The sequence below is a fragment of the Rhodococcus sp. PAMC28707 genome (assembly GCF_004795915.1).
Classification (GTDB): domain Bacteria; phylum Actinomycetota; class Actinomycetes; order Mycobacteriales; family Mycobacteriaceae; genus Rhodococcoides.
This window is the reverse complement of sequence record NZ_CP039253.1, coordinates 2,934,991-3,049,588: the sequence shown is the minus strand read 5'-3', so window position 1 is coordinate 3,049,588 and position 114,598 is coordinate 2,934,991. Positions and strand designations below refer to the sequence as shown.

The window sequence follows — 114,598 nt, the reverse complement described above, 5'->3', positions numbered from 1 at the left end:
GTGACCGTGGCGCCCGGGGGTGTGAGTGCCGGGGGTGTGAGTGCCGGAGGTGTGACTTCTGGAGGCGTGACTTCTGTTGGTGCAGCGATCGGCGAAGGCCGGTCCTCGTCCGGTTCTTCCGGCCGCACCGCCTGCCACGAACTCATCTGCCAATCGGCCATGAACTTGTCCCCCCACCGTTACCGAGACGGGTGACGCGCTCCCCAGCACGCCACCCCGGTCCTGCCAATATTTCAGGCGGACGTTACCAGCTAGTTCAGACCGGCATAGGAGTGCAGACCGGAGACCACCATGTTGATGATGAAGAGGTTGAACAACATGGTGACGAAACCACCGACGTTGATCCAGGCCGCGCGAGTGTTCCGCCACCCGGACGTTGCCCGTGCGTGCAGGTATGCGGCGTAGATGACCCAGGTGATGAAGGACATCGTTTCCTTGGGATCCCAGCCCCAGAAGCGGCCCCACGCTGCCTCTGCCCAGATCGCGCCGAGGATGACGCCTGCACCGAACAGCGGGAACGCCATGATCGTCGTCTTGTACGCGAGCCGGTCGAGCGATTGAGCGTCGGGCAGCTTGGCGGCGAATCTGCCGAGCGCGGTGCTCTTCTCCTCGCCTGCAGGCTGCTTGATGCGCAGCAGAAACAGCAGGCTCGCGACGCCGGAGACGAGCAGAATTCCACTGCCGACGCTGACGATGGTGACGTGGATCGGCAGCCAGTAGGAGCGCAGTGCAGGCACGACGGGTGCGGCGTCGGCGTAGAGCTTCGTGGCGGCGAGGAACATCAGAATGATGATCGGTGCCAGGACGAACACGAGCATCGGGCGCATCGCACGCTTCCGCAGCAACACGATCGACGTCAGGGTCGCAGCGGCGGTAGCCATGGTGACGAACTCGTACATATTGCCCAGCGGGAACCGGTGCGTTGCGAACCCGCGTAGGACGACCGCTGCCACATGCAGCACGAGTGCGAGGATCAGCAGCGCGTATCCCATGCCGGCCAGACGCTCGGACAGCGGCGGCTTCGGTGCGTCGGCAATCCGCCCCGGGCCGGTGGCCGTAGCGATGGGCGCGCCGGAGCCGACCAGTTCCTTGGAGTGGACCGCCGAGGCCTTCACCGAGGCGTACTGCGCAATGAGCAGGATGAATGCGAGTACGTAGATTGTGAATGAGGACTCGAAAGACCAGTCGCTGTACTGCGAGAGCGTCTCGTTAATCGGCATCGGTCAGTTCTCCTGGTCGTTCTTGGTGTTCACAGAGTTTGTGTCCACAGTTTTCACGTCGGCAATCAGACGCTCGCAGAGGTTGTCGAACTCCTCACCCCACCCGGCCTGATCGGTACGAGCCAACCCGCCAAGTTCTACTACAGTACGTCGTGGGTCAGCATCCGCAAGGAGTCGGACCCACACTCGGCGCCTCTTGATCACCAGCGAGACCAGCAGTCCGCTCATCATCGTCAGCGCGAAAACGAGCACCCAGGTCTGCGCCGGATCGTGCGACACCTGCAGATTCACGAACTCTTCTGCACCGTCGAATCGGACCGTCGTGCCGTCGGACAGCGTCGACGCTTCACCTGGCTTAAGGTTGATTCGGTCCTGCTTGACGAGCCTGCCTTGGTTGATCATCTCCTGGTTCAGCGTGAACAGTGACTGCGGAAGTCCGGTATCGAGTCCGGTGTCACCCTTGTAGATGTCGATGGCGACGGCGGGGTCGGTCATCGCCGGGAAGCTGGAGGAGAGCAGTTTGTCGTGGAAGAACGCAGTCGGCGCGAACAGGCCCTCGATCGCGATCTGGTTCTTGCGACGGTCCTCTGCGTCGGGGTAGAGCCCGCCCGGTGGGTCGATGCGCATGACGCCGCTGGAGAGGAAGGTCGTGGCGTCGGTCGGTTGCCACTGGATGGTCTCGGTGCGGGTTTCGCCGTTCGGGAAGGTCACCGTGAATGTCGGTGCGTATCCGTGGCCTTGCAGGTACACACGGTCCCCTGCCACCCGTAGCGGATGGTTGACCTGCAGAACATCGGATTTCCAGACGTTGTTCGCGAGGTCCTCCCCTGCCTGGTACTCGATGTTGGACGTGAACTGCTCGGCCTGACCGTTCTCGAGATAGTCGGCTTTGAAGTCCTCGACCCTGACGCACAGTGGTTCGAGTCCGGTGCCGTCGACGAGGTTGCCTGCGCGGAAACTGTCGTAAATTGCCGGTGAGGTGCTACAGATCCCCGGACCGTCGTTGGCGATGACCACGACGTTGCCTTCGTATCCGAACAGCTTGCCCAACGCGATTGCGGCGAGGAGAAGGACGAGCGAGATATGGAAGACGAGGTTGCCGAACTCTCGGAGGTATCCCTTCTCCGCAGACAGCGTCACCTCCCCGTTGCTTTCACGCTTCTCCACGCGCCAGCCGCGAAACTGTGCCTGCACGATTGCTGCGGTGTCCTCGGGTGAACCGTCGGCGACGTACCGGCGATGGTGAGGTAGTCGCGACAGGTTCCGGGGGGCCCGAACAGGCCTGGTGCGCAAAGCTTTTCCGTGCTCTATACAGCGCGGAAGGATGCAGCCGATGAGTGAGACGAACAGCAGCACGTAAATGGCGGTGAACCAGAAACTGCTGAAGACATCGAAGAGTTCGAGTCGGTCCATCAGCGGGCCGAGCGTCGGGCGGGCGGCGATGTACTCGTCGACCTTGCCTGCGTTGAGGCTGCGTTGGGGAACCAGTGCACCGGGAATCGCCGCGAAGGCCAGCAGGAAGAGCAGTACGAGCGCCGTCCGCATGCTCGTCAGACCACGCCAGATGTTGCGGGCGCCGGCGAGGACGCGTCGTGTCGGGGATTGGTGCCGTGGTGCCTGCTCCGGTCGGGTGTCGAGATCGGTCATATCGGCAACACCACGTCCGATACGAAGCCGTCGCGGACCCAACCGACGAATACGTCCCATGCGCCAGTCACGAGGGCAATTCCTACTGCTATCAACATGATTCCGCCGAATACCTGTATCTGTCGTGAATGGGTACGGAGCCAGCCGACTCCGCGAAGTGCGCTGACCGATCCGAAGGCAAGGATGACGAACGGCAATCCGAGGCCGAGGCAGTACGCGATGATGAGTATTACTCCGCGTGCCGCCGTCGCCCCTTCGGTCCCCGCCGCGAGCGAGATGACGCCCGCGAGGGTCGGTCCGAGGCACGGGGTCCATCCCAATGCGAACACGCCACCGAGCAGTGGTGCGCCGACGAGACTGCCGACTCGGCGCGGCTCGAATCGGACGTCGCGCTGCAGGGCAGGCACGAGGCCGACGAACACCAACCCCATTGCGATGGTGACGACTCCACCTATTCGCATCAGCAGTTCCCGATTGACTGCCAGTACCGAGATCGCGCCGAAGACCGTTGCCGTCGCCAATACGAAAACCACGGTGAAGCCGAGGACGAACAGCCCTGCCGCACCGGCGACTCGCATTCGAGTTCGAGTCCGCACCTTCGTCGTCGCAGCTTCCGTCGCGGTCACCGCCGGAGCGTCTGCGCCGACTACCCCCGCGAGATACGAGAGATATCCGGGCACCAGCGGAACCACGCACGGCGACGCGAACGAGACGAGACCGGCGAGCACGCAGACGCCGAAGGCGAGGACGAGCGGACCCGTCGACGCCGTCGCCTGAAACGTCTCACCGATGCCCGCCAAGTGGACCGTGTCACTCACTGTTGCTCGGGCCCCTCACCTGCGACCCGTTCGACGACGGGTTGCAGGTCCTCGGCGAGCAGTTCACGTAGGAAGACTGCTGCAACGCGGTGCTTCTTGTCGAGCACGATCGTGGTGGGAACCACCGAGGTCGGTATGCCGCCGAGAGCGGTGAGTGTGCGCATCGGGGGGTCGTAGATCGACGAGTAGGTCACCTTGTTGTCGATGACGAAGTCCTGCGCCTTGTCCTGGGCGTTGTCACGGACGTTGATACCGAGGAATTCGACGCCGAGATCCTTGGTGTTCTCGTAGACCTCTTCGAGATCGTCGGCCTCACCACGACACGGGCCGCACCACTGCCCCCAGACATTGATCACGACGGCTTTGCCCTCGTAATCGGACAACGACGTCGTATCGCCTTCGGTCATCAGGTCGGGCCCGGACAACGTTCCGATCGTTCCGCGCTCGGACGGCGGATCGTAGTAGATCTCGGTCTTACCACCGGGCGAGACGAAGTCGAAGGTACCGCCGGTGGCGACCGCGTCGGTGCCGGTAGCGCAGGCGCCGAGCAGTACCACGACGGAGATGCCGGCAGATGCGGCAGCGAGAAATCTACGCACCGGTGATCCTGGGATCGCTGGCACCGCCGGGCTCGGAGTAGACGATGTCCACGAGGGTGTCGCCCTCGTAGACGAGGGAGGTGAGCGAGGCGAGGCCGCACTGACGGTGCCGCGGGTCGTGCCAGAGGCGTTCTCCCTGTAGGAATCGCCGCAGTGTCCACACCGGCAACTGATGACTGACGACGACGGCTTCGTGGCCCACCGCGGCGACACGGGCGGCTCCGACCGCGGCGAGCATGCGGTGTGCGATCTGTAGGTACGGCTCGCCCCACGACGGGGTGAACGGGTTACGCAGCTTCCACCAGTGGCGCGGACGGCTCAGGGCGCCGTCACCGACGGCGACGCGAAGGCCCTCGAAGTCGTTTCCTGCTTCGATGAGGTTCTCGTCCTCCCCCACGGTGAGGCCGTGCGCCGCCGCGATCGGAGTCGCAGTTTCCTGTGCGCGTTGGAGCGGCGATGCGACGACGAGCGCAATGTCGTGTCCGGCAAGAGCATTGGCGACGGCAGTGGCTTGGGCCTGGCCCGTGACCGATAGCCGGAATCCGGGGAGGCGTCCGTACAGAATGCCCCTCGGATTGTGCACTTCACCGTGACGCAGGACATGGACGATGGTCCTGCTGGCCTGGTGCGGGTGCGTGGCGTCGTTCGTGGTGGGCGCGTCGGTCACTTGGAGGTTCCAGCTTCTGCTTGGGCTGCTGCACGAGCGGCGGCGGGTAGAGCGTCGGCGATGATCGAGAAGGCGTGCTCGTCCAGGGCTGCGGAGACGAACCAGGCTTCGAATGCGCTCGGCGGCGGATAGACGCCGCGGGAGAGCAGGCCGTGGAAGAAGGCCGGGTAACGCCAGGTCTCGGCTGCTTTGGCACCTGCGTAGTCGGTGACGGGTCCGTCGGAGAAGAACACGCTCACCATAGTGCCCGCGAACTGCACATGATGACGGACACCTGCTGCGGTGAGGGCATCACCGAGGAGTCCGCCGAGCTGCTTGGAGTTTTTTTCGAGCTTCTCGTAGACCGCTGCATCGGCCAGGCGCAGGCTGGCCAGTCCGGCAGCGACGGCAACCGGGTTACCGGACAAGGTGCCCGCTTGGTAGACCGGGCCTGCTGGGGCGAGGTAGGCCATGATGTCGGCGCGACCACCGAATGCAGCAGCGGGGAGCCCGCCGCTCATGACCTTGCCGAAGGTGTAGAGATCACCGGCGACGCCGTCGATGCCGTACCAACCGGCGGCGCTGACGCGGAATCCCGTCATCACTTCGTCCATGATCAGCAGCGCACCGTTGTCGGTGGCGATGCGACGCAGACCCTCGTTGAAGCCGGTGACCGGCGGGACTGCGCCCATGTTGCCTGCGGCGGCCTCGGTGATGATGCAGGCGAACTCGCCTGGATTCTCGGCGAACGCGGCCTCGACGGCGGCGAGGTCGTTGTACGGAACCACGATGGTGTCGCCCGCCTGCGCACCCGTCACTCCCGGCGACGTCGGCAGCCCGAGGGTCGCGAGACCCGAGCCTGCGTCGGCGAGCAGCGCATCGACATGACCGTGATAACACCCGGAGAACTTGAGGATCTTGGTGCGTCCAGTGAAACCGCGCGCGAGGCGGACCGCGCTCATCGTGGCCTCTGTGCCGGAATTCACAAGCCGAACCTGCTCCACCGGGCCCACACGGCCGATGATTTCCTCCGCGAGCTCGATTTCCCGCTCGGTCGGCGCACCGAACGACAGGCCCGTCGCTGCTGCCTTCTGGACCGCTTCGACCACGACCGGATGGGCGTGTCCGTGGATCATCGGGCCCCACGAGGAGATCAGGTCGACGTAGGACTTTCCATCGGCGTCGATCATCGTGTATCCGCTGGCCTCGGCGATGAACCGTGGGGTTCCACCTACCGATTGGAAGGCGCGAACCGGGGAGTTCACTCCACCAGGAATCACCGCGCTCGCGCGCTCGAAGAGTCGGGCCGAAACAGGGGCATCGTCGCCGGTCGGAACAGTCACGAACTCCAGTGTCCCAGGTTTACCCGTTTCGCCAACTACAGGGCGTAATAATTCACCGATCGCTGCCGAGTTCGGCTCGATACGCTTGAAGCCTGTCGGCGAGCAGAATGGGCTGCGACAGAGCCACCAAGTGCCCACCGGGCATCTCGTCGAGGTCCATCCCGAGCCGTTCGGCTACGACTCTTCGCTGAAACTCGATCGGAAAGAAACGGTCCTCCGCGCCTTGCAGGAAACGCGTCTGTACATCGGGCCACTGCGTCGACGGGTACGGAAGGACGAACGGGCCGTCGGATTGTTCGGGAGCACCACGCCGCATGGCCTCGGCAGTGACCTCCGGGGGAACGTCGTGAAAGAAGACGTCGGCGACGAGATCCTCGGTGTCGATCGAACGGCCCTCACGCTGTGCCTGTTCGGCTCGCGCCTGCGCTGAGCCCGTCGACTCCCACCACCGGCCCGGTGACTCGCCGGGCTTCGGCGTCATCGCGTTGAGCAGGACGATCATCGAGACTTCTGTTCTCTGCGCGACGAGGGGTGCGGTGAAGCCGCCCAACGATTGCGCAACGAGAACGTCGGTACCGACGCCACCCATCGCAGCAAGGACTGCGTCGGTGTACTCGACCAGACCAGCGTCCGGGTCACCGGCCGGAAGGGTCACCGCGACGACGTCGTAGCCGCGCCGTACCAGCTCCGCCTCCAACAAATGCCAGTACCAGCCGTCGCCGCCCGCACCTGGAATCAAGACGAAATCGTGCATCGACTTCTCCTGCCGTTTGCGGAGATATTTTAGTGGCTGACGACGCTACGCGGGGTGTAGCGACGACAAAACCCGCCCGCCGAAGTTCCGCTCTCATTAGGAGAAGAAACTTCGGCGGGCGGGCAGTAGAGAGCTATAGCTGAACTTTACGGTGCGCGGTGCTCGCCACCACGCGGGTCGTTCGGCAGGTGCTCGTCACCACGAACAGCACTGCCCTGGTTGCCTACGACGCCGTCCGGACGCACGTTGCCGTCGCGAACTCCCTCGTCGTGAACCTCACCCTCATGGCGACCGGTTTCGTGATGTCCGGTGTCGTCATGGGCGGTGTCATGGTGGACGGTGTCATGGTGGGCGGTGTCATGACGGCCGGTTTGAGTGGCATTCGGGGCAACCATCTTCTCGGCGGATGCTTTGTCGACACTGCCCGACTTGCTGGTGCCGGTCTTGGTGTTCACATCCGGATCGATCTTGTTGGCGCGGGCGTACTCTGCATCCAATTCGTCCCGGGAGGTTGCAGCATCACCCTGGTGGGTTTCGGCCTGCAAAGACAAACGGCGAGCTTCGGCGGCCTTGGCCTCGGCATCGGCCTGCGAGCGGCGCGCTTTCGCGGCGCTCTCGTCGGCAATCGCCTGGCGCTCCTCGACCTGCACGGATTTTTCAGCAGCCTTCTCACGGATACGCTCGGCTTCCACGCGTCGGCCGGACTTTTGCTTCCGGGCGAGTGCCAATGCAATCGCAATGATGAGCAGTACTACTACAACAGCAATCACTATCCATACTGCAGTGTTCATGTCTAGCCCCCAACTGTAGGTGTGGCGGATTGGGTACCCGCCGCTGCCGGCAATAAACGAAAAGTCCGGTTTTTCTCCCCGTTCTCGGTTTCCACCAGCAGCGTAGTAGTCGCGATCGTCACCGAAACAGAATGTCTTCGATCCCGTCGAACCATGACGGCGCTGCTGCGGTGAATTCGGGCGCACTCAGCTTGCCCGCGCCTTCCGGTAGGCAGCCCAGCAATGCCGTCGACGTCACCTCGGGCAGCTCGTCGAGGTTCGTAACGGCCGCTGTATCGGGCGCGCACGGCCATGACCCGATCACCAAGCCTGCGCACCACACACCGGCAGTTTCCAGCGCGGACACGGTGAGAGCGGAATGATTGAGCGTTCCCAACCCGGCACCGCAGACGACGAGGACCGGAGCACCTACTCTGCGGGCGAGGTCGACGAGCGTGAAGCCGTCGGTTCCCAGGCGTACGAGCAGCCCGCCCGCCCCCTCGACGAGCACCACGTCCGCGTCGAGGGCGCGCACGGCACCGCAGACGTCTTCGAGTCGAAGTAGAGGCATCGAGCTGCGCCGAGCCGCGACGTCGGGTGCCAAGGGTTCGGGGTAGCGGGCCAGTTCCAATAGATTGTCGACACCGGTGAGTCGAGAAATTTCCTCGAGGTCGCCCGGCTCGCCGGGTGCGACACCGGTCTGTGCGGGTTTACATACCGCCACAGAGCGTCCCGACGCGCGTACTGTCGCCGCCAGCGCGGCGGTGACGACGGTCTTGCCGACGTCGGTGGACGTTCCGGTGACGAAGAGAACGCTCACAGTAGTGATCGGTTCAGCACGGATCCCAGGACTTCGCGAACGACGGTGAGATCGCCCTCGGTCAGCGTGGCCCGTGCGGTGAGACGCAACCGCGAGGTGCCCTCGGGGACCGACGGTGGACGAAAGCAGCCGACGTGCACGCCTTGTCGGCGGGCGTACTGCGCGGCTTCATAGGCTTCGATCGCATCCCCGAGCACGACCGACACGACGGCCGATTCCGGTTCCGTCACTCCGACGATGTCGGCCAAATCCTGCGCCCGCTCGCGCACTGCGACTGCACGCGCAGGTTCGCGGACGAGCACCGCGAGAGCGGCTCGAGCTGCCGCGACGGCAGCCGGTGCGAGAGCGGTGTCGAAGATGAACGGCCTGGCGACGTCGACGAGGTGCTCCCGCACTGCGGGCGGGCCCAGAACCACCCCTCCTTGAGATGCGAGCGCTTTGGACAGCGTCGCGGTGATGACCAGGTCCGGCAGGCCGTGGAGACCGAGTTCGTGCACCAGCCCGCGTCCGCCGGCTCCCCGAACACCGAGGCCGTGGGCTTCGTCGACGATCATCAGAGCGGAGTACTTGCGGCACAGTGCATGTAGTTCGGTCAGCGGTGCGAGATCACCGTCGGCGCTGAACACCGAGTCGGTGACCAGGAGTGCTCGCTCTTCCTGCCTCGTCTGCAGCGTCCGCTCCACGGTGCCGAGGTTCGCTCGGTCGAATACCTCGATTCGAGCGCGCGAGAGCCTGCAGGCATCGACGAGCGACGCGTGCGAGGCCGAGTCGGACATCACGAGTGCGCCTCGGCCCGAAAGTGCCGATACCACAGCAAGATTCGCGGTATACCCCGAGGAGAACACCAGGCCCGATTGCGCGCCGACGAAGGCTGCGAGTTCGGATTCGAGCTCACAGTGCAGCGTCGTCGTCCCGGTGACAAGTCTCGATCCGGTCGAGCCGGTGCCCCAGTCACGCACGGCAGCGCAGGATGCGTCGACAACTTCGGGGTGGCGAACCAGGCCGAGGTAGTCGTTCGACGCGAGATCGATGACCGAGTCGTCCTGACGGCGCGCGTTCGGCGTCCGATGCAACCCAAGCGTTCGGCGGGTGTTCGCCGCTTCGGTCAGCCAGTCGAGTGTGCTCACCCGAGACACCATACTTGAACAGCGTTCAAGTCGCTGAGGCGATAGCCACCATTGCCGTCGCGATGCGCTCCACGTCCTGCTTTTCGCACACGTACGGCGGCATGGCATAGACCAGCCTGCCGAACGGACGAAGCCACACACCGTGAGCCACAGCTGTATCCGTCGCGAGTTGCATATCGACGGGTTCTCTCATCTCGATCACCCCGATCCCGCCTCGCACTCGGACGTCCACAACTCCGGTTAGCGCCTGCGCCGGCGCCAAACCCGAGCGCAGACCCGATTCGATTGCAGCCACCTCCGCACGCCAGTCTCGGGCGAGAAGTAGCTCGACGGCCGCAACCGCGACCGCGCACGCCAACGGATTCGCCATGAACGTCGGGCCGTGCATCAAGCCGCCTGCCTCCCCTGCACTGATGACCTCCGCGACCTCCGAAGTACACAGGGTGGCTGCCAGAGTCATGTACCCGCCGGTCAACGCCTTCCCGACGCACATGACGTCCGGGGCGACACCGGCATGTTCGGCCGCGAAGAGGGCGCCGGTTCGACCGAAACCAGTGGCGATCTCATCGAACACCAGCAAGACATCGTGGTCGTCGGCCATCCGCCGCAACTCGGCGAGGTAGCGCGGATCATGGAACCTCATCCCGCCTGCACCCTGCACTACCGGTTCGACGACTATCGCCGCAATATCGCCTGCGTTGCTCGCGAGAATCTTCTCGAACAGTGCGACGTAGTCAGGATCGAATTCACTCGGAGGAACGGGGGCGAAGATCTGGGCGTTGAGCACGTCGGTCCACAGCGTGTGCATCCCACCGTCGGGATCACAAATGCTCATCGGCGCGAACGTGTCTCCGTGATAGCCGCCACGCCAGGTCAACAATCTGCTCTTGCGGGGCAGACCGCGACTGCGCCAGAACTGAATACACATCTTGACCGCGACCTCGACCGAGACCGACCCGGAATCGGCGAAGAAGACCTTGTCGAGGCCATCCGGGGTGATCGACACCAGAAGTTCCGCGAGCCGAGCGGCCGGTTCGTGGGTAAGTCCGCCGAACATGACGTGACTCATCTTGCCCAGCTGGTCCCGCACCGCTGCGTCGAGCACCGGATGACGATATCCGTGCACGGCCGCCCACCAAGAGCTCATGCCGTCGACCAGCTCGCGGCCGTCGCTCAGTCGCAACCGGACGCCGGCTGCACTCTCCACGACAAGTGGTGCGGTCGAGGCGGGAAAGCCGCCGTACGGGTGCCAGACGTGCGCGGCATCGGTTCGCAGAATCTGTGAGGTATCGATGCGCCGACACTAAAGGATCGATAAATGCTGGAGGTTCTGCGGTGCGATCGAAATTATCTGTGGCCTTCCTGACCCTTCAGTCCCGGCTCGGCGGCCGAGAGGTTACCGTCGAGTATGGCAACCACTTCCGATCACCTTCGCAACACCTTGGACGGCCGCTGGCGTGATGTGAAGAACGAGGCCCGTAGGCAACTCGTTCGAGACGAGTTCCGTCCGCACTACACCCCGAACACCGTGATCGCCCGCACCAAAGCTTTGGAACAAATGAAGCTACTTGCTCGAAACGGCGTAGCCGAAGACGGTTTCAAGAAGGAACACGGCGGCGGCGGAGACGTCGGCGGGGCCGTGACGATGATCGAGATGCTCGCCATGTCGGACCTTTCACTGATGGTCAAAGCCGGAGTGCAATGGGGACTGTTCGGTGGAGCCATCGAAAACCTCGGCACCGAACGCCATCACGAGGCCTACGTGCGGCGCCTCATCGACCTCGATCTTCTCGGCTGTTTTGCGATGACGGAGACCGGCCACGGCAGCGACGTGCAGGCGCTGGAGACCACCGCGACGTACGATGCCGAAACCGACGAATTCGTCGTGCACTCCCCCACGCCGTCCTCACGCAAGGACTACATCGGCGGCGCAGCCGAAACTGCCACCGTTGCAGCAGTATTCGCGCAGTTGATCACCGCTGGACCGGGCGAGGAGCCGGAAGGACACGGAGTCCACTGCTTCTTCGTTCCGTTGCGCGACTCCGAAGGCGCGGACCTCCCCGGAGTTACGACCAGCGACTGCCAGTACAAGGGCGGACTCCCCGGAGTCGACAACGGGCGCATCATGTTCGACCACGTCCGCATTCCGCGCGACAATCTCCTCAACAAGTACGCCGACGTCGCCGCGGACGGCACGTACTCCTCACCTATCGAGAATTCGAGTCGACGCTTCTTCACGATGCTCGGCACGTTGATTCGTGGTCGCGTCACCGTCGGTGGCAGCGCGGCCGCCGCTGCTCGCGTCGCCCTGGATATCGCGACGCAATATGCCCTGCAGCGCAGGCAGTTCACGGCACCGGATTCCGAAGAAGAAGTCCTTATCATGGACTATCTGGTGCATCAGCGCCGACTGTTCCCACTGATCGCGAAGTCCTATGCGTTGCAATTCGCTCAGAACGAGCTCGTGGCAAAGATGCACGAGCTTCAGACGAGTGACGACCCGGATCCAGAGGAGCAGCGCGAGCTGGAGTCCCGCGCAGCAGGGTTGAAAGCGGCCAACACCTGGCATGCGACCACCGCAATTCAGGAAGCACGCGAAGCCTGCGGCGGCGCAGGCTATCTGGCCGAGAACCGGCTCATCTCGCTCAAAGCGGACACCGATGTGTTCACCACGTTCGAAGGTGACAACCACGTGTTGACGCAGCTGGTCGCTAAGCAGCTACTCACCGCCTATGCCGACGATGTGAAGAGCATGAGCCCGGTCGAGTGGGTTCGCTTCGCCGCGGAGTTCGCCGGCGATCGCGTGATCAAACGCACTGCCGCACAGACGATCATCCAGACCATCCTCGACTCCCGCCAGGACAACGAGGAAGAGGGATCGCTGTTCAATCGCGGCACTCAGATAGGCATGTTCGAGGATCGCGAGAACTATCTACTGTCGACGGTCGCACGGCGCCTGCAGAAGAACTCGAAGGAAATGAGCGCGTTCGACGCCTTCAACTCCGTCCAGGACCACGTGTTGCACGCAGCACGCGCACACATCGATCGGATCGTTCTCGAAGCGTTCTGCGCCGGCATCGACTCGTGTGAGGACGAAGCAGCCAAAGAGATTCTCGAGCAGGTGTGCGATATCTATGCACTCTCCGTCATCGAGGAGGACAAAGCCTGGTTCGTCGAGCACCGCTATCTCTCGACGGAGCGATCGAAGGCCGTCACCCGCGGGATCAACGAGCGGTGCCGCTCGCTGCGTCCGCATGCACTCGAGCTGGTCGAGGGCTTCGGCGTGCCGGAAGAACTCCTCGGCGCCGCCATGCTCGGTCATCCGGGCGCGGGAAGCGACGAGGAGTCCGCAGATCATCCGAGCAAGGCTCACGCAGTCTGACGCCGCCATAAGTTGGGGACCATCGCCGGTTTTGCGCGATGGTCCCCCGTGCGTCTTCGGGGAGAGATGGGCATCATCGAGGAGATATGCGCAGCACCTTGTCATCCGAGCCGTTGTCGGTGGTAACCAGAAGCGAACCATCGGACAGGCCCGTGACCGAGCGGAGCCTGCCGTACTCGTTCTCGAGCGCAACGGCATGCCGAGCGACCCCGGTACCGTCGTCCGTCAGCTTCAGAAAAACCAGCTTCTGGCCCTGTTGACTCGAGACGACAGCTGCGCCGTTCCACTCACCCCACGCTGCGCCATCGGCGAATGCCAGCCCTGGCGTCGCAATCGTCGGTGATCCGGAACTCCAGACCGCAGCGCGTGCACCCGGCACGCGATCGGGGTCGGTCATCTCCACCGACTCGTCGTAGATTCCCGGCTCGCGATCCGGCTTGTATCCGTAGTTCCCGGCGGGAACCAAGAGGTTCAGTTCATCGTCCCGGCTCGTGCCCTGCTCCACCTCGTACAGTCTGTCGGTGCCGGGCGCGAATGCCAGGCCCTGCACGTTGCGATGTCCGAGTGTGTACACGCGGTCGGGTGCGTCTGCGGCGGGTGAGCCGTCGGCATCTATGTGAAGTACTTTGCCGCCCAGTGAAGTTCGATCCTGCGGGACAGTCGGGCTCGCAGTGTCCCCAGTTCCCACGAACAGCGAACCATCTTCTGCAGCCAGGATTCGGCAACCGCCATGACGGCCGTTGCCCGCGACCGGGATACCGTCGAGAACGGTCGCGACCCTCGTCAATTCAGTCCAGGCCGCGTCCACGGACCAACGAACGACGGCGATGCGGTTCCCTTCCGAGTCGCTCTTCCCAAGGACGCCTTGGCAGGTGTACAACGTTCTGGACGAGGAAAAATCCGGTGCCAGTTCGATTCCCATCAAACCGGTTTCACCCTCGGCATAGAGATCGCCGAGATCGGCCTCGAGGTCTGCCACCGATCCGTCCGCACGCTCGACGATAAATCGACCCGACCGTTCGCCGGTCAGGATTGCGCCGTCCGGTGCCGCCACCACATCCCATGGCCTGCTCAGGCCGTCCAGTTCGGTTGTCACATCCAGCGCAGGTGCCCCGCTGTCATCCCGGGCAACCGATCCGGACGAACAGGCCAGAGTCATCGTCATGATCGAGACGAAAATTCCGGAACCGGACAGCAGCTTGTTCATCGCATTGCGCCGGATTCTCTGCCCACGCGGCGATTCGTTTTCGGATCCACGATCAGGTGCCGTTCACTCATCGGGAAACGAGTGTGTATCCCGCTTCGGTGACCGCGGAAGCGATGGCAGCCGCGTCGATGTCCTGATCGCTCGTGACGACAACTTCACCGCTGGCGACGTCGACGTCCACGCCGGTCACGCCTTCCAGTTCGGATATCTCCTCGGAAACCGATGCGGCGCAGTGCTGGCAGGTCATTCCCTCGACGATGTATTCGTTCTGCACTTGTTCACCTTTCTGGACAGGGAATCAGGATCGGACGAGTCGCGCGATCGCGTCGGACGCTTCTTTGACCTTGGCGTCTGCCTCGGGGCCACCTTTGCGTGCCGCCTCGACGACGCACCCTGCGAGGTGCGCGTCGAGCAGTTTCAACGATACCGACTGCAACGCTTTCGTCGCCGCAGACACCTGAGTGAGTACGTCGATGCAGTAGCGATCCTCCGTCACCATCCGCGAAATGCCCGCAACCTGTCCCTCGATACGCCTGAGTCTCTTCAGTAGGTCGTCTTGTTCAGTGGAATAGCTGCTCATAGCCCGATGATACCCCTACCGGGTATGTGAAGGTGGCTGGATGAGTCGTCGAACGCCATCGATCAGCAACAACCCTGCGACGACGACACCCGCCGCACCCAGCGCGATCCAAGGTCCGGCATAACGGGTGGAGACATACTCGGGCTCACCGTTGCCTGCCGCAGCGAACACCGTCTCGGTCACACCAGCGTTCCAACACAGGATCGCAAGAGCCACGAACACCACCGCGGCGACGATCTCGGCGATGGCGAGTCCCCGGATCACGAGTACTCGATTCGCGCATGTTCGAGCGCTGCCCGCAGTCCATCGTCGTCTTTGGCCCATGCCTGCACGAGAGCCCCACCTTTCACCCGGAGACCTATCGCGGTGCGTCGACGCGGCACCGAATGCAATTCACCGAGCACTCGCGCTGTCTCCCACTCCTTCGGTTCGTAGTCGCCATCGGAGTAGTCGATCGGAGGCAGCACCTCGTCTATTTCCGAGATGTCGAGAGTCTCGGTCCCCTGCCGTAATTGCTGAGGCGTCACCGCGACGCTGACATGCCTACGCGCGGCACTGACCTGTACGTAGGTGAATCCGACCAGGATGAGCGCAAACAGCGCCAGAGCGAACCAATGCATAACGGGGCCGGTCAGGAGTTCGATCATCAACACCAGTACACAGAACAGTGGCCCCCACAGCAGCGCCCGCCAGCGAGCGCCTTCCTCGCCGAACAGCAATTCCATGTCCGGCAACGACGAACCGAACTCGCGTCCACGTACCACTGTGCAAGCCCCCCAGGGTCGGAGGCGTCAGCTACTGACGACAGCGGGCAGGACGATCGCGATCGCCGCAAGGATGCCCATGGTCACTACGAGGCCGATCAAGAGCAACTCCATCCACATGCTGTGATCCACACGCTCGGTGCGATCGACAGGAGGCGTTTGCCTGGCCTCGGTCCGAACCTGCATACGACTCCCCTGACCGCCGACTGTGATGGCTGTCACGCTAGCCCAGGCGGCCACGGAAGACAAAACCACAGGTCAACCCGCACTGAATCCGAGCGCCATGATGAAAACCGCGACCGATACTGCCAGCAGCAAACCGAGAAGCGCCCAGGGCTTACCGCGCTCCTGCTCGACCTCGCGAACTTCCGGTTGCGTCATGTGGGATCCGATCACTCGAGGATGATACCGAGTGATGCTATTCACACAAACAGAGAGGGGCGCAAGTGACACGCCGACAGTCACTTCTTGCGTGAAGCGAGAAAATACTCGGTGGACTCCTTGCGATGCATCAGATAGATCGCACCGGCTGCGAGGACACCCTGCGCGATGCCCGCAACCGCCATCGACAGCGCCAATGCACCGTCGGCCGAACCGAGTCCGAACAGCTGAGGCAAGGCAAGAACCACTGTCACCGTCCCGATCATCGTCAGGACCATCCGTGCCCACATCCGACCGAGCCGCATCTTGTTCACCCAGAACAAGAACAGCGCTCCGAAACCCACTCCGAGGAAGACCATGAAGACGAGCGCCGCGGTCAGGTAACTCTCCGCCGACTCCGCGGTCAACGGCATGGACGGTTGCTGGAGCGCGACATCGTCGACGAGTTGCTGCGCGAAGATCGACTTGTCGCCGTAGACGACAACGAGCGTCATCAGCAACTCGAGCATGCCCAAGAGGGCTACCCCCCACCACAGATGCCGCGAAGTCTCGACGTCCACCGGCGCGGGTCGTTGGGCGGACTCGAGCGGCAGGGCATCGAACGACGGAATCTTCATCGACGGCGGGCCGTGTTCGGCCTCCCAGCGTTCCCAGTCCGGCTGTGGCCGGGGACTATCGCCTCCGGGCTGCGATGGATCGGTCATCTCTCACCATGCCCGGTCATAGCCACCCAGCTGCTTCCGTCGCCCAATAGGTCAACACCACATCGGCGCCGGCCCGTCGAATGCTGGTCAGGGACTCCAGTATTGCCGCGTCGCGATCGATCCAACCGTTCTGCGCGGCCGCGGTGATCATCGAGTACTCACCCGAAATCTGATATGCGGCAACGGGAACCGGAGAAATATTGGCAATGTCTCGCAGAATATCGAGATACGACATGGCTGGTTTGACCATCACCATGTCCGCCCCCTCCGCCAAGTCGAGCTCGACTTCATGGGCAGCTTCGCGGCGATTGGCCGAATCCTGTTGGTAAGTACGCCTATCACCCTGCAGCGAAGACCCGACTGCCTCCCGGAAAGGACCGTAGAAAGCTGACGCGTACTTGGCCGAATAAGCGAGCTGGCCGACCGCGTCGTGGCCTGCCGCATCCAGACCTTCCCGAATTGCGGCCACCTGCCCGTCCATCATGCCGCTCGGACCCAATAGATGCGCACCGGCATCTGCCTGCGACAGAGCCATCTCGACGTACCGTGCCAGCGTCGCATCGTTGTCCACAACGCCGTCGGCGGTCAGTACGCCGCAGTGTCCATGGTCGGTGAATTCGTCCAGACACGTGTCCGCCATGAGCACAGTCGAGTCACCGAGATCGGCCTTCAGGCGCCGAAGTCCGCGATTGAGGATTCCGTCGGGATCACTTGCTCCGGAACCCTCCGCATCCTTGTCCTCGGGGCGCGGCACGCCGAACAGCATCAGACCACCTACGCCCGCCGCCACGGCCTCTTCAGCCGCAGCGCTCAGTGAGTCGAGCGTGTGCTGAAAGACACCGGGCATCGAAGAAATCTCTCGCGGCTCACTGCGCCCGTCCGCCACGAACATCGGCAGCACCAGATGCCTCGCTTGCAAAGACGTTTCGGCCACCAACCGGCGCAACGCCGGAGTCCGGCGCAGTCGGCGGGGGCGGTCTACGGGAAACAACTGTACGGGCCCTCCTTCGTAGTGCAGTTGCGTGGAAACAGCTCTACCAGAGCTATTTCCACGCAGCGTGGTCGTCAGCGCCTGCGACTCTTCTTACGCGGGGGCGGCAATGCACCTTCGGCACGCAGACGCGCAGCATGCTCGGCAAGTGCCTCGATGAGCGGACCGACCTGCGCGGTCTCCGGCTGAACGTCGACCCGCAGACCGAACTCGACAGCAGTCTCTGCCGTCTTCGGACCGATGCACGCAACGAGCGTGCGTGCGTGCGGCTTCCCAGCGATACCGACGAGATTTCTAACAGTCGAACTCGACGTGAAGCACACCGCGTCGAACCCTCCGGTCTTGATCATCTCGCGTGTCTCGGCGGCAGGCGGCGCAGCGCGCACGGTTCGGTAGGCAGTGACATCGTCGATCTCCCACCCGCGCTCACGAAGCCCTTCGGCAACCGTTTCGGTAGCGATATCGGCACGCGGCAACAGAACCCGATTGACCGGGTCGAATACCTCGTCGTACGGCGGGAAGTCCTCGAGGAGACCGAGGGAAGACTGCTCGCCCGACGGCAGCAGTTCGGGGTTGATACCGAACGACCGAACCTTCTCCGCCGTCGCTTCTCCGACGCACGCGATCTTCACACCCGAAAATGCACGGGCATCGAGACCGAACTCTTCGAACTTCTCCCACACGGCGCGAACCGCATTGGTCGAGGTGAAGACGACCCACTGGTACCTGCCGTCGACGAGTCCCTTGACCGAGCGCTCCATCTGAGCGGGGCTACGCGGAGGTTCGACGGCAATGGTCGGAACCTCGATCGGGATAGCACCGTGCGTCACGAGACGATCGCTCATCTCGCCTGCCTGATCCTTGGTGCGTGGCACTAGAACGGTCCAGCCGTACAGTGCGCGAGACTCCCACCAGGACATCTTGTTTCGACCCGAAACGACCTTGCCTACCGTGACGACGAGCGAACCTACGAGCTCACTGCCTGCATCGTTCAACGTGGCGAGAGTGGCCTCTACGGTGCGCTGCTGACGAGTCGTGCCCCGGACCGTGATGGCCGCGGGTGTCTGCGGAGCGAGCCCGTGTTCGACGAGTGCACTGGCCGTCTCGGCCAGGTGCCCCGACGTCGCGTGCAGTACGAGCGGCCCGGGTGCGGCAGCAAGTGCCGCCCAGTCGACCTCGCCTCGGACGTCGGCCTCGGTGTGTCCGGAACCCAACGCCATTCCGGCGTAGCTCGGCACCGCTGAACCAGACGGCAGTCCGGGAAGAACCTCGAACTGAACCTGTGTACGTGCGACGGCGTTGACCTCGGCAATGACCGAGTCGGTGGTCAACGGATCCCCGGACACCAGACGCACGACATCGTGGCCGTTCTTCGCCTCGGCCAGAAGGGTTTTGGCGACCTCGGCCGGCTCACCGAGTGCCGGTCGGACATCGACTCCGGTCTCGCCGGTTTCAGGGTCGCGCGGAAGATCGTGACCGACGAGCGCGATAACGCCCTTGTCGACATCGGGATCGGTGAACGCGAGTTCGGCGGAGCCGAGTACTTCGCGGGCTCGGACCGTCAGCAGAGCTGGGTCACCCGGCCCCGATCCCACGAACAGGATCCGTCCGTTGGCATTCTTGCGGACTGGGCTCATCGGTTGTTCTCCAGTGCTTTCTTGTGTGGGTATTGCAGTTCGATCGAGGTTGCGGGGCCCCGCTTCGGGATCAACCGTGCAGTGGCGATGGATTCGCCGCGGACCGGGGGCCGAGGGGCCCTGAGTTTGGCGCGTCCGCAAACCGGTGTGGTGATCGAGCTAGACATGGGAGGTTCCCCCGGAATGCGCAGAGGAAGTAGCTGCCGGCTCGGTTATGTCGACCAGCCTGCGGGCGCCGAGATCGAGCATCTCGCGGGCCAGGTCGCGGCCCAACTCCTCTGCATTGTCGGTGGCACCGACGATCGACGCGCGAATGGAATCGCTGCCGTCGAGGGCGGCCACGCAGGCACGCAGTGACAATTCTTCGAATACCCGGCCGCTCTCGTCGATGGACTCGACGATGTCGGCGATGGCACCCACCGGAGCCGAGCATCCTGCTTCCAGCTCGGCCAGCAGACCACGTTCGGCGGCAACGCAGGTTCGCGTGTTCATGTCGTCGAGCGTGCGAATCGCCTCGATGAGGTCAGTATCGGCGATCCTGCATTCGACGGCCAATGCACCCTGCGCCGGAGCAGAGATCATCTGCACCGGATCGAGTGCTTCGGTGATGACCTCGAGCCTGCCGATCCGAGCGAGTCCGGCCCGTGCCACGACGACGGCGTCGAGTTCTCCGGACGCCACCTTCCCGATTCGAGTGTCGAGGTTGCCCCGCAGGGGCCTGACATCGAGACCCTGGCCGAGTGCACGCAACTGCGCTGCACGACGCGGCGCAGACGTCCCGACGGTTGCTCCCACGGGTAGCTCGCCGAGTACCAGGCCGTCACGAGCGACCAGCGCGTCGCGCGGATCTTCCCGCTCGGGGATCGCAGCAATGACGAATCTTTCGTCGGGAGCGGTAGGCAGGTCCTTGTAGGAGTGCACTGCGATGTCGACCTTGCCGTCGGTGAGAGCCTCACGCAACGCCGCAGTGAACACGCCTACTCCGATGGTCTGTACCGGAGCGGCCGACATATCACCGGCAGTTTTGATGATCACGAGTTCTGCATCGAGACCTGCTGCGATCAACCCACGCCGAACTGTGTCGGCTTGGGTCGTTGCGAGCAGGCTTCCTCGTGTTCCGATTCTTACGACGGTCACCGCTGTGGTCCCTTCTTGCCGTCGATCCGGCTGGCAGTGAAATCGTCCACGAGTTCCATTCCATTGATCTCGATCGGGCTGGCGACAGCGTCGACCGTTCCCGGGCTCAGTTCGAACAACTCCCGCAGCGCTGCTGCATAGGAGTCGCCGCCAGGGGTGGTGGCTAGTTGCTTGACGCGGACAGTGGGCGAATGCAGGAGCTTGTCCACGACGCGTCGCACTGTCCGGGCAACCTCGTCGCGCTGCGGCGAGTCCAGGCTGGGCAGTCGCGAATCGAGTCGCATGAGTTCTGCTTCGACGACCTCGGCGGCGCGCTGGCGTAGCGCCGTCACTGTCGGCGTCACCTCGGCGAGCCGTTGACCGGCGAGGTATCCGGAGAGTTCGGCGGAGACGATCTCTCGCGCGGCCGCAGCATCGGAAGATGCCGCGCCTGCCGCCGGGTCCCGTTGCAGGGACTCCATATCGAACACGTTGACGCCCGGTAGCCCAGCAACCGCGGGGTCGACGTCGCGGGGCAGCCCGAGGTCGCAGATGGCGAGAAGTCGCCCTGGATCTCGCTGAGCAAGCGCGAGGTGTGCATCCGCGAGCGAAACGACAGCACCGACCGCGCCCGTACAGGTGACCAGCACGTCGCCGTTCGACAGGGCAGCGGGGAGTTCGTCGAAGTCCATCGACGACGCGGACACACCGGCGGACATTGCAGTTTCAGCGAGGTGCTCGGCACGTTCGCGGGTGCGGTTGACCACGATCAGGCGACCGATTCCGGCACGTCCGAGATGTGCTACCGACAGTCCGCCCATGGCGCCGGCGCCCACCACTACCGCAGTCTTTCCTGCGAGGCTCCCACCGAACATCGCCGCTGCACGCTCGATCGCCACCGAGACGACGGATGCGCCGGCGGAATCGATTCCGGTCTCCGAGTGAACGCGCTTGCCGACGCGCAGCGCCTGCTGCGCGAGTTCGTGGAGCACTCGACCGGAAGCCTGCTGGTTGTCCGAGGCCGCGTATGCAGCACGGATCTGTCCCAGAATCTGTTGTTCGCCGATGACCATCGAATCGAGGCCACTGGCGACGGCGAAGAGATGCTCGACGGCTGCTTCGCTGTATCGAACGTAGGCGTGCTGGGTCAGTTCTTGCACTTCCAGACCGGAGTGTTCGGCAAGCACTTCGCCGACTGCGGTCAGAGCGCCGTGGAAAGCGTCGACAACGGCGTAGATCTCGACGCGGTTGCACGTCGAGACGACCATGACTTCGGAGATGCTCCCGGTAGCCATGAGCTTGTCGGTAATTTTCGGCCGATCCGTATCGGTGACAGCGACACGTTCGAGAACTGCGACGGGAGCGCTACGGTGCGAAATCCCGACGAGAAGGACACTCACGGTGCAATCACCGATCCGTTTCTTGTCGAACTGCTAGGGCTGATGGCTCCGGGTAGTGAGCCGGGCGGCACTCGTGGTCCTCGGCTACGTCCGAGGCGCGGATTTCCGGACAGACTCGGTGATCCATGAGCTGCCTCGTTCCGCGAACTGTTGAAAGACAGAACCTGCATCTCCACTGCCAGATCGACTCGACGCACCTCGACACTATCCGGGACGTCGAGCATCACCGGGGAAAAGCTGAGGATGCACTCCACACCGCCCGCGACGAATGCGGAAGCAACAGTCTGAGCGGCCGCGTCGGGGGTGGCGATCACACCGATCGTCGCTTCGAGTTCGCGGCACGACTGTTCCAACAGGTCCACATGTCGGACTTCGAGTCCATCGATATCGGTGCCGACTCTCTTCGCATCCCGATCGAAAAGTCCGACCATCGAGAATCCGCGACGGCCGAAGCCGCCGTAACGCGCAAGTGCCTCACCGAGGTTCCCGACACCGACGAGGACAACTTTGTGTCCGCGATCGAGACCGAGTGCGCTCTCGATCTTCGCCCGCAGGTGCATGACGCCGTAACCGACTCCACGCACACCGTTCGGGCCGAGGAAGGAGAGATCCTTGCGCAGTTTTGCCGAGCCGACACCCGCGGCGTTGGCCAGTTCCTCGCTCGATACGATGATCACTCCGTCATCGGCAAGAATTCCGAGGACCCGCAAGTAGGCCGCTAAACGCGTCACCGTAGCCTGTGGAATAACGCGTTCGACCCCAGCAGACCGTTCCACGGTCGCCGGTACAGCCGGGCGTTCTTCGGTCACGTTCATGGCTCCTCGTCCGAACGGCAGCAATGCCGGTCCTCACGCTGATCCTGATACATCCAGATCACGACTCTTTCGAGCATTGATATTGTTCGCACCACGGTAACCGCTTGTGAACGAATGAACAAAGTCGCTGGATCCGTGCTAGAGGGGCCCTCACCTGCAAAGCGAGAGCAATCGCACGTTCTTAGGGTGCCCTGGTGGCCGTCAGATCCGCTCGCAGTCGTGGCTCGTCGACCTCCCAGTAGCTGTGTTCGCGCCCGTCGAGCAGCACCACGGGAACACGGTCTCCGTACTCCGCTCGCAGGTCAGGGTCCGTGGCCGCTGCCTGGTCCACATCGACCGCCGAGGGAACGATTCCGAAATCAGCACACACGGCAGTCAACTTCTCGAACACGACGACACAGGTGTGACAACCGACGCGGGTGAGAAGAACCACGGAAGATTCATTGGAGCTCATGCTCCTACTGTCTCACCGCCCGATGCAGAGACGAAGCTCACAGGCACCCCGGGGCGCCACGGGGGTGGATCGCGCCCGCACGTACGCGCTCGCCCACCGTGACACGGACTAGGGTTATGGCAGTGCTCGAGCAGGGAGGTGCGCAAGAAGATGACCGACGGAAACCCGAAAACGCCTGACATCAGCAGCGAAGATTCCGGCGATTCACAAACGCAGATGTCGGATTCACACGATTCGACAGCGCACGAGTCCGAGGTAGTAGACGGGGCCGAAGTAGTTCGTGCGGACGCGATAGTGCCGGACTTACCGATATCGGAGGTGCCGGACGCAGTCATGGTCGACACCCGGCAGCCCGCCGCCGACAAGCGACGGAAACGTCGATTCCGCAGTCCACTCGGCGCTACCGACGCGCAGGTCCGAGCCAACGTCGCCGGAGAGGCGAGCGCCGATGCGGCACTCGCGCTCCAGCTCGACAGCGATGGCTCGGTGCCACTCGACCTGACCGCCGCTGCGTTCTTCGACGTCGACAACACGATGGTGCAGGGCGCGTCGATCATTCACTTCGCCCGCGGTCTGGCCTCCAGGAAGTACTTCACCAGCGGCGATCTGGCCCAGTTCGCCTGGCAGCAGGTGAAATTCAGAGTCAGCGGCAAGGAGAACAGCGACGACGTCGCCAGTGGCCGAGAAAAAGCCTTGTCCTTCATCACCGGAAGATCGACCGCCGAACTGACTCGCCTGGGCGAGGAAATCTACGACGAGATGATTGCCGACAAGATTTGGCCGGGCACCGCCGCACTTGCACAGATGCACCTGGATGCAGGTCAGCAGGTCTGGCTGGTCACCGCGACACCACTGGAGTTGGCTCAGATCATCGCCAAACGACTCGGCCTCACCGGTGCACTCGGAACCGTCGCCGAAAGCAAGGACGGAATCTTCACCGGCCTGTTGGTCGGAGATATTCTGCACGGACTCGGCAAAGCTCACGCCGTTCGTACACTCGCCGTACGCGAGGGTTTGAACCTCAAACGTTGCACCGCGTACTCCGACAGCCACAACGACGTTCCCATGCTCTCGCTTGTCGGCACGGCCGTCGCCGTCAATCCAGACGCAGACCTGCGGGAAGTGGCCAAGAACCGAGGCTGGGAGATCCGAGATTTCCGGACGGGGCGTAAGGCCGCGAGGATCGGAGTCCCGACGGCCCTTGCCATCGGTGCCGTCGGCGGCGGGCTCGCTGCCGTGCTCGGTCGCCGTCGGGCTGCCTGACCAGCTCGACTTCAAGACGTCACAGACTGAGTTGCATCAGCGTCAGGTCGAGCCACCGGTCGAATTTGACCCCCACTTCGGGGAGCTGTCCGACGGTGACGAAGCCAAATTTGTCGTGCAACGCGATCGAGGTGGTGTTCCCACTTTCGATTCCAGCGACCATGGCGTGGATTCCTGCGGTCCGGGCGCGCGCTATCAACTCCGCTAGCAGGGCGCTGGCAATGCCCCGACGGTGAAAAGCTTTGTCGACGTAGACCGAGTGCTCGACCGTCAGCCGGTACCCACTTTTCGGACGCCACTGCCCGTACGACGCGTACCCCGCGATGAACCCGTCGACGACGGCCGTCAGGACGGGAAATCCAGCCCTGAGACGGCCGTCGAACCAGGTGATTCTTTCGTCGAGCCCTACTTCGGTCTCGTCCCAGATCGCCGTCGTGGTGGCGATGGCGTCGTTGTGAATGGCGAGTATCGAAGGCAGGTCTTCGGTGATGGTGTCTCGGATCAGCACCGCGAGGACCTTACAGAGCTACCCGAGGAAGACGTTGCGACGCTTGGCGAGAAGTCGATAGAGCGTGTGCTGGATCGTTTCGCGAACGTGGTCGGTCAACTCGAAGAGCACCATCGGATCGTCCGAAGCGTGGGCTTCGTAGGAGTCGGTGTAGATCGGCTTACCGAACTCGATGTACCACTTCGACGGCAGCGGGATGAGACCGAGTGGGCCGAAGTGCGGAAAGAGTGGCGTGACCGGAAAGTACGGCATACCCATCAGCCGAGCGAGGGTGGTGAGGTCGCCGATTTTCGGGTAGATCTCTTCCGACCCCACGATCGAGCACGGGATGATCGGGGCCCCCGTACGCAGGGCGGCCGATACGAAACCGCCGCGGCCGAACCGTTGCAACTTGTAGCGCTCGCTGAACGGCTTGCCGATTCCCTTGAAGCCCTCGGGGAAGACCGCCGCCACCTCCCCCATGCGCAGCAGTCGCTCGGCGTCGGGGTTGCAGGCGAGCGTGTGTCCCGCTTTGCGTGCAATCGATCCGACCCCGGGCATCTCGAATGCCATGTCAGCTGCCAACATTCGCAGCGGTCGGTGCGCTGGATGGTGATCACGCACGGCGACGGAGGTCATCAACGCATCGATCGGGATGACGCCGGCGTGATTGGCGACAACGAGTGCACCGCCGTCGTTCGGAATGTTCTCGATGCCCTTGACCTCGACGCGGAACCATTTGTCGAACAATGGCCGCAGCAGCGGAAGCCATACGGCATCGGCGAAGTGGGGGTCGTACCCGAATTCGTCGATCTGGTAGTCCCCGGCGAGCCGACGTCGCAGGAACTCGGCGGTTCCGGCAATCTGGCCCACCAATTTTTCTCTGATCGCGTCGATGGGCACGGACACCGGAGCTGTTGTCACCGGCGGTGCGGCGAGGGTCGGAGTGATGAGTGGTGTGGGAGGCCGGACCTCGGTGTACGAGGACGGGTGGCGGCTGCGACTTCGTTCCACCCGGCTTTGGTCTGTGTTTCTCGCGGACGCCGTTCTACCGGACCCACCGCCGTGCAGCGGAATTACCTTCGCCACGTCGCTCACCTCCTTCGTCCCGGACTCGCGACGGTCAGTACCTTCGTCGACACTGCTGCACCTGCACCGACGATCGACAACAAGTGTTTCTCGGCGGCATCGACCCACTCGGTTTTGAGGACCGGACGCAGTGCTGCGCCGCGAACGAAGTCGTCGAATGCCTGCACGGTTGTCCACCGCGGTTCGAAACCGAGGTCGGATCTCATACGGGTCGTGTCGAGCCCGCAGCCGAAATGGAAATAGTCGAGTTGTTCGGTGGTGAACTCGCGCATCATGCCACCCATCAGTGCTCGACCGACGCTGTTGAACAACGCGAACGGCACGGGCGCTTCGATACGACCCGCCCGCCGGATAGCCTGAGAGAACATGATCGTTCCGTCGGCTCCGACGTTGAATGTGCCTGCCGGTCCGCCGATCGTGGCTCGCTCGAGTGCAGCCAAGGCGTCTTCTTCGTGCAGCAATTGCATGCGTGCATCCCGGCCGAGAATACTCGGGATGATCGGTGACGTCATGTACTGCGAGATGGTCCCGTTGAGCCGTGGCCCGATCAGCGGTGCCATCCTCAAAATCGACACAGCGACGTCCGGACGGCGGCGGCCGAGCCCGCGGACGTAGCCCTCGATGTCGATGGTGTCCCGAGCGTAGGCGCCCTGCGGCGGACGCCGGGCACTCATCTCCTCGGTGAAATTGACCGGGTCCTTGGCACTGCACCCATAGACGGACGAGGAAGACCGCAGAACCACCTTGCGCACAGTCGGTGAGTTCTGGCAGACGGCGAAGAGTTGCATCGCCCCGATGACATTGAGATCCTTCATGGTCGCTCGACCGCCGGAACGGGGCGGTTTGGCAATGGTGGCGGCATGGACAACCGTGTCCACGCCCGCGCTGCGGACGATCTTGCCGATGAGCGGATTGCGGATGTCGGCGCGCACGAACTCGGCGCGGCCCATCTTGCGCAGCAGGTCTTTGCTCGGTGAGCGCGTATCGACAGCGATGACACGTTCGATCGATGGATTCTGCGCGAGCCGAGTAACGAGGTAACCCCCGAGAAAACGGCTTACACCGGTCACGAGGACCACTTTCGGCGCCACGACGCCTCGATCGTTCGAGTTCACACACACCCCCAGGATTCGTGCCGCAACAAGCAGCCTACTGGAATCCAGCGAAGATGTGAGAGTACGAGAAATGGCACCCTGTGCAGGAAGAATGCAGATCCGGACAAGAGTGCTTTTCAGGACTCCCGACGTCGAAAACTGGGTGGCTCACCGAACAAAAAAGGCCCGACACCATAAGGTGACGGGCCCCTTTCGAGGAACTCTACTTACCGAGTTTCCTGCGCTGAACTCGGGTACGACGAAGCAACTTGCGGTGCTTCTTCTTCGACATGCGCTTGCGACGCTTCTTGATCACTGAACCCATGGCGGGTGTTCCTCACGTTCTTGTCTACGTTTTCGCGCACGCGAAGTTGCGTACGCCTACCTGGCATCCTCGAACCCCTTGCGGAGTTGTCGATCCCCAAGCTGGCGCTCGGGCGCTGCAGAAGCCAGAGCCCGATGCAACAACAGCGACTGGCACGACGAGTGTAGATCTTACCGGTGCAGACATTCATCTGCGAAACCGGCCCGACTTCACCCGAAAGTGCGAGCGCTACTCAGCCCGCATCGAAGTACGAGGTCTCGAGGTAATCATGCACAGCTTTCGCGTGCACACGAAACGATCGACCCACCCGTACTGCGGGCAACTCTCCGCCGTGTACCAGTCGGTACACAGTCATTTTGGACACCCTCATCAGTGACGCCACTTCGGCGACTGTGAGGAACTGTGTTCCAGCAAAAGCTGGTTGGCCATCCAGGGACGAACCCTTGGAGGGCTTGCTTATAGGCGTCATTGATCCACTTACCTCCGGCACGTCTCGCGCGGCAGGCTTCCCCTCCTGCCGAACAGACACGCACGTGCTATTGATGAGCTTAGCGGGACCAATGGGGTTACTGCGACGGGTGTGGGCAATCGAATCCCTATTCAGCTGTGATGCCCATCTCAGTGGATCTGCGCTTCGCGGCCCCCAAAGCGTTGAAAAACGCTGCTCGGAGGCCATTTGTTTCCAATTCACGCACTGCCGCGGCCGTCGTTCCGCCAGGAGAAGTCACCCCGTAACGAAGCTCCGTTGCGGACTCTTCGGACCGATCGAGCATCACCGCGGACCCCACCATCGTCTGAACGACGAGAGAAGTGGACACATCGCGGGCCAATCCGAGGCCGACACCCGCGTCGATCATCGCCTCGGCGACGAGGAAGAAGTACGCCGGCCCGGATCCCGAAACAGCCGTGACGGCGTCGAGCTGAGACTCTTTCACCGTCACCACCTTGCCGACCGAGGACAGCACAGTCCGTACGAGTGCGAGGTGCTCGGACTTCGCGTGTCGCCCCGGGGCCAGCGCGCTCATGCCTTCGCCCACGAGCATCGGCGTATTCGGCATCACCCGGATGACCGGGAAGCCTGCTGGAAGCTTGGATTCGAACTTCGAAGTCGGCACCCCGGCGACGAGTGAGACGATCAATTGTTCGCGTTCGCCGTCCAGGTCGATCTTGGCGACCTCGGTCAGCGCGGCATCCACATCGCCAGGCTTGACCGCCAGCACGATGACATCGGCGTTCTCCGACGCCTCGGCGATCGACGCCGTCAGGATCCCGAACGCCGAGGCCAACTCGCGGGCTCGGGCCTCGAACTTCTCCGCTACCACCAGGTCGCGGACAGGGTGCCCGGACTCCAGCAGCCCAGCGATCAGTGCCTCGCCTATGCGACCGCCGCCGATTACAGCAATTCTCGTCATGGCCGCAACTCTAGAGGCGACCTCACCGTGCCTAGCGCGGGACCATCGCCAGCTGCCTACTCTGCACGACCACGGCGCCGGTCGAGTCCAACACCAGATGATCTTCTTCGAACCACGTAGCGCCGATCACGGTGCTGCTCGCAGCTACCCGCAACCAGCCAGGAGCGGGTCGACAACGAAGGTAGGACGTCAACTGCACGGTGGGAGCCCAGCCGAACAGTCCGCGGTTCATCGTCACTGGTGCGCAGATGTCACCGGTCATGTGTGCGAACAGGACTGCGGTGTCGGGATCGGCTTCGTCGCCCGGACGGGGCCGGACCCACATACGAATCTCTGATTCGCCCTGTTTACCGGTAAGAAAGTGTGCCGATGTCGGGTCGATTCGCATATCGCACCCCTGCGCCAGGTGCACTACCGACGCCATCGGATGTTCCCCGCCGACCGCGTCGGCATCTGCAGGAGGTTCGATCGGCATCGACGCGAGCGCCGAGGGCACTTCGTGTCGCGGTGAATCGGTGTCCGGGCGCCCCAGAGTGACGACGGCCCGCACCGCCACCCGGCCGGCCTGAGACATTTCGACGTCGACGCTCGATACTTGCTTGCCACGCTTGCGCACGATCGTCGTCAGATCCACTCGCCCGGGGTCGGGCGCATTCAGGTAGCTGACGCTCACGGCGAGAGGTTGCGCTTGCGCGTCGTCGAGCTGAGCTTTCGCGGCTGCCGAACAGGTGGCGAGCATCGTGCCACCGTGCACCTTGGGTCCGATGGTCCAGATGGGGTCGATCACTGCTGCGAAGGAGCCCTCGACGTCGGTGCGAGTGAGGGTCGTCAGTGCTGTGGCCGAACGAAAGGGGCTGGGTTCGGTCATCGGTCGAGCCTTTCGATGGGGTGAGGTCATGGAGGGGTGGAGATCTTTTGTGCAAGGTGTTGGTGTGTGAGGCGGCGCAGGGCGGTGATCACGGGCTCGTAGATGGCGGTTCCCAATACCGCGTACTCGACGGCAGCAGCGGTGGATTCAATCGGCATCATCGCCAGCTCGGCTTCGGCGATCCCCCGAAGGTGTGTGCCGTACGCCGTGAGGCGCTGGTCCGTCATGGGAATGCCGACGTCCTCGGCGGCCTGCAGTGCCCGTTCCAGCTGCGCTACCGCGACGAAGCAAGGGTCGTAGATCTGACCGAGCTTAGCCAACACGGCTTCGGCACGCGGATACTCCGCGCACACGTGGTCGATCACTGGCGGTAGTTCGGCGATCGCATTGCCCAATGTCTCGTAGAGAGATTCTGCGGGGTGTTCGATCAGCTCCAGCACGTTACGGATTCTGTCGATGGGCAATCCAGCTCCGGCCAGAGCTTTGATCAGCGAAAGCCTTTCGAGGTGATCGTCCCCGTACGTCGACTGGGTGGCACTGGTGGATTTCCCCGGCATCAGAAGGCCCTCGAGGAGGTAGTACTTGATCGTCGCGAGTGGCACGCCAGATCTGGCGACGAGCTCGGATGAGCGCACCGGTGCTCCCTCGACGTTCCAATGGGACGCTTCGACCATTTGGATAGCCGTAGTATCCAGGAAACTTTACCTCACCGTGGGAGCCGAACTACCCGAGATACCGCCGTGCGAAGGCCAAGGCCTGCCCGAGCATCGACGCTCGTTCGGGCAGCGTGCGCGCGTTCTGCGTATTGATCTCGATGACGGCCTGCCCGCGAAAACCGCGACGAACCAACTCCGTGCACACCTCGGCGCACGGTTGTTCGCCGTGCCCGGGAATGAGATGCTCGTCGACCGACGCGCCCCTACCATCGGCCAGATGAAGATGCGCCAGGCCCGCACCCATGCGATCCATCATCTCGAACGCATCGGTCCCGGCAGTTGCCGTATGTGACAGATCCAGCGTGTAGTGCGCGTGCCCGGAATCAGTCGGGTCGTAGGACGGCGCGAACGCCGATAGCGCAGCACCAGGGCCGCCACGCTTGCGAAGTCTCGCCGCAGATCCTTCCTTGCGCCCGAACAACCTGTCCGCCCGCATCGGGAACATGTTCTCGACGGCGACCACGACGTCCGAACCCATCTCGAGGTCCGCCACCTGATCAGCGAATCCGTCGGCGTACTTCCGCTGCCACCGAAACGGCGGATGCACCACGACTGTAGAGGCACCCAATTTCTCTGCAGCCTGCACCGAACGTTCAAGTTTTGCGGCCGGGTCGGCGCCCCAGACTCGTTGGGAAATCAGCAGGCAAGGGGCATGGATGGCTTGCACCGGAATCGAATACTTACGAGAGAGCGATGCAACGGCGTCGACTTCCTGGCTCACCGATTCGGCCCACACCATCAGCTCGATGCCGTCGTAGCCGAGCTCTGCCGCATAGCGAAACGCCGCTTCGGTGTTTTGCGGATACACCGAAGCTGTGGACAATCCGACTGCTACCAAACCTTTCGGCGCCACTGTCAACTCAGCCCGTACTCAATTGGAAAGCCAGCGGTCCCAATGTCACGAACACCCCGACCGCTATGGCTATCACCATGCTGAGCAAATCGTCGGTTCGACGCAGAATTCGCACCACGGCTACCAACCCGACGATGACGAGAACTGCCAATATCAGGGCAACCCACGGCAGCATGTCCCAGAGCTTCTCGAAGCCCTTGAACAAGAGTGCGCCCACCACGATTGCGACGGCGCCCTGACCTGCGAGTGCGAGCCACTGCTTGGCAGCGTTCTTCTTGTCGGATCGTTCCTTCGAGGCGTCCGCGGCCTCCGTCGCGAGGTCATCTTCGGGGACTACCTGGTCCTTCTCAACCTTCTCGACGACCGGTCCGACCTTCTTGTCGACCGGTCGAACCTTGACGGCATCGGTCACCTCGGTCACAGCGTCGTCGGGCTTCGATGCTGCGCGCCGCTCGAACGCTCTTCCGAGCTTCGGCTTCGCATCCGGTGTCGGTGCTGCAGCGGGCGACGCCGCCGTCTTCTTTTCAGCTTCCGGTGATTTCTTTTCGACCGACTTCTTTTCAGCTGCCACGACCGGGTTCAGTGGCGTCCTGGGCCGGACCGGGTCGGAGAGTTGCGGTCGCGACTGCGCTGGCATCGCGGCTGTGCTGGGCTGATCGGCCGCACGCGGCCGAGCCTGCGACGGCTCGTCGACCGCGACGGTCTTCGGAACAGCATCTGCTTCGATGCGTGAGAACCGGCTGCGTTGAACGAAGCCTGAAGTGCGGGAACTGCGCTCGACCGGTTCAGCTTCCTGGTTCGGCTTCCCTACTGTTTCTTGACGCGACACTGTTTCTTGACGCGACACTGTTTCTTGGCGCGACACTGTTTCTTGACGCGACACTGGTGCTTGACGCGAACGGACCGGCACCGGTCGCTGAGTGGCCGCCGACTCGTAAGGCCGACGCTCGTTCTCGTCGTGAGCTTGATTGAGCAGATCGGCTGCAGCTGTCGTCGATCCCGACAACAGTTCCGGCTCCTGCTGCCTGCGAGTCGATTGCTGAAACTGAGGCTTGGGCGTCGGCTGCGGTGACGGCAGGGCGGCACGCGGAGGTTCGACGACCGGCGCTTCGGCAGAGACCGGTTCGTCGCGCACGACGGGAATTTCCCCGGTCAACTCGGCGACGGAGATACCGCCCTTGACGCCTCGACGGCGGCGTCCACCCGAATTGAGGTTCGACTTCTGACCGTTCCGCGCGAGTAGCTCGGCAACGGAGATCTGCCCGGTGTCCTCCGGATTTGCGTTGTTGCTCGTCATTTCGAACTCACTACCGGATCGCCGGTCGTTTCGGTGTCCAGCTTCCGCACAATCAAACCTTCCCTCAGCGCCCTCGGACGGATTTCGATCGGGTCGATCGACAGTGCTCGCATGCTCGCCTCCGCTACCAAAGCTCCTGACACCGACTGTGGTGACCGATCGACACCGACGCATCCCCATCCTGCACGGTCCGCGCCCGGCCTTCGGACCAACGATCGAAACGTCCTCGACGTTCCCACCGTACGGTCCGCCTCGCCCGCAGCCGGTAAATCCGTCGGCAGTTCCGATTCGAGCCCACCCCGCAGAACGTCGAAGCGTTCGCTTGCGGGAAGTTCAGGATCGGGGAAGCCACCGACAATCTCATCCATCACCGATGGATGTGTGGTGTTGCTTCCGACGTCGAGCACCCCTAATCGCACATGACCACGGTACTGGGTCTACCGTCCTCTCTTGTGACACCAGGTAGTGGGCAGCAGACTTTTGCTGCAGAAGTTGATCTGGATTTTCCTCGCGAATGGGTGGAATTTCCCGATCCCGACAACGCCGAGCACATCATTGCGGCCGATCTGACATGGCTTCTGTCCAACTGGACGTGTGTATTCGGTACTCCTGCCTGTCAGGGCACGGTTGCCGGTCGCCCGGACGACGGTTGTTGCTCACATGGCGCCTTCCTGTCCGATGACGACGACAAGCGCAAGCTCGACGAGTCCGTGAAGTTGCTCACGCCGGAAGACTGGCAACTGATGGACAAGGGGCTCGGGAAGAAGGGTTACGTCGAACTCGACGACCTCGACGACGAGCAATCGCTGCGCACACGTCGGTACAAGGGTGCGTGCATTTTCCAGAACCGCCCCGGATTCGCCGGCGGCATCGGCTGCGCGCTGCACTCGATGGCCCTACGCAAAGGCATCGAGCCGCTCGAGGTCAAACCCGACGTGTGCTGGCAACTGCCTATCCGCCGCACGCAGGATTGGATCACCCGGCCAGACGGCACCGAGATCCTCAAGACGACCATCGGCGAATACGACCGTCGCGGATGGGGCGAGGGCGGTCACGACCTTTCCTGGTACTGCTCCGGCTCTCCCGATGCGCACGTCGGAGAGAAGCAGGTTTTCGAGTCGTACAAGCCCGAACTGACCGAGATGCTCGGAAAGCCCGCGTACGACGAGTTGGCGTCGCTGTGCAAGCGTCGTCGAGGATTGGGCCTCATCGCGGTCCACCCGGCAACCCGCGAGGCACAGCGGACCAAGTAGTCCCAGGCGAGTGGAAATGCTCCGCGGACAAGCACTTCCACTCGTCTACGACAGGGTCGTCTAGCCCTCGAGTTTGTAACCCAACCCGCGCACGGTGACGAGGCGTTCAGGTTTGGCCGGATCTTGCTCGATCTTCGATCGCAGCCGCTTCACATGCACATCAAGGGTTTTGGTGTCGCCGACGTAGTCCGCACCCCACACCCGATCGATCAACTGACCGCGGGTGAGTACCCGCCCGGAGTTGCGCAGCAAATATTCGAGCAAGTCGAATTCCTTGAGCGGCAACGTGATCTGCTCGGTGTTCACCAGCACTACGTGCCGTTCGACGTCCATGCGAACCGGCCCCGCTTCCAGCACGCCGGTGTCGACGATGCCGTCCAGCTCGGCATCGTTGCCCCGACGCAACACCGCGCGGATACGTGCGATCAACTCTCTGGCGGAGTAAGGCTTGGTGACGTAGTCGTCCGCGCCGAGTTCGAGCCCGACCACCTTGTCGATCTCACTGTCACGCGCGGTCACCATGATGACGGGAACACCTGAACGCGAACGCAGTTGCTTGCAGACGTCCGTTCCGCTCATGCCGGGAAGCATCAGGTCGAGGAGCACGATGTCCGCGCCTGCCCGATCGAATTCTGCGAGCGCCGAAGGGCCGTCTACGGCGACGGTGACCTCGAAACCCTCTTTCCGGAGAATGAAGGCCAAAGGTTCGGCCAACGATTCCTCGTCCTCGACGATAAGCACGTTGGTCACTGTGTCTCTCTTTCTGTCGACGCAGGGTCGTCTTCTTCGAAGTAAGCCGGGATCTGCAGGGTGAAGGTGGATCCGGTGCCGAGCTTGCTCCACAACGAAAGACTGCCGTTGTGGTTGGCTGCGACGTGTTTGGCGATCGCCAGACCGAGGCCGGTGCCGCCGGTGGCTCTCGAACGCGCTTTGTCGACACGGAAGAATCGCTCGAAGACCCGCTCCTGGTCTTCCTTGGCGATGCCGATTCCCCGATCCGTAACCGCAAACGCAACATTCGAGCCACGAAGACCTCGACTCACCGAGACCGGTGAGCCATCGGGCGAATATGCGATCGCGTTCTGAATCAGGTTGGCGAGGGCCGTCACGAGTAGCGCCTGGTCCCCCAGCACTTCGAGGCCGCTCGGGTGGTCCGTGGTGACGCTGAGTCCGGCGTTCTCCGATGCGAGCTTCGACCGATCGAGGGCTTGGTTGACGACGGTATCGACATCCACGACGTCGAGGTCGGGGAGCCTTTCGGCGCCCTGCAGGCGAGAGAGTGCGATCAGCTCGCTCACCATGCTGCCCAGCCTCTTGGATTCGGCGACGACTTTACCGCCGAAATGCCGGACCGAGTCGGGGTCGTCTGCGGATTCGAGTAGTGCTTCGGCCAGCAGGCTCATCGCACCGACGGGTGTCTTCAATTCGTGACTGACGTTGGCGACGAAGTCCCTACGCGTCGCTTCCATCCGGGCCTGCTCGGAGTCGTCGTCGGCGAACAGGACAACGAAACGTTGGTCCTCTTTGCTCAGCAGCCGAGCCACGCACCGCACCGCCATCCGGTCCCGGCTCGTCGTCGTCCGGGCTTCCTTCGAACTGATGTCGACCTCGACGGGATTCCCGTCACCGAGGACCTTCTGTGCGGCTTCCCAGGCACGAGGGTCGATGAGTCGATTGCGCACCAGGCCGAGCTCCTCCGCCCTCGGATTCGACAGGACGACGTCGTGGAATCTGTCGACGACGGCGATGCCGCTCTCCGACGCGAGAATGATCAGGTCCAGCACCTGCGGCATCGTCAATCCCGATGCCGCACGTGTCCGCGCCGAATGCCGAGTCGCGAGGTACGGAATCAGAACACCGCCGACGAGGTACCCAACGAAGGCCGCTGCGATAGCCAGCAGCACAGCCGATGCAACACTCACACCGGAATCGTACGTTCGATGCGGAGCTCGTCTAGCCAGGGCGCAGGCATTCCCCTGGTGGCAACCGCTCTCGGCGACAGTGTTCTTCGACCGTTCATCTGGAGTTCGGGGTATCGGTCACCGAATGGAGCCGACGAACCGCCGAAGGTCCTATTTTCCGCCCTGATTGGCGACGGCTGCCGCTCCTGCTGCCGCTGCTTCGGGGTCCAGGTATGTTCCGCCTGGGTTGCTCGGTACCAGTTTGCCCTCGCCGGCTTCGAAGTCGTAGCGCAGCGGGATGCCGGTAGGAATGTTCAATGCCGCGATGTCGGCGTCGGAAATCTCGTCGAGATACTTCACCAGCGCCCGCAACGAGTTGCCGTGCGCCGCGACCAGAACGTTCTTGCCTGCCTTCAGCTCGGCGACGATGGTGTCCTCGAAGTACGGGATCAGCCGGTCGACGACGTCTTTCAGGCATTCGGTCAGCGGTACGGTCGGCAGGTCGGCGTAGCGCGGGTCCGCGTCCTGGCTGTATTTGCTGCCGGCTTCGATCGCGGGCGGCGGCGTGTCGTAGCTACGACGCCACAGCATGAACTGCTCGTCGCCGTACTTGTCCTTGGTCTCCGCCTTGTTCAACCCCTGCAGCGCACCGTAGTGACGCTCGTTGAGGCGCCAGTCACGAACGACGGGTATCCAATGCCGATCCGCCGCGTCGAGCGCGAGGTTCGCCGTGCTGATCGCTCGACGCAGTAAGGAGGTGTACAGCACGTCGGGCAGCAGGTTCGCGTCGACAAGGAGCTCGCCGGCACGCTTGCCTTCGGCCTCTCCCTTGTCCGTCAAGCGGACGTCGACCCACCCGGTGAACTGGTTGGAGAAGTTCCATTCACTCTCGCCGTGGCGGAGCAGAATCAAGGTTCCGATACTCATGAGGTCAGTTTCTCATGAACCGCGCAACAGTTGGCGCGCGTGGACCGGACACCCTTTTTACCGACCTGCGCGCCACATTCAGGTCCGAGCCGCGAGCAATTGTGCGGGGTTTGCAAAAAGGGTGTTCGGTCCGCCGCGTGCGCGTCACACGCTGCTGGTTCAGTAGCACTGCGTCGCACTGACGCCGATTCACTCGTACACGCTCGGCCTCTGCCGACGGTTCGCCCGACGCCATCTCATGAGCGCGGTTGCAACCGGGTGTTCGGCAATTCCGGTGCAGGCAGCGTGCTTTCCCATTCTGCGGGGAATGCCCCGTACTGCGTGGTGGGCGAAGTGTCCCGACGCGCCTGCTCCCACTCCGCGCGGAACTGGACTATCTCCTCGTGACTGCGCCCGATGAGGTTCCACCACATGATGATTCGCTCGTTCAGTGGTTCGCCTCCGAGGAGCAGAAGTCGGACGTCGACATCTGCGGATGCGTGCACGGTGATCGTCTCGACCCCGGGCTCGTGATAGATCAATTGCCCGGTGGTGGCTGCTACGCCGGACACGGTGATCTCACCCTTGTCGACGAGGACGCCGTGTTCGAACGTGACATCGACATCGAGGCGGGCACTGCTCCCGGCCGGCACGATGATCTCGGCTCCAACCAAGGGGCTGAACATTTCGACCGGCGACGTCTGGCCGAACAGTGATCCCAGAAAGACCGCGGCACGCACCCCGTCGTGCTCGACTATCGGCGGAACGTAATGGTGAAATGCAGGTTCGGTGAACCGATGATCGGCCGGCAATGCGATCCACAACTGCACACCGTGCAGGACGGAGGTGTTCGGTGTCGAGAATTCCGAATGCGCTATTCCTGTGCCCGCAGTCATCACGTTCAATTCACCGGGGCGGACCATCGCGTGGGTTCCAGTGGTGTCACGATGCCCGATCTCACCGTGAAAAAGCCACGACACGGTCTGCAGCCCGGTATGCGGATGACCCGGGACCCGCATGCCAACTCCGGTAGAGACGTCATCGGGCCCGTAGTGATCCACGAAACACCATGCCCCGATCAATGATCGAGCGCGCTGCGGCAGAGTGCGCCGAACAGTCATCGCGCGAGGACCACCCAACGGGACTTCCCGTGCCTCCAGAACTTGCACTACTCGATCAGGGCGCGATTCACACGACAACTCCTGCGGCGAGGCTTCCAGGTTACTCATAACCGACCCTCATCTCGTGACATCCGGGATGCCGATTCGGACGACGGCCCGGCATTCTGGGGCATAGTGGGATCATGACCAATGGAGACCAAAACAACGACGGCCACGGGCCGACAATAGTCGATGCTCCCGATCACCACCGTTACGAAATCCATGTGGACGGGCAGCGCGCCGGGTTCGCGGCCTACATCGATACCGACAACCAGCGGATTTTCCATCACACCGAAATTGACGATCAGCATTCCGGACAGGGCCTCGCTGCAAAGGTCGTTTCCGCTGCGTTGAGCCGCACGCAAGCCGACGGAAAGCGCATCGTCCCGGCGTGCTCGTACGTCGCCGCTTACGTTGAAAAGCACCACGACTTCGACGACGCCCTCGACCCGGTTACGCCTGCTGCGCTCGAGATCGTGGGGGCGGAGAACGACTGACCGCAGCGTCCAGAGTATTCATCGACACGCAAAGCCCAACGGCGTAGCCGCGGCGGCCGGCGAACTCCGCTCGCAGGTCGCCGCCGTCGGTGAGTCGAATCATATTGGAGCTGGTCGACTTTCGGGTTTCACAGATCAACGGTTGTCCGGAGGACAAAGAAAACTCCATCCCCCGGCACCGCCACAGCCGGACCCTCTCAGCTCACACGGGAAGGTAGTCCGCGCGCAGGACGTCCTTGCGGAGTTTGCCGGACTCCATCCGGGGCAACTGGTCCCGGAAATCGAGGACCCGCGGCACCTTGAACCGCGAGAGCCCCTCACGCGCGAACTCCAGGAGTTCCGCCGCCAGCTCAGGACCAGGAACAATGCCCTCCGCCGGCTGCACGACGGCGTGCACGTACTCGCCCATGTCCGCGTCCGGCAGGCCGAACACCGCGACGTCGGCGACCGCGGGGTGCATGATCATGTGGCCCTCGATCTCGGCGGGGTAGATGTTGACACCGCCGGAGATGATCATGAACGCCTTGCGGTCGGTCAGGTACAGGTAGCCGTCGGTGTCGACGCGGCCCATGTCGCCGATCGTCCACCACGTCGACCGGTCCGGGTGCATCGCGCCGGCGGTCTTCACGTCGTCATTGTGATAGTTGAAGGGTATGTCGTCCCGCGCGAAGTACACGGTCCCGACCTCCCCCGTGGCCACCTCAGCGCCGTCGTCGTCGCAGATATGGATCACGCCCGTCACCGACCGGCCGACGGTGCCCGGCCGCTCCCCCCAATCCCGCGCCGCGATGAACGTGACGCCGACGCCCTCGGTGCCGGTGTAGTACTCATCGACGATCGGACCCAACCAGTCCAGCATCCCCCGCTTGACGTCGACAGGGCACGGCGCGGCCGAGTGCAGTAAACCCTGCAGCGAGGACAGGTCGTGGCGAGTGCGGATCTCCGGGTCGAGCTTGAGCAGCCGCACCATCATCGTGGGGACGACCTGGGTGTGGGTGACGCGGTGCCGCTCGATCTGAGCGAGGAACTCCTCGGGATCCCATTTCGGCATCACCACGACGGTGCCGCCGATCTCCTGCACCGCTACCGACCAGTTGAACGCCGCCGCGTGATAGAGCGGCGCGGGCACGAGGTACACCGACTCCTCGTCGATCGTGGTGATCTTGCGGGCCAGGCCGGAGCTCCGCGGTGCGGCCGGATCGTCGACCCGCAGGCCGGTCAGCGCGCGCTTGACGCCTTTGGGCCGACCCGTCGTGCCGGAGGAGTAAAGCATCAGCTGGCCGCGGGGCTCGTCGTCGAGAGGCTCCGCCGACTGCCGCGCCAGCAGATCCTCATAGGGTTCGACGCCGTCGATCACGCCGTCGAACATGATGCGGTGCACGGCGGGGTCGAGCAACGGCAACAGCCCGGTGGCGGTCTCCCGCAGGCCGTGCGAGCAGATCAACACCTTCGCACTGGAGTCCGCCATGATGTACGCGGCCTCCTCTGGCGTGCTGTGCCGGTTGATCGCAGTGATGTAGAGACCGGAACGCACTGCAGCCCAATAGCTCTCGAAGAACCGGACGTGGTTCTCGGCGAGGATCGCGATGCCGTCGCCCACCTGCAGACCCCGCCCCCGCAGTTCACGCGCCAGCCGGATGGAGCGCTCGTCGAGCTCGGCGTAGGTGACGCCGGGGCCATCGCTCATCCGGACGGCGACGCGGTCGGGATGGGTGCGGGCGTGCAGTGCGGGGTACATCGAGGTCCTCCAGTGTTGGTCGATTGGCTTCACCGGCACGGAGCCGGGACTATTTTGTCTCTACAAAACTGACGATCGTCCGGGTTGGTCAGCTACCGTCGCATCGCGTCGATCTCCCCGGAAGACATGATCAGTCGGTGGTCCACGCCTTGTCGAACAGCAAGATGCCGTCCGAGCTCAATTGCACTCCGCGCACGTTGTCCGCGAACGGCATGAACAACCGATAGGGCCCGGTCACCGCCATCGGCGCAGTTTCGTTCACCAGCGTCTGGACGTCCGCCAGGGTCTGGCGCTGGTCGTCATCGTCGCGAGCAGTCTGAAGCCGGCCCAGCAGTTCGTCCATCGCTGGGTTGGCATAGCCGAGCACGTTGGACGCGGACGCGCTGTGGAGGTTGCCGTACATCCGAATGAACGGCACCTCGTCGAGCACGTTGAAGCCGGCGTAGGAGACGTCGTAGTCGTGCTGCGCGTACAGCATCTTGACCAGGTCGTTGATCGAGCTGGCGTAGTTGATCTGGACCTCGAAGCCCACGTCCTGGAGCATCGCCTGAATCGCGAGGGCGCTGCGCTGGGTCTCGGGGTCGTTGGTACCCACGTAGACGATTTTTCCGTCATAGCCATCGGCCTTGGCCTCGGCGAGCAAGCTGCGGGCCGTGTCCGGGTCGTAGCCGGCGCCCGAGATGTCGGAGTGCCACCGCGACTGCGAAGCGAACATGTCGCTGCTCGCCACTCCACTGTCGCTCTGCACGCGCTGGTTGAACAGGTCGGGGTCGTACGCGGCGACCAACGCCCGGCGGACCCGCTCGTCCGCACCCGGGCGACCCTCGCGGTTGTTGATGATCACCGTGCCGCCCATGTTGGCCGTGTACACCGCGCCGGGCAGACCCGCCTCCTCTGCCTTGTGCACGTTCTCGGGGTTGCGCAGATAGCCGATCTGTACGTTGCCGGACTGCACCGACTCCAGCCGGGTGGTCTCGTTGACGATCGCGGGGAAGCGCACGGAGTCCAGGTACGGCTTGCCGCCCCAGTAGTCCGCACGCGCCGTCAGCACCAGCTCCTCCTGCGAGGCGAACCGCTCCAGCGTGAACGGGCCCGCCCCGATGGGAGCGAACTCGCCGCCGGCCATCGACGACGGCGCGACGACCATGCCCGGCCCGCTGGTCAGCAGCGCCGGGAACTCCCGCCACGGACGCTGGAGAGTGAACGTGACCGTCGACTCGTCCGTCGCTTGCATCTTCTCGACCGAAGCCGCCCACACCTGCGTGTGGGTGCCCTTCTTCTGCAGGTAGCGCTCGATACTCCAGGTCACTGCCGCCGCGTCGACAGGCGTGCCGTCGCTGAAGGTGGCACCGTCGCGGAGCTTCACGGTCCAGACGGTGTTGTCCTCGTTCGCGGCGATCGACTCCGCGAGCTGGGGGACGTACTCGGAGGAATCCTGGTCATAGCGCAGCAACAGGTCGTAGAGCGCAGCCATCTCGGTGCCGCCAGTGGAGCCGCCGTCCTGGCGGGCGGCCGGGTCCAGACTGCTCACCGAGGAGTATCCGGCGTAAGCGATGGTCCCGCCCAGCCTCGGATCACCGTCGGACTGCACCCCGACGAGCCCGTTGGCCACGCCGTCCGAACTCGCCGATGAGACGGATTCGCCGCTCGAGCAACCCACGAGGAGTAGTCCCACCGCGGTGAACGCGGCCAACACGCGGCCGGTTCCCGATAGTGCACGCAAGGCCATATCGCACTCTTTCTTTCAGTCGGAGGTACGCCAGACGTCGCTGCCAGCACAAGATCAGATGACGTTTGACAGCTTAAGGTTACGACCTTAACCTACATCTTGTGACCCCAATCACGGCACGAATCGCGATGATCGACTCCGCCGAGCAGATAATCGCCGAACGCGGGCTGCCCGCGCTCACGCTCAAAGATGTCCAAATCGCGGCGGACCAGTCCAACAAGTCGGCGGCCAAGTACCACTTCGGATCCCGTGAAGGACTCATCGAGGCCCTCATCGCGGCGCGCATGGGACCCATCAACGCCCGCAGAACAGAATTGATCGAGGAGATCGAGCGGTCCAGCGATCCGACGCTCGTCCGACAAGCCGTGGAAGCCCTCGTGCATCCCCTCGCCGCCGAGACACTCGGCCGGCCGGGCAGCCGCTACGCGCGCTTTCTCGTGCAGGCGGTGATCGACCCGGTTCTCGCCGAGGTGACCCAGAAACACCTGCAGGCGGAAAGCTACCGTCGCGTCCACCAGATATTGGTCGAACTCTGCCCCGCGCCAGGAAAAATCGCGACCTGGCGCACCAACAACGCCGTCATGTTCAGCATGACAGCCCTCGCCACGCGGGAGGGCACAGAACGGACCGACGCCGAGACCACGGCGATCGTCTCCAACCTCGTCGACACCCTCGCCGCCATGATCGAAGCACCAGTCTCGATCCCCACCCCGTACCTCTAGGAGCCACGCTATGACCTACGCGCTTCCCAGCACCGCTGCCCCCACCCCTACCGACCCGCTGGCATACTTCGGGCCGATCATCGCCCCACGCCTGACGGCAGCCGCGGACGATCGGCCCTACGAGCTGTTCACGCTCAACCCGCACACCCCCACCATCGGCGCCGAGATCTCCGGCATCCGACTCGGCGGAAACCTCTCCGAGCAGGTCCTGGCGGAATTGCGCCGCGCGCTGCTCGAGTGGAAGGTGCTGTTCTTCCGCGACCAGGACATCACGCGGGCCGAGCACCGCGCATTCGCCGCACAGTGGGGAGAACTAGAGCAGCATCCGTTCTACAAGTACACCCAGCCCGGGCAGAGCGACATCGACGTCGCGACGCTGGCCAAGGACGCGACCGCCGTCGGCGCCGAGAACATCTGGCACAACGACGTAACCTGGCATCGGACACCCTCGTTCGCGGCGGTCCTGCGCGCGGTCGAGATCCCCCCAGTCGGCGGGGACACGCTGTGGGCCGACATGGGCGCGGCCTACGATCTGCTGCCCGAAAACATCAAGGCGCGGATCGACCACCTCCAGGCCGAGCACGACTGGCTCCGTTCGTTCGGCTCCGGGATGCCACAGGACGCGATCGACATGCTGCGACCCCAGTTCCCGCCGGTCACGCACCCGGTGGTGCGGGTCATCCCCGAGACCGGCCGCCGCGTGCTGTTCGTCAACGTCGCCTTCACCCAGCGCATCCTCGGCGTCTCGGCGGACGAATCGAACGAGCTGCTGCGCATGCTCTACCGGCATGCCATGCGCCCAGAGCTGCAGGTACGGCTGCGTTGGCAGCCGAATACGATCGCCTTCTGGGACAACCGCGCCAGCCAGCACTACGCTTCGAGCGACTACTTCCCGGCGCGACGCGTCATGGAGCGAATATCGATCGCCGGCGACACGCCCATCGGTGCCGAATAGCCCCCACCGCGCCATCCCCTTGTCCTGCAATAGAATTAGGAGAGTCCGACCTTGATAGATGCGCCGGCCCCCAGCCCCCACTCCGAGCTGAAAGCACTGCTCGACACCCGCAGCAGCTGCCGCGCATTCCGCACCGACCCCGTACCCCGCAGCACGATCGAGCAGATCCTCGAGATGGCGCAGCGGACGCCGTCCTGGTGCAACACCCAGCCCTGGCAGGTGTCGATCACCGAGGGTGAGGGCACCGAACGGTTCCGGAAAGGGCTCGGCGAGTATGTGCGGTCCTCTCCGCAGGCGCCGGACTTCCCCTTCCCCACCGCGTATCAGGGTGACTACGGCGCCCGCCGTAAGGACTGCGCGATGCAGCTGTACGCGAGTGTGGGCATCGCGCCCGGCGACCGCCAGGCCTCGTCGGCGCAGACGATGAAGAATTTCGAGCTGTTCGGCGCACCCCATGTCGCCGTCATCACCTCGGACGAGGCCCTCGGGATCTACGGAGCCGTCGACTGCGGCCTGTACGTCAATACCTTCCTACTCGCTGCACACAGCCTCGGTGTGGCGACGATCCCGCAGGCTGCACTCGCCGGCAGCGCGCCCTACCTGCGCGAGTTCTTCGGCCTGCCCGAGGACCGGAAAGTGGTCTGTTCCATCTCGTTCGGCTACGCCGACGAAGAGCACCCTGCCAACTCCTTCCGCACCCCGCGGGCGGACATCGGCACGGCCGCGACCTGGATGCGGGCATGAGCGTCGTCGAGGAGCGTCGGGGCCGGGTCCTCGTCATCCGCCTCGAGCGGGAGGCCAAACGCAACGCCATCGACCGGGCCACCGCGGAGGGCATCGACGCGGCGCTGAACCGGCTCGAGGACGATCCGGAGTTGTGGGCCGGCGTCATCACCGGGACCGCTCAGGTGTTCAGCGCGGGCACCGACCTCAGCGCGGGCGTGAGCCTGCGGACCGAGCGGGGCGGGGAGTACGGGGTCATCAGGCGCGAGCGCCGCACGCCGCTGATCGCCGCGGTCGAGGGGCTCGCGCTCGGCGGCGGATTCGAGATCGCACTCGCCTGCGACGCGATCATCGCCTCCCGCACCGCGCGTTTCGGTCTTCCCGAGACCCGACGCGGACTCGTCGCCACCTCGGGCGCGCTCTTCCGCGCCGCCCGGGCGCTGCCGCCGAACATCGCGCGGGAACTGCTCATCTCCGGCCGCCACCTCGAACCAGAACGCGCATACCAGTTGGGCCTGGTCAACGAGGTGGCCGAGCCGGGCTGCGCGCTCGAGCGGGCGCTCACGCTCGCCGAGGACATCTGCCTGTCCTCCCCCATGGCGGTGGGCGAAACCCTGCGTGCGCTGCGCGCGATCACGGCAGCCGAGGACACCCTCGGCTGGCAGGCCACCAAACAGGCCATCGAGGTCTTCCGCGCCTCCGAGGACATGAGTGAGGGCATCAGCGCCTTCTTCGAAAAGCGCCCACCCCAGTGGCGCGGCCGCTGACCGTCCAGCACCGCCGCGATGGAACGTCCAGGGAGCATCGCCAGCAAACGGGCGGGCCGGGTCCCGTCGTGGACCGGCGTCAGATCCAAGATCGCTGCGACGAAACTGGGTTCGCCGAGTCTCCCAACTTGTGCTCGCTCACGCCGATTATGCGGATCCAGCCGAGAGGCTGGAGAGCCGAAAACGAGTAGACAATAGGCGCGGCCGCAGCATCTCGACGGCGTCCGCTCGCGTCACTGCTGTTCGCTTATCAGGATTTTGACGCATAAAGTTCACCAGCGACAGCAACATGTTCGGTTCGGACACCATGTCGTACGCGAGCACGACCAGTTCTCCTTTCTGATCTTGTCCGACACACGTGTCGTCAAGGACGGCGTCGTGATGGCTCAGACGAATCATCGGGTTCGCGACCGACTTACCGACGTGAACGACATAGTCATCGGCAACGACGTCGTCGATGTCTTCCCAAGCGAGAAAACTGTCTACAACCTGCAATCGACCGAACCGCCATTTCGCTACCGTCCGGTGAAGTCCGCTTTCGAAGATCGACATGGTCACAACATTGAGTAAGAGCACAAGCAGCAGCATTGCGGCCAACAGAACGACGCCGGCTGCACCGGCGATCATTGCACCAGTACGACCGTCGCGACCAACAGGTAGAAGTGTCGAGCCCTGGCCAACGGCCCATGCGAAAACTGCCGCGAACCCGTGGGTCATCGCCCCAGCCAGAACAGTCAACATGGCCGCGTAGGCCAGTCTTTGCTGTCCGATCTCGACGCCTGTCCCGTAGAGGGGGTGGTCACAGCTTCTCACGCGTCGAGAAAGTGACACGTACCGAATACCCGCTGTGCCCGACATGTGCGCGGCCATGATCACGAACACGATGGCCAGACCGACGAATCCGGCAGTGGCCAGCCAACTTCCGTTGGAAACTCCCTTGAACAACGCTACGAAAACCAGTACGGCGAAGGCCGCAATGAACACTGCACTCGAGAAACCCGTCCACTGAATCCTCTACGGCGACCGTGGAATCCACTGCAGCACTGGAAGATCTGTGCGAGGTTGCGAATAGCCCCTTTCAGAACCCATGTCAATCCCACAGATTCTGCATGACCTTGGAACCGCCCCAGGCAACGAGACCGCCCGGGGCCGCGGCGAACATTCGCAAATTTCAGTGTCGACCTTCAACGATTCCCCCAATCGTGATCCACGAAAGGCACCCCAGCTCGGGTGAAGATGCTCGCACCGAAGGCCACGCACTACCGCCACATGCTGCCGATCAGCGCACCCCCGACCATAGTTCGCGCGTTCTCGCCCTGGGATCGTCGACGACGCCGGACTGCTCACCGAACATCATGACCGAACGCTCGCTACCGTAAGGAGTCCACCCGGGAGTGCCGTCGCGCACGAAATCTACCCAGGCCTTGTGCATTTTTTCGGCCAGCTGCTGCGGTGGGCCGGTTCCGGTGATTCGTTCGCTTCGCTCCAGTGCGTCGAACACGAAACCGATCTCCAAGGCATGGCAAGCGCCGAGGTAGCCGTCGTACAGCGTTGACCGCCAGGTGAATTCGTAGACGAATGCCTGCCCGCCTCTGGCCTCGACGACTCGTAACGCCGGCAATCGGAAGAACCAGTCGGTCATCACCGCGATGAGAAGCTCACCTGGTGACGCGTTGGGCGACAGCGCGGCATACTCGGCGAGCGCGGCATCGACGTCGGCGCCATACGTGCCGAGTACGAGGCGCAGGCGGGCTTCGTCGACGTACTGGGTTACCCCGGCTGGAACGAGGAAGAACGCGAACTCCTCACTGGTGGTTCCGATGAGCAGGTCGACGTCGGCACCGGCGCCTTCCGCGATTCGCGTGTACGGCAACTCTGGAACGATATCCCCGTCGATGTAGGGCTCGAACGGCATTGCGTTGAAAGCGAGTTCACCCCACGCTCCGGTAGGCGCCTCGGCAGTGATGCGGTCACCGAGGTCTCGTTGCGCATCCACGAGCGTGTCGACGGGGACCGAACCGAACCCCTCGACATCGGCGCTCACCCCTACCGTGTGGGCCAGCGCAGTGGAAACTTTGGCTGCCGTTGATTCGGAGATGACGTGATGACCGGCTCCGGACTGCAGGATCGCCCGGCAAAACAACCCTTCCGCGCGCGGCATCGACAACAGTGTCCCGATGCTCATTGCTCCGGCGGACTCCCCCGCGACGGTCACTTTCCCCGGATCGCCCCCGAACGCTTTGATGTTGTCGCGTACCCATTCCAGAGCTGCGACCTGATCGAGCAGCCCTCGGTTCGCCGGCGCACCCTCGATCCGTGCGAAACCGTCGGCCCCGAGTCGATAGTTGATGACGACCGCGACGATCCCGTCGCGCGCGAAGGCGCTGCCGTCGTAGACCGGTACTGCATTGCTGCCGTTGACGAATGCGCCACCGTGGATCCACACGAAGACCGGCAAACCGGTCTCGGCAATATCCGGCGTCCAGATATTGAGGTTGAGGCACTCTTCGCCCGGCACCACCGGCTCACTGAGAATAGTGCTGGTCGGCGGCCGATATCCGATCTTCGGTGCCGTCGCGCCGTAGGCAACTGCATCACGAACGCCCGCCCACCTCGGCGGAGGCGTCGGTGCCGCAAAGCGGTTCGGCCCGAAGGGTGCTTCCGCGTAGGGAATTCCGAGGAACGACGTGACAGCGCCGACGCGTTGTCCACGTAACCGGCCCTGAGCGATCTCGACAGTGACATCCATCCCTCATTGTTACCCGAACAAGTGGGCATGGTGTTCCGGTTGCGCGGTTTTCAGGCGGGATTCCGACTGGTGGTTCGTCTCGGTGGAACACCATGCCCACGCCGGTCGCCCACAAGCTCACTGGCGGCGGACGGCCTTGACGACCACGTCGTGAATCGGGGTACGGCGGCCGTCGGGTCCCGTCGATTCTCGGTGTGATTCGGCGGCGGTGACGACCTCCCAGACGGCAGGGTCGAGTCGCGAGGTGATGCCGGCGGCCGTCGCAGAGGCCGACGCGGGTGGATTTTCGTCACCATGACCATGCCCGGTGTCCGCGCCGTGGTTTTCATGATGTAGGTGGCCGACGATGAACAAGGTGCCTGCGGGGGCGACCCAGGATGCGATGCGGTCGTAGAATTCGAGCTGCGGCATCGCGGGATGCGCATAGTGGGTGGTCACCAGGTCGTACTTCGCGTCGGGTTCCCAGGTGGCCAGGTCGGCCTCGATCCACTGCACCTGGTCGGCGACGCCCATGGCGGTGGCTCGCTGGGCCGCGTGAGCGAGAGCATCGGTGGCGATGTCGGCTGCTGTGACCTGCCAGCCGTGTGCGGCGAGCCAGATCGCTTCGGCTCCGGCGCCGCAGCCCGCTTCGAGTACGGTGCCGGGGGTCGAGTCTGCGAATTCTCGGGCCAGGTGCGGGTTCGGTTCACTGGCAGCCATCCCCGCAGCGCGGTCGCCCTGCCAGATCTGGTCCCAGTAGTTCTTGTCGAACGAGTGCGTCATCGTATGTTCTCCTTCTCGATATAGGTGGCTTCTTCGACTGTGACCGGAGCAGCACGGCATTGCAAACCGTGTTGCCGAATGGCAAAGTCGAACCGCATGGACAAAGCCACGGATCGCACCATCGACGCCGTGGGACCGCGGCTCAAGCAATTACGACAGCGCCGCGACATCACGTTGATCGCTCTCGCCGAAGAGACGGGCATTTCGAGCAGCACGTTGTCACGACTCGAAGCAGGACTTCGGCGCCCCACCCTCGAACAGCTGCTGCCGCTGGCCCGTGCTTACGGCGTCACTCTGGACGAGCTTGTCGACGCCCCGCCCACCGGTGATCCCCGAATCAACATGCGCCCACTGCCCACCGATGACGGCACCACCATCGTGCCTTTGTCGCGTCGGCCTGGAGGTATTCAGGCCTACAAGTTCGTCCTCCCCGCGGGGCGTGAGAACGCAACTCCTGTTCTACGCACGCACGAAGGTTTCGACTGGGCCTTCGTTCTCGACGGCAGATTACGTCTCGTCCTCGGCGAGCTCGATCTCATTCTCGAACCTGGCGAGGCTGCGGAGTTCGATACCCGGACCCCACACTGGTTCGGCGCGACCAGCTCGGGCCCGGTGGAGTTTCTCAGTCTCGTCGGCAAGCAGGGTGAACGCGCACACGTCCGTGCAGCCCCGACGAGGGCGAGTTCGAAATAGGATGGCTGGTCGAAACGACTACGGATCGAACCGACGCCGACGCGTGGCCCGCGCGGGAACGGTGAGAGAAGGCATGACCCTGATGATGAACCGGTCGAAATGGGGAGCAGCGAATGCCACACCGCCGCTGTCGAATTCGTGCAACAACCCTCGGTCCGACAACGATCTGCGGGTCTGCGAACACTGCGTAACAGTGCGGTCTAGCATTCGGGCGATATCGCTCTCGTGCTGCGGATCGGGACCGGCCTCGGCCATCGCCCGGAGATACGAACGATCCAGATCGGTTGTCGAACCGAACTTTCTGGCGAAGAACGTGGCGTCGAGCGACTTGTAATACTGCGCCGACGAAGCAGTAACATCCTGCGCGCTGATCGTGCTTCCGACCTTCGTGGACCAGACAGCGCTGCCGAGTTCCTGCAGGAAGTAGGGGTATCGGCCGGTGAGTTCGACTGCAGCATCCAGCGCGGCCTTCTCGAACTCCACTCCGAGTGCGGCCGCCGGTTCGCTCAGGACACGCCGGGCATCTACGTCCGTCAAGGCACCCAGGACAGGGAACTCGAAGATCCGCTTTGCGTAGCGCTCGATCTCGGGGGTCAGGCCCGCGCGCGGTAAACCTGCCGCCACCAACGTAATCGGCAATTCACGCAGGAACGGTCGGTGAAATGCCGAGACCAGTGCAGCGTACTGAGTCTGCGACAACAGCTGGATTTCGTCGACTGCTATCACCACGCCCCGCGCGTTCTCGAGTGCGGCGTCGCCCATTGCCAAGATGACCTGAGTCAGGTCGGCGGCCAGATCACCACTATCCGCTACTCCATCAGCGGCTGCGACCTCCCAGTTGGCCATCATCGAGCCGTCGGCACCGAGCCCGAATGACTGCAGCACTGCGGCTGCGCGAGTGGCAGCCTCGCCCCACCGTGAGCGGGGTGACAGTCCGAGTAAGGCTCCCCGCAATTCGAAGGTGAGTTGACGGCGAAACGCGTCGTCCTCGCGTTTGCTCACCTCGATATCGATGATCGCCCAGTTCCGCGCACGTGCCTTCTCCACGCAATCGCGCAACAGTGCTGTCTTGCCGACCCCGCGTAGCCCGACCACGAGCATCGAACGCATGGATCGTTGCCGCTCCAACCCGGCAAGCAGCGCATCGAACAAGCCTTGTTGTTGGTCTCGCCCGATCAACGCCTGCGGTCTTTCCCCCGCGCCCGGGGTGTACGGATTGTTTGCCCCCACCATGACGACGCCCCCTAGAAGTCCCCCACCAACACAGAGCGCACCCCGCTCCTCGCGGAACGGGGTGCGCTTGTTCTTACCTGTTGTTGCTACTTGCCCGATTCCGCGGCGCGAAGGTCTTTGCGCAAAATCTTGCCTGCCGCGGATTTCGGCACGATATCGATGAATTCGACCTTGCGCACCTTCTTGTGCGGCGAGACGCGCTCGGCGACGAAGGCCATCACGCCGTCCGCGTCGATCTTTGCATCGGCCTGCAGCACGATGAAAGCCTTCGGGACCTCTTCGCCTGCTTCGTCGATGACTCCGATGACGGCCGCGTCGGCGATATCCGGGTGCGTCAGCAGTAGCGCTTCCAGCTCTGCGGGCGGCACCTGGTAGCCCTTGTACTTGATCAGTTCCTTCAGGCGATCGACGATGTACACGACACCCTCGGCGTCGACGACGGCGATGTCGCCGGTGTGCAGATAGCCGTCGGCGTCGAGTGTTTCAGCTGTCGCCTCGGGGTTGTTGAGGTAACCGACCATGACATTCGGGCCCTTGACCCACAGCTCGCCGGGCTCCGAAAGCCCCTCGGTCGGAAGAGCGATCTCTTCGAGTGTCCCCGGGTCGACGATCTTGTTGACGGTGTTCGCCAGCGGCAGCCCGACCGAGCTCAGCGGCATGTCGTCGCGGTCGAATGGAATGGCATGGCTGACGGGGCTGAGTTCACTCATCCCGTAGCCCTGACGAACCCGCGTGTTCAGACGCTTCGCGACAGCCTTGCCGAGCTCTTCGTCGAGCGGGGCAGCACCGGAGAAGATGGTGTGCACGCTGGAGAGGTCGTACTGGTCCACCATCGGGTGCTTGGCCAACGCCACGGCAACGGGAGGTGCGATGAAGAGGTAGGTGAGCTTGTGGTCCTGGATGATGCGCAAGAATTCGACGAGGTCGAATTTCGGCATCGTGACAAGGCGCGCACGCAGCTTCAACGCGATGTTGAGCAGTACGGTCAGCCCATAGATATGGAAGAACGGCAAGAGCGCGAGGATCGCGTCGTCGGTGTCGATGCCGACGCGAGGCTCCATCTGCGCAACGTTCGCCACGAGGTTGCGGTGCGTCAGAATCACGCCCTTCGGGACGCCTGTCGTGCCCGAGGAGTACGGCAGCACGGCGATATGTGTCGACGGATCGAACGACACCTCCGGGGCCGGCGCGCCCTCTGTCAGTAGGTCCCGCAGACTGGGGTGGCCCTCTGCGCCGTCGAGAACGATGATGTGATCGTCCGCCATACCGACCTTATCGGCCGCGGCCTTCGCCTGCGGGTACAGCGGTGAGACGGTGAACAGGAACTTTGCGCCAGAGCCGGTGAGCTGCTTGGCGATGTCCTCGGCTGTGTAGAGCGCGTTGATCGTCGTTGCGGTACCGCCGGCGCGCAGAATGCCGTGCAGTACCGAGGCGAAGGCGGGGATGTTCGGCGAGTGGAGCGCTACGACGTCGCCGAGTTCGAGACCACGGGCTGCGAGGGCTCCTGCTATGCCGTCGATCTGCCCGATGAGTGCCCTGTAGGTGGTGACTGCTCCGGAGCTGCCGTCGACGAGCGCAGGCTTGTCGAGATCAGCCTCCGAGATGGACCCGAACAGATAGTCGTAGACACTGAGGTTCGGGATCTCGACATCGGGAAAGGGGCTGTTGAAGCTCATGGCTCTCCTTCGAACATGCTTACGGCAGATGGTCGAAATCCTACAGTGAACCCCGTCACAACGGACGATAGGCCTGTTCGAAACCGGTTGTCGGTCACACCGATCAGTCGTCGATGAGATGCTCGAACGCCGCGAGATTGGTCAACGGTTCTCCGCGCGAAACACGCCATGCCCATTCACGTTTGATGGATTCGGCGAAACCGAGTTCGAGCAGAACATTGAAGTCACCGTCGGCGGCCTCTAGAACCTGGCCCAGTACGCGGTCGATCTCGTCACCGGTCACCGCGTGCAGCGACATTCCACCGACGAGGTAGATGTCGCCTACTTTGTCGATCGTGTAGTGAACTCCGTACAGTCTGCGGTTGCGTCGGAGGAGGTACTTGTAGACGCCTTCGAAGTTCTCGTCGGGCTTGCGGCACACGAATGCCTCGATGCGAACACCGTGACGACCGACCGTGAGCATGGTCGCGGTTTTGAGCTTCCGCTCACCCGGCAACTCGACGATGAAGGAATTGTCGTTCTTGCGTTGATATTCGAGTCCGCGCTCGGTCAACACCTCGTCGATGAGAGTCATCGTGTCGCTCATGCCGTGACGGCTCCTGTTCGTCGTAGTTTCCATAGTCCCCGAGATCGGCGCGGCGAGAATTCACTCGGCGCTTCATGGCGATCGAACTGGAACTTGGCGGCCCGGTAGCTTTCCATGAGGCCTTCGGCGGTGCGTTCCCACGAGAAGTCTGCGGCGTGAATCGGCGCGGCGGATGCCATGCGCGCGAGCGCAGTACGCTCGCGCAGCATGTTTCCCAACGCAGTGGCCCAGTCCTCGGTGCGGTGACCCTGCACCAACACACCGGTCTCGCCCGATCGGACCGCGACACCCAGACCGCCGACATCGGCAGCAATCACGGGAGTTCCGCATGCTTGCGCTTCGATGGCAACCAATCCGAACGATTCGTTGTAACTCGGAACGGCTACCACATCAGCGGCGCGATAGATCTGCGCTAGCTTCTCCGAACGCTGTGGCGGAAGAAACGTCACACGTTCCGAAATACCCAGTGCGGCAGCAAGTTCGATGAGAATGTCAGGTCGGTCCAGACCGCTACCCGACGGTCCACCGACCACGAGAATTCGAAGCGGCACACTCGGGTCACGTGCGAGAAGCTCCGCGGCGGCACGGAGCAGTACGTCGGGTGCCTTGAGCGGCTGGATCCTGCCGACGAACGCGACGACCGTCTCGGTCGGGTCGATTCCGAACTCCGCGCGAGCCGCTTTCTTCTCACCTGGTCGGTACCTGGTCAGATCGGCGCCGGGTGCAACGACGTCGATCGAATCCGGCGATGCCCCGTAGATATCGACGAGTTGCTGGGCCTCTCCCGAGGTGTTGGCGATCAACCGATCCGCCTCGGCCACGACCTGTTGTTCACCGATCTGCCGGGCTGCTGGTTCCGGTGAGTCGCCCGCGGCCATCGACGCGTTCTTCACGGCGGCGAGCGTATGAGCGGTATGCACCAATGGCACACCCCATCGATCGCGCGCAAGCCAACCGACTTGTCCGGACAGCCAATAATGGGAGTGAACCAGGTCGTAGTATCCGACGTCGTGACGCGCTTCTTCGCGAAGTACGCCTGCCGCGAATGCGCACAACTGCGTCGGCAGATCCTGCTTGTCCAGGCCCTCGAACGGTCCGGCCACGATGTTGCGCACCAGAACACCTGGTGCTGCCTCGGTGACAGGTTCGTCGGCCGAAGACGTCGCCCGGGTGAATATCTCCACCTCGACGCCGCGTTTGGCCAGCTCTTTAGCGCTCTGAAGCACATAGACATTCATGCCACCGGCATCACCCATGCCGGGCTGTGCCAGTGGAGAGGTATGCAGAGACAGCACCGCAACCCGGTTCAACTGGCGACCACTCACCGTTCCAGTTTGCACTCCCCCACAGTACGGATCTTCACAGACCCTCGATGAAGGCCCCGACCTCCGCCACGAAACGCGCAGGGTCGGTGACGAACGGACCGTGGTCGACACCCTCCCAGTACGACTCGGTGACCTGCGGAATCAACGACGCTGCGTGCCGTCCGGACGAGACGTCGACGACCGTATCGGCGGTTCCGTGCAGGACGAGGGCCGGCACCTCGAGGCTGCTCAGGAGCTCATCGTGTGAGGCCGTCCGGTCGAACAACGCAGCCCGGACGCGAGGGGCTGTCGCGAGAGTGAGCCCGAGGAGTTGCTGCGCCTGCGCGCCCTTCCCCTCGACTGGGCCGGTGAGTGCATTACCGAAGCTGCCGAGTGCATGAATGGCGACGCTCGGCACCTCCGACATGGCATCGGGGATAGCCGCGCGCATCGAACTCCCGACCTTTCCGCCTGCCTCCCCTCGGCCGATCCCGGTGATCGCGCCCACGAGCACGACGCCCGCTGCCGCCGCGCTGCCGTGCTCGGCGAGGTAGTCACAGATCACCAGACCACCGTAGGACCAGCCGAGGAGAACTGCATTCGCTTCGATTGCCTCTGCGGTGAGGACTGCGTGGACGTCGCCCGCCCAATTGAGGGGGTCCGCGTACCCGTCGGCAGGCGCGTCCGAGTATCCGTGTCCACGCAGATCCACGGCAATCAACCGGTAGGAGTCGGCCAATCCGTTCAGCACGCCCTCACCCCAGCACACCGAGGACTGCGCCCAACCGTGCAGCAATACCAACGGTCGAGCGGCAGGATCACCCGAAACTCGGTAGACGATGTTGGTGCCGTCGATGCTGGATGCCTGCCGAACCTCGCTCTTTGCCATGGCGCCCATTGTCGCCGATTGCCGGCCTCGACCAGGCAGCGGCCCAACGCCCGCTCAGGCTGCGGCCCGACGCATGGAGGCGAGCGGATCGGAGTACACAGAACTGAGCGAGATCACTGCTGCCGCGAACTCTTGAACCTTGCTGCCGAATCCGGTGATGCGAATATCCCTGCGCGGCAGAGTCGATGATCGAGAGAACGCCGCTGCGACGTGTGGGATTCCGGCGGGATACTCGGTGAAGGCCTGGCCACCGAGCATGACCCGATCCGGGTTGAAGAGATCACGCAACAACCCGACGGTCTTTCCGAGTGCCTGCGCTCGCTCGGTCAGCACCTCCTGAGCTCCGAGTGATCCGTTCTGTGCGAGTTGATGCACCGTCGCGACCGACCGGCGCGGATCGTCCGCCGTCAACACACCACGCTCGATGGCAGTCGCTACGACGGCTCGGTCGCTGACGGTGGCTTCGAGGCATCCGCGACTACCGCAGAAGCACTGCGCATTCGATCCGGTCGGCACATGCGCGATCGATCCCGGGCCGGTCGACGGAGTGTGGACGCGTCCGTCGATGGTCAGTGCGATTCCGGCGGTTTCACGGGCGTAGAAGTACAGGCTCGTTCCAGTCGTGACCTCGTCGGTCCGCACCGGCGCCAGCAACAGCTCCGACGCGGCCATGGCTTCGACGTGCCCTGACACGGACACCGGAAGCCCCAGTCCCCCACCGATGATCGTCCCGACCTGAGCACCTTCCCAACCCAGTCGCGGATGATCGACCGAGCCGGTTGCCGTATCGACGCGACCACCCACTGCAACTCCCACCCAGAGTGGGGTGCGCCGATGCCACCGCGCGGCGAAGGCACCTGCGCTACGGGTGATGGAGGCAAGTGCAGTCGGCGCCGACCCTGGAGGCGTCGAAATCTCGACAGCGCCGAGAATGCGACCACGCAGGTCGCTGATGACGACTTTGGTGACCACGGCACCGATATGAATTCCGATGGTGGCGTAGGGCTCGTGGTTGATCTCGAACGGTATCCGCGGACGTCCGACGGCACCGGAGGCGGTGAGGTCTGCTCGTTCACGAAGAAGTCCGACACCGAGCAGTGCGGATACCTGGCGGTTGACCGTTGCGATACTCAATCCTGTCGCACGAGAAGCACTATCGCGCGAGATCGGGCCTTCCGTGGACGCGACACGAAGGACCGATGCAGCAGGGTTGTCCGCGATCCGAAGATCCGGAGCGACCACCTGCACACCTGCCCTCGGCAGTGCGGACGATGCCGCGAGCGTGGGAGTGGGTCGAGCGTTGCGCCGCAATGGAATCGGCGTCGAGATAGGCGAAATAGCGATTGACACAGTGATCGGTCCTCAGCAATGAACCCGTCTTCGCGAGACAGGTGGTGCATGAAACTCGAGGCAGAAGACGCGCAATACGACGCGATTCAGCCAGGCGAGCGCGGAAACTAGCGGCAGGTTCCGAGACCGGGACAACACAGTTCCCTGGGAAGTGGCAGCCGAGACCCCAGGGCGACGGTCACATAGGTGACCCGCAACGCGAGGGTGAGGCTTGCGGACATGGCGCAAAATTAGCACTGCACGGCCATTTCACCAATCCCGGGTCCGGTATGCAGGCGAAATCGGCGTCTAGGATCGATGCATGACATTGTCCGAAAACATTTCGCCTGACGCTCGCATTGCCGTCGTCACCGGCGCCAGCTCAGGAATCGGCGAAGCCACTGCTCGCCAGCTCGCCGCCCAGGGATACCACGTCGTCATCGGGGCACGTCGACTCGACCGACTCGAAGCGGTTGCCGACGAAATCGGCGGCACCGCACTGGAACTAGATGTGACAGAAGAGGATTCGGTGGCCGCGTTCACCGCAGTCATTCCCCGGGTTCACGTGCTGATCAACAATGCCGGCGGCGCCAAAGGGCTGGCACCTGTCATCGACGCCGATCTCGAGGACTGGCGCTGGATGTGGGAGACCAACGTTCTGGGGACCCTGCGCATCACCAAGGCGCTACTGCCCAAGTTGATCGAATCCGGCGACGGACTCGTAGTGACCATCACCTCGGTTGCGGCCTTCGAGGCTTACGACAACGGGTCGGGATACACCTCGGCCAAGCACGCGCAGGCAGTGCTGCATCGCACGCTGCGAGGCGAACTGCTGGGCCAACCCGTCCGCCTCACCGAGGTCGCGCCGGGTGCCGTCGAGACCGAGTTCTCGCTGGTGCGATTCGACGGTGACGAGGCAAAGGCCGAAGCGGTGTACCAGGGAATCACCCCGCTCGTTGCGCAGGACATCGCCGAGGTGATCGGCTTCGTGGCGTCTCGTCCATCTCACGTGAATCTGGACCAGATCATCATCAAGCCGCGTGATCAGGCGGGCCCTGGGCGCTTTTCGCGCACGTAGCCCTTCCGTAGCCGGGTCCGGCTCTGCCGCACGGTCGAGATGCGGTGGAGCCAGGACGCTAGCCTGCTGGGACCGGCGCCGGAGTCGCTGCTCCGACGGGCAGCTCGGACATCGACTGCCACGTCGGCCAGTCGATGGCCCAGTCGTACAGGTCTCCGTCCGCGGCGGAGAGGTCGATGCGCGTACCCGTGACCTCCACTGGGTCGCCGTACATCGCCGTAGCGAAATACTGCTGAGCATCGGCGTTCGAGAGGTTGATGCAGCCGTTGGTGACGTTGGATGCGCCCTGAACACCCGTGGTCAGCGGGTTGGCGTGAATGAACTCGCCGTTGTTGGAGATACGCACTGCCCAACGTTCGCGCACATTCTCATAGAACGGCGGGTTCGACATGAGGAAGTCCTCGTGCTTTTCGGTCACCACATGGATACCGCTGCGCGTCACATTGCGTTCCTCGTCGCCCTCGCCGTAGCTGACGGGGATGTCCATGATGGTCTGGCCGTCACGGACGACCTGCATGCGGTGACTGGTGGCATCGGCTTTCACCACCTGGCTGCGCCCGACAGTGAAGTCGATGGACACATCGTCGGCGCCGTACGCACCGCCGCCGTAATCCAAGCCGTACAGTTTTGCCTCGACCGATACGGCCGTGCCGGGGGCCCAGTAGTTCGTCGGACGCCAGTGCACGCGCGAGCCGTTGTCATCGGGGAACCAAGCCCAGGCACCGGGTGTCGGCGGGTTGGTGGTGACCGTCAATGCCTTCTCGACCGCGGCCTTGTTCTCGATCGCCGAATCGAACTGCAGAATGATCGGCGCCGCGATGCCCACTTCTTGGCCGTCACCGATGTTGGTGCTGACCGAGGTACGGCTCTCGGGTTCGACCGTGGTGAAGCTTGCCTCGACAGCGACGGACTTACCGTCGGTGCCGACTGCAGTGCCCGCCCAGCTGTACGTGATGCCGTACCCGAGCGGCTCGGTGACGGCATACGACGTCTTGTCCGGCGCGAGGGCACCCTGAACTACTTTGCCGTCCTCGTTGGTGAGCGTGACCTCGCCCAACGTCCCGTTCTTCACCGACACCGAAATCGGTGCGATAGGACTGACTCCCTCGGCGCCGTCGGCAGGAGTCGAGGACACCTCCGCGACGGGAGCCGCCTCGGCTGCCGGCGCTCCGTTGGAAGAGCCCCCGTCGTTACCGCCGATAGTGCAGCCCGAAACCAATGCCGCCAATGCTGCGAAAACCGTGACCAACCACAGCAATCGCGTTCGATTTGTCCGTTCCACCTGCGTATGCACGCTTTCCAACGTACCCGCGGCAACCGCCGTCCGGCCTATCCGAGCCGCCGATGCGGGCAGATTCACATCGAATTCACTTCGGCACGAACCGTCAGTCGAGCTTCTTGGTCCTCAACTCGTGCCCATTCGATGTCAGGCAGCGTCCGGTGTCGAGGTTCCAGTCCCACCCATGCAAATTGCAGGTCAGCTTGTTGCCCTCGACGATTCCGAACTTAGAAAGATCCGCCTTCAGATGCGGGCAACGGCGCTGGATCTCGTAGCCGTCCTTGACGATCGTCGCGGTGTCATCGTGTGCTTCGGCGAACCAACCGTCCGCGTACGCGATGCGCTCGTCCGTCAAGCATTTGAAGAATGTGTACAGGAACTCGTTGTATCCGCCGACTCGGCGAGCCCGGAATCGAGTGGACAGGAAGATCGAGTTGACCCAATCGGGCTCCTCGTCCCGTACGGCCGTACGAACCAGTTCGGGCGCGATCGTGAAGCTGTAGCGGAACCGTTCCTTCACGATCGGCTCACGCACGATCCGTTTCGGAAAATCGAGTACGACGGTTTCCTCGCCGAGCATCATCGCAACCGGGTAGCCGATGCCGTCGCAGATCTGATCGGACTGAATCATGATCGGTTCGAACAAGGCTCGAAGCGGCTCGAGCAACAGCTCGCCCTCGGCCGGAGCCCAGGCAGCTTTCTCGGCGGCGATGACTCCGGCTTGACGCTGGGCGTACGCCTCGATGTAGTCGGCCTTTCCTGTGGTGAAGATCGCCTCGACCTCGTCGACCGGAATCGGATGCACGTGCGCGAGCAGCTCACTGCCTTCGAAGGTCGAGGTGGTTCCCGGCATCATCAACAGACCCTTGTCATGGCCGTTGCGACGCATCTGGTCGAGGAAGACCATTTGGTCCGGGAAGATGTTCGACGGATCTGCGTAGACGTCGTTGAGGAACCGCAACTCGTCGTCGAGGAAGCACGGCGGCCCGGCCGACGGGATGACCCAGGTGGCGTCGATCTGCTCGATGTACTGACGCGCACGGTCCATCTGACGCTGACGCTTCTGTTCACCGAACGTTCGCTTCGCGCGCTCGACCATGTCGTAGACCATCGGGTACCAGATTGCGCCGGAGTACTGCAGCATATGCACGTCCACGTGCCCGAACTGCTCGGTGAGGACATCGAGATCGACCGGCCGCGCGTCGTTCATGTTGAACGCGACGGTCTTGCCGTCGGACACTACGAGCCCCGAGTCACCGATGGGTCCGTCCGCAGGTGCGCGGAGCGCGATGATCATGATGTCCAGGTCGCCCTTGGGGCCGGACACCGTGTGCTTCACCGACGTCGTGGTCTCGAAGAATTTGTGGAAGCCGAGCTTCTCGAGCTCGTGCCGAAGGTCCGGGACCGGGTAGTCCGGCAACAGCACGGTCGTGTCCTTGTTGACGTGCTCGGCCAGATTCTTCGGGTCGAAATGATCCTTGTGGAGGTGCGAGACGTAGAGGTAGTCACAATCGCCGAGAACGTCCCAGTCCAGCTGCGAGTTGTCGGGGAAAGGAAACCACGAGGTGAAGTAGGCGGGGTTCACCCACGGATCGCACAGAATGCTGCCGGCATCGGTCTGAATATGAAATCCGGCGTGCCCGACGCTTGTGACCTGCAAAGAATTGCTCCTCTTTCACGAGTGGTACCCACAGCCCCGCACTCGCACAGCTGCTGTGGATCAGAACTCCATGTAACTGCTTCGATGGTAGGCCGAGTGGACAGGTCAGTTCAGCGAGCAACCGACCAAATCGCATTCGGGGACGAGTGTGATGCCGAACTCGGCTTCGACGCCGTCGCGAATGTGTGATGCGAAGGCCATGACATCCGCTGTGCGTGCACCGCCCCGGTTGGTGACGGCCAGCACGTGTTTTGTCGACAGTGAGACGGTCCCTGCACCGAATTCACGGCCGTACCCGTGCGCGAATCCTGCGTTCTGGATGAGCCATGCAGCGTGCACCTTGATGCCCGACGGGTCGGGATACTGCGGGGCGCGCGCTGCCTCGACCGGAACATCGGTCAGCACCGGGTTGAGAAAAAACGATCCGACGCTCCAGGTGTCATGGTCCTCGGCGTCGAGGACCATGCCCTTCTGCCCGCGCAGATCCAGCACTGCTTCACGGACTTCCTTGGCAGCAACCGTGTCGCCGATGCTCACGCCGAGTCGGTCGGCGAGGCCCGCATACCGGACCGGATCCGAGGATTCGGACCGACGAAGCTTCATCGTGGTATCGAGAATGACGTACCTGCTCGAGTGCTTGAACACCGACTGGCGATGCAATCCGAACCCGCACCTATTCGGCGTCCAGGTTGCTCTCTCCCCGGTCACACGGTCATAGACGGTCAAGCTCGCCAACACGTCCGACGTCACCGTGCCGTACGCGCCGACGTTCTGCACGGGCGTCGCACCGGAAAGCCCGGGGATCCCCGAGAGCGCTTCGAGTCCGGCCAACCCCTCGTCCAACGAGGCGGCCACCACCGAATCCCACGACGTCCCCGCAGCGACCCAGAGCGACTCACCGTCGATCCGCATCCCCGACGTCTCGACCTTGACGACCAGGCCGTCGAAGCCGTCGTCACCGACAACGAGGTTCGATCCCCCGCCGACGAGCAGCACAGGCGTCCCCGACGCATCGGCATCCTGGACCAGGGCGACAAGCTCGTCACTGCTGGCGGCGACGGCGAACTCGCGAGCCGGGCCGCCGACACGCATCGTGGTGAGCTCGGAAATTGCGGTAGGCACGGGAACCCAGGGTACCGGTCTCACATAGTCCTCCGAGCCACCCGGTAACCTCCGCGTATGCCTCGCCCCATCGCGCACAGCGCATCCGTTCCCGCACCCGTCGACAAGGTGCACGCCGCGCTCGTGTCCGAGCAGTACTGGAAAGACCGTATCGAGGAGATCGGCGGCCCCAGCGCAAGCCTGGTCAGCGTGCATGCGATCAACGGGACGATCAGCGTCGTCATGTCCCAATCCATCCCGGAAGAGGAACTGCCCGCTGCCGTCACCGCGTTCAAGAAGGGCCCGCTCGTCATCGAGCGCACCGAGTCCTGGGGCCCGATCGGCGGAAACCGCGCCGAGGGCAAATTCGGTGCCACCGTCGAGGGTGCTCCCGCAACGGTCTCCGGAACCACGCTGCTCGAAGGAAACGCCGAGGCGTCGACCATGTCGTTGTCCGGCACCACAGAGGTGAAGGTTCCGATCTTCGGCGGAAAGATCGAAGCCATGATCAGCGAGCAAGTTCTCTCGCTCATCGACAACGAGCACGGATTCACCGCGAAATGGATCGCCGAAAACCTGAGCTGACCGGACATACCGGCGGGTAGGCACCCTGGCCAGGCCCGCCGACGGAGCCGGTACCCTGTTGCACTATGGCTCGCCGCATGAACTACTCAGCCCGGTTCACCCACTCCACCGAGCAGGTGTACGCCGCGTTGTCCAGCCGCGATCACTGGGACGCCCGTATCGAGGAGATGAAGAAGTACTCCCACAACGAGCTGAAAAGTTTCGAGGTCGGAGACGAGGGAATCGACATCGTGATGCACCACATCATTCCGCGGACCGAACTGCCGGACATCGCCCAGACAGTCCTCAAAAAGGACATGATCATCACCCGAAACGTGCACTTCGACCCATTCGGCGAAACCACTACGGGCAAATACGATGCCTCCATCCCGGCCGGCCCCGGCAGCCTGAAAGGTTCCACCTCACTTTTCGCGACCGAAGCCGGATCCACCCTTCGAACCTCCTCGGAAGCCAAAGTCTTCCTGCCGTTCATCGGCAGCAAACTCGAGCAGCTCATGCTGGTCAACCTCATCGACCTGTGGCGCGGTGAAGGCGAAGTGACAGCCGACTGGCTTGCGCAGAACTCCTGAACACCCCATCCGTTCCGCAGGCTCCACTCCTGCTTTTCCGGGTCGTTCCGCAGGCTCCACTCCCGCCCACCCGGGTCGTTCCGCAGGCTCCACTCCTGCTTTTCCGGGTCGTTCCGCAGGCTCCACTCCCGCTTTTCCGGGTCGTTCCGCAGGCTCCACTCCTGAAGGCGTCATAACCAGAGGCACGACCGGAATCAACCGACTTCGTCGCAGCGATCGGTGGCTCACCCACAGCATGGCCGTCCGGCACACGCTCATCGAGGCACCCGATCCGCTCGTCGTCGATCTCGGCTACGGAGCGCGACCGGACACCACTCTGGAGATGGCCCGTCGGCTACGCACGATCCGGCCCGATCTGCGCGTCACCGGACTCGAAATCGACCCCGCTCGCGTAGTGGACTCGGTCGAGGGCGTGAATTTCGCCCGCGGCGGCTTCGAAATGGCAGGACTCCGCCCGAACCTCGTTCGCGCATTCAACGTGCTTCGGCAGTATCCCGAAGAAGCTGTGCCCGAAGCCTGGTCGCGCATTCTGTCGGGACTCGCGCCCGGCGGACTGCTCGTCGACGGCACCTGCGACGAGCTGGGCCGACGCTGCGCATGGGTCCTGCTCGATGCTCACGGACCGATCTCGCTGACGCTTGCATGGGATCCGTTCACCGTGGCCATGCCCTCGGATATCGCCGAACGGTTACCCAAAGTGCTCATTCACCGCAATATCCCAGGCGAACCCATTCACCGGTTGCTACAAGCCGCGGACCGCGCATGGTCGACGGCAGCGCCCCTGGCACCGTTCGGCCCGCGGGTGCGGTGGCGCGCAGCGCTGAGACAGTTGGCCGGCAACGGAGTGCCGACGGTGCCTCCTCGTCGACGGATGCGGGACAACGTTCTGACTGTGCCATGGGACCTCGTGCGGCCCAACGACTTGGATACAGGCGCCTAGATACAAGCGGAGAGAGCCAATTCGATGCGCTCGGAGACGCGGTCGGATCCAGCAGTAGCTTCCCGATACAACGCTCCTGCGTCGACGCGACCGATGGCAACAGCGTCACCGACGACCTCGTCGAGGGTTATCTGGGAGATTCCGCCTCCCGCGAGGTCGAGGACAGTGCGGATCGGCGTCGTAAGCCGAAAGGTGCCCGTCGACTCGAAGTCGTGGGGCTCGAGCTTGAGCCGATGAACGGCGAGGCGGGTGTCGGTGAGACGAAGAGCGGTGAACGCGGATACGTGTACGAACTGCGGATGCAGGTGACCGAATCCGTGTAGTTCCGCCGCGCTCTGATGCGAGATGACGGCGTCGCCGCCGAACCACGCGCACCACATCGCGAACTGTTCGAGGTCGCTGCGCGGCCAATCGCTGAGTCGACAGAGATTGCGCTCGACTCGCATCCAGTCACCGGTGACAAAGTTGACGTGAAGCGTCGAACGACCGAACCCGAGACCTTCGGCTTGTTCGGTGGTGAAGTATCCGTCCTGACTCGCCGCGAGACGACGGAGTTCGGCGGCGCTTCCTTCTATCGTGCTCATGCATTAGACAGTACGTGAAGGTGTGTTGCAGGTCACAAAAACACGGCGTGTAATACGTCGACGTTCCACTTCGACGCCCTCCGACTCGCCGCATCGGCCAGATTCACAGAGCTCTTTCAGACTCTTCGGGAAGACTGCTCCGAATGACACGAAGCAAAACTCCCTTGATCTTGGCGCTCGTTGCGGTCCTGGTGGTCGCGGCGCTGCTCGGCGGTGAACTGTTCTTTCGTCAGCAGATCAAGTCCTGCCTGGCAGGCCAGCTCGAAAGTGAGATCGGTAGTCAGGTCGATGTCGGGCTCGGCTGGAAGCCGATACTGATCTCGCTGATCGACAAGCAGGTCTCCTCGGTGACCCTGGACAGCAACGACGCACGGTTCGGGCCCGCCGAAGGCATGACGGTGCACGCCGAGGTCAACGACGTGAACTTTCAGCAGAGCGCGGAAAGCAACGGCACGATCGGCTCGTCGAGCGCGGACATCGACTGGTCCACGGCAGGCATCGCGTCGACGCTGCAGTCGCAGGGCATCGGTGCACTCGTCACCGGCGTGACGAGTGACGCAAGTGCGGGCACGTTGTCCTTCGCAGTCGGCGGACTGGCAGAGCTGACCGTCAAGCCGGTCGTCGCAGGCGGCCGCGTGGATGTCCAGACCGTCGGCGCATCCATTTTGGGGCTTGGAATCCCAACCGACCTGGTGGACAGCATCGTCGGAGTTCTGTCGGACAGCCTGCAGCAGTACCCGCTCGACATGGCACCGACCTCGCTGACCGTAACCGACTCCGGCATCGAACTTACCTTGCAGGGAGATCGGTACACCCTCCCGCCGGTTTCGGCGGACCAGACCCAGCAGACGCCCGAGGGCTGCTCCCTGATCGCCTGAACTGGCGCGCCTTGTGCGTGCCGGAGGATACGCACAAGGCGCGAGGGCAGACTCAGAGACCGTCCAGCACTGCTCGCGTCCCGGACAGACCCAATCGCGTTGCACCTGCTTCGACCATGGCCAACGCTGCCTCGGTCGTTCGGATACCGCCGCTGGCTTTCACCCCGAGCCTGCCCCCGACGGTGGCGGCCATCAATTTCACCGCCTCGACACTCGCACCTCCGGCGGGATGGAAGCCGGTGGACGTCTTGACGAAGTTTGCGCCCGCTCTCTCCGCCGCCACACAGGTTTCGACAATCGCTTCCTCGGATAGTGCGGCCGATTCGATGATGACCTTCAGGATCGCCGAAGATCCGATGGCTTCACGAACCGTCAGGATGTCGGCGAGCACCGCGTTGTAATCCCCCTCGACCGCCGCACCTATGTCGATCACCATGTCGATTTCACGGGCACCCTGATCGACTGCCAGTCGCGCTTCCGCCCCCTTGACGAGGGAATGATGCTTGCCGGACGGGAATCCGGCCACGACGGCGGTGACCAGTCCCTCAGCGTGGATGGGCAGCATCGACGGTGAGACGCAGACCGCGAGCACGCCGAGAGCGCGGCCCTCGACGATCAGTTCCTCCACGTCTGCGCGGGTCGCTTCCGGTTTGAGCAGCGTGTGGTCGACCATGCGGGCCAGTTCGGCGCGGGTGAGAGACATGGAGGCAAGCCAACCACAGCCCGACGGCCGAGGAGGAGTCGCGCGCTGCGCACACTGGTGGACACTGCTGTCCGGACCACCTGAGACAATCGAGAAATGAGCTCCGCTGCTGTCGCCGACGACCGTCGCTACGTCCTGTCACTCGGATGCCCCGACCGCACGGGCATCGTCGCCAAAATCTCGACATTCCTCGCCGACGTCGGTGGCTGGATCGTCGAGGCTGCGTACCACGCCGATCCCGACACCGACTGGTTCTTCACTCGGCAAGCAGTCCGTGCGTCTTCGGTCGATATGAGCATCGACGAATTGCGGGTTCGCTTCGAAGCCGTCGCCGCCGAGATCGGACCGGAAACCGAATGGACACTTCAGGATTCGGGCGAACGCAAGCGTGTCGTCATTCTGGTCAGCAAGGAAGCGCACTGCCTGCACGACCTGCTGGGGCGCGCAGCCGGCGGCGAGCTTCCCGCCGAGATCTCCGCAGTGATCGGCAATCACAAGTCTCTCGAGTCGGTTGCGACCGCGCACGGCGTTCGGTTCCACCACGTCGAATTCGCCAAGGACCCCGCTGAGCGCGGCCCTGCTTTCGACGAAGTCCGTGACCTCGTCGACTCGTACGATCCACATGCCGTCGTACTCGCCCGGTTCATGCAGGTACTACCCGAGGAACTGTGCGCTCACTGGTCGGGCCGTGCCCTCAACATCCATCACAGCTTCCTGCCGTCGTTCGTCGGCGCGCGTCCGTATCACCAAGCATTCGCCCGCGGAGTGAAGCTGATCGGGGCAACCTGCCACTACGTGACCGCCGAACTCGATGCGGGCCCGATCCTCGAGCAGGACGTCATCCGCGTCGATCACTCCGACGAGGTCGCGGACATGGTCCGGCAAGGCCGCGACATCGAAAAACTGGTCCTGTCCCGCGGACTGCGCTGGCACCTCGAGGACCGAGTCCTCGTTCACGGCAGGAAGACCGTCGTCTTCAGCTGAGACCCCGGAGTCATCAGAGAAGCCGCAGGCGCAAAACCTCTTCGTTGAACTCGTCGATCGCCTCGACGGAGCTCATATGCCCGATCCGCGGTATCTCGATCAGCCTGCTGAGGTGATCGTGGCTCTCCAATGCCTGCGCCAGCTTGCGCGCTTGCACCGGTGGAGTCAGCCGATCCGAGGTACCGACCAGCACACTGGTCGGCACACTCATGTTGGCCAACGCTTCGTGAATGTCGAGTTCGGTCAGCGCAGCTCCCCAGATCCCGCGCGTCCGAGGTTGGCACTCGAGCACGATCTTTTCGCAGAACGCGACCTCGGCAGGTGTCGCCCCCGGTGCCATCGAGACGTACTTGATGGCCTGCCGCATCACCGGTGACGGCCGAAGTGGCACGGCCGACCCGAGTACCGCGCGCGAGAGTGGCAACGGGACTCGGCGAAAACGCTCCGGAAGAGGAATGACCGTCGTCTCGCGAACGAGGCTGTCGGTGGCAGTGCTTGCAAGCAGTACCGCGCTGACGAGTCGATCGACCTGTTTCGGGTAGCGGCCGGCCCACGCCATGATCGACATTCCGCCCATACTGTGCCCGACCAGAACGGCCTTGTTGTCCTCGGTGACGGTAGCGGCCAGGACGTCCGCGAGGTCGTCGGCCAGGACGTCGGGTCCGAGCAACCTGGTGCCGACGTCGCTGCGACCGTGGCCGCGTTGGTCATAGACGATGACAGAGTAGTTCTCGGCGAACGCGTTGATCTGCGGGATCCAATAATCCGCCGAACATGTCCACCCGTGACTGAACACGATCGGTGGAGCATCCGGGTCGCCGTACACGCGCACGTGAAGTTCTGCACCGTCATCGGTTACGACAGGGACGATGCGGGGGACGAATGTCGGCGTCCGCAGTAACGCGTCCGGGGCAGTGTCGGTGGTCCTTGTTATCGAAGTGCGAGCCCGTCGCCGCACGAGGTAGACACCGATTCCTGCCGCGGCAGCCAATCCCCCGATGCCGAGGATGGAACCTTCTACAGCTCTATGTGAAACCACGAACCGAACTCCTTCGATATTGGTGACAGAACTGATCGATACGACGCAGCCGAGGACATTGCGTCGTATCGAATCTGTACGGGTCACACGCGTGCGCCAACGGCCCGGCCGCTGCAGCAACGCCGTGGAGAGCTACCAGCGCGGTCCGCGCTGAATGCTGTCCACCTTCGGCCGCACGTCGATCAGGTAGACGCACACCGCGACCACACCGATCAGGCCGATGAAGTTGATGGCTCCGAAAACGAAGATGACCAGCAACGCCACGATCAGGATGGCGAGCCACACAGGCTTGGTCAGCTTGTCCACCGCGGTGAAGGCGTCGGGCCGTTGCCTGACGGCGTGAAATACCGCGTAGGCAGCACCACCGAGCGCGATGAGGCGAAGGAGGAGAAGGATCCACGAAGTGAGACTGTCGACGGCTGGCACGAGACCCATACTACGCAAAACGCCCCCCACACCGCTCGATGCAGGGGGCGTTCAGGGTTGAAAGTCAGCTAGTGGACTTCTTTGCAGGCGCCTTCTTGGCGGGCCCTGCGGTCTGCTTGGCTGCGGTGGCAGGCGTAGGAGTCGAGGCAGACTCTGCCTTCTTCGCCGGAGCCGCCTTCTTCAAGGGAGCATCCACGTTGCCGCGAGTCTTGGACTCGACCTTTCCAGCGGTTCCGCTGACCTTCTGTGAGGCGTCGGTGGCAGCTTCCTTGGCGTTGTCACCGGCCTCGTCGATCTCGTCGGCCAGTTCGTCTGCGGTTTCGCGGACCTTGTCCGACGCAATGCCTGCGAGTGCAGCTGCGCGTTCGCCGACAGCGCGCGTCTGCGAAGCAACGGTTCCCAGAGCTTGCTCGGTGAGATCGACGACGTCATTGGCTGCGGCGTTCGCACGATCGAGGCCTTCTTCGACAGCCGGTGTGCGACGGATGCGCTCGACGGCCTCTTCGCCGCGCTCGGCGAGAGAGGTGTAAAGATCCGATGCGACCTTCAGGTATGCCTCGGCCACCTTGCGCAGCTCGTCCTGGGTGAAACGCTCACGCAGGTCGGCGATTTCGTCGGGGAGTTCGGCGGGCAGCTTGGCGAGGCGCTCACGAAGACCCTCTACTCCCTCGGTCACATCTTCGGACAGGTCTGCAATCCGGGCCCGGGCAGTGTCGACACGCTCGGTGACCTCGGTACTGCGGGACTCGGCGCGTGAACGAACCTGCGCTACGACGTCCGCGACGGCCTGGACAACTGCGTCGCCTGCGCCGACTGCGGCGTACAACGGGGTCTGGATATCGAAGTTTTTGGGATCAGTCATGAGAAGACTCCTGTGTGGGTGATTCTGGGTCTGTTGACACATCTGGTTCGGGCGGCGACGAAGGTTCGATCGACGCTGCGTCGCTCGCCTTACGCGCTTGTTCGTTCTCCCGACGAAACGAGTCGTAGATTTCGATCAGCACGTGCTTTTGCCGTTCGGTGATCTCGGTGTCGCCGAGCAGCGTGTCTCGAACCGGACCGTGTGGACGCTCTTCCAAGAACCCGGCCCGTACGTATAGAGCTTCCGAGGACACGCGCAGACCCTTGGCGATCTGCGCGAGCACGTCGGCGGAGGGTTTACGAAGCCCGCGTTCGATCTGACTCAAATACGGATTGCTCACCCCCGCCCTCGATGCGAGTTGCCGCATGGACACCTGCGCGGCCTCGCGTTGCGAACGGATGTAACTGCCGATGTCCGACGCTGCTGTGGTCACGACACTGGCGACAAGATCACTCGCCTCCGCCACGACCTCCGTAGCTTCGGAGACCTTGGCGACTATCCCCTGATTGTCGGTCTGATCATCATTGCTGGGGGTCATGTTCACTACTCGTTCCTGCATCGAAACTTGTGGTCTCGGCGTCAGGTCCGACCATACCCAAGGGTGCTTGCTATTGCAAGCACTCAGCTAGCACTGCTGCCCAGGTAGCTGATCTGCAGGTCGACGCATCAAAAAATCAGATTCGACACCGAGTAGATGGCCAAACCTGCCAACGCCCCGACAACGGTGCCGTTGATGCGGATGAACTGGAGATCGCGACCCACCTGCAACTCGATCTTCGAACTCGCTTCTTCCGCATCCCAGCGGGCGACCGTGTCGGTAATGATCGTGGTGATCTCGTCTGCATAGTTCGCGGCGATGTAGCGCGCTCCGCCGAGCAGCCAGCCATCGACCTTTCCGCGGAGTTCGTCATCGTCGCGTAGCCGAACACCCCAGCCGGCCGCGTTCTCACTGATCTTGCGTCGCAATGTGCTCGACGGGTCGTCCACCGACTCCATGATCAACCGCTTGGCGACCTTCCAGGTGGCTGACGCAAGCCCCGTGACCTCCGCGCGACCCATGATCTGCGACTTCAACGATTCGGCTTTCTTGATCGTCGCCGGATCATGCTGGAGATCGTGCGCATAGTCGACGAGGAACTTGTTGGCGGCCAGCCTCAGTTCGTGCTCCGGCGTCGACCTGACCTTCCAGGTGAACTCGACGAGTTCCTTGTATATCTTCTCCCCGAGCAGGGTGTCGACGAACTTCGGGGACCAGGTCGGAGAATCACGACTGACGACGCGTTCGATCGTCTCCTGACTTCCCAGCGCCCACTGGTGAGCCCGCTCGGCGAGCATGTCGATCAACGGCAGCTGGCGATTCTCCTTGATGAGTTCGCCCAAGACCCGACCGATCGGCGGACCCCATTCGGGGTCGGCGAGCCTACGCACGATGGTGTTGTCGATCACCTGTGTGATGTCGTCGTCGTTCAGCACTTCGACGACCCCGCGCAGCACCGTCGCCGATTCGGCCGCCACCCTGTCCGCGTTCTCCGGCTGCGCCAACCAGGTCCCGAGGCGGAGCGGAATATGTGCCGAACCGATCTTTTCCGACACGACATCGGGCGCAAGGAAGTTGCTTCCGACGAACGAGCCGAGGCTGGCACCGAGCTGATCTTTCTTCTTCTTGATAATGGCCGTGTGCGGGATCGGAATACCCAACGGGTGCTTGAAAAGCGCGGTCACCGCGAACCAGTCCGCCAGCGCGCCGACCATTCCCGCCTCGGCCATGGCCCGGACGTAGCCGACCCACTCGCCTGCTCCTCGGGACTCCTGCCATCTGCAGAACATGTAGACCACGGTGGCGAATACCAGGAACCCCGTGGCGAGGCCCTTCATCTTGCGAAGGTCGCGACGCTTGGTCGCATCGTCGAAGTTCATCAGCTGCACCTCGCCATTGTGCCTGCGTTCGGCGAGAGCGGTCCTCCCGGATGCACCGATCCGCACACGCAGCTCGGTGCGGCAGGAATCGACACAGGAGGACGCCTAAGCTGAGTCGGGAACGAAAACGACGGGATACGGCGGATACACGTGGCGAGAAATGCGACGACAGCGGCAAAAGTGAGCAGTCCGAAAGCGATGGAAGACGGCACACTCGAAGCAGAAGTCGACTCCAAGAAGGCAGATACCGAGGCGGCAACGAAGCCAGCGAAGCCGGACGGCAGAAAACGGCGGTGGCGCGATCACAAGATCGCCCGGCGTGAAGAACTCGTCGACGGCACGTTGGCCGCAATTCGCTTGCGGGGCCGCGAGATCGGCATGGACGAGATCGCGTCGGAGATCGGAATCTCGAAGACGGTTCTTTATCGCTACTTCGCGGACAAGAACGATCTGACCAACGCGACGATGACTCGTTACGTCGAGACGACTCTGGCCCCGCGGATCTACACGGCCATTTCGGAAGAACTCGACGAATATCAACTCGCCCGGGCTGTCATCGCGGCCTACGTGGAGACTGTCGCCACCGACCCCGAGGTCTACCTCTATGTGATGGCCAACAATGCCGGCAACAATCGTGACGTTGTCGCCGAGTCGGAGCGAATGATCGCCGAGCTACTCGCCACCGTCCTCGGCGAAAGACTACGTGCTCACGAAATGGACTCCGGCGGGTCGGTGCCGTGGGCATTTGCGATCGTCGGTGCCGTTCAGCTTGCTACGCACTGGTGGATCTCGAACAAGTCGATGTCGGCCGAGGATCTCATCGACTATCTCTGCATGATGGTGTGGGGTGGAATCCACGGTGTCGCACAAGCCGACGGATCGCCTGCCAAGTTCAAATCGCAGCCGCACCCGCTCGTCGACGAGGACCGCCCCTGAGAAGGCCGCGCGACGGGGCACGCAGTCGAGGACAACAAACATAGGTTAGCGTTACCTATGCGCTTACGTAGAATCTCGACATTAGCCCCGGTGATCGCTGCCCTCGCGGTTGTCACCATGACAGCCTGTGGCGCCGACTCGGGAAGCGACGCAACTGCCGACGGCCCCACCGTCGACACGATGTTCGGCGAAGTCACCGTGCCGGCCGCCCCACAACGCGTCGTCGCACTCGGATGGTCGGACGCCGAGACGGCACTCGCACTCGGAATACAGCCCGTCGCCGCAAGCGACTGGCTCGCCGTCGGCGGTGACGGACTCGGACCATGGGTCGAGGAAAGCTACGACACCAGCCCGACGATCCTCGGCACCTACGAGATCGACGTCGAATCGGTGGCCGCACTCGAGCCCGACCTGATCCTGTGGACTCGCAGCACGAACGACCAGGCACTCTACGAGGACCTTTCCGACGTCGCCCCGACCGTCGGCGCGCCCGTCGGCACCGACATCGCCTACGGAACAACGTGGGACGGGCAGACCCAATTGATCGCCGACGCGCTCGGTAAATCCGAGGACGGTCGCCGGATCATCGACGAGACCAACGAAAAGTTCGACAAGGCCGTCGCGGCGAACCCGCAGTTCGCCGACAAAACCGTTGCCGTCGGCACGCTCTACAGCGGCCAACTCGGCGCCTACGTCGACGGAGACGTTCGTGTGGACTTCATGAAGAGGCTCGGTTTCGTCAACAAGCCCGAAATTCAGGCCCTCGCCGAGCCGAACAAGTTCGCCATCACGCTCTCGGCCGAGAACACAGCTGCCCTCGACGCAGACCTGACCGTCATGTTTCCGATCGGAAGCAGCGCCGAATCGATCACCGACGACGCTGCCATCCAAGCCCTACCCTCAGCTCGTGACGGCCGACTCGTCGTGCTCGAGGACCAGGACCTGAACAACGCCTTCTCTTCCGCGTCAGCGGCAGGCACCCAGTACGCCCTCGACAACGCGGTACCGCTCTTCGAAAAGGGTTGATCACACTCTCCCCGGGGGGCTGATCACACTCTCCCCGGGGGGCTGATCACACTCTCCCCGGGGGGAAGCCACCTTCGGCGATCGGGCCCCAGCTCTCGATCGTGATGCGTATCAACGATTTTCCTTGCTTCCGCATCGCCTCTCGATACTCATCCCAGTCGGAATGCTCACCGGCGACGCTCCGGAAGTACTCGACGAGCGGTTCCACCGAATCCGGGAGGTCGATGATCTCGGCCGTGCCGTCGATTTGGACGTACGCATCGTTCCACTCGTCCGAGTGGATCAGCGCGGTCACCGACGGATTGCGACGAATGTTGTAGACCTTCGCGCGCTCCGGGTACGTCGCAATCACGATGCGGCCTTCCGAATCGAGCCCGGCCGTCACCGGCGAGACTTGCACTCCGCCGTCCCGTTTACGAGTGATGAGAGTGAGCTGGTGTCGAGGAGAAACGAAGTCGAGAATCTCGGAGCGGTCGACGGACTGCGCTGACGCAAGTTTCGGAGCCATGATTCCCAGGGTAGATTCTCCGCCGCCGACTAAGGTCGGTAAATGGCCAAGTCATCCGAGAAGTCGGCGTCACCGGAAAACGTGGAATCGAAGGAAGAGAAGCCTTCGTTGTGGTCTACCCCGCCCGTCAAGATTCTCCGCGCAACCGACTCGACGCGGATCGAGGACATCGACTTCGATGAGACGCCCGGATTCGAGGGCACGAAAGCCGAGGGTCAGGCTCTCCTCCTCGAGCGCGGCAAAGTTCTCTCAGCGCTTCAGGAAAAGTTGTACGCCAACGGACGTGCCGGAGATCTACGCTCGATTCTTCTGGTACTGCAGGGAATGGACACTGCGGGCAAGGGCGGAATGGTCCGCAATGTCATCGGGATGGTCGATCCACAGGGCGTCGATCTCGCCTCTTTCGGGGTTCCCACCAAAGAAGAGAAGCAGCACCATTACTTGTGGCGAATTCGTAAGGCCCTACCCCGCGGCGGGAAGATAGGGGTCTTCGATCGGTCGCATTACGAGGATGTGTTGGTCGTAGCGGTCCACGACCTGGTTCCGCGCCAGGTGTGGGAACCACGATTCGACGAGATCAACGCTTTCGAGAAGGACCTCTCCGAGCAAGGCACGCTCATCATCAAGGTCGCCTTGTTCGTCTCGCCGGAAGAGCAGCGAGCTCGGCTGCAAGAGAGGCTGGACCGTCCCGACAAGCACTGGAAGTACAACCCCGGCGACGTGACCGAACGCGGATTTTTACCGCAATATCGCACCGCCTACCAACGCGCCATCGATCGAACGAATACCGATTACGCACCGTGGTTCGTCATCCCGGCCGACCGGAAGTGGTACAGCCGTCTCGCAGTGACGGAGTTGCTGATCGATGCACTGGAACAGCTCGAACTCGACTGGCCCGCTGCCGATTTCAACGTCGAGCTGGAGAAGAGGCGGCTGGCTGAAAGCTAATACCTAACCGTCAGAGCAGTCTTGGGGTAGTGCGGTGGAGTCGGTGATCGTGCTTGACCACTCCGCCCACCAGGCCCATGGCCCCTGCAAGTGCCACCACGCAGACACTGCCTGCCAGCACTGCCAGAGCGTCGTAGCCAGAACCCACTGCGACCAAGAACAAGCCCATAGAAGTGACGGCAAGCAATGCCAGTCCGTAACCAACCCAGCCTGTGAACGTATTGAGTTTCATCTCGGGTCCCTTCGCCGAAGAGAACTGTGCCGACCCGACTTCGACGCTACGCCCGCGTAGTACGCCTTTCGCATACATTTACGGATACGAATGGCGTACGAGAACTCAGAATGTCTTGGCGTCGATCACGAACCGGTAGCGGACGTCGCTCGTCAACACGCGCTCGTACGCCTCGTTGATCTTATCGGCGGCGATGGTCTCGATTTCGGCACCGATGTGGTGTTCAGCGCAGAAGTTCAGCATTTCCTGCGTCTGGGCGATGCCACCGACCATCGAACCCGCGAGGCTACGACGGTTGTCCGCAAGGGTGAATCCGCGGACCTTGATGGGCTCGGACGGAAGCCCCAGGATTACGAGCGAGCCGTTCATCGCGAGCAGTGACATGTGCTTGTCCATGTCGATCCCCGCGGACACGGTATTGATGATCAAGTCGAATTCACCACGAAGCTTTTTGAACGTCGCTGCGTCGGAAGTGGCGTAGTAGTGGTGCGCACCGAGTCGCTTGCCGTCCTCTTCCTTGCTGAGCGACTGACTGAGAACGGTTACCTCGGCGCCGAGCGCATTGGCGATCTTGACACCGACATGTCCCAGTCCGCCCATACCGATGATGGCGACCTTCGTGCCGGGCCCGGCTCCCCAATGCTTGAGCGGGGAGTACAGCGTGATGCCTGCGCACAGGAGAGGCGCCGCGACGTCGAGCTCGATTCCCTCCGGAATGGAAAGAACGAATCCTTCGGTGACGACGATATGCGTGGAGTATCCGCCCTGGGTGATGGTGCCGTCGGCCTGCTTGGAGTTGTAGGTCGCCGTCACACCCTTGCTGCAGTACTGCTCTTCGTCGGCAAGGCAGGCCTCGCACTCGCCGCAGGAATCCACGAAGCACCCGACGCCGACGCGGTCGCCGACCTTGTGCTTACTGACATCGGAACCGACCTCGGAGACGATGCCTGCGATTTCGTGTCCCGGAACGACGGGGTAGGTGGTACCGCCCCACTCGTTCCGGGCGGTGTGGATGTCGGAATGGCAGATACCGGCGAACTTGACCTCGATGAGGACATCGTTGGGTCCGAGCTCACGACGCTCGATGGTGACCTTCTCGAGCGGAGCATCAGGGGCCGTCGCGGTATATGCAGTAGCTGAAGTCATAGCTACATTGCTACCTACCCATCGGTAGCCATGCAAAGCGGACACTCCCGCCAGCAGGGTATTCCCAGCAGGCGGGAGTGATTCACAACAATCCGGACCGGTGCCCTAGCCGTTGCGGGCGATATTGAGCCCGAGCCAGCCGACATACGTGCCCAGTCCGATCAGGCCGATCTTACGAGTCTTGGGGTACGCAATTGCAGCACCGACAGCTAGTTCGGTAGCTCCGTTGCGACTGATCCAGGTCCTGGTGTCGCGAGGGAAAGGACGCTTGGTGATTCCTTCGAACGCCTCCGGAACGACGAAATGCGCGGCACCCGTCGCTGCCAATACAATTCCGAACACCTTCGGAACGAGTCCGCCGGACTTCTTCGACTTGCTCACTCTGCTGTCCCCTGTTCTGCGCGTCGGCGCACCCGTCGCGCCGCTGCCACCAAGTTACGCAACGACGGTTCCAGTTGCCAATACTTGCGCGTTTTGAGGCCGCCGTCGGGATTGGCCCACAACCGGTCGATGTCGATCGTCGCGGCTGCCTGTGTCAGTAGCTCGTCGAGTTCGTCGATGTCGGGGATACGCGCCGAACGACTCTCGTACACGCCAGGACCGACTCCATGGCTGAGGACGTTCTCCTGCAAAGCACCGAGAACCCAGTCGATGGATCGTGTTGCCACGATCGCCGTGACGTCGGCATCGAGATTCTCGATCGCGTCGACCACCGACGCACGAGTGGAGTACCCCAGATGCGTATGGATCTGGGTCTCGGCCTTTGCACCCGATGTCGCCAGCCGAAACGCTTCGACCGACCAACGGAGGTATTCTTTGCGGCCCTTCTCACGCGAGGGCAGCAGTTCACGCAACGCCGGCTCGTCGACCTGAATGATCCCGATCCCGGCTTTCTCGAGATCGGCGATCTCGTCGCGAATGGTCAGGGCAACCTGGTCGGCCACCTCGTGCAGTGGGAGGTCCTTCCGCACGTACGAACGGGCGAGCATCGTCACGGGTCCGGTCAGGATTGCTTTGACCGGCTTGTCCGTCAACGACTGCGCGAACGCTGTCCACTCGACACTCATCGGTTTCGGCCGTGCCACGTCTCCATACAGGATGGGCGGACGCACGCATCGTGATCCGTACGTCTGGACCCACCCGTTGGTCGTCGTGGCGAACCCTTCGAGCGCTTCGGCGAAGAACTGAATCATGTCGTTGCGTTCCACCTCGCCGTTCACCAGAACGTCGAGCCCGATGTCCTCCTGCAGCCGAATGACCTGCTCGATCTCGTCCTCGACGAGTGCGCGATAGTCAGCGGTCTCGATACGGCCTTGTCCCAGTTCGTATCTCGCCTGCCTCATTGCCGAAGTTTGCGGGAACGAACCGAGGGTGGTGGCGGGCACGAGCGGAAGATTCAGCTTCTTGCGCTGCGCGATCTTCCGCTCGGAGTACGGCTGTCGAACCCGCATGTCGGGCGTTACGTTGTAGACCCGGTGCCGCACCGCGTGCTTCTGCTTGAAGTGCACCTCGGTCGGCTTCTTGCGCCACTTGTCCGACGGCCCGTCGGTGAGCGCCTTTGCCAAGGCAACGACCTCGCCGACTTTTTGCTTCGCGAACGCGAGACGGTCTGCGACGTTGCCGTCGATGTCGTACTCGCTCAGCACGTCGTACGGAACGTGCAGAAGAGTCGACGACGTCGAGACGACGAGGTCTTCGCACACCTCTTTCAGTCGCTCGAGGTAGTCGAGCACGACGACGCGGTCGGCACGCCACACCGTGCGGCCGTCGATGACTCCCGCGTAGAGGCGTTTGCGCTTCATTCCGGCAATGGCGGCGAGCTCTTCCGGCTCGAGCCTGCCTGCGACGAGGTCCAGACCGATTGCCTCGACCTTGGTGGCTGCGAGAATCGGCAGCGCAGAACCGAGAGACCCGTATTGACCTGTCACGAGAAGTCGGGGACGCAACGCCGTCGTCGACAGGGCGGTGTACGCGCGGTCGAGCGCTGCCAGCTCCTCGGCTGTTCGTTCGGCCGTGAATGCGGACTCGTCGAGCTGGACGCAGGTGGCACCTCGCAGGGCAAGCAACTCGAAGAGGGCACTGTACTGCGCAAGCAGGTCCCCCAGCCGATCGAGCGGGGCGAATCCTTCCGCTGCTGAAGATCCGGCCTTGGACAACAACAGCAGCGATACCGGGCCGAGCACAACGGGGCGCAGTTCGATACCGCGGGCCTTTGCACGATCGAACTCCTCGAGCAGGCTCTCCGCGTGCAGCGAGAACGGCGTCGACTCGTCGATCTCGGGTTGGCGGTAGAAGTAATTGGAGTCGAAATACCGCACCAGCTCCAGCGGCGGGAGGTCCGGCTCGCCGCGAGCAACAGTGAAGTAGAAATCGAGCGAATGCATCTCCCCTTCGAGCGGGGCGAAGCGCGCGGGAACTGCCCCGAAAAGCAATGCGTCGTCGAGGACATGGTCGTAGAACGAAAAGGTGTTTCCGGGGACTTGCGTCAACCCGGTTGCGTGGAGTTCGTCCCAGGTGTCTTCCTGAATGGAACGACCGACGGACTGGAGTGCGGCGCGGGCGGCAGGCGTCGACTTACCGTTCCAGTAGGTCTCGAGTGCACGCTTCAGTTCTCGCCGCGGGCCGATTCTCGGGTATCCCAGAATGCTCGAACCGAATTCGGCTGCGCTACTCGCCACGAAAGGGTTCCTTCCAGTGAGGGTGCGACGGCAGATGTGAGTGGAAATACGTTGCCGAGGACGTATTTCCACTCACCCGCGCGAAGCGCCTACCTATTTTGCGAAACGACCGTTCTCGTACTGGTAGAAACCTGATCCGGACTTCTTGCCGACCAGCCCGGCCTCGACCATACGTAGCAGAAGCGGCGGGGCGGAGAACAACGGTTCCTTGAACTCTGCGTACATCGAGTCTGCAATCGACTTGACGGTGTCGAGTCCGACGAGGTCGGCCAATGCCAAGGGCCCCATGGGATGTGCGAGACCGAGCACTGTCGCTTTATCCACGTCTTCCTTGGTGGCGAACCCGGACTCGACCATGCGCATGGCCGAGAGCAGGTACGGCACCAGCAGAGCGTTGACGACGAAACCCGCACGGTCTGCAGACCGGACGACCTGCTTACCGAGTACCTCACTGGCGAATTTCTCCGCACGCTCGGCGACAGCCTGACTTGTCTTGAGAGTGGTGACGAGCTCGACGAGCGGGAGCACCGGCACCGGGTTGAAGAAATGCATACCGACGACACGATCCGGTGACTTGGTCGCAATTCCCAGCTTCATGATGGGGATCGACGACGTGTTGGACGCGAGTACTGCATTCGGGTCTGTCACCACCGAATCGAGCTCGGCAAAAATGTCGGCCTTGATCTTCTCGTCCTCGACAACGGCCTCGACAACGAGCTGACGGTCGGCAAAGTCACTGAGGTCGGAGGTGAACCGCAACCGCCAGGCTGCCTGCTCGCGTTCTCGCTCGGTGATCTTGCCGCTGCTGACACCACGGTCCAACGACCGCAGGATGCGTGCGCGTCCTGCAGCCGTCAGCTCACGTGTCTGTTCGTAGACCAGCACATCGACGTGCGCGCGTGCGCACACCTCGGCAATTCCGGCACCCATCTGCCCGATCCCGATAACGCCGACTCGCTGAACTTTCTCGCTGGTCACGTCAGCTCCTTGGCCTCACTGGTCGATCGAGTCGGACGTGGCGATCAGTGGAACTGGCCCTCTTCGGTGGAGCCCTTCAGCGCTGCGGTCGAGGTGTTCGGGTCGACCGTGGTGGCGATGGTGTCGAAGTAGCCTGCGCCGACCTCACGCTGATGCTTGACGGCGGTGAAGCCACGCTCTTCGGCAGCCTTGAACTCGCGCTCCTGCAGGTCGACGAACGCCGTCATGCCTTCGCGGGCGTAACCGTGCGCCAGGTCGAACATGCCGTAGTTGAGCGAGTGGAATCCGGCGAGGGTGATGAACTGGAACTTGAAGCCCATCGCGCCGAGCTCCTTCTGGAACTTGGCGATGGTCGCGTCGTCCAAGTGCGCCTTCCAGTTGAACGAAGGCGAGCAGTTGTAGGCGAGCATCTGGTCCGGGAATTCGCTGCGAACCGACTCGGAGAAGCGCTTGGCAACCTCGAGGTCAGGAACGCCGGTCTCCATCCAGATGAGGTCGGCGTACGGTGCGTAAGCCTTCGCACGAGCGATGCACGGCTCGATGCCGTTCTTGACGCCGTAGAAGCCTTCTGCGGTGCGGGTTCCGTCGAGGAACTCCACGTCGCGCTCGTCCACATCGGACGTGATGAGGGTTGCGGCCTCGGCGTCGGTGCGGGCGATGATGACCGAGGGGACATCGGCGACGTCGGACGCGAGGCGAGCCGAGGTCAGGGTGCGGATGTGCTGCTGGGTCGGGATGAGCACCTTGCCACCGAGGTGGCCGCACTTCTTCTCCGAAGCGAGCTGATCCTCCCAGTGCACACCTGCGGCACCGGCAGCGATCATGGCCTTCTGCAGCTCGTAAGCGTTCAGCGCGCCACCGAATCCTGCTTCGGCGTCGGCGACCACTGGTGCGAGCCAGTTGCTGACCGAGGTGTCACCCTCGACCTTGGCGATCTCGTCGGCGCGCAGCAGTGCGTTGTTGATGCGGCGAACGACGGTCGGCACCGAATTGGCCGGGTAAAGGCTCTGGTCCGGGTACGTATGGCCCGAGAGGTTGGCGTCGCCGGCAACCTGCCAGCCGGAGAGGTAGATGGCTTTCAGGCCGGCGCGAACCTGCTGCACGGCCTGGTTGCCGGTGAGTGCACCGAGCGAGTTGATGTAGTCCTCTTTGGTGACGAGGTCCCACAGGATCTCGGAGCCGCGGCGGGCAAGTGTTGCTTCCTCTACCACGGTGCCCTGCAGCTTGGAAACCTGTTCTGCGGTGAAATTACGCGTCACGCCCTTCCAGCGAGGGTTGGTGTCCCAATCCTGCTGGATCTCGGCGGTGGTCTTCGGGGTGCCGGTGGTCGACATCGGAGCTCCAGTCTCTTCTCATCTTCTCGGCCTGCGTCGAAAGGAATTCTTCACATCGTTGCCAGGCCCTTCGGGTGTACTCCAAAACAATGGCACACCCGAAAATGCCCGTCCACCTGTTGCTAGTGCCAATCTTGGCTAGCTTTTCAACACCCGTTGCTAAGTTTGCGAAGTTCCAGCCAACACGAACCCTCACCGAACGGACAGGTTGGTTACCGGCCAGTAGGGCGAAACCGCAGGCTACGAACGCAATTTAAGAAACTATCGCCGGGCGCCTTACCGGACGTTCGTACTGTTTGATTGAAGGCGTCTGAATCGAAACAGTGACGAAGTCGATTCGCTAGGATTGTGATCGTAATCACAAGACAACCGGTATCGGGCGATGCATTCTCCGCTGGCAATCAGCTCCGCACGCGATCCCGCGCAGCCGGCTGCGCGAGAGAGGATGCGATCAATCGACTTGCTTCCGGGGTTCGACGCGTGCTCGACACGACACCGAACACACCGAGCATCGCGATGAGGACGCCGCCGACGATGGCGAACATGTCGGTCACCAGCAGATCCGTGGGGAACGCAAGAATCAGTGGCGAGAGCGCCAGCGTCACCCCGAGGACCACGTGCGCCCAGTGGCTCGATCTCGAAGCACTGGACATCGCCCAGAGAGCCGTGCCCGCCGACAGCATGCCGAGGATGAGGATCGCGCCGGACACCCCGGTGTCACCGTCGACGGGAAGCCAAATGGTCGACGTCACGAGGACCACTCCGGCGATCAGGACAATGGTGTCGCGTACAACTTCGTTCGTGTGGTCCGACATCTTCAGACTCCCTCTTGTTCGCGGCTGAATCTTTGGTTCGAAGGCTGAAATAGACTCCCATTCCGGTATACGCCGACATGCGACTTCGGGGTCGTTACATCACCGAATCGTGACCCGCGAGCGACCGAGGCGAACGTTGCTAAGCGCTCTCTTCACAGGCGTAGCCTGGGCGCATGTCCAAAACGTTCGTCGGCGTGCGGCTGCGGCAGCTTCGGTCCGAGCGCAAGATGAGCCAGGTTGCACTGGCTGGTCAGCTCGAGATCTCGGCGAGCTATCTCAACCAGATCGAACACGACGTCCGCCCACTGACAGTGCCCGTGCTGCTTCGTATTTCCGAGGTGTTCGGTGTCGATACCTCGTTCTTCTCCTCGGAGGACGACACCAGACTCGTCGCCGAGCTTCGAGAGGTCGCACTGGATCAGGACATGGGCATCGCTGCCGATGCTCACGAGATCGCACAGATGGTCTCTTCTCATCCGCAGTTGGCTCGGGCGATGGTGAACATGCACCGTCGGTACCGCAATACGACGGCTCAACTCGCCGCCGCTACCGACGAGCGATTCAGCGACGGCAGTGGCAGCGGTTCCATCAGCAAACCGCACGAGGAAGTACGCGACTACTTCTACCAACGGCAGAACTATTTACACGAATTGGATACCGCCGCAGAGGAGTTGACCTCTCGGATCCGATTCCACCGTGCCGACGTCGGTGGTGAGATCGCCCGCCGACTCGAAACTGTTCACGAGGTGCAGATCGTCAATCGAATCGACCTCGGTGAGAATGTTCTGCACCGGTTCGATCCGCGTACCCGGGTCCTGGAAATTTCCACGCACCTCTCGGGCGGACAGAAGGTTTTCAAGTTCGCGGCAGAGTTGGCTTACCTCGAATGCGCCGAACTTTTGGACAAAATGGTCGAGGAGGGCGGTTTCACGAGCGAACAATCGAAGAAGCTCGCGATCCTAGGGTTCGCCAATTATTTCGCTGCTGCCACCGTTCTTCCGTATCGCCAGTTCCAAGATGTGGCGGAGGAATTTCGCTACGACATCGAGCGATTGTCTGCCTTCTTCTCGGTCAGCTACGAGACTGTCTGCCATCGCCTTTCGACGCTTCAACGGCCCAAGCTTCGTGGAGTTCCATTCTCTTTCGTCCGTGTCGACCGTGCCGGAAATATGTCCAAGAGACAGTCGGCGACCGGTTTTCACTTTTCTTCCAGCGGCGGTACGTGCCCACTGTGGAATGTGTACGAAACCTTCGCCTACCCGGGCAAGATCATGACGCAGATCGCCGAGATGCCGGACGGGCGTAGCTACCTGTGGATTGCCCGCACGGTGGAGCGAAGGGCCGCGCGCTACGGCCAGCCGACCAAGACGTTCGCCATCGGCTTGGGGTGCGAACTTCGGCATGCAACTCGGTTGGTCTACGCCGATGGGCTCGATCTGCACGGTTCGGCTGTGGCTACCCCGATAGGCGCGGGTTGCCGAGTGTGCGAGCGGTCGAACTGCCCGCAACGTGCGTTCCCTCCGCTCGGAAAAGACCTCGATATCGATGAGCATCGGAGCTCGGTCTCGCCGTATCGCGTTCGATGATGATCACCGACTCCGGACCGATTCTGTGCTTTCCCGGGGCTCACTTCCCCCTGCGCAGCATCGCCCCCGCCGCAGCGAAGGCCGCGACCCGGCGGACCAGTGTCGGCGGCGCCGCCGGTTTGCCCTCCCACAGGCGGTACAGCGTGGACATGCTCAGGACCAGCCTTTCCGGTGAGGTCCACTTCGAGAAAGGCACGAATTCCGGGGACGCCATCATGTTGCGGGCGGCATGCACCGAGTCGACTCCCGCATCGAAGTGTTGGCGTCCGGCCTCGTCCACCCAGGTCCAATAGGCCCGGAGCTTGTGTACCTCGCCGAGGCCGCAGATCGGGCCGTGGCCCGGAACGTAGACCGCCGCATCGAGCGCGATCAGATGATCGAGCGCATCCACCCAATTCGAGAGTGGGCCGTGCCAGAGGATCGGGGTCGATCCGATGAACAGCAGATCGCCTGCGAACACCACGCCTGCGTCCGGAACGTGGGCGATCAGGTCCCCCGCTGTGTGTGCCGGACCGAGATACCGCAACTGGACCTGACGTGCCCCGACGTCGATCCGCTCGGTAACTTCGAACGTGTGATCCGGCAGCCTCGGCAGCTTTCGTGGGAACCGCGCCCCTCCACGAACTGTGTTCATGTAGGTTCCGACATCGCCGATCGGGCCGGGGATCGGACCGACCAACCTGCCGAGCGTCGCGAACGCCGACACGGCTGCGGGCGGCAATTCCTCTTTCATTGCTTCGAAGGACGCGACGCTGGTGGTTATTCGAGCAGCGGCGGGTACCGCATCGTTTCCCCACCAGTGGTCGCCGTCCGAATGTGTATTGAGCACCTCGGTGATCGGTGCATCGGTCACCAACAGCTCCGTCGCCGATGCCACACGCTTCGCCCATCCGGTGTCCCACACGGTGTCGACCACCATCGAGGCTGCACCTTGGTCCACGATCAGCCCGGTGTTCGTCTGCCCCCAACTACCCGGTGGACGCAGGAATGCCCACACCCCGTCGGCAATCTGTTTCAGTCCTTCGCCGGCGCTCATGGGTCAGCACGCTACCTGTGTGCTCGGCATCCATGCCCCTTACCGTCATCGTTCAATTGTCTTCGATCTCTTCGTTTTCGAAGCGGGCATTACGTTTGCGCATGTACCAGATCGCTGCTCCCACCGCGCCGCCGCCGAGAATCGCGCCGACGACTCCACCCGCCCATGAACTGGCCTGTGAGTACACGCTCGGCTGCAAGGTCACCAGGACGCTGACGTATCCGATCGCGCTGAGCACTCCCACCACGATCGCGCGTACCCGAACCAGTTTCGACGCCGTGTAGAGGTTGACTCCGCGGGCCGCCGAGTAGCCTGCAGTCGCGAAGTTGATCAGTGTCGAGACGACGAGGATGCCCAGACCGACCCAGGCTCCGGTTCGACCCACTGCCCAGGGCAGTATCGCGGCGCTGATCAGCGATACCCACGCAAAGAGCTGAAACCCGATGGCAGAGGCCTCGTTCCACACATCACGCTGGCGCTCGTCGTCGTAGAACTCATCGTCGAGATCTCCGACGAACCGCATCGCTTTGATGAACGGACCTGCCGTGATGGATGTACTCATGGTCATCGCTCCTCATGTCTCCGGTTGTTCCGCGGGCTCTTCGCCTGTTGCGAAAAGTGTTTCGACGGTGGTGTTCAATGCTGCGGCCAGCTCGAGCGCCAAATAGACGCTCGGTGCATAGTCGCCTCCTTCGACGGAGACGATGCTCTGCCTACTCACTCCACATGCTCTACCCAGCTCCGCCTGGGTGAGCCGGGCCGCTTTTCGGTGTTCACGCACCGTGTTGGTCCTGAGTGCGTCGGCCATAACTAAAGTCAAGCGGACTTGTCATCTGATGTCAACCCTACTTGTCATCGTCAAGCGGCAAACCACGTCCATTTCCGCCGGGTTCGACATCGCCGAAGCCCTTCCCCTTGGACGAATCATCCACGCGCCGACAAGTTAACAGCGGCGTAATGGACGAAATGGAGCCGTCACCGGGCAACATATCCGCGCAATACTTCCCCTTTACTGTCTGCAATCGCGAATACAACTCCGTATACAAGCGAAAGGGCGTCAAAGATGCCTGCAGTTTCCTCGAGCAAGATGGCCACACGTGTACTGGTTGCTCCTCTCGCTCTGGCCATGGTCGGTTTGGCGCTCACCTCGTGCGGTAGCAAAGCCGGTGACACCACCTCAGCTGACGGCGCGGCAGCAGCCGAATCCTGTGTCGACACATCCGGCGACACCATCAAGGTCGGCTCGCTCAACTCGCTCTCCGGAACCATGGCGATCAGCGAAGTGACGGTGCGTGATTCGATCGCCCTGGCCATCGAAGAGATCAACGCATCAGGTGGAGTCGACGGCAAGCAGATCCAGGTCGTCGCCGAGGACGGCGCGTCCGAGCCCACAATGTTCGCCGAGAAGGCCGAGAAGCTGATCAGCAGTGATTGTGTCGCAGCCGTTTTCGGCGGTTGGACGTCGTCGAGCCGTAAGGCGATGTTGCCGGTGTTCGAGGACAACGACGCGCTGCTCTACTACCCCGTCCAGTACGAGGGCCTCGAGTCCTCGGACAACATCTTCTATACCGGTGCAACCACGAATCAGCAGATCATCCCCGCACTCGATTACCTGAAGGAAAAGGGCGTCAAGTCTCTGTATCTGGTCGGTAGCGACTATGTATTCCCGCAGACCGCCAACCGTGAGATCAAGGCTTACGCGGCGGCCAACGGTATCGAGATCAAGGGTGAGGACTACACCCCGCTAGGTTCGACCGACTTCTCCACTATCGTGAACAAAGTCCGCTCCGCCGACGCCGATGCCGTGTTCAACACTCTCAACGGTGATTCCAATGTCGCTTTCTTCCGCGAATACACCAACGCGGGCCTCAAAGCTGCTGACATGCCGGTCCTCTCGGTATCCATTGCCGAGGAAGAAGTTGCCGGAATCGGCGCGCAGAACATCGAAGGCCAGTTGACCGCGTGGAACTACTACCAGACTGTCGACAGTCCGGAAAACAAGAAGTTCGTCGCCGACTACAAGGCGAAATATGGCGCGGACAAGCCCACCTCCGACCCGATGGAAGCCGCCTACACCTCGGTGTACCTGTGGAAGAACACCGTGGAGAAGGCACACTCCTTCGCAGTCGGTGACATTCAAGCCGCAGCGGATGGCGTCAGCTTCGCCGCTCCCGAAGGTGAGGTCGTCATCGACGGCGCAAACCACCACATCTCGAAGACTGCACGTATCGGCGAAGTCCGCCCCGACGGCCTGATCTACACCGTCTGGGAATCCCCGGCACCGATCGCACCCGATCCGTTCCTCGAGACCTACGAGTGGGCTTCCGACCTCAACTAATTCCCAGGCACTCCACGCAGATGAGTGGAAATGCAGTATGCGAAAGCATTTTCACTCGTCTGCGCGGGGCTGCACTGTAAAGGAGCGCTCATGGATGTCGTAGTCGGGCAGCTTTTCACCGGCTTGAGTATCGGTTCGATTCTTCTACTCGCCGCATTGGGACTCTCGCTGACGTTCGGTCAGATGGGTGTCATCAACATGGCTCATGGTGAGTTCATCATGGCCGGCTCGTACACCGCGTACGTCGTGCAGCAACTCTTCTCCACCGGCGGTGCATCGCTGTTCATCTCGCTGATCGTCGGGTTCTTCGTCGGCGGCGCCATGGGCGCCCTGCTCGAGGTTACGCTGATCCGTCGCATGTATCACCGCCCACTCGACACGCTGCTGGTGACATTCGGTGTCGGGCTCATCCTGCAGCAATGTGCGCGCGATATCTTCGGCGCCCCCGCCGTCAACGTCGTCTCACCGGGCTGGCTGTCCGGTGGCATCGACATCCTCGGCGCTGTCGTTCCCAAGACCCGCATCTTCATTCTGATTCTCGCCGTGATCTGTGTTCTCGCATTGTCGTTCGCCCTCGCGAAAACCCCGATGGGTCGACGCATCCGCGCGGTCGTGCAGAACCGGGACCTGGCCGAGACGTCGGGCATCTCGAGCCGTCGGACCGATATTTCGACGTTCTTCATCGGGTCCGGCCTCGCCGGTGTCGCCGGTGTCGCGTTGACGCTGATCGGTTCGACGAGCTCTACCGTCGGGCAGAGCTACCTGATCGACGCATTCCTCGTGGTCGTCGTCGGCGGACTCGGCCAGATCAAGGGTGCGGTCATCGCAGCGTTCGCGCTCGGCATCCTCAATTCGTTCATCGAGTACAGCACGACAGCCTCGATCGCCAAGGTCATCGTGTTCGTGCTGATCGTGTTCTTCCTTCAAGCCCGCCCACAGGGTCTGTTCGCGGTCAAGACAAGGAGTTTGGTATGAGCACCTTCGTCCAGCAGCGCCGCGCATGGCTGGGATTCGCCCTCGCCGCCGTCCTCCTGTTCGCGGTCGCACCGGCCGTTCTCAGCGAGTTCCGGCTCAACCTTCTCGGCAAGTTCATCTGCTACGCCATCGTTGCGGTCGGTATCGGATTGGCCTGGGGCCGTGGCGGAATGCTCACGCTCGGCCAGGGAGTGTTCTTCGGGCTCGGCGCTTACATCATGGCCATGCATCTGAAGATCTCCGACGCCGACCTACGCGGCGACGCGGTGCCGGACTTCATGTCCATCGCCGGGATTCGCGAACTGCCTTCGTATTGGGTTCCGTTCGCTTCGCCGTTGGTGACGATTCTCGGGATTCTGTTCATCCCGGCTCTCGTCGCGCTCGTTCTCGGCCTCGGTGTCTTCAAACGACGCGTCAAGGGGGCGTACTTCGCGATCCTGAGCCAGGCTCTCGCTGCTGCATTCGCCATTCTGTTGGTGGGTCAGCAGACCACGGGTGGGTCCAACGGGCTCAACAGATTCCGGACGTTCTTCGGGTTCGATCTCAAGGATCCGGCCAACAAGCAGATGCTGTTCTTCATCGCGGCCGGTGTGCTGCTGGCGGTCGTCGCCATCACTCGGCAGCTCATGTATTCGCGCTACGGGGAACTGCTCGTCGCGGTCCGCGATCAGGAAGAACGAGTGCGCTTCCTGGGGTACGACCCAGCCAATGTGAAGATCGTCGCCTACGTGAGTGCGGCATTCTTCGCCGGCCTCGCCGGGGCGCTCTTCGTGCCGATCGTCGGCATAGTCTCCCCCAACGACGTCGGCATCGTTCCCTCCATCGCGTTCCTCATCGGTGTGGCGATCGGCGGACGCAGCACGCTGCTGGGACCGGTTCTCGGCGCACTCGGTGTGGCCTGGGCGCAGACGACTCTGTCGGAACAATTTCCGTCAGGCTGGACCTACGCTCAGGGACTGATGTTCATCGTCGTGGTCGGGTTCTTCCCCGCAGGCGTCGCAGGCTTGTTCGCTCTCCGAAGTCGCAAGAAAGCTGCAGACGAACCCGGTGCCGTCATCGATGTCGAAGAGAAGGAGCTCGTCACATGACTCACCTCGACAACCATCAGCCGACTTTCGGTGGCAACGCCGGTATGTCGAGCCAGTACCTCGAAGTACGCGGGCTTACCGTGAGCTTCGACGGTTTCAAGGCCAACACCGACGTCGACCTCACGCTCATGCAGGGCGATCTGCGGTTCCTCATCGGACCGAACGGTGCCGGCAAGACCACCCTGATCGACGCCATTACCGGACTGGTGCCCGCAACCGGGTCGATCACCAAGTCCGGCGTCGAACTGCTCGGTAAGAAGGTGCACCAGATCGCCAGACTCGGCGTCGGACGAACGTTCCAGACTGCCAGCATCTTCGAACAGCTCACCGTCCTGCAGAACCTCGACATCGCAGCCGGGGCAGGACGTTCGATCATGACCATGTTGCGCCGCCGCAGTGCGGTCTCGCCCGAGATCGAGGAGGCGCTCGAGACCATCGGTCTGACCGAAGAGAGGAACAAGCCGGCGGGCATTCTTGCCCATGGTCAGAAGCAGTGGCTCGAGATCGGAATGCTGTTGGTGCAGAACGCCGATGTACTGCTTCTCGACGAACCGGTTGCCGGGATGAGCCATGACGAACGCGAGCAGACCGGCGAATTGCTTCGTCGGATCGGCGGCGAACGGACCGTCGTCGTCGTCGAGCACGACATGGACTTCATGCGAGCATTCGCGACGTCGGTGACAGTTCTTGCCGCTGGGCGCATCCTGTCCGAAGGCACCGTCGCCGAGGTACAGGCCGACCCCAAGGTTCAAGAGGTCTACCTCGGTACCGCTGCCGCGGGCGGCGAACTCGATCAGATTGCACAGGACATCGCCGACGCCACACCAGGAGGCAAGCATGCTTGAACTCATCGACGTGCGTACCGGTTACGGCCGCAGCGAGGTCGTCCATGGGGTCTCACTCACCGTCCCCGCCGACGGCGTCGCCGCGGTCATGGGTCACAACGGTGCAGGCAAGACGACTCTGCTCCGGGCCGCCGTCGGCCTGCTCGCGGTCGACTCGGGCAAGGTCCTCTTCGATGGTGAGGATGTCAGCTCGCTACGACCCAGCGCTCGCGTCGCACGCGGGCTTGCCTATGTCCCGCAAGGCCAGCAATCGTTCGGCCAGTTGACCACGGCCGAGAACCTACAGGTCGTCGCCGACGGCCGTAAGCGAGGTAAGGCTTTGATCGGTGAGGCCCTCGACCTGTTCCCCGCGTTGAAGGAACTGCTCACCAGGCGTGCGGGTCTTCTGTCCGGCGGCCAACGTCAGCAGTTGGCGATTGCACGTGCACTCATCACCGAGCCGAAGATGCTCATCCTCGACGAGCCGACCGAGGGCATTCAGCCCTCCGTCGTCGCCGAGATCGAACGCACGATTCTCGATCTCACCCGCCGCGGCGGGCTCGGGGTGTTGCTGGTGGAGCAACATATCGGATTCGCGCTCGAATCTGCCCAGAATTACTACATTCTCGGGGCCGGCCGAATCACGTCCACCGGCGCGGGCGGTAGCGAGTCCGAAGCCGATGTACGCGCAGCCATGGCGATCTGACCGGTACTTCCATGCCGCGCAGGGACCTTCGCGAGAAGGTGTATCTGTCGCTGCGTCGCGACCTCATGTCGGGAGCGATTCCGGCGACCGAAAGACTCGGCGAGGAACGCCTGGCCGAGCGGTACAGCGTCTCGCGCACACCTGTGCGTGAGGCGCTCGCACGGCTGCTCGCGGACGGGCTGGTCTTCCGCGGCCACGACGGGTTGCACGCATACCGACCACACGTGGACGATCTCGCCGGGCTCTACGAGCTCCGGCAGACGCTGGAGATTCGCGGCATCGTCCGCGCCATCGAAGACGCGACGCTACGTCACGACGCATCGGCGATCGTCACCGAGCTCGAGCTCTGGACACGAGCGCGAGAGGTCCCGCCCACCGATATCACCGAGGTCGTGTCGATGGATGAGCAATTTCACACGACGCTGTTGAGCGCGTCCGGAAATCCGGCTTTGACCGTGGCTCTGTGCGCGGTCAACGCGAAGGTTCGGCCGGTACGGATGGTGGGATCGATGACCGAGCAGGACATACGGTCTCAGATCGACGAGCACATCACGATCGGTGAGGCGGTCCTCGAAGGAAATCTCGACGAGGCAAGGACCGCGCTGCTCGCGCACATTTCCTCGCACGAGAAAACTGTCATCGCTCGTGCCGAACAAGCGGCGTCGATGGCTGGGGCGCTGCGAATCTGAAGCGTCGTATTTTGGTCTCGACCAAACATTGCGAGCATTCACTCTCTAAGTTATGGTTGGACCAACCATGGTGATGGAGGTCACATGAACGAGTACCTGCCCTACGACACAGTGCTGACCGGCGGGACGGTCTACGACGGCAGCGGTGGGCCGGGGGTAGTTCGCAACGTAGGAATCTCGGACGGCATCGTGCGCGCGATCACGACCGAACCGCTCGCGGTCGGTCCGAGTACCGATGTCATCGACGCGACGGGACAGTGGGTCATGCCCGGTTTCGTCGACGTACACACCCATTACGACGCGGAGGTCCTGGTCGGACCAGGACTGACCGAGTCGGTTCGACACGGCGTCACCACGGTCCTGCTGGGGAACTGCTCGTTGTCGACGTTGTACTCCACTCCCGTCGACATCGCCGACCTGTTCAGTCGAGTCGAGGCGCTACCGCGCGAGCATGTGCTGAAGGCCGTCGATGCACACAAGACGTGGACGAATCCGAACGAGTACATCGACGCGCTGGAGAGACTCCCCCTCGGGCCCAACATCGCGGCGCTGGTGGGGCATTCGGACCTGCGTGCCCACGTGATGGGGTTGGACCGGGCGACCGACCACAGCCAGAAACCGACACGTGAAGAATTCTCGGCGATGGCCGATGCGCTGACCACTGCCCTGGACGCCGGGCTTCTCGGCATGTCCACCATGACCAACCCCTGGGACAAACTCGACGGTGACAGATACCGTTCGCGGTCACTGCCGTCTTCGTACGCGCGTTGGAAGGAATTCCGCGCACTGCACAAGATTCTGCGCCGACGCGGCCGTCTGCTTCAGAGCATCCCGAATCTCAACACCAAATACGACATGATCTTCTTCCTCGGCAGCGCAACGGGACTGGGCCGGACTCCGCTCAAGATCTCGCTTCTGGCTGCCGCCGATGCCAAAGCATCCCCCTGGATTCACCACATCTTCGGGCCGCTCGCACAACTGGTGAACGGACCCGGGCGCGGACAGTTCCGATGGCAACACCTGCCCACTACGTTCGACGTCTACTCCGACGGGATCGACCTCGTCGTCTTCGAGGAGTTCGGATCCGGCCGCGCAGCTCTGCATCTCCGAGAGGAATTGGGCCGCAACGACTTGCTGTCCGACGAGGCCTACCGCCGCTGGTTCCGCGCCGACTTCGAGAAGAAATTCAGCTCACGGGTATGGCACCGAGACTTCGCCGATGCCCAGATCACCGAATGCCCGGATGCCTCGGTCGTCGGTAAGAACATCGCCGAGGTTGCGGCCGAACGCGGCATCCACGTGGTCGACGCATTCCTCGATCTCGTCGTCGAGCATGGCCGAAAACTGCGCTGGCACACCACTATCGCCAATCACCGACGGAAGCAGATGGACAAGCTCATCACCAGGCCGGGCGTCACCGTCGGGTTCTCCGACGCCGGGGCGCACCTACGGAACATGGCGTTCTACAACTTCGGGATCCGGTTGCTGCATCGTGTGCACGGCGCCCGCGGAGATCGACGGCCGTTCATGTCCGTGGAGAATGCCGTGTACAAGCTCAGTGGCGAGCTCGCGGACTTCTACGGCGTCGACGCAGGACACCTGAGGGTGGGCGACCGCGCCGATGTGGTCGTCATCGATCCGGCTGGTCTCGACGACGAGGTCCTCGCGTATCGCGAGGAGACGATGCCCGAGTTCGGTGGTTTGAGCCGGATGGTCAACCGGAACGATCAGGCCGTCACCGCGACGCTGATCGCCGGGCGGATCGTCTACCGTGAGGGTGAATTCGCGCCATGGTTCGGCGTATCGGAACGCGCTGGTAGCTTCCTGCGCGCCGCTACCACCACGGCACCGCATCCACGAGAGCGAGTATGAGCAGAACTCAGCAGGAACGACGTACCGAGACGATCGGGAAGCTACTCGATGCAGCGATCGTGTCACTGTGCGAAAATGGCTACGCTGCAACGACGGTGAGCGAGATCGTCTCCCGTGCGGGGGTGTCCTCGGGTGCGTTGTTTCGGCATTTCCCCACACGCCTCGACATCATCGTCGCTGCTGCGGACGAAGTGCGGCGGCGACAGTTCGAGGAGTTTCGAACCGGTCTCGCGATCTTCGGTACGGCGTCCGTCGAGCATTGTCTGCTCCTCCTGCGTGCGGCGTGTCGAGCCCCGATAAACGGTGCCTGGTACGAGCTCCTCATTGCCGCTCGGAGTGATACCGAGCTGCGGGAACGATTGATTCCCTTCACTGTTCGCTACCACGAGCAAATTTCCGCGCTTGCCCGCACGCTTCCGGTCGCAGGCACCATCCCACCCGCCCAACTCGATACGGTCATTTTCACCGTGGTGCACCTACTCGACGGCGAAGCGCTCTCGGCGATCGTGCATCCGCAGCCCGAGCAGGAGGAGTTGCGATTGCAGCTCATCGCCGGGCTACTCCGAGGCGAGTCCATCTACAAACGGGGCGAGGCCGTGTGAAGACCTGGACAGTCGATTCTGTCGGAGCCCGTATCGCGGTGTACGAGTATGGAGATCCGCTGGCATCCTCGACCGTGCTTCTTGTTCACGGCTATCCGGACGATCATCGATTCTTCGAGCCGATGATCCGTGTGCTGGGCCAGCACGTGCGGATCGTTGCCTACGACACCCGCGGCGGCGGGGCCACCACCCTCGACGATCCGGACTCGCTCGAGAGCTACACCCTGGCTCACTTGACCGAGGATACGTTCGCCGTGGTCGATTCGATCCCCCACCGGAGTGGACCCCTGCACGTGTTCGCACACGACTGGGGTTCGGTTCAGATGTGGGAAACAATGGCCGCACCCCGTGCTGCATCGACTTTTGCGTCGTTCGTATCGGTGTCCGGCCCGAGCCTGGACCACCTGCGTGAGGTCTCTCGCGCCCGCGCAGTTTCGCCCCGACAGTGGTCATCGATGGCAACGCAACTCCTACGGTCCTGGTACATCTGGAGTTTCCACATTCCGGTTCTTCGCCGGTTCGTACCATCGATGATGGTATCGATCGGCAACGAGGACGCCCCGGAACCGGAGCGCCGGAACCAACAACGCGGAATTGCGCTGTATCGCGCGAACATTCTCCGCCGTCTACTCTCCGGGCCCGACCCGAAATGTGAGGTGCCCACCACTGTCGTCGTTCCACTCCATGACCGGTTTCTCTCCGTCGACCTTGCCGACGGACTCGAGCGCTGGATACCCGACCTACAGGTCATCGAAGTCGACGCCGAGCATTGGTGGCCGTACACCCACCCGGCAGATGCAGCCGAGGTGGTGCTGTCGCTGCAGTAACGGTCGGCTGGTTACGCACATCGATTGTCCGCTAGCACCGATTGCTCTTTTCCGATGGTGCACAGCGGAAACCGCAGGTAGCGTGAGAAGGCGTGAGCTCACCGCGCATTGCATCCGGAACGTTCAAGGACCTCGGCCCCATCAACTGGGCCTTGTGGCGCGTCCTGTCGAAGGCTGCGGGCGCGCCCAACGCGCATCTTTTCAGTACCTTGGGACGCACCCGCGGACTTTTTCGGGGCTGGTTGTTCTACAGCGGGAAGCTGATGCCGGGCGGCCGGATCTCACGCAAGGACACGGAAGTGGTGATCAACCGCGTCGCACACGTACGTGACTGCGGGTACGAGATGGACCATCACCGCCGAATCGGCAGGCGCGTCGGAGTGACCGAAACCCTTCTCGCACAAGTAAAGGAAGGGCCCGCAGCAGTCGGTCTCGGTGATCGCTATCGAGCGATACTCACCGCGACCGACGAACTACTGGCCACCAAGAACCTCTCGGACGAAACCTGGTCAGCCTTGGCACGCGAGTTCGACGAACGCCAGCTGATCGAATTCCTGTTGTTGGTCGGGCAGTACGACAGCTTGGCGACGACCATCGAAACTCTGCGAATAGAACGCGACTTCTGAAAAGAGATTCGCTGGAGCTAGCCCTTGTTCGACCCGAACCTGGCGCCGGTAGCTCGCCCAATCCTGTTGAGCGGGGCCAAAATATCCTGATACCGTGGCCCCACTACGCGAGGGATCAGATCGAACAGTCGCGCATCCGGGCCGATGAGGATGCGCGGCTTGTTGCGCTCGACGCCGCCGAGGATCACCTTGGCGGCACGTGTGGGCGAGGTGACGGCGATCTGCTCGAAGCGTCGCACGACGGCGTCGTGATCTCCCAGATCTGCCATTCCTCGTGCGTTGGCAACGATGTTCGTCTTGATTCCGCCAGGATGGACACAGCTGACGCCGACGGGATGGCGAGCGACTTTCATTTCCTGGCGCAGCGCCTCGGTGAAACCGCGCACCGCGAACTTTGCCGAGTTGTATGCGCTCTGACCGGGGATGCCCATCAACCCGAACACGCTCGACACATTCACCAGGTGACCTTCACCGGACTCGATGAGCGCAGGCAGAAATGCTTTGGAGCCGTTGACGACTCCCCAGAAATCAATGTTCATGACCCACTCGAAATCGTCCCAGGTCATATCCAGAACATCTGCGCCGAGCGCAACCCCTGCGTTGTTGACCACAAGGTTGACGCGTCCGAATTCGCTGATGACCGCATCGGCATGGAAATACATTGCCGCGCGGTCGGAGACGTCCAACTGGTAGGACACTGTGCGTGCACCGATCTTCTCGCACAACACGACCGTCTCCGTGAGTGCTTCGCCGTCGATGTCCGAGAGCGCCAGCCTGGCGCCGCGGTGCGCCAGATCGAGGGCGAGCGCGCGGCCGATCCCCGATCCGGCCCCGGTGACGACGGCAACCTTGTTGTCGAAACTTCTCATCGGTGTACTTCTTTCGCCTCGGTCGTATCGTCCTGGCCACGACCAACACCGGCCGGAAAGCCCATCCTGCCATGCAAGGACGAGTCCGGACAGGGCATGAAAAAAGCTCGTTCGTCTTGTGTGCGCACAAGACGAACGAGCTTCGTAACTGCTTGGAGGGTCAGAAGTTGATCATGTGTCCTGCGAGGCCGTGAATGGCCTCCTGCAATGCCTCGGACAACGTCGGATGTGTATGGACGTTGCGAGCGAGTTCGTTGACGGTCAGATCCCATTTCTGGGCCAGCGTCAGTTCCGGCAGTAGCTCGGACACGTCGGGGCCGATGAGGTGACCACCGAGAAGTTCGCCGTGCTCGGTGTCCGCGATCAGCTTGACGAAACCGGTAGCGTCTCCCAGCCCGTGTGCTTTGCCGTTGGCTGCGAACGGGAAGTTCGCGACCTTGATGTCGGAGCCACGGGCCTGCGCTTCTTCACGAGCCTGATCTTCGGTGAGTCCGAAGCTGGCGACCTGCGGCTGGCAGAACGTCGCCCGCGGCATCATGCGGTAGTCCTCGATCGGCAGCGTCTCCGCGCCGGCGATGGTCTCCGCCGCCACGACGGCCTGAGCCTCGGCCACGTGAGCGAGCTGCAGCTTGGCGGTGACGTCCCCGATTGCGTAGATGTGCGGGACGTTGGTCTTCATCGTGCTGGTGATGCCGATGGCACCGCGATCGGTGAGCTCGACACCGGTCTTCTCGAGACCGAACCCTTCGACGCGAGGGGCGAAGCCCACGGACTGCATCACCTTGTCGACGGTGACGGTTTCGACGTCGCCGGACTTGTTGTTCTTGAACTTGACGGTCACCTTGGAGCCATCGTCGTCGATGCTCTGTACAGCGGCACCGGTGACGATACGGACGCCGAGCTTCTTGTACTGCTTCTCGATTTCCTTGGAGATGTCGGCGTCCTCGTTGGGGAGCGCGCGATCGAGGTACTCGACGATGGTGACATCGACACCGTAGTTCTTCATGATGTAGCCGAACTCCATGCCGATGGCGCCTGCACCGACGATGAGCATCGAACCCGGGAGTTCACGGGTCATGATCTGCTCTTCGTACGTGACGACGTTCTCGCTCAGCGACGTTCCCGGCAGCAGTTTGGTGGTGCTGCCGGTGGAGATGATGGCGTTGTCGAAGGTGATCGTCTCGGTGCCGCCCTTGGTCAACTCCACCTCGATGGTGTTCGCATCGGTGAAGGTGCCCTGGCCGTCGAACTCGGGGATCTTGTTCTTCTTCATCAAGAAGTGAATTCCCTTGACGCGCCCCTCCGCGACCTTGCGGCTGCGGTCGAAGGCTGCGCCGAAGTCGAAGCTCGCTTCGCCCGAGATACCGAACAACTTGGCTTCTTTTGTGAAGAGGTGCGCAAGTTCGGCATTGCGGAGAAGCGCCTTCGAGGGGATGCAGCCCACGTTGAGGCAGACACCGCCCCAGTACTTCTTCTCGATGATGGCAGTGCTCAGTCCGAGTTGTGCCGCGCGGATAGCAGCGACGTACCCACCGGGACCGGCTCCGAGGACAACGACGTCATAGTGTGAGGTCACGATTCCCCAGCTTAGTCGCGTACGGATTCCCTGTCTCGAGACGGTCGGGTTACCTGCCGGTAGCAGCCTGTGTCGCCTCTGCGACCCGCCGGAAGTTCCCACCGAACACGGCGTCGACGGCGTGTTCGTCGAAACCACGACCACGCAGCACCGCGGGCAGGGTCAGCGTTCCTTCCGGCGGAACCCACTGCAGCGGCCCCCAACGCGTGTACATCTCCGAGAACGCCTCGGGGTGAATTCTCAGCTCGTGATCGAAATCCTCGTGGTCGAACGAATAGTCCGAGCCGATACCCACGTGCTCGATGCCGAGCAACTCCACGCCGTACTCGATGTGGTCCGCCATCGCCTGCACCCGTTTGCCATCTTCCTCGGGCGCGTTGACGCCGAGGAAGATGCCGACACCGTTGATCCCCACGACGCCTGTAGTGCGTGCGCATTCCAGCGCCTGCTCATCGGTGATGTTCCGCGGATGCTGCCACAGTGCAGCAAAATTCGAGTGACTGTAGATCATCGGGTGCTCGGTGCAACGTGCCACGTCGAGCCCGGTCGAGACCGAGCAGTGCGAACCGTCGACGAGCATCCCCACACGATTCATCTCGCGAACCACGTCCCTCCCGTACGCCGTCAGACCCGTGTCCTCGACGTCGAGGCATCCCCCTCCGGCCGCATTGGCGTGGTTGTAGGTCGGAAGCATGGAACGCACACCGAGGCCGTGGAAGTAGCGAATGTTGTCGAGATCGCCCTCGAGTGGACCGGAATCCTCCAGGTCGAATGCCAGGGTGATCAGCTCGACAGCTTCGGGTTCGTCCACCGCGTCGACCATGCGAAAACGCCCGTCGGCGAGGGCTTTACGACGGAAATCCTGCGCCAGCGCAGTCACGACTGCTTTGGAATGCGGCGAGAAGCCGACGTTGACGGACACGTACGACCCGAGCGGGTAGCGAGCCAATTCCGTGATGTCCGCAGTGGGCACCAGCGGCAGACAGCAGTGCTGTTCCCACAGATTCATATCCGGCGATCCTTCCTCGAACACCACGACCCCGACACGAGAGTGAGCACCGGCACGTGTCCGGTCACCGTGGGAGGGACAGTACCTACGAGGGTACAAATAGGGCATGAGCAACACCTCTGATCCGTACCTGTGGCTCGAAGAGGTCACCGACGAGCGCGCATTGGACTGGGTACGCACCCGTAATGCCGCCACCACCGCCGCGTTGGCCGGCCCAGAATTCGACGCGATGAAAGCCCGCGTGCGCGAGGTCCTCGACACCGACGCACGAATCCCGTACGCGCGGCGGCGCGGTGAGTACCTGTACAACTTCTGGCGCGACGCCGAGCACATCCGAGGACTGTGGCGTCGGACCACGATGACGGAATACCGCAAGGACTCGCCCGAGTGGGACATCCTGCTCGACCTGGACGCCGTCGCCGAGACCGAAGGCGAGAACTGGGTGTGGAGCGGTGCGCAGGTGCTGCGTCCCGATCAGCACCTCGCGTTGGTCACGATGTCCCGCGGCGGCGCCGACGCGTCGATCGTCCGCGAATTCGACTTGCGGACGCGCACGTTCCGCGACCCGTCGGACGGCGGATTCTTCGTTTCCGAAGCCAAGACCGACATCGGGTACATCGACGCCGACACCGTCTATGTAGGAACCGACTTCGGTGCAGGTTCGCTCACCGACTCGGGATATCCGCGTGTCGCCAAGCGGTGGACCCGCGGCACCCCACTTGCCGAGGCCGAAACCGTGTACGAGGGAACGGCGAACGACATCTCGATTTCGGCGTGGCACGACCGGACTCCCGGATTCGAACGTGACTTCGTGCAACGCGCGACGGACTTCTTCAACGCCGAAATGTATCTGGTCGACGGCACAACCCTGACGCTGATCGATACGCCGACCGACGCAACGACTTCGGTCCACAAGCAGTGGCTACTGGTCCGCACGATGACCGAGTGGACGATCGGCGACAAGACGTATCCGTCCGGGGCGCTACTGGCCGCAAACTTCGAGAGCTTCCTCGCCGGGGACCGCGAGATGACCGTACTGTTCTCGCCCGACGCACACCGCTCCCTGCATCAGTTCGCTTGGACCGAGAACCACTTGCTCGTCGTCACGCTCGTAGACGTGCGCAGCGAGTTCCGAGTACTCACTCCGGGGCCCGGTCCCTGGGATGATCAGCCGTTGCTCGGCCTACCGGATTCGACCTCCACCGAGATCGTCGGCACCGATGCGGAGGAGAACGGTGACGAGTTCTTTCTGTCGTCGAGTGGTTATCTGACGCCTGCCACGCTGCTGTTCGGCACAGTCGGCGGCGACCTCGAAGTCCTCAAACAGGCGCCGTCGTTCTTCGACACCGATTCGATGGCCGTCACCCAGTATTTTGCGACTTCACTCGACGGCACTTCCGTGCCCTACTTCGTGGTCCGCAAGGAAGGCATGGGCCCCGGTCCGACGATGCTCTACGGCTACGGAGGATTCGAGATCTCGATGACGCCGTCGTACAGCGGTGCAACCGGTCTGGCCTGGCTCGAGCAGGGCGGCACGTACGTAGTGGCCAACATTCGAGGCGGCGGCGAGTACGGCCCCGAATGGCATACCCAAGTGCTGCGCGCAGGCCGACACAAGGTCCACGAAGATTTTGCGGCCGTGGCAAAGGATCTGGTGGAGCGCGAAATCACCACCCCCAGCCAGCTCAGCGCTCAGGGAGGAAGCAACGGCGGACTCCTGATCGGAATCATGCTGACCAAGTACCCCGAACTGTTCGGCGCTCTGGTCTGCCAGGTACCACTGCTGGACATGAAGCGGTACCACCTACTGCTGGCAGGGGCGTCGTGGGTGGCGGAATACGGCGACCCGGACGACCCCGACGAGTGGGCATTCATCTCCGAATACTCGCCGTACCAGAACATCGTGGCACCGGACGAGAGACGCTATCCGCCGATCCTCATTGCGACCTCGACACGCGACGACCGGGTGCACCCCGGTCATGCCCGCAAAATGGCCGCGCGGCTCGAAGAACTGGGCCAGCCCGTCACCTACTTCGAGAACATCGAAGGCGGGCACGGCGGCGCTGCGGACAACGCTCAGCTGGCATTCAAGACGGCGCTGTCCTACCAATTCCTGTGGAAGGCACTGCAGCCGTAGCGTCGACGATCCGCTGAGAGCTTTTCAGCGATGCATCCACGAGCTCACGAGGTCCGCAACGGCCATTGGATTTCGGATCCAGCCGTTGTGGCCGAGTGACTCGGCGACATGCTCGGCGGTGACTTCGGCGTTGGCGAGTTTGTCGACCAAGTTCTTCATCGACTCCGGCGGTGCCACCTCGTCCCCTTCGATCGTGATCGTCAGGACTGGTAGCTTCAATCGGCCCATCCGCTCCTCGTAGTCCATATCGGCGCCGGACGGCTCGATCAGTCCCGTCCGGGCGAATCTGGACCAGTCTTCGATCAGCACACGCGACTGCCGACCGAAACCACCGATACCGACGCGATCCCCTGGCCAGAAGCCGGCAATGCTGCTCGTCAACGCCATGGCTGCGGCACCGAACAGCAATGGAACACCGCGCACGGTTCCGAAGCCTCGGTGGTACGGCGACCCCGAGGCCACCAAGATCAGCCCGGCCAGTCGACCGCGAATTCGAGCTGCGTACATCGACCCGAGTTGGCCACCCATGCTGTGCCCCAAAAGATAGGGAGTGGCGGCCGGAAACTCCTCGCGCACCACCTCGAAGATGGCAGGGAAGTCCACCGATACCAGTTCCTGATATCCGTACTTGCTGGCAGAACTGGGTTTGGGCACGCTGTCGCCTTGTCCGCGGAGATCACCGACAGCGGCATGGAAACCGCGGGCGACGAGGGCTTCGGCGAACAGGCGGTAGTAGCCGCCCGGAATTCCAAGACCCGGCATGATCACTACCACCGGCGCGTCGTCCGGTCCGTCGGCCGGAAACAGCGATACCGGCACTGTCGAACCGTCGGGCATTTGAATAGGAACGGTATGCACCGAACCAGACTAGGGCGTGCGTCCCCGGACAGACCGATGGCCGGCACCCGCGGTTGGTGGGTGCCGGCCATCGTCGAAGAAATTTAAGCGGGAGGAGTTGCTGAGCTACCTGATGCTGCTCCGAGAAGCTTGGCCAGCAAACCGAAAATTCCAGCAAGTTCGGCGGATCCCATATGAAACTCCTTCGTTAGAGGACAAAAACCCCAGAGGTTCCGTGACGGTTGTCACAAAATGATCTCTGTGCGGATAGTTGTACCGCACTGGGTCACGTTTCGCACACGAACGAACAAACGTTTCTCCATCACGCTCGCGCAGGTCACAAAACGACTGCTGCACACGTGCCACCGCAGCCGCCCCCGACTGCGACCACGGCAGACACCGTGAAAAAAATCAGGCAGCGCTACCGGATGTCAGTACGCCCACGATCTGGTCAACGATCGACTCGACGAGCCCGTCGAGTACGCCCGAGAAGATGTCGGTGATGAACCCTGCTGCTGAACCCATGAAAACTCCTGTGCTCGTCATTCGGAACAGCCGTAGAAAGTACGACCTGATTACGTTCATACCGCACTCGGCGCAGTGGCGCAGCATTCAGGCTTGAAGTCGAATTCTCACGCCCTCATCGGTACCCATGCAACGTTTCTTTTACTCGAGACAGCGCGAAAACCACTCGAAAGAAACGGCTTTGGACCTCGATTCGGTGCGTGGTTTGTTATCGCCTGGTGTCGCACATTCGCATCGAAGACGTCCGGGCATCGTAAAAAATGCGGCGCGGCGAGGGACTGCCGATCCGCACAATTCCATCCGACTTCAGGGTGAAGATGGGTGGACTTCCCGATGTACGAGGGCGCCACCACCCCGCAGACTTGTCGGCATGACTTCCACCAACCCACCCAAAGAATTCGTCCGCTCCGACTCGCAGAAGATGGTCGCAGGTGTATGCGGCGGCATCGGGGAGTACTTCGGCATCGACGCCAACCTCGTCCGAGTCCTGACGGTGCTCGGCACCGTCGTCTCGGGCGGAACCGTCGCGCTGATCTACCTCGCCGCGTGGATGCTCATGCCGAGCAGTTAGGCGGTCGGCAGAATGCGAAGTTGGGTACCCACGCACCCGCGGCGACCTGCTGCTCGGCCTCGCGCATCGCAGCCATCGCCTCGTGCGGGATGTCCTCGAATCCGCCGGCGTCACCCGAGGTGGCCCGGCAGTAACCAACCGCGATTCCGCGCTCGGTCCAGCGGGCGACTCACAATCGGGTGTCATCAGTTGGCCGGCATACGGCGCAGGACGTACGGCAGAATCCATCCGTGCTGGAAATACGCCGCTTCTGTGGATTCGCTTATCTACGGATTCGCTTATCTACGGATTCGCTTATCTACGTCGAGGAATGGTATCGACCTTGTCCCAACCACGACGGCGTTCACGGGATCCTTCGTGCGCATCGCGGCTGCGGTAGATGATGTACGGCCGAAAGAGATATCCCAACGGGGCGGTGAATACGTGCACCAATCGGGTGAAAGGCCATACCGCGAAAAGACTGATGGCGGCCAGCGCATGAAATTGGAAGCTGAACGGGGCATGCGCCATCAATTCGGGCTGCGGGTCGAAGAAGAAGATGCCACGGAACCAGACGGACACACCTTCGCGGTAGTTGTATTCGCCGACGACGCCGGACCCGGTGTTGACCAGGCCGCCCAGGATCACCAGGGTGAGCATGAGATACATCAGCTTGTCCATCCTGGTCGTCGCCCCCATAACGGCCTTGGTGAAGCGCCGACGATACAGCAGACCTGCCAAGCCGACGAGGGTGAATACACCGGCCACGATGCCCACCGTGACCGCCATGAAGTGGTAGATGTTCTCCGAAATCCCGACGGCCTCGGTCCAGCTTTCGGGAATGCCCAGGCCCATTACATGTCCGAGGAATACGGCAAGAATGCCGAAGTGGAACATCGGGTTCGCCCAGCGCAGAATGCGGCTTTCGTACATCTGACTCGATCGGGAAGTCCAGCCGAACTTGTCGTAGCGATAGCGCCAGATGTGGCCGAGAACAAAAATGGTCAGGCAGATGTAAGGGAAGATCAACCACAGGAACACATCCCGGACATTGTCCATCATGCACCTCCAGGCATCGGTAGCAAATCGGGCGAACCATAGGGATCGAGACCCACCTGCTCGTCTTCCGGCCCCTCGGCGATCAATCGTTCGACAGCTTCGTGATCCTTGCCTTTGAGCGGGGGCAAGGTGGCGCACACTGCCTCCATCGCCCCGCTCCACGGCGATTCGATGTCGCGTAGATGCAGGCGGAGCAACTCCAGGCCGGCGCGATTGTCCAATATCATCTTCAGACCCGCCCGCTGATCGGTCGTAGCGGCGAATTCCAATACGACACAGAGATGATCGGGTAGTTGATCCTCGGCAAGCATCAGCCCCGCCTTGGTGTAGACCTGCTTGATACGCAGCAGCGCGAGCCCGCGTTTTCGAGTCTCTCCGTTCGAGAAGTAGGTCAAGAACAGGCAGCCGCGCCTGCGAGTGTCGAAGGTGTCGACGTAGTCGGTCTCGGACTCCGGTAGCGGCCGAGTGCGTAGGTGATCGATCGTTTCCTGCAGTCCCGTACCGAGTTTCGCCGGCAGGGTGGCAGCGACTCGGCCGAGAAGGTCGAGATGAGACATCAGGTGCGCGTCCGGGTAATCCATCAGCATCGAGGCGGACTGCCAGGTGCGGGTGAGTTCGTCGGTGGAGTATCTGAGTTTGGGCACGCGTGGGGTCATTACCGGTGCTCCGTCTCCGCCGACTCGGACGGTCCGGCAGCCTCAGGGAAAAGCCCATCGGGGGTGCCCTGCCCATTCCAGTCCATCAGGTTGATCCGCACACCCGCCGGGCGTCCCGGCCCTGCCGGTGAACCGACACCGGGATCGGCACCCATACCGGGGTCGCCACCGAACGAGCCGTCCATCCCGCCCATCCCGGGCCCGCCCTCGACGTCGAGGGAACACTCGGTGGCGATGTTCTCGAGCTTGTGGGCGTCCTCGTAATGGGCCGCCGGTACGACGTATCGCTCGTCGTACTTTGCGATGGCGAGCAGACGGTACATGTCCATCATTTCTTGCCCGGTCATCCCGACGGACTCGGGGATGGATTCGTCTACCTCCCAACCCATATTGATATCGCGCATGAACGAACGCATCGCGGCAAGCTTGCGGAGCACCATGTCCACCGGAGCGGTATCCCCTGCCGTGAACAACCCGGCGAGATACTCGATAGGGATCCGCAGGGAGTCGATGGCAGCGAACAGGTTTCCCTTCCGTTCGGCGTCCTCACCGGTTTCGCGGACTGCATCCACAACCGGAGACAGCGGCGGTATGTACCAGACCATCGGCATCGTTCGGAATTCCGGATGCAACGGAAGCGCGACCTCGTATTCGTTGATCAACGCCCAAATGGGCGAGCGTTGCGCACTTTCGATCCAGTCGTCGGGGATGTCGGCACGCTGCGCCTGTCGAACAACTTCCGGATCGTTCGGGTCGAGAAAGACGTTGCGTTGGGCTTGCAGCAGGTCGTGTTCGTCGGTCACCGAGGCCGCATCGAGCACCCGGTCTGCGTCGTACAACATCAGTCCGAGATACCGCAGCCGTCCCACGCACGTTTCGGAACAGATTGTGGGCTGGCCGATCTCGATACGCGGGTAGCAGAAAGTACATTTCTCGACCTTGCCGGTCTTGTGGTTGAAGTACATCTTCTTGTACGGGCAGCCGCTGACGCATTGCCGCCAGCCACGGCAGCGATCCTGGTCGACGAGGACGATTCCGTCCTCTACTCGCTTGTATATCGCCCCGGTGGGACACGACGCCACGCAGGACGGATTGAGGCAGTGTTCACAAATACGTGGCAGGTAGAACATGAATGCCTGCTCGTACTCGAATTTGATCTTGTTGCCGATCTGCTGGAGTATCGGATCGTTGTGCCCGTGCTCGACCGACCCGGCAAGGTCGTCGTCCCAGTTCGAGGACCAGGTGACTTTAGTATTCTCACCGGTCAGCAAGGATTTGGGCCGTGCTACCGGCATATGATCCTGAGCCGGGGCGGTAGTGAGGTTCTCGTAGTCGTAGGTCCACGGCTCGTAATAGTCGTTGATGCCGGGCAGGTTGGGGTTGGCGAAGATGGTGGCGAGGTTCTTCAGTCGACCGCCTGCCTTCAGCTTCAGCCGGCCACGCTTGTCGAGTGTCCAGCCACCTTTCCACTTCTCCTGATCTTCGTAGGTGCGCGGATAACCTTGACCGGGCCGCGTCTCCACATTGTTGAACCAGACGTGTTCGGCGCCGGAGCGATTGGTCCACACCTGCTTGCACGTGACCGAGCACGTGTGGCACCCGATGCACTTGTCCAAATTCATGACCATCGCCATCTGAGCCATTACTCGCATCAGTACTCCACCTCCTGATTACGACGGCGGATCACGGTGACTTCGTCGCGTTGATTGCCGGTAGGTCCCATGTAGTTGAAGGCGTACGTCTGTTGGGCGTATCCGCCGATCATGTGCGTGGGTTTGATCATGAGCCTGGTGAGCGAGTTGTGATTACCGCCGCGCTGGCCGGTCGTCTCGGAAATCGGTGTGTCGATGAGGCGGTCCTGCGAGTGATACATGAAGACAGTGCCCTCGGGCATCCGATGCGAGATGATGGCACGCGCGTCGACCACACCGTTGCGGTTGACGGCTTCGATCCACTCGTTGTCTCGCACACCGATCTTCTCCGCATCCTGCGGGCTCATCCAGATTCCTGGCCCGCCGCGGAACAGCGAGAGCATGAGCAAATTGTCTTGGTATTCGGAATGAATCGACCACTTGTTGTGCGGCGTCAAGTATCGGACCGAGACCCCGTGGTCGGGCGTCGCTCCGATCTCCGGTTCGTCGAAGAGTGCGGTCATGTTCAGCGGTGGCCGGAAGGTGGGCAGCCCTTCGCCCAGCTCGGTCATCCAGTCGTGATCGAGGTAGAAGTGCTGACGACCGGTCAGCGTGTGCCACGGTTTTTCCCGTTCGACATTGATCGTGAACGGCGAGTATCTACGGCCGCCGGTCTCGGATCCGGACCATTCGGGTGAGGTGATCACCGGAACCGGGCCGTGTTGGGTATCGGAGAACGTGATGCGCTTGCCCTCGTTTTCGGAGGCCAGGTCGTGCAGCATTCTGCCGGTGCGCTTTTCGAGTGTCTTGAAGCCCTGAGTGGCGAGCCTTCCATTGGTGGTGCCGGACAGGGCCAGGATCATCTCGCAGGCCTGGATGTCACGGAGAATATCGGGACGGCCATCGGCCGGACCACCGCGCACGACACCGTTCTTCTCTTTGAGATCAGCGATTTCTCGGCTCAGATCGAAGGTGACTCCCTTGGTGGTCGCACCCAAGGTGTCCAGCAACGGCCCGACGGCGCGCATCTTGTCACCGATCGCCGTGTAGTCCCGCTCGACTTCGATAATTTTGGGCATCGTGACGCCGGGCTCCGGTTCGCATTCTCCGTACTTCCAGTCGCGGACCTTGCCGTGCGGTGCTGCCATCGCATCCGGGGTGTCGTGGGTCAGGGGTGCGGCGACCACATCGGTTTGCGTACCGAGGTGACGCACCGCGAGCTTGCTGAATACCTGGGAAATCTGTTGCCAGGCATCCCAATCGGTACGCGACTGCCACGGCGGGGAGATCGCGGGGTTGAACGAGTTGACGAACGGATGCATATCCGTCGTCGACAGGTCGTGTTTTTCGTACCAGGTGGCGGCCGGCAGCACGATGTCCGACAAAAGCGTCGAACTCGTCATCCGGAAATCGAGGGTCGTCAGAAGATCGAGCTTGCCGATGGGTGCCTCATCGTGCCAGCGAACGTCCTGCGGTCGGAAGCGCTGCGCAGTCTCCTGGGCGCTGACGGTGTGTGACGTGCCGAGGAGGTGATTGAGAAAGTACTCGTTTCCTTTCGCCGAGGAACCGAACAGATTCGACCGCCACAACGATAAAACCCGCGGAAAGTTCTCCGGCGCATCAGGATCCTCGGCCGCGAACTTCAGCCGCCCGGCCTTGAGCTCCTCGACGACATAGTCCTTGGCCGACTGCCCCTTCTGCTTGGCCTGCGCACCGATCACCAAGGGATTTCGATCGAACGTGGGATAGGACGGCATCCAGCCCAGACGCGCGGACTGTGCAATCACGTCGGCAGTCGTCTTGCCTGCAAGTTGGCCTTTGCCGGTCTGCGCAGTCAACGTGTCGGCACCGAATTGGTCGTAGCGGAACTGGTCGGTATGCAGGTACCAGTAGGCGGTCTGCACCATGTTTCGAGGCGGTCGTACCCAGTCCAGGGCATTGGCCAACTGGTTGTACCCGGTCAGCGGACGGACCTTTTCCTGGCCGACGTAATGTGCCCAGCCGCCACCGTTCACGCCCTGGCATCCCGTGATCGTCGTCATCGTCAGAAAGGTCCGATAGATGGTGTCGGAATGGAACCAATGATTGGTGCCCGCACCCATCAGAATCATCGATCGGCCCTTGGAGTCCTCGGCGTTCTGGGCGAACTCGCGGCCGATACGTTCGGCAGCGTCCGCTGAGACTCCGGTGATCGCGGCTTGCCATGCCGGAGTGTAGGGGGATTCTGCGTCGTCGTAGCCGCCGGGCCAGCTCCCGGGTAGTCCGGGTCTACCGACGCCGTACTGGGCGAGCATCAGGTCGAAGACAGTGGTGACGAGTCGCCCTGCGACGCGGCGTACCGGTACGCCGCGTCGAATCACGCCGACCTTGCCCTGGCCGGCATTACCCTGGCCGGCATCGAAGCGTGGCATATCGATCGGGACGTACTGATCAGCACCGTCGATCAGCGACAGTGTCGGATCGATGTCGCCGAGATCGAGGTTCCACTTGCCCTCACCGGTTTCACCGTAACGATGGCCCAGTGTGCCGGGGGGCACGACGAGTTGGTTGGTTCTGGCGTCGACCATGACCGTTTTGAACTCGGAGTTCTCCTGCTCACTCGCTATCTCGTCGGTGAGGTCCGAGGCGGTCAAGAACTTTCCGGCGGTGTAGGTGACCTCGCCGTCCGGATCGTGTGTTTCGTCGAGAGTGACGAGAAACGGCAGATCCGTGAATTTCTTGACGTAACCGGTGAAATAGGGAGTCTGCCGGTCGACGTAGAACTCTTTGAGGATCACGTGACCCATGGCCATCGCCAGAGCGCCATCGGTACCAGGCTCGGCAGGGAGCCACTCGTCGGCGAACTTGGTGCTGTCGGCGAAGTCCGGTGAGACGACGATGACTTTCTGGCCGCGGTAGCGGGCTTCGATCATCCAGTGCGCGTCCGGTGTCCGGGTGACCGGCACATTGGTACCCCAGATGATCAGGTAGCTCGAATCCCACCAGTCCCCGGATTCGGGGACGTCCGTTTGATCCCCGAACATCTGCGGGGAAGCGACCGGCATGTCCGCGTACCAGTCGTAGAAGCTCAGCATCGATCCCCCGATGAGGTTCACGAAGCGGGCACCGGAAGCGTGCGAGACCATCGACATCGCGGGAATGGGAGAAAACCCGGCCACACGATCGGGACCCCATTTTCGGATCGTGTGCACGTGCGCCGCCGCCACTATCTCGATGGCCTCGTCCCAGGTGGCACGCACCAGGCCACCCTTGCCTCGCGCGCGCTTGTAGCGCGCAGCGCGCTCAGGATCCTCGGTCACGTCGGCCCAGGCGAGTACCGGATCTTTCAACCGGGACTTCGCTTCCCGGTACATCTCGAGCAGTACCCCACGAATGTAGGGATACCGGGTTCGCGTCGGCGAGTAGGTGTACCAGGAGAAGGAGGCACCGCGAGGACACCCGCGGGGCTCGTATTCGGGCTTGTCCGGCCCGGCAGTGGGATAGTCGACGGCCTGGGTCTCCCAGGTGATGATGCCGTCTTTGACGTAGACGTTCCAGGAGCACGATCCGGTGCAATTCACCCCGTGGGTCGACCGGACCACTTTGTCGTGACTCCAACGATCCCGGTAGAACGAATCGCCCGAACGCCCGCCGATCGCGAGCAGCGTCCGCCCATCGGCAGACACAGGCTGGTTGCTCCGAAAGAAGCGACGAGTCTTGATCAAAGCATCTGTCAATCCGCTGTTCATGGTGGCACTCATAAAAAGTCCTCCCGAGATTGGAGTAGCTGCGCAAGATGAGCCGAAAGCGTCAGGGGTGAACCACCAATCGGTCGACGAGATGCCAGATCATCGCCACGAAGACGATCGTCCACGCACCCAACGCAACCCAGGACACGACGTCGCCGACCACTTCCATCATGGGTAAGTCATCCGCCTGACCCAGGTAATGCGAGGCGACGCCGTACATCCCGAGCGGGAAGATGATGCTCCACAGAGTCGCGTCGTAGACCAGCGGAACTCGATTCTTGACATGCCGCCACCACGCCGCGGCGAACAGAACTGGGATGAGCCAAGTTCCGAAGGACCAGAACATCACCGCAGTGCCACCGATCAGGCCGCGGGTGGCGTCGACCATCGGGGCATCGGCCATTTGCACGATGCGGGCGCCTGCGAGGACGGTGATCGCGGTTGCACCCATCGCAACCCAGTAGACCGGGGTGAGGTCGACCGGGTTCAGCGGATACAGCAGCAGCCTCGCCGCGACCAGAATCGCTACGCCCGCATAGAGGAAAGCGCCGACAGACCAGGAGAACACGGCCACCAGTGCGAGTTCGTCCCTACCGGTTGTGACCACTGGCTCGAGGGCCGCAGCGAGCACGGCAACGGATTGGCAGGCGACCACCCAGATGAACCAGGTACCGTTCGCGCCCGCGAGAGCCGGGCGACTCGACGGATTCAGTATCGCCGTCGAGGGCACCACATATCCGAGCACGAACCAACTCAGCGCCCCGAGGGCCAGGATACCCAGAGCCACGGTGTGCGCTCCCCCGGCCGCGAAGCGGGTGCCCAGGACGTCGGTGGCGGCGACGAAGGTGAAGAATCCGAATCCGCGTCGCGGGTCGGTGAAATCCGCGCGCAGCAGTGGCCCGAAGCGCAGCAACCGCCAGCAAGTCAGCACCACCAGGACGGCCCAGGCAAGAACTCCGATCACGAACAGGGCCGCAGAGATGAGCGGCTGGTCGTTGTTCTTCATCGCGACGGAGATGATTCCGGTGGCCATGACCAACGCGAAATAACCCGGGTTGAGAGTCGAGACAGCGCCTCGAACGGCGGTTACAGTCTTCCCGCCGCCACTCCGCACCGTCACGACGTGTTACCGATTCGCCGGTCCATGACGCCACGAGATACTCGCTGTGCCATTCGGAATCCTCACCTATGACATGCCAGCCAGTGCACTGGCGTTGCACCGTGCACGCTACGCCGGATACACCCGAATTCGGTGCGCAACGCCGACCGACCATGCGGGACAATATATCTGAAGCACCGTATTGCTACCCGACATGCTGGATCCACCGCTGAACCCGTTCGGACGCGTCGAATTCACGGACGTCGGCGTCGAGGATCGCGGCCTGCTGCTCGGAATCGGGACCGGATTTACGAAAGGCGTGCAGCTGCGCTTCGTCGGCCCAACGCTCGTACACGTTGATCCGTCGCGCGTCGAACAGGTCCGCAGCGATCGCGAAGTCCTCGCATCCTTCGGACTCGCGCGCGAGCCGAACCACCTCGACACAACTCTGCAGATACCGATCTCTTTCGTTCGGATCGACAGTCAGATACCCAGCAACAATGATCATGAGCCTCAGACCTCGACGAAGCGAAAAACTCATCGCCCGTCGAACCCGGCACGGCCGTCTACCGAGTCAGTGCACCAACCACCCGCACGGCGCCGCGAGGTCCGCAGATCCCTCCGGACCCATCGACCCCTCCGCGTACGGCTTCACCTCGGGTGGATCGTTCAACAGCGGTGCCGCCACTTCCCAGACGTGTGCGAGCCCGTCTGGCCGGGTGAACAACGAACGATCACCGTTGAGCACGTCGAGAATCAGGCGTGAGTACGGCGACAGTGGGTCGGCGTTGGGAACGGACGGCAACGGCAGAGATAGATGCCCGACGGATAGGTCGAAATCCGGTCCCGGCTCCTTCACCGTCATCGCCATGTCGATCGAGCCGCTGCCGGACAAGTCGAAGGACAGCACCGCACCGTCGTCCGGGAGATCGGTCAGCGGGCTGTTCTGCGGCTTCCGGAACACCAGCGACACGCGCTGAGCACTGACCCCCAACATCTTCCCGGTTCGAAGCAAGAACGGCACGCCGCGCCACCGATCGGTGTCGACCCACAGCTTGGCAGCGACGAAGGTGTCCACGGTCGAGTCGTCGGCGACACCCTCGACGTCGCGATAACCCTCGTACTGGCCGAGTACGACCTCGGCCGTGTCGATCGGCCGGAAGCACCCGATGACCGTTTCCCGGGCGGATTGCAGATCGTCGGCAGCCAACGACGCTGGAGGCTCCATCGCGATCTCGGCGGCGACCTGAAAGAGGTGAGTCACCAGCATGTCGAGAACAGCCCCGGTGCTGTCATAAAATTCGGCTCGGTCGTCGATGTTCAGAGTCTCGGGGACATCGATCTGCACCTGAGCCACATGTTCGGCGTTCCAGATGCCGTCGATCATTCCGTTCGCGAACCGCAGGACATGCAGGTTCTGGGTCGCCTCCTTGCCGAGAAAATGGTCGATTCGGTAGACCTGTTTCTCGTCGAGAACCTCGTGCACTACCTTGTCGAGTTCCTCGAAAGCCTGCTGCGACGTGCCGAACGGCTTCTCGTACACCACCCGTGCACCAGCGGCGAGATCGTGCGCGCCGAGGGCCTTGGTGTAGTCCTGAAACGTGCTCGGCGGCAGTGCGATGTAGTGCACCAACTGCGCGTCCTCGCCCACCTCTTCTTTGGCCGACGCCACCACCTCCGGTAGCGCACCCGGGTCTTCGACGGTGAATCCTTTACCTGCGAATCGGACCCGTTTCGCGAACTCGTCCCAGTCCTTGCTGCCGAGTTCGGAGCCGTATTCCTTCAACGCACCGTGGACGTGGTCGCGAAACTCGTCGTCGGAGGTGTCGTGACGACCGTTGCCGATGAGCAGCCACTTCTCGGGCAGCAGTCCCTCGACATGGAGTTGATAGAACGAGGGCAGGACCATGCGCTTCGCGAGGTCACCGGTCGCACCGAACAGGACGAATATCGTTGGTTGCAGAGACGCCATGGATTCCATCATGCCCGCACCGATCGGTTGGTGTGGTTAAAGTCGATCTGGTGACACGATCGAGATTCCACGGCGAGATCTACGGGATGGGCACATCCTCGGGCACACGCATCGTCGTCGGCAACTGGACGCGGTCTCCGCTCGGCACCTTCACCGACGTCATGGTCGAGTTCGAGAACGGCCACCGTCTACTCTTGGTCCCTGACGACGAGGTCCGTGAATTCGTTTCGGCCACATACACATTCGACGAAACAATTCTCACCCCCGTGACGTTCGAACGACTACCGGACGGATCGAAGAAAGTGCAGGCAGGTCGATTGGACCTGCAAATCCACACCGGCCGAATCACACCGCTCGGCGTGCTGCTGAAGCTCGTCCCCACCGCCGTCTCGACCGCCCCGTGGTTCTGCACACTGACCGACCCCATCGCCCGAGTGGCGCTCCGCGGCGTACGGACCCGCGGCAGCGCCGGCGGTGGGCGCCGCGAGTACTACGGGGCTCACACCCAATACCGCGTCACCGCAGTCGAGGCGTCGTGGGACGGAAAGAATCTCGGCTCACTGACCCGCGTCACGCCGCCGGTCCGATTCGGATTCGGTTCCACACCCCAGGCCCCGAGCGTCACCTACATCACCACCACCATCGACGACTGACTCGTCAGACCAGCACGGCACCCGCGGCAACGAGCTCGGCCAGCGCCTTCTCCGAAGACTCGGGAGCAACGCCGGCGATCAGATCGGTGAGAATACGTACCTTCAGCCCGAGAGCGATCGCGTCGAGTGCCGAAGCTCGCACGCAGTAGTCGGTAGCCAGTCCGACGACGTCGAGATCGGTCACCTCGTTGACTCGCAGCACCTCCGGCAACGTGACGCCCCCATCGGTGATGCCTTCGAATGCCGAGTACGACGGCTTCCCCTGGCCTTTGTAGACGTGCACGTCCACCGATCCGGTGACCAACTCGCCGTGGTATTCCGACCCGACCGTGTCCGCGACGCAGTGCATGGGCCACGTGTCGACGAAGTTGGGCGCGTCATCGGTCGCGAAGTGGCCACCGTTGTCGCCGACCGCGTCGTGCCAGTCTCGCGAGGCCACGATGACGTCGTACTCGTCGCCCTTCTTCGCCAACAATGCACTGACCTTGCGTGCTACTTCGCCGCCGCCGTCGATGCCCAGGGCGCCGCCCTCGGTGAAATCGTTCTGTACATCCACTACCAACAAAGCACGAGTCATGCGTCCAAACTAACCCGTCACACCCCTCAGCTCCGACCCGCATTCTTCGGCGGTGAAGCGAAGGTCGACTACCAGTTTCGATCAGCCGGCGACCAAGGCTGCTCGGGCGAGTACTGCGGCGCCTACGACCCCCGCATCATCTCCCAACTCGGACACGACGAACTGTAGGTCGGGGCTCGGTTGCAGCATCCATGGTCTGGTCGCCTCGTACAGCTTGTCGGCGAGATCCTGCCCGAGCTTTTCGGCCAGCCCACCACCTACGACGACCCGATCCAGATCGAGCAGGTTGATGGTGGAGCCGACCGCAACACCCAGGGTCTCGATCGCCGTGTCGAACAGTGTCGTTGCAAGTGTGTCTTCTTCCTCGAGGGCGCGGGCCCAGACTTTGGATGTCAACTTCGTCTTGCCCTCGTCGTCGCGGATCGTGAACAAAGACGTCTTCCTACCTGCATCGACCATCGTCGTTGCGGCGCCACGCATCGATCGTCGTCCCGCATAGGCCTCGGCGCATCCCCTGCGCCCACACGTGCAGAGTGCACCACCGGCAGCGACGATGACGTGTCCGATTTCTCCGGCTGCTCCTCGCGTTCCGACGTAGGGCCGACCATCCAGGATGAGGCCGCCGCCGACCCCCGTTCCCATCCAGAGACCGAGGACGTTCCGACCGCCTCGGGCTGCTCCTGCTGTCCATTCACCCAGCAGGCCCACGTTGGCGTCGTTCCCCAAGGTGACCGGAACTCCGAGTTCGTCCGAGAGTGGCCCGATCAGGTCGACATCTTCGGTCCAACCGACCAGGTTGGGCACGGTGAGAGCGCGTCCTTCGTGCACGACTCCTGGAATCCCCACTCCGACAGCGATGGGGTCGGCGTCGAGGGAACCGACGAGTTCGATGATGACCTGCAGGACATCTTCGGGTCCACCTTCCGGAGTGGCAGCTTTCGCCCGGCAAAGTACGTGATGACGTTCGTCGACGGCACCGACTTCGATGTTGGTTCCACCTACATCGACTCCGACGACGACCGACGCTGTTTCGCTCATGTCCCGATCGTCCCACCGATCATCGACGACGGGGCAGCTTTACCGGCAGTCGAACCCGTGGCAGTAGTCTTCGGTCGTGGATCGAAAGTCGCTGACAGACAACGGCAGTGTCGCCGACATAATCTGCTACCCGGTCAAGGGATGCGCGGGCCTGTC

At 62.7% G+C, this 114,598-nt stretch carries 117 protein-coding genes and 2 pseudogenes (2 of these 119 running past the window's edge); 33 read left to right on the top strand and 86 right to left on the bottom strand.

What is annotated here, in order from left to right; all coding sequences use genetic code 11:
• From E5720_RS13970 to E5720_RS13915, 12 genes are all read right to left on the bottom strand, one after another.
• Nucleotides 1-161: the 5' end (the start) of an AAA family ATPase gene (locus E5720_RS13970; RefSeq protein WP_247595960.1), read on the bottom strand. Its footprint begins 1,228 nt before the window's first position; 161 of the gene's 1,389 nt are visible here — the first part of the coding sequence; the start codon lies at nt 159-161; the stop codon falls past the left edge of the window.
• Nucleotides 162-251: 90 nt separating this feature from the next.
• Nucleotides 252-1,220, bottom strand: coding sequence for a c-type cytochrome biogenesis protein CcsB (gene ccsB, locus E5720_RS13965; RefSeq protein ID WP_136171148.1), 969 nt, complete (start codon nt 1,218-1,220; stop codon nt 252-254).
• Nucleotides 1,221-1,223: 3 nt separating this feature from the next.
• On the bottom strand, nt 1,224-2,867 hold the full coding sequence (locus E5720_RS13960) for a cytochrome c biogenesis protein ResB (RefSeq protein WP_136171147.1): 1,644 nt from the start codon (nt 2,865-2,867) through the stop codon (nt 1,224-1,226).
• Nucleotides 2,864-3,685, bottom strand: a complete 822-nt coding sequence (locus tag E5720_RS13955; protein WP_136171146.1) for a cytochrome c biogenesis CcdA family protein — start codon at nt 3,683-3,685, stop codon at nt 2,864-2,866. Before E5720_RS13955 ends, E5720_RS13960 begins: the two co-directional genes overlap by 4 nt.
• Nucleotides 3,682-4,284: a TlpA disulfide reductase family protein gene (locus E5720_RS13950; protein ID WP_136171145.1), complete on the bottom strand. Its 603-nt coding sequence runs from the start codon at nt 4,282-4,284 to the stop codon at nt 3,682-3,684. Before E5720_RS13950 ends, E5720_RS13955 begins: the two co-directional genes overlap by 4 nt.
• Nucleotides 4,277-4,951 carry a histidine phosphatase family protein gene (locus E5720_RS13945; protein ID WP_136171144.1) on the bottom strand — a complete coding sequence of 225 codons (675 nt, stop codon included), beginning with the start codon at nt 4,949-4,951 and terminating at the stop codon, nt 4,277-4,279. The genes E5720_RS13950 and E5720_RS13945 overlap by 8 nt, the downstream gene beginning before the upstream one ends.
• A complete protein-coding gene (hemL, locus tag E5720_RS13940; RefSeq protein ID WP_136171143.1) occupies nt 4,948-6,273 on the bottom strand; it encodes a glutamate-1-semialdehyde 2,1-aminomutase in 1,326 nt (441 codons plus the stop codon). The genes E5720_RS13945 and hemL overlap by 4 nt, the downstream gene beginning before the upstream one ends.
• Nucleotides 6,274-6,325: 52 nt before the next feature.
• Nucleotides 6,326-7,027: an alpha/beta hydrolase gene (locus E5720_RS13935; protein WP_136171142.1), complete on the bottom strand. Its 702-nt coding sequence runs from the start codon at nt 7,025-7,027 to the stop codon at nt 6,326-6,328.
• Between the two features lie 146 nt (nt 7,028-7,173).
• A complete protein-coding gene (locus tag E5720_RS13930) occupies nt 7,174-7,818 on the bottom strand; it encodes a hypothetical protein (protein ID WP_247595959.1) in 645 nt (214 codons plus the stop codon).
• Between the two features lie 118 nt (nt 7,819-7,936).
• Nucleotides 7,937-8,617: a dethiobiotin synthase gene (gene bioD, locus E5720_RS13925; protein ID WP_136171141.1), complete on the bottom strand. Its 681-nt coding sequence runs from the start codon at nt 8,615-8,617 to the stop codon at nt 7,937-7,939.
• Entirely contained in the window at nt 8,614-9,756 is a 1,143-nt protein-coding gene (locus E5720_RS13920; RefSeq protein ID WP_136171140.1) for an 8-amino-7-oxononanoate synthase, read from the bottom strand. The genes bioD and E5720_RS13920 overlap by 4 nt, the downstream gene beginning before the upstream one ends.
• A gap of 13 nt (nt 9,757-9,769) precedes the next feature.
• Nucleotides 9,770-11,038 (bottom strand): adenosylmethionine--8-amino-7-oxononanoate transaminase, encoded by a 1,269-nt coding sequence (locus E5720_RS13915; protein WP_136171139.1) that lies wholly within the window; start codon nt 11,036-11,038, stop codon nt 9,770-9,772.
• 114 nt (nt 11,039-11,152) lie between these two features.
• Here E5720_RS13915 and E5720_RS13910 point away from each other — a divergent pair, with 114 nt between their 5' ends.
• Complete coding sequence (locus tag E5720_RS13910; protein WP_136171138.1) at nt 11,153-13,126, top strand: acyl-CoA dehydrogenase; 1,974 nt, start codon at nt 11,153-11,155, stop codon at nt 13,124-13,126.
• A gap of 73 nt (nt 13,127-13,199) precedes the next feature.
• Here the strand turns inward: E5720_RS13910 and E5720_RS13905 are convergent, their stop codons facing one another.
• From E5720_RS13905 to E5720_RS13845, 14 genes and pseudogenes are all read right to left on the bottom strand, one after another.
• On the bottom strand, nt 13,200-14,291 hold the full coding sequence (locus tag E5720_RS13905; protein ID WP_247596333.1) for a PQQ-dependent sugar dehydrogenase: 1,092 nt from the start codon (nt 14,289-14,291) through the stop codon (nt 13,200-13,202).
• A gap of 109 nt (nt 14,292-14,400) precedes the next feature.
• The gene (locus E5720_RS13900) at nt 14,401-14,580 is read right to left on the bottom strand and encodes a heavy-metal-associated domain-containing protein (RefSeq protein WP_136172699.1); all 180 of its coding nucleotides are present in this window, start codon (nt 14,578-14,580) and stop codon (nt 14,401-14,403) included.
• 51 nt (nt 14,581-14,631) lie between these two features.
• A complete protein-coding gene (locus E5720_RS13895) occupies nt 14,632-14,913 on the bottom strand; it encodes a metal-sensitive transcriptional regulator (RefSeq protein WP_136171136.1) in 282 nt (93 codons plus the stop codon).
• Between the two features lie 15 nt (nt 14,914-14,928).
• On the bottom strand, nt 14,929-15,177 hold the full coding sequence (locus tag E5720_RS13890; protein ID WP_247595958.1) for a hypothetical protein: 249 nt from the start codon (nt 15,175-15,177) through the stop codon (nt 14,929-14,931).
• A complete protein-coding gene (locus E5720_RS13885; RefSeq protein ID WP_136172697.1) occupies nt 15,174-15,647 on the bottom strand; it encodes a hypothetical protein in 474 nt (157 codons plus the stop codon). The genes E5720_RS13890 and E5720_RS13885 overlap by 4 nt, the downstream gene beginning before the upstream one ends.
• Before the next feature lie 57 nt (nt 15,648-15,704).
• On the bottom strand, nt 15,705-15,899 hold the full coding sequence (locus tag E5720_RS13880; protein ID WP_136171135.1) for a hypothetical protein: 195 nt from the start codon (nt 15,897-15,899) through the stop codon (nt 15,705-15,707).
• A gap of 36 nt (nt 15,900-15,935) precedes the next feature.
• The gene (locus tag E5720_RS22290; RefSeq protein WP_254900410.1) at nt 15,936-16,058 is read right to left on the bottom strand and encodes a hypothetical protein; all 123 of its coding nucleotides are present in this window, start codon (nt 16,056-16,058) and stop codon (nt 15,936-15,938) included.
• An 80-nt stretch (nt 16,059-16,138) separates the two neighbouring features.
• Entirely contained in the window at nt 16,139-16,762 is a 624-nt protein-coding gene (locus tag E5720_RS13875) for a hypothetical protein (protein ID WP_136171134.1), read from the bottom strand.
• A gap of 16 nt (nt 16,763-16,778) precedes the next feature.
• Nucleotides 16,779-17,753 carry a porphobilinogen synthase gene (hemB, locus tag E5720_RS13870; protein WP_136171133.1) on the bottom strand — a complete coding sequence of 325 codons (975 nt, stop codon included), beginning with the start codon at nt 17,751-17,753 and terminating at the stop codon, nt 16,779-16,781.
• A gap of 74 nt (nt 17,754-17,827) precedes the next feature.
• The gene (locus E5720_RS13865; RefSeq protein ID WP_136171132.1) at nt 17,828-19,390 is read right to left on the bottom strand and encodes a bifunctional uroporphyrinogen-III C-methyltransferase/uroporphyrinogen-III synthase; all 1,563 of its coding nucleotides are present in this window, start codon (nt 19,388-19,390) and stop codon (nt 17,828-17,830) included.
• 159 nt (nt 19,391-19,549) lie between these two features.
• Nucleotides 19,550-20,527, bottom strand: coding sequence for a hydroxymethylbilane synthase (hemC, locus tag E5720_RS13860; protein WP_136171131.1), 978 nt, complete (start codon nt 20,525-20,527; stop codon nt 19,550-19,552).
• Between the two features lie 65 nt (nt 20,528-20,592).
• Nucleotides 20,593-21,906 (bottom strand): annotated as a pseudogene (locus E5720_RS13855) (glutamyl-tRNA reductase); the annotation flags it as partial.
• On the bottom strand, nt 21,903-22,721 hold the full coding sequence (locus tag E5720_RS13850; protein ID WP_136171129.1) for a redox-sensing transcriptional repressor Rex: 819 nt from the start codon (nt 22,719-22,721) through the stop codon (nt 21,903-21,905). The pseudogene E5720_RS13855 and the gene E5720_RS13850, both read right to left, overlap by 4 nt.
• A gap of 181 nt (nt 22,722-22,902) precedes the next feature.
• A complete protein-coding gene (locus tag E5720_RS13845) occupies nt 22,903-23,175 on the bottom strand; it encodes a glutaredoxin family protein (protein ID WP_136171128.1) in 273 nt (90 codons plus the stop codon).
• A gap of 333 nt (nt 23,176-23,508) precedes the next feature.
• On the opposite strand from E5720_RS13845, the gene E5720_RS13840 reads away from it, so the two are divergent.
• Nucleotides 23,509-24,438, top strand: a complete 930-nt coding sequence (locus tag E5720_RS13840) for an HAD-IB family hydrolase (RefSeq protein WP_136172696.1) — start codon at nt 23,509-23,511, stop codon at nt 24,436-24,438.
• A gap of 19 nt (nt 24,439-24,457) precedes the next feature.
• Here E5720_RS13840 and E5720_RS13835 read toward each other — a convergent pair whose 3' ends face one another.
• The 11 genes and pseudogenes from E5720_RS13835 to E5720_RS13785 form a co-directional block, all read right to left on the bottom strand.
• On the bottom strand, nt 24,458-24,946 hold the full coding sequence (locus E5720_RS13835; RefSeq protein ID WP_136171127.1) for a GNAT family N-acetyltransferase: 489 nt from the start codon (nt 24,944-24,946) through the stop codon (nt 24,458-24,460).
• A gap of 18 nt (nt 24,947-24,964) precedes the next feature.
• Nucleotides 24,965-26,023 carry a lysophospholipid acyltransferase family protein gene (locus E5720_RS13830; protein WP_136171126.1) on the bottom strand — a complete coding sequence of 353 codons (1,059 nt, stop codon included), beginning with the start codon at nt 26,021-26,023 and terminating at the stop codon, nt 24,965-24,967.
• Nucleotides 26,020-27,129, bottom strand: coding sequence for an NAD-dependent epimerase/dehydratase family protein (locus E5720_RS13825; protein WP_210729869.1), 1,110 nt, complete (start codon nt 27,127-27,129; stop codon nt 26,020-26,022). Before E5720_RS13825 ends, E5720_RS13830 begins: the two co-directional genes overlap by 4 nt.
• Nucleotides 27,130-27,331: 202 nt before the next feature.
• Complete coding sequence (locus E5720_RS13820) at nt 27,332-27,433, bottom strand: AURKAIP1/COX24 domain-containing protein (RefSeq protein ID WP_003402602.1); 102 nt, start codon at nt 27,431-27,433, stop codon at nt 27,332-27,334.
• A 232-nt stretch (nt 27,434-27,665) separates the two neighbouring features.
• Nucleotides 27,666-27,902, bottom strand: coding sequence for a helix-turn-helix domain-containing protein (locus E5720_RS13815; RefSeq protein ID WP_136171125.1), 237 nt, complete (start codon nt 27,900-27,902; stop codon nt 27,666-27,668).
• A gap of 127 nt (nt 27,903-28,029) precedes the next feature.
• Nucleotides 28,030-28,845: a pyrroline-5-carboxylate reductase gene (proC, locus tag E5720_RS13810; protein WP_136171124.1), complete on the bottom strand. Its 816-nt coding sequence runs from the start codon at nt 28,843-28,845 to the stop codon at nt 28,030-28,032.
• A 31-nt stretch (nt 28,846-28,876) separates the two neighbouring features.
• On the bottom strand, nt 28,877-29,713 hold the full coding sequence (locus tag E5720_RS13805) for a thioesterase family protein (RefSeq protein WP_136171123.1): 837 nt from the start codon (nt 29,711-29,713) through the stop codon (nt 28,877-28,879).
• 26 nt (nt 29,714-29,739) lie between these two features.
• Entirely contained in the window at nt 29,740-30,348 is a 609-nt protein-coding gene (locus E5720_RS13800; RefSeq protein WP_136171122.1) for a MerR family transcriptional regulator, read from the bottom strand.
• 88 nt (nt 30,349-30,436) lie between these two features.
• Nucleotides 30,437-31,282: a sugar phosphate isomerase/epimerase gene (locus tag E5720_RS13795; protein WP_186627793.1), complete on the bottom strand. Its 846-nt coding sequence runs from the start codon at nt 31,280-31,282 to the stop codon at nt 30,437-30,439.
• Nucleotides 31,283-31,289: 7 nt separating this feature from the next.
• A complete protein-coding gene (locus E5720_RS13790) occupies nt 31,290-32,579 on the bottom strand; it encodes a hypothetical protein (protein ID WP_136171121.1) in 1,290 nt (429 codons plus the stop codon).
• Nucleotides 32,576-32,839: pseudogene (locus E5720_RS13785) on the bottom strand (hypothetical protein); the annotation flags it as partial. The pseudogene E5720_RS13785 and the gene E5720_RS13790, both read right to left, overlap by 4 nt.
• A gap of 192 nt (nt 32,840-33,031) precedes the next feature.
• Here E5720_RS13785 and E5720_RS13780 point away from each other — a divergent pair.
• Complete coding sequence (locus E5720_RS13780; RefSeq protein WP_084346392.1) at nt 33,032-33,832, top strand: hypothetical protein; 801 nt, start codon at nt 33,032-33,034, stop codon at nt 33,830-33,832.
• A 60-nt stretch (nt 33,833-33,892) separates the two neighbouring features.
• Here E5720_RS13780 and E5720_RS13775 read toward each other — a convergent pair whose 3' ends face one another.
• From E5720_RS13775 to E5720_RS13760, 4 genes are all read right to left on the bottom strand, one after another.
• A complete protein-coding gene (locus E5720_RS13775) occupies nt 33,893-34,582 on the bottom strand; it encodes a response regulator transcription factor (protein WP_084346208.1) in 690 nt (229 codons plus the stop codon).
• Nucleotides 34,579-35,754: an ATP-binding protein gene (locus tag E5720_RS13770; RefSeq protein WP_136171120.1), complete on the bottom strand. Its 1,176-nt coding sequence runs from the start codon at nt 35,752-35,754 to the stop codon at nt 34,579-34,581. The genes E5720_RS13775 and E5720_RS13770 overlap by 4 nt, the downstream gene beginning before the upstream one ends.
• Before the next feature lie 150 nt (nt 35,755-35,904).
• Nucleotides 35,905-36,660 (bottom strand): phosphoglyceromutase, encoded by a 756-nt coding sequence (locus E5720_RS13765; protein ID WP_136171119.1) that lies wholly within the window; start codon nt 36,658-36,660, stop codon nt 35,905-35,907.
• Between the two features lie 236 nt (nt 36,661-36,896).
• The gene (locus tag E5720_RS13760; protein ID WP_136171118.1) at nt 36,897-37,868 is read right to left on the bottom strand and encodes a pirin family protein; all 972 of its coding nucleotides are present in this window, start codon (nt 37,866-37,868) and stop codon (nt 36,897-36,899) included.
• Between the two features lie 74 nt (nt 37,869-37,942).
• Here E5720_RS13760 and E5720_RS13755 point away from each other — a divergent pair, with 74 nt between their 5' ends.
• A complete protein-coding gene (locus E5720_RS13755; RefSeq protein WP_136171117.1) occupies nt 37,943-38,296 on the top strand; it encodes a GNAT family N-acetyltransferase in 354 nt (117 codons plus the stop codon).
• A 202-nt stretch (nt 38,297-38,498) separates the two neighbouring features.
• Here E5720_RS13755 and E5720_RS13750 read toward each other — a convergent pair whose 3' ends face one another.
• Complete coding sequence (locus E5720_RS13750) at nt 38,499-40,034, bottom strand: acyl-CoA synthetase (RefSeq protein WP_136171116.1); 1,536 nt, start codon at nt 40,032-40,034, stop codon at nt 38,499-38,501.
• A gap of 130 nt (nt 40,035-40,164) precedes the next feature.
• Nucleotides 40,165-41,763, bottom strand: coding sequence for an ABC transporter substrate-binding protein (locus E5720_RS13745; protein WP_136171115.1), 1,599 nt, complete (start codon nt 41,761-41,763; stop codon nt 40,165-40,167).
• Nucleotides 41,764-41,864: 101 nt separating this feature from the next.
• Here E5720_RS13745 and E5720_RS13740 point away from each other — a divergent pair, with 101 nt between their 5' ends.
• From E5720_RS13740 to E5720_RS13725, 4 genes are read left to right on the top strand one after another with little or no spacing between them, the layout of a single operon-like run.
• Nucleotides 41,865-42,485 carry a TetR/AcrR family transcriptional regulator gene (locus tag E5720_RS13740; protein WP_247595956.1) on the top strand — a complete coding sequence of 207 codons (621 nt, stop codon included), beginning with the start codon at nt 41,865-41,867 and terminating at the stop codon, nt 42,483-42,485.
• Between the two features lie 10 nt (nt 42,486-42,495).
• Nucleotides 42,496-43,440: a TauD/TfdA family dioxygenase gene (locus E5720_RS13735; RefSeq protein WP_136171114.1), complete on the top strand. Its 945-nt coding sequence runs from the start codon at nt 42,496-42,498 to the stop codon at nt 43,438-43,440.
• A gap of 51 nt (nt 43,441-43,491) precedes the next feature.
• Nucleotides 43,492-44,184, top strand: a complete 693-nt coding sequence (locus tag E5720_RS13730; protein ID WP_210729867.1) for a nitroreductase — start codon at nt 43,492-43,494, stop codon at nt 44,182-44,184.
• Entirely contained in the window at nt 44,181-44,930 is a 750-nt protein-coding gene (locus tag E5720_RS13725; protein ID WP_136171113.1) for an enoyl-CoA hydratase-related protein, read from the top strand. Before E5720_RS13730 ends, E5720_RS13725 begins: the two co-directional genes overlap by 4 nt.
• 147 nt (nt 44,931-45,077) lie before the next feature.
• On the opposite strand, the gene E5720_RS13720 is transcribed toward E5720_RS13725, so the two are convergent.
• From E5720_RS13720 to E5720_RS13710, 3 genes are all read right to left on the bottom strand, one after another.
• The gene (locus E5720_RS13720; protein ID WP_136171112.1) at nt 45,078-45,914 is read right to left on the bottom strand and encodes a hypothetical protein; all 837 of its coding nucleotides are present in this window, start codon (nt 45,912-45,914) and stop codon (nt 45,078-45,080) included.
• 295 nt (nt 45,915-46,209) lie between these two features.
• Nucleotides 46,210-47,679 carry a carboxylesterase family protein gene (locus tag E5720_RS13715; RefSeq protein WP_136171111.1) on the bottom strand — a complete coding sequence of 490 codons (1,470 nt, stop codon included), beginning with the start codon at nt 47,677-47,679 and terminating at the stop codon, nt 46,210-46,212.
• Nucleotides 47,680-47,796: 117 nt separating this feature from the next.
• Nucleotides 47,797-48,441, bottom strand: a complete 645-nt coding sequence (locus E5720_RS13710) for a class I SAM-dependent methyltransferase (RefSeq protein ID WP_136171110.1) — start codon at nt 48,439-48,441, stop codon at nt 47,797-47,799.
• Nucleotides 48,442-48,537: 96 nt separating this feature from the next.
• Between E5720_RS13710 and E5720_RS13705 the strand changes: the two genes are divergently transcribed.
• The gene (locus tag E5720_RS13705; RefSeq protein WP_136172690.1) at nt 48,538-49,134 is read left to right on the top strand and encodes an XRE family transcriptional regulator; all 597 of its coding nucleotides are present in this window, start codon (nt 48,538-48,540) and stop codon (nt 49,132-49,134) included.
• 18 nt (nt 49,135-49,152) lie between these two features.
• On the opposite strand, the gene E5720_RS13700 is transcribed toward E5720_RS13705, so the two are convergent.
• The 6 genes from E5720_RS13700 to E5720_RS13675 form a co-directional block, all read right to left on the bottom strand.
• The gene (locus E5720_RS13700; RefSeq protein WP_136171109.1) at nt 49,153-50,367 is read right to left on the bottom strand and encodes an ATP-binding protein; all 1,215 of its coding nucleotides are present in this window, start codon (nt 50,365-50,367) and stop codon (nt 49,153-49,155) included.
• An 86-nt stretch (nt 50,368-50,453) separates the two neighbouring features.
• Nucleotides 50,454-52,043 (bottom strand): AMP-binding protein, encoded by a 1,590-nt coding sequence (locus tag E5720_RS13695; protein ID WP_136171108.1) that lies wholly within the window; start codon nt 52,041-52,043, stop codon nt 50,454-50,456.
• Nucleotides 52,044-52,146: 103 nt separating this feature from the next.
• Complete coding sequence (locus tag E5720_RS13690) at nt 52,147-52,629, bottom strand: YbjN domain-containing protein (RefSeq protein WP_136171107.1); 483 nt, start codon at nt 52,627-52,629, stop codon at nt 52,147-52,149.
• Complete coding sequence (mshA, locus tag E5720_RS13685; RefSeq protein WP_247595955.1) at nt 52,626-53,969, bottom strand: D-inositol-3-phosphate glycosyltransferase; 1,344 nt, start codon at nt 53,967-53,969, stop codon at nt 52,626-52,628. The genes E5720_RS13690 and mshA overlap by 4 nt, the downstream gene beginning before the upstream one ends.
• Before the next feature lie 19 nt (nt 53,970-53,988).
• Nucleotides 53,989-54,822: an alpha/beta hydrolase gene (locus tag E5720_RS13680; RefSeq protein WP_136171106.1), complete on the bottom strand. Its 834-nt coding sequence runs from the start codon at nt 54,820-54,822 to the stop codon at nt 53,989-53,991.
• Nucleotides 54,823-54,876: 54 nt separating this feature from the next.
• Nucleotides 54,877-56,085, bottom strand: coding sequence for an ROK family protein (locus tag E5720_RS13675; protein ID WP_136172688.1), 1,209 nt, complete (start codon nt 56,083-56,085; stop codon nt 54,877-54,879).
• A 388-nt stretch (nt 56,086-56,473) separates the two neighbouring features.
• Between E5720_RS13675 and E5720_RS13670 the strand changes: the two genes are divergently transcribed.
• Nucleotides 56,474-57,229 carry an SDR family NAD(P)-dependent oxidoreductase gene (locus E5720_RS13670; protein WP_136171105.1) on the top strand — a complete coding sequence of 252 codons (756 nt, stop codon included), beginning with the start codon at nt 56,474-56,476 and terminating at the stop codon, nt 57,227-57,229.
• Nucleotides 57,230-57,287: 58 nt separating this feature from the next.
• Here E5720_RS13670 and E5720_RS13665 read toward each other — a convergent pair whose 3' ends face one another.
• The 3 genes from E5720_RS13665 to E5720_RS13655 all read right to left on the bottom strand — a co-directional run bounded on the left by E5720_RS13665 (nt 57,288) and on the right by E5720_RS13655 (nt 61,290).
• Nucleotides 57,288-58,532, bottom strand: coding sequence for an Ig-like domain-containing protein (locus E5720_RS13665; RefSeq protein ID WP_136172687.1), 1,245 nt, complete (start codon nt 58,530-58,532; stop codon nt 57,288-57,290).
• A gap of 82 nt (nt 58,533-58,614) precedes the next feature.
• Nucleotides 58,615-60,168 carry an MBL fold metallo-hydrolase gene (locus E5720_RS13660; protein ID WP_136171104.1) on the bottom strand — a complete coding sequence of 518 codons (1,554 nt, stop codon included), beginning with the start codon at nt 60,166-60,168 and terminating at the stop codon, nt 58,615-58,617.
• Nucleotides 60,169-60,273: 105 nt separating this feature from the next.
• Entirely contained in the window at nt 60,274-61,290 is a 1,017-nt protein-coding gene (locus E5720_RS13655; RefSeq protein WP_136171103.1) for a UDP-N-acetylmuramate dehydrogenase, read from the bottom strand.
• Between the two features lie 57 nt (nt 61,291-61,347).
• On the opposite strand from E5720_RS13655, the gene E5720_RS13650 reads away from it, so the two are divergent.
• The 3 genes from E5720_RS13650 to E5720_RS13640 all read left to right on the top strand — a co-directional run bounded on the left by E5720_RS13650 (nt 61,348) and on the right by E5720_RS13640 (nt 63,363).
• The gene (locus tag E5720_RS13650) at nt 61,348-61,854 is read left to right on the top strand and encodes a DUF2505 domain-containing protein (RefSeq protein ID WP_136171102.1); all 507 of its coding nucleotides are present in this window, start codon (nt 61,348-61,350) and stop codon (nt 61,852-61,854) included.
• Nucleotides 61,855-61,919: 65 nt separating this feature from the next.
• Nucleotides 61,920-62,423, top strand: coding sequence for a DUF2505 domain-containing protein (locus E5720_RS13645; RefSeq protein ID WP_136171101.1), 504 nt, complete (start codon nt 61,920-61,922; stop codon nt 62,421-62,423).
• Nucleotides 62,424-62,658: 235 nt separating this feature from the next.
• A complete protein-coding gene (locus tag E5720_RS13640; protein WP_136171100.1) occupies nt 62,659-63,363 on the top strand; it encodes a class I SAM-dependent methyltransferase in 705 nt (234 codons plus the stop codon).
• On the opposite strand, the gene E5720_RS13635 is transcribed toward E5720_RS13640, so the two are convergent.
• Complete coding sequence (locus E5720_RS13635; RefSeq protein ID WP_136171099.1) at nt 63,360-63,947, bottom strand: type IV toxin-antitoxin system AbiEi family antitoxin; 588 nt, start codon at nt 63,945-63,947, stop codon at nt 63,360-63,362. The genes E5720_RS13640 and E5720_RS13635 overlap by 4 nt on opposite strands.
• A gap of 143 nt (nt 63,948-64,090) precedes the next feature.
• On the opposite strand from E5720_RS13635, the gene E5720_RS13630 reads away from it, so the two are divergent.
• Complete coding sequence (locus E5720_RS13630; RefSeq protein WP_210729865.1) at nt 64,091-64,825, top strand: DUF2993 domain-containing protein; 735 nt, start codon at nt 64,091-64,093, stop codon at nt 64,823-64,825.
• Nucleotides 64,826-64,877: 52 nt separating this feature from the next.
• Here the strand turns inward: E5720_RS13630 and deoC are convergent, their stop codons facing one another.
• Nucleotides 64,878-65,528 (bottom strand): deoxyribose-phosphate aldolase, encoded by a 651-nt coding sequence (gene deoC / locus E5720_RS13625; protein WP_136171098.1) that lies wholly within the window; start codon nt 65,526-65,528, stop codon nt 64,878-64,880.
• Nucleotides 65,529-65,624: 96 nt separating this feature from the next.
• Between deoC and purU the strand changes: the two genes are divergently transcribed.
• Nucleotides 65,625-66,512 (top strand): formyltetrahydrofolate deformylase, encoded by an 888-nt coding sequence (gene purU / locus E5720_RS13620; protein WP_136171097.1) that lies wholly within the window; start codon nt 65,625-65,627, stop codon nt 66,510-66,512.
• Between the two features lie 13 nt (nt 66,513-66,525).
• Here the strand turns inward: purU and E5720_RS13615 are convergent, their stop codons facing one another.
• The 5 genes from E5720_RS13615 to E5720_RS13595 form a co-directional block, all read right to left on the bottom strand.
• Nucleotides 66,526-67,551, bottom strand: coding sequence for an alpha/beta hydrolase (locus E5720_RS13615; RefSeq protein ID WP_136171096.1), 1,026 nt, complete (start codon nt 67,549-67,551; stop codon nt 66,526-66,528).
• Nucleotides 67,552-67,683: 132 nt separating this feature from the next.
• Nucleotides 67,684-67,986 (bottom strand): DUF2516 family protein, encoded by a 303-nt coding sequence (locus E5720_RS13610; protein WP_136171095.1) that lies wholly within the window; start codon nt 67,984-67,986, stop codon nt 67,684-67,686.
• Between the two features lie 55 nt (nt 67,987-68,041).
• Nucleotides 68,042-68,839, bottom strand: a complete 798-nt coding sequence (locus E5720_RS13605; protein WP_136171094.1) for a heparin-binding hemagglutinin — start codon at nt 68,837-68,839, stop codon at nt 68,042-68,044.
• Entirely contained in the window at nt 68,832-69,377 is a 546-nt protein-coding gene (locus E5720_RS13600) for a helix-turn-helix transcriptional regulator (protein WP_210729864.1), read from the bottom strand. The genes E5720_RS13605 and E5720_RS13600 overlap by 8 nt, the downstream gene beginning before the upstream one ends.
• Nucleotides 69,378-69,505: 128 nt before the next feature.
• Nucleotides 69,506-70,756 (bottom strand): DUF445 family protein, encoded by a 1,251-nt coding sequence (locus E5720_RS13595; RefSeq protein ID WP_168708355.1) that lies wholly within the window; start codon nt 70,754-70,756, stop codon nt 69,506-69,508.
• Nucleotides 70,757-70,954: 198 nt separating this feature from the next.
• On the opposite strand from E5720_RS13595, the gene E5720_RS13590 reads away from it, so the two are divergent.
• Both E5720_RS13590 and E5720_RS13585 read left to right on the top strand, forming a co-directional pair.
• Entirely contained in the window at nt 70,955-71,692 is a 738-nt protein-coding gene (locus E5720_RS13590) for a TetR/AcrR family transcriptional regulator (protein ID WP_136172685.1), read from the top strand.
• Nucleotides 71,693-71,782: 90 nt separating this feature from the next.
• A complete protein-coding gene (locus E5720_RS13585) occupies nt 71,783-72,718 on the top strand; it encodes an iron-siderophore ABC transporter substrate-binding protein (protein WP_247595954.1) in 936 nt (311 codons plus the stop codon).
• 46 nt (nt 72,719-72,764) lie between these two features.
• Here E5720_RS13585 and E5720_RS13580 read toward each other — a convergent pair whose 3' ends face one another.
• Nucleotides 72,765-73,226, bottom strand: coding sequence for a PPOX class F420-dependent oxidoreductase (locus E5720_RS13580; RefSeq protein ID WP_136171090.1), 462 nt, complete (start codon nt 73,224-73,226; stop codon nt 72,765-72,767).
• Nucleotides 73,227-73,268: 42 nt separating this feature from the next.
• Between E5720_RS13580 and E5720_RS13575 the strand changes: the two genes are divergently transcribed.
• Nucleotides 73,269-74,174: a polyphosphate kinase 2 family protein gene (locus E5720_RS13575; RefSeq protein ID WP_136171089.1), complete on the top strand. Its 906-nt coding sequence runs from the start codon at nt 73,269-73,271 to the stop codon at nt 74,172-74,174.
• 10 nt (nt 74,175-74,184) lie between these two features.
• On the opposite strand, the gene E5720_RS13570 is transcribed toward E5720_RS13575, so the two are convergent.
• From E5720_RS13570 to E5720_RS13540, 7 genes are all read right to left on the bottom strand, one after another.
• On the bottom strand, nt 74,185-74,484 hold the full coding sequence (locus tag E5720_RS13570) for a hypothetical protein (protein WP_247595953.1): 300 nt from the start codon (nt 74,482-74,484) through the stop codon (nt 74,185-74,187).
• 27 nt (nt 74,485-74,511) lie between these two features.
• Nucleotides 74,512-75,552, bottom strand: a complete 1,041-nt coding sequence (locus E5720_RS13565) for an NAD(P)-dependent alcohol dehydrogenase (RefSeq protein ID WP_136171088.1) — start codon at nt 75,550-75,552, stop codon at nt 74,512-74,514.
• A 105-nt stretch (nt 75,553-75,657) separates the two neighbouring features.
• On the bottom strand, nt 75,658-75,933 hold the full coding sequence (locus tag E5720_RS13560) for a hypothetical protein (protein WP_084346243.1): 276 nt from the start codon (nt 75,931-75,933) through the stop codon (nt 75,658-75,660).
• Entirely contained in the window at nt 75,930-78,230 is a 2,301-nt protein-coding gene (metE, locus tag E5720_RS13555; RefSeq protein ID WP_136171087.1) for a 5-methyltetrahydropteroyltriglutamate--homocysteine S-methyltransferase, read from the bottom strand. The genes E5720_RS13560 and metE overlap by 4 nt, the downstream gene beginning before the upstream one ends.
• A gap of 93 nt (nt 78,231-78,323) precedes the next feature.
• Entirely contained in the window at nt 78,324-79,208 is an 885-nt protein-coding gene (locus tag E5720_RS13550; RefSeq protein ID WP_136171086.1) for a 3-hydroxybutyryl-CoA dehydrogenase, read from the bottom strand.
• Between the two features lie 44 nt (nt 79,209-79,252).
• A complete protein-coding gene (aceA, locus tag E5720_RS13545; protein WP_136171085.1) occupies nt 79,253-80,542 on the bottom strand; it encodes an isocitrate lyase in 1,290 nt (429 codons plus the stop codon).
• A 401-nt stretch (nt 80,543-80,943) separates the two neighbouring features.
• Entirely contained in the window at nt 80,944-81,357 is a 414-nt protein-coding gene (locus tag E5720_RS13540; protein ID WP_136171084.1) for a hypothetical protein, read from the bottom strand.
• 173 nt (nt 81,358-81,530) lie between these two features.
• Here E5720_RS13540 and ramB point away from each other — a divergent pair, with 173 nt between their 5' ends.
• Complete coding sequence (gene ramB, locus E5720_RS13535; protein WP_136171083.1) at nt 81,531-82,943, top strand: acetate metabolism transcriptional regulator RamB; 1,413 nt, start codon at nt 81,531-81,533, stop codon at nt 82,941-82,943.
• A gap of 40 nt (nt 82,944-82,983) precedes the next feature.
• Here ramB and E5720_RS13530 read toward each other — a convergent pair whose 3' ends face one another.
• Genes E5720_RS13530 through E5720_RS13520 form a run of 3 tightly spaced genes read right to left on the bottom strand, consistent with a single transcriptional unit; the run spans nt 82,984 to nt 84,787 of the window.
• Nucleotides 82,984-83,979 carry an MBL fold metallo-hydrolase gene (locus tag E5720_RS13530; RefSeq protein ID WP_136171082.1) on the bottom strand — a complete coding sequence of 332 codons (996 nt, stop codon included), beginning with the start codon at nt 83,977-83,979 and terminating at the stop codon, nt 82,984-82,986.
• Between the two features lie 52 nt (nt 83,980-84,031).
• Nucleotides 84,032-84,541 (bottom strand): DUF2029 domain-containing protein, encoded by a 510-nt coding sequence (locus E5720_RS13525; RefSeq protein WP_136171081.1) that lies wholly within the window; start codon nt 84,539-84,541, stop codon nt 84,032-84,034.
• A 12-nt stretch (nt 84,542-84,553) separates the two neighbouring features.
• Complete coding sequence (locus E5720_RS13520; RefSeq protein WP_136171080.1) at nt 84,554-84,787, bottom strand: helix-turn-helix domain-containing protein; 234 nt, start codon at nt 84,785-84,787, stop codon at nt 84,554-84,556.
• 255 nt (nt 84,788-85,042) lie between these two features.
• Between E5720_RS13520 and urtA the strand changes: the two genes are divergently transcribed.
• The 10 genes from urtA (at nt 85,043) to E5720_RS13470 (ending at nt 94,526) form a co-directional block, all read left to right on the top strand.
• Nucleotides 85,043-86,317: an urea ABC transporter substrate-binding protein gene (gene urtA / locus E5720_RS13515; RefSeq protein WP_136171079.1), complete on the top strand. Its 1,275-nt coding sequence runs from the start codon at nt 85,043-85,045 to the stop codon at nt 86,315-86,317.
• Nucleotides 86,318-86,407: 90 nt separating this feature from the next.
• Nucleotides 86,408-87,292, top strand: coding sequence for an urea ABC transporter permease subunit UrtB (gene urtB, locus E5720_RS13510; protein ID WP_084346251.1), 885 nt, complete (start codon nt 86,408-86,410; stop codon nt 87,290-87,292).
• Nucleotides 87,289-88,380 carry an urea ABC transporter permease subunit UrtC gene (gene urtC, locus E5720_RS13505; protein ID WP_136171078.1) on the top strand — a complete coding sequence of 364 codons (1,092 nt, stop codon included), beginning with the start codon at nt 87,289-87,291 and terminating at the stop codon, nt 88,378-88,380. Before urtB ends, urtC begins: the two co-directional genes overlap by 4 nt.
• A complete protein-coding gene (gene urtD, locus E5720_RS13500) occupies nt 88,377-89,225 on the top strand; it encodes an urea ABC transporter ATP-binding protein UrtD (RefSeq protein ID WP_136171077.1) in 849 nt (282 codons plus the stop codon). Before urtC ends, urtD begins: the two co-directional genes overlap by 4 nt.
• The gene (urtE, locus tag E5720_RS13495; protein WP_136171076.1) at nt 89,218-89,910 is read left to right on the top strand and encodes an urea ABC transporter ATP-binding subunit UrtE; all 693 of its coding nucleotides are present in this window, start codon (nt 89,218-89,220) and stop codon (nt 89,908-89,910) included. The genes urtD and urtE overlap by 8 nt, the downstream gene beginning before the upstream one ends.
• Nucleotides 89,911-89,921: 11 nt before the next feature.
• Entirely contained in the window at nt 89,922-90,599 is a 678-nt protein-coding gene (locus E5720_RS13490) for a GntR family transcriptional regulator (protein ID WP_136171075.1), read from the top strand.
• Nucleotides 90,600-90,683: 84 nt separating this feature from the next.
• Nucleotides 90,684-92,471, top strand: a complete 1,788-nt coding sequence (locus E5720_RS13485; RefSeq protein ID WP_136171074.1) for an amidohydrolase family protein — start codon at nt 90,684-90,686, stop codon at nt 92,469-92,471.
• Complete coding sequence (locus E5720_RS13480) at nt 92,468-93,073, top strand: TetR/AcrR family transcriptional regulator (RefSeq protein WP_136171073.1); 606 nt, start codon at nt 92,468-92,470, stop codon at nt 93,071-93,073. Before E5720_RS13485 ends, E5720_RS13480 begins: the two co-directional genes overlap by 4 nt.
• Complete coding sequence (locus tag E5720_RS13475; RefSeq protein WP_168708354.1) at nt 93,070-93,900, top strand: alpha/beta fold hydrolase; 831 nt, start codon at nt 93,070-93,072, stop codon at nt 93,898-93,900. The genes E5720_RS13480 and E5720_RS13475 overlap by 4 nt, the downstream gene beginning before the upstream one ends.
• Nucleotides 93,901-93,992: 92 nt before the next feature.
• Nucleotides 93,993-94,526: a carboxymuconolactone decarboxylase family protein gene (locus E5720_RS13470; RefSeq protein ID WP_084346259.1), complete on the top strand. Its 534-nt coding sequence runs from the start codon at nt 93,993-93,995 to the stop codon at nt 94,524-94,526.
• A gap of 17 nt (nt 94,527-94,543) precedes the next feature.
• On the opposite strand, the gene E5720_RS13465 is transcribed toward E5720_RS13470, so the two are convergent.
• From E5720_RS13465 to E5720_RS13455, 3 genes are all read right to left on the bottom strand, one after another.
• Nucleotides 94,544-95,395, bottom strand: a complete 852-nt coding sequence (locus tag E5720_RS13465; RefSeq protein ID WP_084346260.1) for an SDR family NAD(P)-dependent oxidoreductase — start codon at nt 95,393-95,395, stop codon at nt 94,544-94,546.
• Nucleotides 95,396-95,555: 160 nt separating this feature from the next.
• Entirely contained in the window at nt 95,556-96,971 is a 1,416-nt protein-coding gene (gene lpdA, locus E5720_RS13460; RefSeq protein ID WP_136171071.1) for a dihydrolipoyl dehydrogenase, read from the bottom strand.
• 49 nt (nt 96,972-97,020) lie between these two features.
• Entirely contained in the window at nt 97,021-97,980 is a 960-nt protein-coding gene (locus E5720_RS13455; RefSeq protein ID WP_136171070.1) for a membrane dipeptidase, read from the bottom strand.
• 106 nt (nt 97,981-98,086) lie between these two features.
• Between E5720_RS13455 and E5720_RS13450 the strand changes: the two genes are divergently transcribed.
• Complete coding sequence (locus E5720_RS13450; RefSeq protein WP_136171069.1) at nt 98,087-100,117, top strand: prolyl oligopeptidase family serine peptidase; 2,031 nt, start codon at nt 98,087-98,089, stop codon at nt 100,115-100,117.
• A 24-nt stretch (nt 100,118-100,141) separates the two neighbouring features.
• Here the strand turns inward: E5720_RS13450 and E5720_RS13445 are convergent, their stop codons facing one another.
• Nucleotides 100,142-100,975: an alpha/beta fold hydrolase gene (locus E5720_RS13445; RefSeq protein WP_136171068.1), complete on the bottom strand. Its 834-nt coding sequence runs from the start codon at nt 100,973-100,975 to the stop codon at nt 100,142-100,144.
• 874 nt (nt 100,976-101,849) lie between these two features.
• On the opposite strand from E5720_RS13445, the gene E5720_RS13440 reads away from it, so the two are divergent.
• Nucleotides 101,850-102,050: a PspC domain-containing protein gene (locus E5720_RS13440; protein WP_136171067.1), complete on the top strand. Its 201-nt coding sequence runs from the start codon at nt 101,850-101,852 to the stop codon at nt 102,048-102,050.
• A 294-nt stretch (nt 102,051-102,344) separates the two neighbouring features.
• On the opposite strand, the gene narI is transcribed toward E5720_RS13440, so the two are convergent.
• The 7 genes from narI to E5720_RS13405 form a co-directional block, all read right to left on the bottom strand.
• Nucleotides 102,345-103,091: a respiratory nitrate reductase subunit gamma gene (gene narI / locus E5720_RS13435; RefSeq protein WP_084346268.1), complete on the bottom strand. Its 747-nt coding sequence runs from the start codon at nt 103,089-103,091 to the stop codon at nt 102,345-102,347.
• Nucleotides 103,088-103,744, bottom strand: coding sequence for a nitrate reductase molybdenum cofactor assembly chaperone (narJ, locus tag E5720_RS13430; RefSeq protein ID WP_136171066.1), 657 nt, complete (start codon nt 103,742-103,744; stop codon nt 103,088-103,090). Before narJ ends, narI begins: the two co-directional genes overlap by 4 nt.
• Nucleotides 103,744-105,396, bottom strand: a complete 1,653-nt coding sequence (narH, locus tag E5720_RS13425; RefSeq protein WP_136171065.1) for a nitrate reductase subunit beta — start codon at nt 105,394-105,396, stop codon at nt 103,744-103,746. Before narH ends, narJ begins: the two co-directional genes overlap by 1 nt.
• On the bottom strand, nt 105,396-109,115 hold the full coding sequence (locus E5720_RS13420; protein WP_136171064.1) for a nitrate reductase subunit alpha: 3,720 nt from the start codon (nt 109,113-109,115) through the stop codon (nt 105,396-105,398). Before E5720_RS13420 ends, narH begins: the two co-directional genes overlap by 1 nt.
• A 49-nt stretch (nt 109,116-109,164) precedes the next feature.
• Complete coding sequence (locus E5720_RS13415; RefSeq protein ID WP_136172683.1) at nt 109,165-110,136, bottom strand: tellurite resistance/C4-dicarboxylate transporter family protein; 972 nt, start codon at nt 110,134-110,136, stop codon at nt 109,165-109,167.
• Between the two features lie 271 nt (nt 110,137-110,407).
• Complete coding sequence (locus E5720_RS13410; protein ID WP_136171063.1) at nt 110,408-110,710, bottom strand: antibiotic biosynthesis monooxygenase family protein; 303 nt, start codon at nt 110,708-110,710, stop codon at nt 110,408-110,410.
• A gap of 66 nt (nt 110,711-110,776) precedes the next feature.
• Complete coding sequence (locus E5720_RS13405) at nt 110,777-112,174, bottom strand: glucose-6-phosphate dehydrogenase (NADP(+)) (protein ID WP_136171062.1); 1,398 nt, start codon at nt 112,172-112,174, stop codon at nt 110,777-110,779.
• A gap of 50 nt (nt 112,175-112,224) precedes the next feature.
• Between E5720_RS13405 and E5720_RS13400 the strand changes: the two genes are divergently transcribed.
• Nucleotides 112,225-112,827: a hypothetical protein gene (locus E5720_RS13400; protein ID WP_136171061.1), complete on the top strand. Its 603-nt coding sequence runs from the start codon at nt 112,225-112,227 to the stop codon at nt 112,825-112,827.
• 4 nt (nt 112,828-112,831) lie between these two features.
• Here the strand turns inward: E5720_RS13400 and E5720_RS13395 are convergent, their stop codons facing one another.
• Entirely contained in the window at nt 112,832-113,404 is a 573-nt protein-coding gene (locus E5720_RS13395) for an isochorismatase family protein (protein WP_136171060.1), read from the bottom strand.
• An 81-nt stretch (nt 113,405-113,485) separates the two neighbouring features.
• Complete coding sequence (locus tag E5720_RS13390) at nt 113,486-114,442, bottom strand: ROK family protein (protein WP_136171059.1); 957 nt, start codon at nt 114,440-114,442, stop codon at nt 113,486-113,488.
• A gap of 76 nt (nt 114,443-114,518) precedes the next feature.
• Between E5720_RS13390 and E5720_RS13385 the strand changes: the two genes are divergently transcribed.
• On the top strand, nt 114,519-114,598 hold the start of the coding sequence (locus E5720_RS13385) for an MOSC N-terminal beta barrel domain-containing protein (RefSeq protein ID WP_247595952.1). The gene runs 727 nt beyond the window's last position; the window shows 80 of its 807 coding nt (coding positions 1-80); its start codon is at nt 114,519-114,521; its stop codon lies beyond the right edge, outside the window.

What these genes read in the sequence shown, in the direction of transcription:
- ccsB (WP_136171148.1), bottom strand. Translation starts at nt 1,220, where the DNA reads ATGCCGATTAACGAGACGCTCTCGCAGTACAGCGACTGGTCTTTCGAG.
- E5720_RS13960 (WP_136171147.1), bottom strand. Translation starts at nt 2,867, where the DNA reads ATGACCGATCTCGACACCCGACCGGAGCAGGCACCACGGCACCAATCC.
- E5720_RS13935 (WP_136171142.1), bottom strand. Translation starts at nt 7,027, where the DNA reads ATGCACGATTTCGTCTTGATTCCAGGTGCGGGCGGCGACGGCTGGTAC.
- E5720_RS13930 (WP_247595959.1), bottom strand. Translation starts at nt 7,818, where the DNA reads ATGAACACTGCAGTATGGATAGTGATTGCTGTTGTAGTAGTACTGCTC.
- E5720_RS13920 (WP_136171140.1), bottom strand. Translation starts at nt 9,756, where the DNA reads ATGGTGTCTCGGGTGAGCACACTCGACTGGCTGACCGAAGCGGCGAAC.
- E5720_RS13910 (WP_136171138.1), top strand. Translation starts at nt 11,153, where the DNA reads ATGGCAACCACTTCCGATCACCTTCGCAACACCTTGGACGGCCGCTGG.
- E5720_RS13905 (WP_247596333.1), bottom strand. Translation starts at nt 14,291, where the DNA reads ATGACGATGACTCTGGCCTGTTCGTCCGGATCGGTTGCCCGGGATGAC.
- E5720_RS13900 (WP_136172699.1), bottom strand. Translation starts at nt 14,580, where the DNA reads ATGACCTGCCAGCACTGCGCCGCATCGGTTTCCGAGGAGATATCCGAA.
- E5720_RS13895 (WP_136171136.1), bottom strand. Translation starts at nt 14,913, where the DNA reads ATGAGCAGCTATTCCACTGAACAAGACGACCTACTGAAGAGACTCAGG.
- E5720_RS22290 (WP_254900410.1), bottom strand. Translation starts at nt 16,058, where the DNA reads ATGACGCAACCGGAAGTTCGCGAGGTCGAGCAGGAGCGCGGTAAGCCC.
- E5720_RS13875 (WP_136171134.1), bottom strand. Translation starts at nt 16,762, where the DNA reads ATGACCGATCCATCGCAGCCCGGAGGCGATAGTCCCCGGCCACAGCCG.
- E5720_RS13865 (WP_136171132.1), bottom strand. Translation starts at nt 19,390, where the DNA reads ATGAGCCCAGTCCGCAAGAATGCCAACGGACGGATCCTGTTCGTGGGA.
- E5720_RS13850 (WP_136171129.1), bottom strand. Translation starts at nt 22,721, where the DNA reads ATGAACGTGACCGAAGAACGCCCGGCTGTACCGGCGACCGTGGAACGG.
- E5720_RS13845 (WP_136171128.1), bottom strand. Translation starts at nt 23,175, where the DNA reads ATGAGCTCCAATGAATCTTCCGTGGTTCTTCTCACCCGCGTCGGTTGT.
- E5720_RS13840 (WP_136172696.1), top strand. Translation starts at nt 23,509, where the DNA reads ATGGTCGACACCCGGCAGCCCGCCGCCGACAAGCGACGGAAACGTCGA.
- E5720_RS13820 (WP_003402602.1), bottom strand. Translation starts at nt 27,433, where the DNA reads ATGGGTTCAGTGATCAAGAAGCGTCGCAAGCGCATGTCGAAGAAGAAG.
- E5720_RS13815 (WP_136171125.1), bottom strand. Translation starts at nt 27,902, where the DNA reads ATGACGCCTATAAGCAAGCCCTCCAAGGGTTCGTCCCTGGATGGCCAA.
- proC (WP_136171124.1), bottom strand. Translation starts at nt 28,845, where the DNA reads ATGACGAGAATTGCTGTAATCGGCGGCGGTCGCATAGGCGAGGCACTG.
- E5720_RS13805 (WP_136171123.1), bottom strand. Translation starts at nt 29,713, where the DNA reads ATGACCGAACCCAGCCCCTTTCGTTCGGCCACAGCACTGACGACCCTC.
- E5720_RS13790 (WP_136171121.1), bottom strand. Translation starts at nt 32,579, where the DNA reads ATGACGAGCAACAACGCAAATCCGGAGGACACCGGGCAGATCTCCGTT.
- E5720_RS13765 (WP_136171119.1), bottom strand. Translation starts at nt 36,660, where the DNA reads ATGAGTATCGGAACCTTGATTCTGCTCCGCCACGGCGAGAGTGAATGG.
- E5720_RS13760 (WP_136171118.1), bottom strand. Translation starts at nt 37,868, where the DNA reads ATGAGTAACCTGGAAGCCTCGCCGCAGGAGTTGTCGTGTGAATCGCGC.
- E5720_RS13755 (WP_136171117.1), top strand. Translation starts at nt 37,943, where the DNA reads ATGACCAATGGAGACCAAAACAACGACGGCCACGGGCCGACAATAGTC.
- E5720_RS13750 (WP_136171116.1), bottom strand. Translation starts at nt 40,034, where the DNA reads ATGTACCCCGCACTGCACGCCCGCACCCATCCCGACCGCGTCGCCGTC.
- E5720_RS13745 (WP_136171115.1), bottom strand. Translation starts at nt 41,763, where the DNA reads ATGGCCTTGCGTGCACTATCGGGAACCGGCCGCGTGTTGGCCGCGTTC.
- E5720_RS13735 (WP_136171114.1), top strand. Translation starts at nt 42,496, where the DNA reads ATGACCTACGCGCTTCCCAGCACCGCTGCCCCCACCCCTACCGACCCG.
- E5720_RS13725 (WP_136171113.1), top strand. Translation starts at nt 44,181, where the DNA reads ATGAGCGTCGTCGAGGAGCGTCGGGGCCGGGTCCTCGTCATCCGCCTC.
- E5720_RS13715 (WP_136171111.1), bottom strand. Translation starts at nt 47,679, where the DNA reads ATGGATGTCACTGTCGAGATCGCTCAGGGCCGGTTACGTGGACAACGC.
- E5720_RS13710 (WP_136171110.1), bottom strand. Translation starts at nt 48,441, where the DNA reads ATGACGCACTCGTTCGACAAGAACTACTGGGACCAGATCTGGCAGGGC.
- E5720_RS13705 (WP_136172690.1), top strand. Translation starts at nt 48,538, where the DNA reads ATGGACAAAGCCACGGATCGCACCATCGACGCCGTGGGACCGCGGCTC.
- E5720_RS13700 (WP_136171109.1), bottom strand. Translation starts at nt 50,367, where the DNA reads ATGGTGGGGGCAAACAATCCGTACACCCCGGGCGCGGGGGAAAGACCG.
- E5720_RS13695 (WP_136171108.1), bottom strand. Translation starts at nt 52,043, where the DNA reads ATGAGCTTCAACAGCCCCTTTCCCGATGTCGAGATCCCGAACCTCAGT.
- E5720_RS13690 (WP_136171107.1), bottom strand. Translation starts at nt 52,629, where the DNA reads ATGAGCGACACGATGACTCTCATCGACGAGGTGTTGACCGAGCGCGGA.
- E5720_RS13680 (WP_136171106.1), bottom strand. Translation starts at nt 54,822, where the DNA reads ATGGCAAAGAGCGAGGTTCGGCAGGCATCCAGCATCGACGGCACCAAC.
- E5720_RS13670 (WP_136171105.1), top strand. Translation starts at nt 56,474, where the DNA reads ATGACATTGTCCGAAAACATTTCGCCTGACGCTCGCATTGCCGTCGTC.
- E5720_RS13650 (WP_136171102.1), top strand. Translation starts at nt 61,348, where the DNA reads ATGCCTCGCCCCATCGCGCACAGCGCATCCGTTCCCGCACCCGTCGAC.
- E5720_RS13645 (WP_136171101.1), top strand. Translation starts at nt 61,920, where the DNA reads ATGGCTCGCCGCATGAACTACTCAGCCCGGTTCACCCACTCCACCGAG.
- E5720_RS13640 (WP_136171100.1), top strand. Translation starts at nt 62,659, where the DNA reads ATGGCCGTCCGGCACACGCTCATCGAGGCACCCGATCCGCTCGTCGTC.
- E5720_RS13635 (WP_136171099.1), bottom strand. Translation starts at nt 63,947, where the DNA reads ATGAGCACGATAGAAGGAAGCGCCGCCGAACTCCGTCGTCTCGCGGCG.
- E5720_RS13630 (WP_210729865.1), top strand. Translation starts at nt 64,091, where the DNA reads ATGACACGAAGCAAAACTCCCTTGATCTTGGCGCTCGTTGCGGTCCTG.
- deoC (WP_136171098.1), bottom strand. Translation starts at nt 65,528, where the DNA reads ATGTCTCTCACCCGCGCCGAACTGGCCCGCATGGTCGACCACACGCTG.
- purU (WP_136171097.1), top strand. Translation starts at nt 65,625, where the DNA reads ATGAGCTCCGCTGCTGTCGCCGACGACCGTCGCTACGTCCTGTCACTC.
- E5720_RS13610 (WP_136171095.1), bottom strand. Translation starts at nt 67,986, where the DNA reads ATGGGTCTCGTGCCAGCCGTCGACAGTCTCACTTCGTGGATCCTTCTC.
- E5720_RS13605 (WP_136171094.1), bottom strand. Translation starts at nt 68,839, where the DNA reads ATGACTGATCCCAAAAACTTCGATATCCAGACCCCGTTGTACGCCGCA.
- E5720_RS13600 (WP_210729864.1), bottom strand. Translation starts at nt 69,377, where the DNA reads ATGACCCCCAGCAATGATGATCAGACCGACAATCAGGGGATAGTCGCC.
- E5720_RS13595 (WP_168708355.1), bottom strand. Translation starts at nt 70,756, where the DNA reads ATGAACTTCGACGATGCGACCAAGCGTCGCGACCTTCGCAAGATGAAG.
- E5720_RS13590 (WP_136172685.1), top strand. Translation starts at nt 70,955, where the DNA reads ATGGAAGACGGCACACTCGAAGCAGAAGTCGACTCCAAGAAGGCAGAT.
- E5720_RS13580 (WP_136171090.1), bottom strand. Translation starts at nt 73,226, where the DNA reads ATGGCTCCGAAACTTGCGTCAGCGCAGTCCGTCGACCGCTCCGAGATT.
- E5720_RS13575 (WP_136171089.1), top strand. Translation starts at nt 73,269, where the DNA reads ATGGCCAAGTCATCCGAGAAGTCGGCGTCACCGGAAAACGTGGAATCG.
- E5720_RS13570 (WP_247595953.1), bottom strand. Translation starts at nt 74,484, where the DNA reads ATGTATGCGAAAGGCGTACTACGCGGGCGTAGCGTCGAAGTCGGGTCG.
- E5720_RS13565 (WP_136171088.1), bottom strand. Translation starts at nt 75,552, where the DNA reads ATGACTTCAGCTACTGCATATACCGCGACGGCCCCTGATGCTCCGCTC.
- aceA (WP_136171085.1), bottom strand. Translation starts at nt 80,542, where the DNA reads ATGTCGACCACCGGCACCCCGAAGACCACCGCCGAGATCCAGCAGGAT.
- E5720_RS13540 (WP_136171084.1), bottom strand. Translation starts at nt 81,357, where the DNA reads ATGTCGGACCACACGAACGAAGTTGTACGCGACACCATTGTCCTGATC.
- ramB (WP_136171083.1), top strand. Translation starts at nt 81,531, where the DNA reads ATGTCCAAAACGTTCGTCGGCGTGCGGCTGCGGCAGCTTCGGTCCGAG.
- E5720_RS13530 (WP_136171082.1), bottom strand. Translation starts at nt 83,979, where the DNA reads ATGAGCGCCGGCGAAGGACTGAAACAGATTGCCGACGGGGTGTGGGCA.
- E5720_RS13525 (WP_136171081.1), bottom strand. Translation starts at nt 84,541, where the DNA reads ATGAGTACATCCATCACGGCAGGTCCGTTCATCAAAGCGATGCGGTTC.
- E5720_RS13520 (WP_136171080.1), bottom strand. Translation starts at nt 84,787, where the DNA reads ATGGCCGACGCACTCAGGACCAACACGGTGCGTGAACACCGAAAAGCG.
- urtA (WP_136171079.1), top strand. Translation starts at nt 85,043, where the DNA reads ATGCCTGCAGTTTCCTCGAGCAAGATGGCCACACGTGTACTGGTTGCT.
- urtB (WP_084346251.1), top strand. Translation starts at nt 86,408, where the DNA reads ATGGATGTCGTAGTCGGGCAGCTTTTCACCGGCTTGAGTATCGGTTCG.
- urtC (WP_136171078.1), top strand. Translation starts at nt 87,289, where the DNA reads ATGAGCACCTTCGTCCAGCAGCGCCGCGCATGGCTGGGATTCGCCCTC.
- urtD (WP_136171077.1), top strand. Translation starts at nt 88,377, where the DNA reads ATGACTCACCTCGACAACCATCAGCCGACTTTCGGTGGCAACGCCGGT.
- urtE (WP_136171076.1), top strand. Translation starts at nt 89,218, where the DNA reads ATGCTTGAACTCATCGACGTGCGTACCGGTTACGGCCGCAGCGAGGTC.
- E5720_RS13490 (WP_136171075.1), top strand. Translation starts at nt 89,922, where the DNA reads ATGCCGCGCAGGGACCTTCGCGAGAAGGTGTATCTGTCGCTGCGTCGC.
- E5720_RS13485 (WP_136171074.1), top strand. Translation starts at nt 90,684, where the DNA reads ATGAACGAGTACCTGCCCTACGACACAGTGCTGACCGGCGGGACGGTC.
- E5720_RS13480 (WP_136171073.1), top strand. Translation starts at nt 92,468, where the DNA reads ATGAGCAGAACTCAGCAGGAACGACGTACCGAGACGATCGGGAAGCTA.
- E5720_RS13465 (WP_084346260.1), bottom strand. Translation starts at nt 95,395, where the DNA reads ATGAGAAGTTTCGACAACAAGGTTGCCGTCGTCACCGGGGCCGGATCG.
- E5720_RS13455 (WP_136171070.1), bottom strand. Translation starts at nt 97,980, where the DNA reads ATGAATCTGTGGGAACAGCACTGCTGTCTGCCGCTGGTGCCCACTGCG.
- E5720_RS13450 (WP_136171069.1), top strand. Translation starts at nt 98,087, where the DNA reads ATGAGCAACACCTCTGATCCGTACCTGTGGCTCGAAGAGGTCACCGAC.
- E5720_RS13440 (WP_136171067.1), top strand. Translation starts at nt 101,850, where the DNA reads ATGACTTCCACCAACCCACCCAAAGAATTCGTCCGCTCCGACTCGCAG.
- narI (WP_084346268.1), bottom strand. Translation starts at nt 103,091, where the DNA reads ATGATGGACAATGTCCGGGATGTGTTCCTGTGGTTGATCTTCCCTTAC.
- narJ (WP_136171066.1), bottom strand. Translation starts at nt 103,744, where the DNA reads ATGACCCCACGCGTGCCCAAACTCAGATACTCCACCGACGAACTCACC.
- narH (WP_136171065.1), bottom strand. Translation starts at nt 105,396, where the DNA reads ATGCGAGTAATGGCTCAGATGGCGATGGTCATGAATTTGGACAAGTGC.
- E5720_RS13420 (WP_136171064.1), bottom strand. Translation starts at nt 109,115, where the DNA reads ATGAGTGCCACCATGAACAGCGGATTGACAGATGCTTTGATCAAGACT.
- E5720_RS13415 (WP_136172683.1), bottom strand. Translation starts at nt 110,136, where the DNA reads ATGGCCACCGGAATCATCTCCGTCGCGATGAAGAACAACGACCAGCCG.
- E5720_RS13410 (WP_136171063.1), bottom strand. Translation starts at nt 110,710, where the DNA reads ATGATCATTGTTGCTGGGTATCTGACTGTCGATCCGAACGAAAGAGAT.
- E5720_RS13405 (WP_136171062.1), bottom strand. Translation starts at nt 112,174, where the DNA reads ATGGCGTCTCTGCAACCAACGATATTCGTCCTGTTCGGTGCGACCGGT.
- E5720_RS13395 (WP_136171060.1), bottom strand. Translation starts at nt 113,404, where the DNA reads ATGACTCGTGCTTTGTTGGTAGTGGATGTACAGAACGATTTCACCGAG.
- E5720_RS13390 (WP_136171059.1), bottom strand. Translation starts at nt 114,442, where the DNA reads ATGAGCGAAACAGCGTCGGTCGTCGTCGGAGTCGATGTAGGTGGAACC.